The 112,991-nt window shown below is 71.1% G+C and carries 100 protein-coding genes, 2 tRNA genes, 9 pseudogenes and 1 riboswitch (2 of these 112 cut by a window edge); of the genes and pseudogenes, 60 read left to right on the top strand and 51 right to left on the bottom strand.

Annotation, left to right across the window (positions count from 1 at the left end; all coding sequences use genetic code 11):
- From ACRAWB_RS08010 to ACRAWB_RS07985, 6 genes and pseudogenes are all read right to left on the bottom strand, one after another.
- Window positions 1-120, bottom strand: partial view of an L-serine ammonia-lyase gene (locus tag ACRAWB_RS08010; RefSeq protein WP_431352862.1) — the start only. 1,266 nt of this gene lie to the left of the window's left edge; only the first 120 of its 1,386 coding nucleotides appear in the window; its start codon is at window positions 118-120; its stop codon lies beyond the left edge, outside the window.
- A 270-nt stretch (window positions 121-390) separates the two neighbouring features.
- A complete protein-coding gene (locus tag ACRAWB_RS08005; RefSeq protein ID WP_363805062.1) occupies window positions 391-1,209 on the bottom strand; it encodes an ABC transporter permease in 819 nt (272 codons plus the stop codon).
- A pseudogene (locus ACRAWB_RS08000) lies at window positions 1,206-2,203 on the bottom strand (ATP-binding cassette domain-containing protein). The gene ACRAWB_RS08005 and the pseudogene ACRAWB_RS08000 overlap by 4 nt, the downstream one beginning before the upstream one ends.
- Before the next feature lie 118 nt (window positions 2,204-2,321).
- The gene (locus ACRAWB_RS07995; protein WP_431352861.1) at window positions 2,322-2,831 is read right to left on the bottom strand and encodes a Clp protease N-terminal domain-containing protein; all 510 of its coding nucleotides are present in this window, start codon (window positions 2,829-2,831) and stop codon (window positions 2,322-2,324) included.
- Window positions 2,824-3,066, bottom strand: coding sequence for a helix-turn-helix domain-containing protein (locus tag ACRAWB_RS07990; RefSeq protein WP_064109530.1), 243 nt, complete (start codon window positions 3,064-3,066; stop codon window positions 2,824-2,826). Before ACRAWB_RS07990 ends, ACRAWB_RS07995 begins: the two co-directional genes overlap by 8 nt.
- 44 nt (window positions 3,067-3,110) lie before the next feature.
- Window positions 3,111-6,410, bottom strand: a complete 3,300-nt coding sequence (locus ACRAWB_RS07985) for an ATP-binding protein (RefSeq protein WP_431352860.1) — start codon at window positions 6,408-6,410, stop codon at window positions 3,111-3,113.
- A 52-nt stretch (window positions 6,411-6,462) separates the two neighbouring features.
- Between ACRAWB_RS07985 and ACRAWB_RS07980 the strand changes: the two genes are divergently transcribed.
- Complete coding sequence (locus ACRAWB_RS07980; RefSeq protein ID WP_431352859.1) at window positions 6,463-7,044, top strand: class I SAM-dependent methyltransferase; 582 nt, start codon at window positions 6,463-6,465, stop codon at window positions 7,042-7,044.
- 5 nt (window positions 7,045-7,049) lie between these two features.
- On the opposite strand, the gene ACRAWB_RS07975 is transcribed toward ACRAWB_RS07980, so the two are convergent.
- The 4 genes from ACRAWB_RS07975 to ACRAWB_RS07960 form a co-directional block, all read right to left on the bottom strand.
- Complete coding sequence (locus ACRAWB_RS07975; protein ID WP_431352858.1) at window positions 7,050-7,622, bottom strand: CoA-binding protein; 573 nt, start codon at window positions 7,620-7,622, stop codon at window positions 7,050-7,052.
- Window positions 7,619-8,914, bottom strand: a complete 1,296-nt coding sequence (locus tag ACRAWB_RS07970; RefSeq protein WP_431352857.1) for an O-acetylhomoserine aminocarboxypropyltransferase/cysteine synthase family protein — start codon at window positions 8,912-8,914, stop codon at window positions 7,619-7,621. The genes ACRAWB_RS07975 and ACRAWB_RS07970 overlap by 4 nt, the downstream gene beginning before the upstream one ends.
- An 83-nt stretch (window positions 8,915-8,997) precedes the next feature.
- Window positions 8,998-10,278 carry a glycosyltransferase gene (locus ACRAWB_RS07965; RefSeq protein ID WP_431352856.1) on the bottom strand — a complete coding sequence of 427 codons (1,281 nt, stop codon included), beginning with the start codon at window positions 10,276-10,278 and terminating at the stop codon, window positions 8,998-9,000.
- Window positions 10,275-10,427 carry a hypothetical protein gene (locus ACRAWB_RS07960; protein WP_431352855.1) on the bottom strand — a complete coding sequence of 51 codons (153 nt, stop codon included), beginning with the start codon at window positions 10,425-10,427 and terminating at the stop codon, window positions 10,275-10,277. The genes ACRAWB_RS07965 and ACRAWB_RS07960 overlap by 4 nt, the downstream gene beginning before the upstream one ends.
- Window positions 10,428-10,520: 93 nt before the next feature.
- A riboswitch (guanidine-III (ykkC-III) riboswitch) is annotated at window positions 10,521-10,584 on the top strand.
- A gap of 10 nt (window positions 10,585-10,594) precedes the next feature.
- Here ACRAWB_RS07960 and ACRAWB_RS07955 point away from each other — a divergent pair.
- Window positions 10,595-10,909, top strand: a complete 315-nt coding sequence (locus ACRAWB_RS07955; RefSeq protein ID WP_431352854.1) for a DMT family transporter — start codon at window positions 10,595-10,597, stop codon at window positions 10,907-10,909.
- A gap of 5 nt (window positions 10,910-10,914) precedes the next feature.
- Here ACRAWB_RS07955 and ACRAWB_RS07950 read toward each other — a convergent pair.
- A pseudogene (locus tag ACRAWB_RS07950) lies at window positions 10,915-11,945 on the bottom strand (YeiH family protein).
- 96 nt (window positions 11,946-12,041) lie between these two features.
- On the opposite strand from ACRAWB_RS07950, the gene ACRAWB_RS07945 reads away from it, so the two are divergent.
- Window positions 12,042-12,299 (top strand): DUF4190 domain-containing protein, encoded by a 258-nt coding sequence (locus ACRAWB_RS07945; protein WP_431352853.1) that lies wholly within the window; start codon window positions 12,042-12,044, stop codon window positions 12,297-12,299.
- Between the two features lie 62 nt (window positions 12,300-12,361).
- Here ACRAWB_RS07945 and ACRAWB_RS07940 read toward each other — a convergent pair whose 3' ends face one another.
- Window positions 12,362-13,954, bottom strand: coding sequence for a S53 family peptidase (locus tag ACRAWB_RS07940; RefSeq protein WP_431352852.1), 1,593 nt, complete (start codon window positions 13,952-13,954; stop codon window positions 12,362-12,364).
- Window positions 13,955-14,012: 58 nt separating this feature from the next.
- Entirely contained in the window at window positions 14,013-15,626 is a 1,614-nt protein-coding gene (locus ACRAWB_RS07935; RefSeq protein ID WP_431352851.1) for a dolichyl-phosphate-mannose--protein mannosyltransferase, read from the bottom strand.
- Between the two features lie 71 nt (window positions 15,627-15,697).
- Here ACRAWB_RS07935 and rsmI point away from each other — a divergent pair, with 71 nt between their 5' ends.
- From rsmI to ACRAWB_RS07910, 5 genes are read left to right on the top strand one after another with little or no spacing between them, the layout of a single operon-like run.
- The gene (gene rsmI / locus ACRAWB_RS07930; protein ID WP_431352850.1) at window positions 15,698-16,528 is read left to right on the top strand and encodes a 16S rRNA (cytidine(1402)-2'-O)-methyltransferase; all 831 of its coding nucleotides are present in this window, start codon (window positions 15,698-15,700) and stop codon (window positions 16,526-16,528) included.
- Window positions 16,529-16,569: 41 nt separating this feature from the next.
- Complete coding sequence (gene metG / locus ACRAWB_RS07925; RefSeq protein WP_431352849.1) at window positions 16,570-18,159, top strand: methionine--tRNA ligase; 1,590 nt, start codon at window positions 16,570-16,572, stop codon at window positions 18,157-18,159.
- The gene (locus ACRAWB_RS07920) at window positions 18,156-19,085 is read left to right on the top strand and encodes a TatD family hydrolase (RefSeq protein WP_431352848.1); all 930 of its coding nucleotides are present in this window, start codon (window positions 18,156-18,158) and stop codon (window positions 19,083-19,085) included. Before metG ends, ACRAWB_RS07920 begins: the two co-directional genes overlap by 4 nt.
- Window positions 19,082-19,933, top strand: coding sequence for a 16S rRNA (adenine(1518)-N(6)/adenine(1519)-N(6))-dimethyltransferase RsmA (rsmA, locus tag ACRAWB_RS07915; RefSeq protein ID WP_431352847.1), 852 nt, complete (start codon window positions 19,082-19,084; stop codon window positions 19,931-19,933). Before ACRAWB_RS07920 ends, rsmA begins: the two co-directional genes overlap by 4 nt.
- A gap of 52 nt (window positions 19,934-19,985) precedes the next feature.
- Entirely contained in the window at window positions 19,986-20,921 is a 936-nt protein-coding gene (locus ACRAWB_RS07910; RefSeq protein WP_431352846.1) for a 4-(cytidine 5'-diphospho)-2-C-methyl-D-erythritol kinase, read from the top strand.
- Between the two features lie 373 nt (window positions 20,922-21,294).
- Here the strand turns inward: ACRAWB_RS07910 and ACRAWB_RS07905 are convergent, their stop codons facing one another.
- Window positions 21,295-24,111 (bottom strand): LuxR C-terminal-related transcriptional regulator, encoded by a 2,817-nt coding sequence (locus tag ACRAWB_RS07905; RefSeq protein ID WP_431352845.1) that lies wholly within the window; start codon window positions 24,109-24,111, stop codon window positions 21,295-21,297.
- 164 nt (window positions 24,112-24,275) lie between these two features.
- Window positions 24,276-26,069 (bottom strand): ABC-F family ATP-binding cassette domain-containing protein, encoded by a 1,794-nt coding sequence (locus ACRAWB_RS07900; RefSeq protein ID WP_431352844.1) that lies wholly within the window; start codon window positions 26,067-26,069, stop codon window positions 24,276-24,278.
- 43 nt (window positions 26,070-26,112) lie between these two features.
- Between ACRAWB_RS07900 and ACRAWB_RS07895 the strand changes: the two genes are divergently transcribed.
- Entirely contained in the window at window positions 26,113-27,744 is a 1,632-nt protein-coding gene (locus tag ACRAWB_RS07895; RefSeq protein ID WP_431352843.1) for an acyl-CoA dehydrogenase family protein, read from the top strand.
- 80 nt (window positions 27,745-27,824) lie between these two features.
- On the opposite strand, the gene ACRAWB_RS07890 is transcribed toward ACRAWB_RS07895, so the two are convergent.
- Window positions 27,825-30,353, bottom strand: coding sequence for a CDP-glycerol glycerophosphotransferase family protein (locus ACRAWB_RS07890; protein WP_431352842.1), 2,529 nt, complete (start codon window positions 30,351-30,353; stop codon window positions 27,825-27,827).
- Between the two features lie 67 nt (window positions 30,354-30,420).
- Window positions 30,421-30,924: a MarR family winged helix-turn-helix transcriptional regulator gene (locus tag ACRAWB_RS07885; RefSeq protein ID WP_431352841.1), complete on the bottom strand. Its 504-nt coding sequence runs from the start codon at window positions 30,922-30,924 to the stop codon at window positions 30,421-30,423.
- 77 nt (window positions 30,925-31,001) lie between these two features.
- Between ACRAWB_RS07885 and ACRAWB_RS07880 the strand changes: the two genes are divergently transcribed.
- The 3 genes and pseudogenes from ACRAWB_RS07880 (at window position 31,002) to ACRAWB_RS07870 (ending at window position 33,520) form a co-directional block, all read left to right on the top strand.
- A tRNA-Gln gene (locus ACRAWB_RS07880) sits at window positions 31,002-31,073 on the top strand.
- A 27-nt stretch (window positions 31,074-31,100) separates the two neighbouring features.
- Window positions 31,101-32,542 (top strand): annotated as a pseudogene (gene glmU, locus ACRAWB_RS07875) (bifunctional UDP-N-acetylglucosamine diphosphorylase/glucosamine-1-phosphate N-acetyltransferase GlmU).
- Complete coding sequence (locus ACRAWB_RS07870) at window positions 32,543-33,520, top strand: ribose-phosphate diphosphokinase (protein WP_363805032.1); 978 nt, start codon at window positions 32,543-32,545, stop codon at window positions 33,518-33,520.
- Here the strand turns inward: ACRAWB_RS07870 and ACRAWB_RS07865 are convergent.
- Window positions 33,492-34,814: a glycosyltransferase gene (locus ACRAWB_RS07865; RefSeq protein ID WP_431352840.1), complete on the bottom strand. Its 1,323-nt coding sequence runs from the start codon at window positions 34,812-34,814 to the stop codon at window positions 33,492-33,494. The two genes, ACRAWB_RS07870 and ACRAWB_RS07865, sit on opposite strands and share 29 nt — an antisense overlap.
- A 66-nt stretch (window positions 34,815-34,880) precedes the next feature.
- Here ACRAWB_RS07865 and ACRAWB_RS07860 point away from each other — a divergent pair, with 66 nt between their 5' ends.
- Window positions 34,881-35,546, top strand: a complete 666-nt coding sequence (locus tag ACRAWB_RS07860) for a TetR/AcrR family transcriptional regulator (protein WP_431352839.1) — start codon at window positions 34,881-34,883, stop codon at window positions 35,544-35,546.
- Here ACRAWB_RS07860 and ACRAWB_RS07855 read toward each other — a convergent pair.
- From ACRAWB_RS07855 to ACRAWB_RS07840, 4 genes are all read right to left on the bottom strand, one after another.
- On the bottom strand, window positions 35,515-35,865 hold the full coding sequence (locus ACRAWB_RS07855; protein WP_431352838.1) for a hypothetical protein: 351 nt from the start codon (window positions 35,863-35,865) through the stop codon (window positions 35,515-35,517). The genes ACRAWB_RS07860 and ACRAWB_RS07855 overlap by 32 nt on opposite strands.
- A 98-nt stretch (window positions 35,866-35,963) precedes the next feature.
- Complete coding sequence (gene gndA, locus ACRAWB_RS07850; RefSeq protein WP_431352837.1) at window positions 35,964-37,421, bottom strand: NADP-dependent phosphogluconate dehydrogenase; 1,458 nt, start codon at window positions 37,419-37,421, stop codon at window positions 35,964-35,966.
- A 130-nt stretch (window positions 37,422-37,551) separates the two neighbouring features.
- On the bottom strand, window positions 37,552-38,979 hold the full coding sequence (gene uxaC, locus ACRAWB_RS07845) for a glucuronate isomerase (RefSeq protein WP_431352836.1): 1,428 nt from the start codon (window positions 38,977-38,979) through the stop codon (window positions 37,552-37,554).
- Complete coding sequence (locus ACRAWB_RS07840) at window positions 38,976-40,040, bottom strand: LacI family DNA-binding transcriptional regulator (RefSeq protein WP_431352835.1); 1,065 nt, start codon at window positions 40,038-40,040, stop codon at window positions 38,976-38,978. Before ACRAWB_RS07840 ends, uxaC begins: the two co-directional genes overlap by 4 nt.
- Window positions 40,041-40,180: 140 nt before the next feature.
- On the opposite strand from ACRAWB_RS07840, the pseudogene ACRAWB_RS07835 reads away from it, so the two are divergent.
- The 9 genes and pseudogenes from ACRAWB_RS07835 (at window position 40,181) to ACRAWB_RS07795 (ending at window position 49,351) form a co-directional block, all read left to right on the top strand.
- A pseudogene (locus tag ACRAWB_RS07835) lies at window positions 40,181-41,550 on the top strand (ABC transporter substrate-binding protein).
- Between the two features lie 10 nt (window positions 41,551-41,560).
- Window positions 41,561-42,541 (top strand): carbohydrate ABC transporter permease, encoded by a 981-nt coding sequence (locus ACRAWB_RS07830; protein WP_431352834.1) that lies wholly within the window; start codon window positions 41,561-41,563, stop codon window positions 42,539-42,541.
- Window positions 42,538-43,403 (top strand): annotated as a pseudogene (locus ACRAWB_RS07825) (carbohydrate ABC transporter permease). The gene ACRAWB_RS07830 and the pseudogene ACRAWB_RS07825 overlap by 4 nt, the downstream one beginning before the upstream one ends.
- Complete coding sequence (locus ACRAWB_RS07820) at window positions 43,400-44,242, top strand: sugar phosphate isomerase/epimerase family protein (RefSeq protein ID WP_431352833.1); 843 nt, start codon at window positions 43,400-43,402, stop codon at window positions 44,240-44,242. The pseudogene ACRAWB_RS07825 and the gene ACRAWB_RS07820 overlap by 4 nt, the downstream one beginning before the upstream one ends.
- Window positions 44,239-45,411: a Gfo/Idh/MocA family protein gene (locus ACRAWB_RS07815; protein ID WP_431352832.1), complete on the top strand. Its 1,173-nt coding sequence runs from the start codon at window positions 44,239-44,241 to the stop codon at window positions 45,409-45,411. The genes ACRAWB_RS07820 and ACRAWB_RS07815 overlap by 4 nt, the downstream gene beginning before the upstream one ends.
- A pseudogene (locus tag ACRAWB_RS07810) lies at window positions 45,408-46,270 on the top strand (sugar phosphate isomerase/epimerase family protein). The gene ACRAWB_RS07815 and the pseudogene ACRAWB_RS07810 overlap by 4 nt, the downstream one beginning before the upstream one ends.
- The gene (locus ACRAWB_RS07805; protein WP_431352831.1) at window positions 46,267-47,556 is read left to right on the top strand and encodes a mannitol dehydrogenase family protein; all 1,290 of its coding nucleotides are present in this window, start codon (window positions 46,267-46,269) and stop codon (window positions 47,554-47,556) included. The pseudogene ACRAWB_RS07810 and the gene ACRAWB_RS07805 overlap by 4 nt, the downstream one beginning before the upstream one ends.
- On the top strand, window positions 47,553-48,800 hold the full coding sequence (manD, locus tag ACRAWB_RS07800) for a D-mannonate dehydratase ManD (protein WP_431352830.1): 1,248 nt from the start codon (window positions 47,553-47,555) through the stop codon (window positions 48,798-48,800). The genes ACRAWB_RS07805 and manD overlap by 4 nt, the downstream gene beginning before the upstream one ends.
- A 44-nt stretch (window positions 48,801-48,844) precedes the next feature.
- Window positions 48,845-49,351, top strand: coding sequence for a gluconokinase (locus tag ACRAWB_RS07795; RefSeq protein WP_431352829.1), 507 nt, complete (start codon window positions 48,845-48,847; stop codon window positions 49,349-49,351).
- On the opposite strand, the gene ACRAWB_RS07790 is transcribed toward ACRAWB_RS07795, so the two are convergent.
- Both ACRAWB_RS07790 and ACRAWB_RS07785 read right to left on the bottom strand, forming a co-directional pair.
- Complete coding sequence (locus ACRAWB_RS07790) at window positions 49,348-49,827, bottom strand: MarR family winged helix-turn-helix transcriptional regulator (protein ID WP_431352828.1); 480 nt, start codon at window positions 49,825-49,827, stop codon at window positions 49,348-49,350. The two genes, ACRAWB_RS07795 and ACRAWB_RS07790, sit on opposite strands and share 4 nt — an antisense overlap.
- Entirely contained in the window at window positions 49,820-50,254 is a 435-nt protein-coding gene (locus ACRAWB_RS07785; protein ID WP_431352827.1) for an SRPBCC family protein, read from the bottom strand. Before ACRAWB_RS07785 ends, ACRAWB_RS07790 begins: the two co-directional genes overlap by 8 nt.
- Before the next feature lie 229 nt (window positions 50,255-50,483).
- Here ACRAWB_RS07785 and ACRAWB_RS07780 point away from each other — a divergent pair, with 229 nt between their 5' ends.
- From ACRAWB_RS07780 to mfd, 4 genes are all read left to right on the top strand, one after another.
- Window positions 50,484-51,113, top strand: coding sequence for a 50S ribosomal protein L25/general stress protein Ctc (locus tag ACRAWB_RS07780; protein WP_431352826.1), 630 nt, complete (start codon window positions 50,484-50,486; stop codon window positions 51,111-51,113).
- Window positions 51,114-51,121: 8 nt separating this feature from the next.
- On the top strand, window positions 51,122-51,700 hold the full coding sequence (gene pth / locus ACRAWB_RS07775) for an aminoacyl-tRNA hydrolase (protein WP_431352825.1): 579 nt from the start codon (window positions 51,122-51,124) through the stop codon (window positions 51,698-51,700).
- 104 nt (window positions 51,701-51,804) lie between these two features.
- A complete protein-coding gene (locus ACRAWB_RS07770) occupies window positions 51,805-52,509 on the top strand; it encodes an alpha/beta fold hydrolase (RefSeq protein ID WP_431352824.1) in 705 nt (234 codons plus the stop codon).
- Between the two features lie 61 nt (window positions 52,510-52,570).
- Window positions 52,571-56,188 (top strand): transcription-repair coupling factor, encoded by a 3,618-nt coding sequence (gene mfd, locus ACRAWB_RS07765; RefSeq protein ID WP_431352823.1) that lies wholly within the window; start codon window positions 52,571-52,573, stop codon window positions 56,186-56,188.
- 10 nt (window positions 56,189-56,198) lie between these two features.
- Here the strand turns inward: mfd and ACRAWB_RS07760 are convergent, their stop codons facing one another.
- Both ACRAWB_RS07760 and ACRAWB_RS07755 read right to left on the bottom strand, forming a co-directional pair.
- Window positions 56,199-56,987 (bottom strand): TIGR00266 family protein, encoded by a 789-nt coding sequence (locus tag ACRAWB_RS07760; protein WP_431352822.1) that lies wholly within the window; start codon window positions 56,985-56,987, stop codon window positions 56,199-56,201.
- 65 nt (window positions 56,988-57,052) lie between these two features.
- Complete coding sequence (locus tag ACRAWB_RS07755) at window positions 57,053-58,207, bottom strand: Na+/H+ antiporter NhaA (protein WP_431352821.1); 1,155 nt, start codon at window positions 58,205-58,207, stop codon at window positions 57,053-57,055.
- 115 nt (window positions 58,208-58,322) lie between these two features.
- Here ACRAWB_RS07755 and ACRAWB_RS07750 point away from each other — a divergent pair, with 115 nt between their 5' ends.
- The gene (locus tag ACRAWB_RS07750) at window positions 58,323-59,030 is read left to right on the top strand and encodes a MazG family protein (RefSeq protein ID WP_431352820.1); all 708 of its coding nucleotides are present in this window, start codon (window positions 58,323-58,325) and stop codon (window positions 59,028-59,030) included.
- Here the strand turns inward: ACRAWB_RS07750 and ACRAWB_RS07745 are convergent.
- From ACRAWB_RS07745 to ACRAWB_RS07730, 4 genes are all read right to left on the bottom strand, one after another.
- Entirely contained in the window at window positions 59,027-59,836 is an 810-nt protein-coding gene (locus tag ACRAWB_RS07745; protein ID WP_431352819.1) for an ABC transporter ATP-binding protein, read from the bottom strand. The two genes, ACRAWB_RS07750 and ACRAWB_RS07745, sit on opposite strands and share 4 nt — an antisense overlap.
- Before the next feature lies 1 nt (window position 59,837).
- Entirely contained in the window at window positions 59,838-60,875 is a 1,038-nt protein-coding gene (locus tag ACRAWB_RS07740) for a FecCD family ABC transporter permease (RefSeq protein WP_431352818.1), read from the bottom strand.
- A gap of 20 nt (window positions 60,876-60,895) precedes the next feature.
- The gene (locus ACRAWB_RS07735) at window positions 60,896-61,867 is read right to left on the bottom strand and encodes a FecCD family ABC transporter permease (RefSeq protein ID WP_431352817.1); all 972 of its coding nucleotides are present in this window, start codon (window positions 61,865-61,867) and stop codon (window positions 60,896-60,898) included.
- A gap of 117 nt (window positions 61,868-61,984) precedes the next feature.
- Entirely contained in the window at window positions 61,985-63,040 is a 1,056-nt protein-coding gene (locus ACRAWB_RS07730) for an iron-siderophore ABC transporter substrate-binding protein (RefSeq protein ID WP_431352816.1), read from the bottom strand.
- A 378-nt stretch (window positions 63,041-63,418) separates the two neighbouring features.
- On the opposite strand from ACRAWB_RS07730, the gene hisS reads away from it, so the two are divergent.
- From hisS to ACRAWB_RS07695, 7 genes are all read left to right on the top strand, one after another.
- The gene (gene hisS, locus ACRAWB_RS07725; RefSeq protein ID WP_431352815.1) at window positions 63,419-64,711 is read left to right on the top strand and encodes a histidine--tRNA ligase; all 1,293 of its coding nucleotides are present in this window, start codon (window positions 63,419-63,421) and stop codon (window positions 64,709-64,711) included.
- Between the two features lie 70 nt (window positions 64,712-64,781).
- Window positions 64,782-66,062, top strand: a complete 1,281-nt coding sequence (eno, locus tag ACRAWB_RS07720) for a phosphopyruvate hydratase (protein ID WP_431352814.1) — start codon at window positions 64,782-64,784, stop codon at window positions 66,060-66,062.
- A 156-nt stretch (window positions 66,063-66,218) separates the two neighbouring features.
- Complete coding sequence (locus ACRAWB_RS07715; RefSeq protein WP_431352813.1) at window positions 66,219-66,467, top strand: hypothetical protein; 249 nt, start codon at window positions 66,219-66,221, stop codon at window positions 66,465-66,467.
- A 99-nt stretch (window positions 66,468-66,566) separates the two neighbouring features.
- Window positions 66,567-67,106, top strand: a complete 540-nt coding sequence (locus tag ACRAWB_RS07710) for an FtsB family cell division protein (RefSeq protein ID WP_431352812.1) — start codon at window positions 66,567-66,569, stop codon at window positions 67,104-67,106.
- Between the two features lie 7 nt (window positions 67,107-67,113).
- Window positions 67,114-67,629: a DUF501 domain-containing protein gene (locus ACRAWB_RS07705; RefSeq protein ID WP_431352811.1), complete on the top strand. Its 516-nt coding sequence runs from the start codon at window positions 67,114-67,116 to the stop codon at window positions 67,627-67,629.
- Between the two features lie 7 nt (window positions 67,630-67,636).
- Window positions 67,637-68,932 carry a S8 family serine peptidase gene (locus ACRAWB_RS07700; RefSeq protein WP_431352810.1) on the top strand — a complete coding sequence of 432 codons (1,296 nt, stop codon included), beginning with the start codon at window positions 67,637-67,639 and terminating at the stop codon, window positions 68,930-68,932.
- A 39-nt stretch (window positions 68,933-68,971) separates the two neighbouring features.
- The gene (locus ACRAWB_RS07695) at window positions 68,972-70,384 is read left to right on the top strand and encodes an NAD(P)/FAD-dependent oxidoreductase (protein ID WP_431352809.1); all 1,413 of its coding nucleotides are present in this window, start codon (window positions 68,972-68,974) and stop codon (window positions 70,382-70,384) included.
- A 139-nt stretch (window positions 70,385-70,523) separates the two neighbouring features.
- Here ACRAWB_RS07695 and ACRAWB_RS07690 read toward each other — a convergent pair.
- Window positions 70,524-70,597: transfer RNA gene (locus tag ACRAWB_RS07690), tRNA-Leu, on the bottom strand.
- A gap of 209 nt (window positions 70,598-70,806) precedes the next feature.
- Here ACRAWB_RS07690 and ACRAWB_RS07685 point away from each other — a divergent pair.
- Complete coding sequence (locus ACRAWB_RS07685) at window positions 70,807-71,187, top strand: VOC family protein (protein ID WP_431352808.1); 381 nt, start codon at window positions 70,807-70,809, stop codon at window positions 71,185-71,187.
- Between the two features lie 172 nt (window positions 71,188-71,359).
- Window positions 71,360-71,737, top strand: coding sequence for a YchJ family protein (locus tag ACRAWB_RS07680; protein WP_431352807.1), 378 nt, complete (start codon window positions 71,360-71,362; stop codon window positions 71,735-71,737).
- Window positions 71,738-71,744: 7 nt separating this feature from the next.
- Here ACRAWB_RS07680 and ACRAWB_RS07675 read toward each other — a convergent pair whose 3' ends face one another.
- Entirely contained in the window at window positions 71,745-73,679 is a 1,935-nt protein-coding gene (locus tag ACRAWB_RS07675) for an Ig-like domain-containing protein (protein ID WP_431352806.1), read from the bottom strand.
- A gap of 15 nt (window positions 73,680-73,694) precedes the next feature.
- Here ACRAWB_RS07675 and ACRAWB_RS07670 point away from each other — a divergent pair, with 15 nt between their 5' ends.
- The 5 genes and pseudogenes from ACRAWB_RS07670 to ACRAWB_RS07650 all read left to right on the top strand — a co-directional run bounded on the left by ACRAWB_RS07670 (window position 73,695) and on the right by ACRAWB_RS07650 (window position 78,712).
- Entirely contained in the window at window positions 73,695-74,072 is a 378-nt protein-coding gene (locus tag ACRAWB_RS07670; RefSeq protein WP_431352805.1) for a hypothetical protein, read from the top strand.
- A 111-nt stretch (window positions 74,073-74,183) separates the two neighbouring features.
- On the top strand, window positions 74,184-74,855 hold the full coding sequence (locus ACRAWB_RS07665; RefSeq protein ID WP_431352804.1) for a TetR/AcrR family transcriptional regulator: 672 nt from the start codon (window positions 74,184-74,186) through the stop codon (window positions 74,853-74,855).
- A complete protein-coding gene (locus ACRAWB_RS07660; RefSeq protein WP_431352803.1) occupies window positions 74,852-76,108 on the top strand; it encodes an MFS transporter in 1,257 nt (418 codons plus the stop codon). The genes ACRAWB_RS07665 and ACRAWB_RS07660 overlap by 4 nt, the downstream gene beginning before the upstream one ends.
- Complete coding sequence (locus ACRAWB_RS07655) at window positions 76,108-77,403, top strand: amino acid deaminase/aldolase (RefSeq protein WP_431352802.1); 1,296 nt, start codon at window positions 76,108-76,110, stop codon at window positions 77,401-77,403. The genes ACRAWB_RS07660 and ACRAWB_RS07655 overlap by 1 nt, the downstream gene beginning before the upstream one ends.
- Window positions 77,400-78,712, top strand: a pseudogene (locus ACRAWB_RS07650) (D-arabinono-1,4-lactone oxidase). The gene ACRAWB_RS07655 and the pseudogene ACRAWB_RS07650 overlap by 4 nt, the downstream one beginning before the upstream one ends.
- 8 nt (window positions 78,713-78,720) lie before the next feature.
- Here ACRAWB_RS07650 and ACRAWB_RS07645 read toward each other — a convergent pair.
- A pseudogene (locus ACRAWB_RS07645) lies at window positions 78,721-79,607 on the bottom strand (M48 family metalloprotease).
- Window positions 79,608-79,614: 7 nt separating this feature from the next.
- Window positions 79,615-80,181, bottom strand: a complete 567-nt coding sequence (locus ACRAWB_RS07640; RefSeq protein ID WP_431352801.1) for a LemA family protein — start codon at window positions 80,179-80,181, stop codon at window positions 79,615-79,617.
- Window positions 80,182-80,334: 153 nt separating this feature from the next.
- Here ACRAWB_RS07640 and ACRAWB_RS07635 point away from each other — a divergent pair, with 153 nt between their 5' ends.
- The 3 genes from ACRAWB_RS07635 to ACRAWB_RS07625 are packed head-to-tail and all read left to right on the top strand — an operon-like array spanning window position 80,335 to window position 82,516.
- Complete coding sequence (locus ACRAWB_RS07635) at window positions 80,335-80,961, top strand: TetR family transcriptional regulator (protein WP_431352800.1); 627 nt, start codon at window positions 80,335-80,337, stop codon at window positions 80,959-80,961.
- Between the two features lie 35 nt (window positions 80,962-80,996).
- Window positions 80,997-81,785, top strand: coding sequence for an ABC transporter ATP-binding protein (locus ACRAWB_RS07630; protein ID WP_431353162.1), 789 nt, complete (start codon window positions 80,997-80,999; stop codon window positions 81,783-81,785).
- Window positions 81,782-82,516 (top strand): ABC transporter permease, encoded by a 735-nt coding sequence (locus ACRAWB_RS07625; RefSeq protein ID WP_431352799.1) that lies wholly within the window; start codon window positions 81,782-81,784, stop codon window positions 82,514-82,516. The genes ACRAWB_RS07630 and ACRAWB_RS07625 overlap by 4 nt, the downstream gene beginning before the upstream one ends.
- A gap of 3 nt (window positions 82,517-82,519) precedes the next feature.
- Here the strand turns inward: ACRAWB_RS07625 and ACRAWB_RS07620 are convergent, their stop codons facing one another.
- Together ACRAWB_RS07620 and ACRAWB_RS07615 are read right to left on the bottom strand one after the other, a co-directional pair.
- The gene (locus ACRAWB_RS07620) at window positions 82,520-82,972 is read right to left on the bottom strand and encodes a hypothetical protein (RefSeq protein WP_431352798.1); all 453 of its coding nucleotides are present in this window, start codon (window positions 82,970-82,972) and stop codon (window positions 82,520-82,522) included.
- On the bottom strand, window positions 82,969-84,216 hold the full coding sequence (locus tag ACRAWB_RS07615) for a winged helix-turn-helix domain-containing protein (RefSeq protein WP_431352797.1): 1,248 nt from the start codon (window positions 84,214-84,216) through the stop codon (window positions 82,969-82,971). Before ACRAWB_RS07615 ends, ACRAWB_RS07620 begins: the two co-directional genes overlap by 4 nt.
- Before the next feature lie 120 nt (window positions 84,217-84,336).
- On the opposite strand from ACRAWB_RS07615, the gene ACRAWB_RS07610 reads away from it, so the two are divergent.
- The 7 genes from ACRAWB_RS07610 to ilvA all read left to right on the top strand — a co-directional run bounded on the left by ACRAWB_RS07610 (window position 84,337) and on the right by ilvA (window position 91,642).
- Window positions 84,337-85,473: an ABC transporter substrate-binding protein gene (locus ACRAWB_RS07610; protein ID WP_431352796.1), complete on the top strand. Its 1,137-nt coding sequence runs from the start codon at window positions 84,337-84,339 to the stop codon at window positions 85,471-85,473.
- Window positions 85,452-86,450, top strand: a complete 999-nt coding sequence (locus tag ACRAWB_RS07605; RefSeq protein ID WP_431353161.1) for an ABC transporter permease — start codon at window positions 85,452-85,454, stop codon at window positions 86,448-86,450. The genes ACRAWB_RS07610 and ACRAWB_RS07605 overlap by 22 nt, the downstream gene beginning before the upstream one ends.
- Window positions 86,438-87,292 (top strand): ABC transporter permease, encoded by an 855-nt coding sequence (locus ACRAWB_RS07600; RefSeq protein ID WP_431352795.1) that lies wholly within the window; start codon window positions 86,438-86,440, stop codon window positions 87,290-87,292. The genes ACRAWB_RS07605 and ACRAWB_RS07600 overlap by 13 nt, the downstream gene beginning before the upstream one ends.
- 1 nt (window position 87,293) lies before the next feature.
- Window positions 87,294-88,352, top strand: a complete 1,059-nt coding sequence (locus ACRAWB_RS07595; protein ID WP_431352794.1) for an ABC transporter ATP-binding protein — start codon at window positions 87,294-87,296, stop codon at window positions 88,350-88,352.
- 52 nt (window positions 88,353-88,404) lie between these two features.
- Window positions 88,405-89,004, top strand: a complete 600-nt coding sequence (locus ACRAWB_RS07590; RefSeq protein ID WP_431352793.1) for a hypothetical protein — start codon at window positions 88,405-88,407, stop codon at window positions 89,002-89,004.
- Between the two features lie 62 nt (window positions 89,005-89,066).
- Window positions 89,067-90,332 carry an AI-2E family transporter gene (locus tag ACRAWB_RS07585; RefSeq protein WP_431352792.1) on the top strand — a complete coding sequence of 422 codons (1,266 nt, stop codon included), beginning with the start codon at window positions 89,067-89,069 and terminating at the stop codon, window positions 90,330-90,332.
- A gap of 50 nt (window positions 90,333-90,382) precedes the next feature.
- The gene (ilvA, locus tag ACRAWB_RS07580) at window positions 90,383-91,642 is read left to right on the top strand and encodes a threonine ammonia-lyase (protein WP_431352791.1); all 1,260 of its coding nucleotides are present in this window, start codon (window positions 90,383-90,385) and stop codon (window positions 91,640-91,642) included.
- Window positions 91,643-91,666: 24 nt separating this feature from the next.
- Here the strand turns inward: ilvA and ACRAWB_RS07575 are convergent, their stop codons facing one another.
- The gene (locus tag ACRAWB_RS07575; protein WP_431352790.1) at window positions 91,667-91,936 is read right to left on the bottom strand and encodes a hypothetical protein; all 270 of its coding nucleotides are present in this window, start codon (window positions 91,934-91,936) and stop codon (window positions 91,667-91,669) included.
- A 150-nt stretch (window positions 91,937-92,086) separates the two neighbouring features.
- On the opposite strand from ACRAWB_RS07575, the gene ACRAWB_RS07570 reads away from it, so the two are divergent.
- Complete coding sequence (locus ACRAWB_RS07570) at window positions 92,087-92,503, top strand: DUF4307 domain-containing protein (protein WP_431352789.1); 417 nt, start codon at window positions 92,087-92,089, stop codon at window positions 92,501-92,503.
- 112 nt (window positions 92,504-92,615) lie between these two features.
- Entirely contained in the window at window positions 92,616-93,107 is a 492-nt protein-coding gene (gene greA, locus ACRAWB_RS07565) for a transcription elongation factor GreA (RefSeq protein ID WP_064109472.1), read from the top strand.
- 85 nt (window positions 93,108-93,192) lie between these two features.
- On the opposite strand, the gene ACRAWB_RS07560 is transcribed toward greA, so the two are convergent.
- From ACRAWB_RS07560 to ACRAWB_RS07545, 4 genes are all read right to left on the bottom strand, one after another.
- On the bottom strand, window positions 93,193-93,687 hold the full coding sequence (locus tag ACRAWB_RS07560) for a hypothetical protein (protein ID WP_431352788.1): 495 nt from the start codon (window positions 93,685-93,687) through the stop codon (window positions 93,193-93,195).
- A 355-nt stretch (window positions 93,688-94,042) separates the two neighbouring features.
- On the bottom strand, window positions 94,043-96,022 hold the full coding sequence (locus tag ACRAWB_RS07555; RefSeq protein WP_431352787.1) for an alpha/beta hydrolase: 1,980 nt from the start codon (window positions 96,020-96,022) through the stop codon (window positions 94,043-94,045).
- A gap of 25 nt (window positions 96,023-96,047) precedes the next feature.
- A complete protein-coding gene (locus ACRAWB_RS07550) occupies window positions 96,048-96,341 on the bottom strand; it encodes a hypothetical protein (RefSeq protein WP_431352786.1) in 294 nt (97 codons plus the stop codon).
- 98 nt (window positions 96,342-96,439) lie between these two features.
- Window positions 96,440-97,066: a LysE family translocator gene (locus ACRAWB_RS07545; protein ID WP_431352785.1), complete on the bottom strand. Its 627-nt coding sequence runs from the start codon at window positions 97,064-97,066 to the stop codon at window positions 96,440-96,442.
- 101 nt (window positions 97,067-97,167) lie between these two features.
- On the opposite strand from ACRAWB_RS07545, the gene ACRAWB_RS07540 reads away from it, so the two are divergent.
- Window positions 97,168-97,620 carry an Lrp/AsnC family transcriptional regulator gene (locus tag ACRAWB_RS07540; protein WP_431352784.1) on the top strand — a complete coding sequence of 151 codons (453 nt, stop codon included), beginning with the start codon at window positions 97,168-97,170 and terminating at the stop codon, window positions 97,618-97,620.
- A 3-nt stretch (window positions 97,621-97,623) separates the two neighbouring features.
- On the opposite strand, the gene trhA is transcribed toward ACRAWB_RS07540, so the two are convergent.
- The gene (gene trhA / locus ACRAWB_RS07535) at window positions 97,624-98,469 is read right to left on the bottom strand and encodes a PAQR family membrane homeostasis protein TrhA (protein ID WP_431352783.1); all 846 of its coding nucleotides are present in this window, start codon (window positions 98,467-98,469) and stop codon (window positions 97,624-97,626) included.
- 90 nt (window positions 98,470-98,559) lie between these two features.
- Between trhA and ACRAWB_RS07530 the strand changes: the two are divergent.
- The 3 genes and pseudogenes from ACRAWB_RS07530 to ACRAWB_RS07520 all read left to right on the top strand — a co-directional run bounded on the left by ACRAWB_RS07530 (window position 98,560) and on the right by ACRAWB_RS07520 (window position 102,025).
- Window positions 98,560-99,323 (top strand): annotated as a pseudogene (locus ACRAWB_RS07530) (isoprenyl transferase).
- A 178-nt stretch (window positions 99,324-99,501) separates the two neighbouring features.
- Window positions 99,502-100,467, top strand: coding sequence for an aminotransferase class V-fold PLP-dependent enzyme (locus ACRAWB_RS07525; RefSeq protein WP_431353160.1), 966 nt, complete (start codon window positions 99,502-99,504; stop codon window positions 100,465-100,467).
- Window positions 100,468-100,675: 208 nt separating this feature from the next.
- Window positions 100,676-102,025, top strand: coding sequence for a PhoH family protein (locus tag ACRAWB_RS07520; protein ID WP_363804946.1), 1,350 nt, complete (start codon window positions 100,676-100,678; stop codon window positions 102,023-102,025).
- Between the two features lie 79 nt (window positions 102,026-102,104).
- Here the strand turns inward: ACRAWB_RS07520 and ACRAWB_RS07515 are convergent, their stop codons facing one another.
- From ACRAWB_RS07515 to xseA, 5 genes are read right to left on the bottom strand one after another with little or no spacing between them, the layout of a single operon-like run.
- A complete protein-coding gene (locus ACRAWB_RS07515; protein WP_082888916.1) occupies window positions 102,105-103,511 on the bottom strand; it encodes a class II fumarate hydratase in 1,407 nt (468 codons plus the stop codon).
- A gap of 34 nt (window positions 103,512-103,545) precedes the next feature.
- Window positions 103,546-104,142 carry a carbonic anhydrase gene (locus ACRAWB_RS07510; protein WP_431353159.1) on the bottom strand — a complete coding sequence of 199 codons (597 nt, stop codon included), beginning with the start codon at window positions 104,140-104,142 and terminating at the stop codon, window positions 103,546-103,548.
- 35 nt (window positions 104,143-104,177) lie between these two features.
- Window positions 104,178-104,840 (bottom strand): DUF4245 domain-containing protein, encoded by a 663-nt coding sequence (locus ACRAWB_RS07505; protein ID WP_431352782.1) that lies wholly within the window; start codon window positions 104,838-104,840, stop codon window positions 104,178-104,180.
- Complete coding sequence (locus ACRAWB_RS07500) at window positions 104,837-105,103, bottom strand: exodeoxyribonuclease VII small subunit (protein ID WP_082888915.1); 267 nt, start codon at window positions 105,101-105,103, stop codon at window positions 104,837-104,839. The genes ACRAWB_RS07505 and ACRAWB_RS07500 overlap by 4 nt, the downstream gene beginning before the upstream one ends.
- Before the next feature lies 1 nt (window position 105,104).
- Entirely contained in the window at window positions 105,105-106,370 is a 1,266-nt protein-coding gene (gene xseA, locus ACRAWB_RS07495) for an exodeoxyribonuclease VII large subunit (protein ID WP_431353158.1), read from the bottom strand.
- A 73-nt stretch (window positions 106,371-106,443) separates the two neighbouring features.
- On the opposite strand from xseA, the gene ACRAWB_RS07490 reads away from it, so the two are divergent.
- Window positions 106,444-107,478, top strand: a complete 1,035-nt coding sequence (locus tag ACRAWB_RS07490; RefSeq protein ID WP_431353157.1) for a 4-hydroxy-3-methylbut-2-enyl diphosphate reductase — start codon at window positions 106,444-106,446, stop codon at window positions 107,476-107,478.
- Here ACRAWB_RS07490 and ACRAWB_RS07485 read toward each other — a convergent pair whose 3' ends face one another.
- Together ACRAWB_RS07485 and fbaA are read right to left on the bottom strand one after the other, a co-directional pair.
- On the bottom strand, window positions 107,479-108,039 hold the full coding sequence (locus tag ACRAWB_RS07485) for a DUF6264 family protein (protein WP_431352781.1): 561 nt from the start codon (window positions 108,037-108,039) through the stop codon (window positions 107,479-107,481).
- A 141-nt stretch (window positions 108,040-108,180) separates the two neighbouring features.
- Window positions 108,181-109,209, bottom strand: a complete 1,029-nt coding sequence (gene fbaA / locus ACRAWB_RS07480) for a class II fructose-bisphosphate aldolase (RefSeq protein WP_431352780.1) — start codon at window positions 109,207-109,209, stop codon at window positions 108,181-108,183.
- A gap of 186 nt (window positions 109,210-109,395) precedes the next feature.
- On the opposite strand from fbaA, the gene glpX reads away from it, so the two are divergent.
- Window positions 109,396-110,397, top strand: a complete 1,002-nt coding sequence (gene glpX / locus ACRAWB_RS07475) for a class II fructose-bisphosphatase (protein WP_431352779.1) — start codon at window positions 109,396-109,398, stop codon at window positions 110,395-110,397.
- Between the two features lie 40 nt (window positions 110,398-110,437).
- On the opposite strand, the gene rmuC is transcribed toward glpX, so the two are convergent.
- Complete coding sequence (gene rmuC / locus ACRAWB_RS07470) at window positions 110,438-111,874, bottom strand: DNA recombination protein RmuC (RefSeq protein ID WP_431352778.1); 1,437 nt, start codon at window positions 111,872-111,874, stop codon at window positions 110,438-110,440.
- Window positions 111,875-111,957: 83 nt separating this feature from the next.
- Entirely contained in the window at window positions 111,958-112,539 is a 582-nt protein-coding gene (locus ACRAWB_RS07465) for an exonuclease domain-containing protein (protein WP_431352777.1), read from the bottom strand.
- Window positions 112,540-112,738: 199 nt separating this feature from the next.
- On the opposite strand from ACRAWB_RS07465, the gene ACRAWB_RS07460 reads away from it, so the two are divergent.
- On the top strand, window positions 112,739-112,991 hold the start of the coding sequence (locus ACRAWB_RS07460) for a class I SAM-dependent methyltransferase (protein ID WP_431352776.1). The gene runs 494 nt beyond the window's last position; only the first 253 of its 747 coding nucleotides appear in the window; the start codon lies at window positions 112,739-112,741; its stop codon lies off the right edge, out of view.

Raw genomic sequence — 112,991 nt, 5'->3', positions numbered from 1 at the left:
GCCCTCGGCGTCGAGGCGGGCGGCGAAGGCGGCAGCGGCCCGGAGCGGTCCGACGGTGTGAGAGCTCGAGGGGCCGATGCCGATCGAGAACAGGTCGAAGGCCGAGACGTACGCTGTCACATCCTCCAGTGTATGTCGCCTGACGCGCGGGATTCGGGCGTCGGCCCGCGCATTCGCGCACCGATCGTGCGTAGAGGGAGGTGTCGGTGGTGCCCGGTGGGGGAAGTCGGAACTCGTGTGCCGAATCTCCGACGATCAGCAGTCCTGCAGGAGAATCGGCCGCGACCGCACCGAAGATCCGACGCAAGCGCAAGCGCGGCCGCACGCGGAAGCGGCCGCCGCATCCCTCCGCAGGACGCGACGGCCGCCGCCTGGTGACCGGGGACCCGGTCAGGCCTTCCGCATGTACGCCCGCACGGTGAGCGGTGCGAACACCGCGACGATCACGGCCGCCCCGAGGAGGGCGATCCAGCCGTCGGCGCCGAAGGTGCCGTTGTTGGCCAGGTCGCGCACCGCGGTCACGAGGTGCGACACCGGGTTGATGTTCACGAACCACTCCAGCCACGCCGGGAGGGTGCTCGGCGAGACGAAGGCGTTCGAGAAGAACGTGAGCGGGAACAGGATGAGGAACGAGATGCCCTGCACCGATCCAGCGGTCCGTGCGATCACCCCGAAGAAGGCGAAGATCCAGCTGATGGCCCACGCGCAGACCACCACGAGCAGGCCGCCGAGCGCGGCGAAGCCGTAACCGGCGCCCGGCCGGTAACCCATCGCGAAGCCCACCAGGAAGGTGATGGTGGTCGCGATCGCGTAGCGCAGCGTGTCGGCGAGCAGGGCGCCGGACAGCGGGGCGATCCGGGCGATCGGCAGCGACTTGAAGCGGTCGAACACGCCCTTGTCCATGTCCTCGCGGAGCTGGACGCCGGTGACGACGGACGCCGTGATCACGGTCTGGACGAGGATGCCGGGGATCAGCTGCGGGAGGTACGCATCCACACTCCCCGCGATCGCGCCGCCGAACAGCCAGGCGAACATGACGGTGAAGATGACCGGCTGCAGGGTCACGTCGAACAGTTGCTCGGGCGTGCGTCGCACCTTGAGCAGGCCGCGACGCGCCATGGTCAGGGTGTTCGCGAGGGTCTGGCGGACGCTGACGTGGTTCTTGAGGTTCCGCTCCGAGGGCGGGGTGATCGTGGTGATGGCGGTCATGCGTCGACCTTCTCTTCTTCTTCGGCGGACGAGTCGGCGTCTTCGTCGGTGACGCCGTGCCCGGTGAGGGTGAGGAACACCTCGTCGAGCGTGGGCTTCTGCACGGACATCTCCTGCAGGTGGATGCCGGCCTCGCGGAACGTCACGAAGAGGTCGGTGACGGCGTCCGCATCCCGCATGGGAGCGGTGATGCGGGAGCCTTCGGGGAGACGACCGCATCCACACCGAGCACGGTCTGGATGGCGCGGCGCGCGTCCTCGATGTCGGCGGGGTCGGCCAGCCGCAGCTGCAGCGACGACTCGCCGACCGACGCCTTGAGCTCGTCGGCGGTGCCTTCGGCCACCACGCGGCCGCGGTCGATGACTGCGATCCGGTCGGCCAGCTGGTCCGCCTCGTCGAGGTACTGCGTGGTGAGCAGCACCGTGGACCCGGTGGAGACCAGGCGTCGGATGGTGTCCCACATCTGCGCGCGGGTGCGCGGGTCGAGGCCGGTGGTGGGCTCGTCGAGGAAGATCAGCGGTGGCTGCGCGATGAGGCTGGCCGCGAGGTCGAGCCGGCGGCGCATGCCGCCGGAGAACTTCTTCAGCGGGCGCTTGGCGGCGTCCGTCAGCCCGAACTCTTCGAGCAGTTCCGCGGTCTTGGCGCGGGCTTCCCGGCCGGACAGGCCGAGGAGGCGCGAGAAGATCATCAGGTTCTCGTTCGCCGACAGGGTCTCGTCGACGGAGGCGAACTGGGCGGTCACGCCGATGAGCTGGCGGACGACCTGCTGCTCGCGGCGGATGTCGTGGCCGAAGATGAAGGCCTCGCCCGCGTCCGGCTTCAGCAGGGTGGCGAGCATGGAGATGGTGGTGGTCTTGCCGGCCCCGTTCGGGCCGAGGACGCCGTAGACGGCGCCGGCGCGCACGGTGAGGTCGACGCCGTCGACCGCGCGGTTGTCGCCGAAGGTCTTGACGAGCCCGTGGGCTTCGACGGCCCACTCCGAGCTTCGAGTCATGGTGTTCCTTTCCTGGTGGGAATGGTGATGCTCCGATGATGTGCGGGCGCGCTTACATCGCCCTTACGTGCCGCTTACACGGCGGAGGGGTGGATGTAAGGGCGTGTGAGAGGAGCGCTCAGGCGGCGCGGCGGGCGGAGTCGAGCAGGCTCTGGCGGTCGATGCCGGCGAGCGTGAGCGCACGCGGGACCGTGCCGAGTTCGAGTCCGAGGAGGGCGGCGAGCAGGTCCAGTTCCGCCATCCTCTGGCGGTGGTGGGCGGAGGAGACGCGGTGGGCGCGGACGAGCGCTTCCCGGGCGGACGCTCCCCAGCGCGGGCGGGACACCCGGGGTGCGGCGGCGAGGCGTTCCGCCGCGGGTGCGGTGACGCCGGCGACCGCCAGGCTCGCGGTGCGCTCGGCGGTGAGGGCGGCCTCGACGCCGTCGGGGCTCAGCCCGGCGTCGGCGAGAGCGCCGCGGACGGCGGGGCTGCCGTCGCGGGACAGGGCGAGCAGCAGGTGCTCGGCCTCGACGGCCGGGGCGTTGCGCTGCTGCGCCTCGACGACCGACCGGATGATGACGGGTCGCAGCGCACGCGACAGCGGCTGGCCCGGGAGGTTCTGGCTGCTTCCAGCGGGGATGTCAGACATTGCGTCTCCTCAGTTCGACGCCGGCGGCGGCCACACGGCGGAGGTGCTTCTTGTGGACGGCCTGCCGGGTCACACCGAGGGCGTCGGCGATCTGCGTCCAGGTCCAGCCCTCGCGGAGGGCGCGTTCGACCTCGGCGTCTTCGAGGCGGTCGGCGAGCTCGCGGAGGGCGACGACGGCGGCGAGGCCGTCGGCGACGCCGCCGACGGGGTCGGGGAACGGCGTGGTGGGGTTCATGTAAGCAACAATAGTTGCTTAATCTGGTTTGTCAACAGAAGTTGCTAAAGACGCAGCGCGGACAGCAGCTCGAGCCCGCGGCGGACGGCATCCGCGGGGGAGGCGTCGCCCACTCCGGCGCGTGCCGCCGCGAGAGCCGCCTCGCCGTGGTCGGCCACGAAGCGCGCCTCCAGCTGGTCGCGGTGCAGGCTGGCGACGTCCTGCCGCGAGTTGGCCCGCTCGGCCAGGGCGAACAGCGTGAACCCCGCCGTGAGCCAGCGCTCCCGGTCCTCGCCGGTGCGCCGCTCCGCGATGGCCGGGTCGAGCATCCACGCAGCCAGCCCGACGAAGCCCGAACCCATCACCGGCTGGTCGAGCGACGGCGGGTTGAGTCTCGCCGTGACCAGGATGCGCGTGCGCAGCGCCACCGCCGCCGCATCCGTCTCCGCCGGTTCGGTCACGCCGGGCTCCTCCGCCTGCACGCGCAGCCGGGTGATCAGCCCAGCAGCCCCGAGCATGATCAACCACGGGCTCAGCGCGCTCGCCCGGGTGTCCGGCGTGTCCGACGCCGCGTTCAGCGCTTCCCCGTACAGCCGGACCGCCTCGGCAGCGTCACCCTCGGCACGCGCGATCTCGGCCATCCCGGCGAACCCGATCGCGTAGTAGTCGGAGTAGTCGAAGCCGGTGCGGTCCACCTCCGCCGCCAGGTAGCGCTCCAGCAGCCTCCGCCCGCGCTCGGTGTCGCCGATGGCGATCGCGTTGATGGCGATGAGCCAGTCGAGCTGCCGGAGGTCGCCGTCGGCGCGCAGCAGCTCCATCTGGTCGTAGGCGCGCTGTCCCCACTCCAGCGCTTCCGCCGGATGCGCGAGCTCGCTGTGCGACTGCGCGATCGACTGCGCCGCCGAGGCGAGCGACCACGCGTCGCCGACGAGCTGCGCCGCCTCCCACGCCCGCTGGGCCGACGCGAGCGCGGCGTCCAGCTCGCCCGCGTTCTCGCGCAGCTGCGCCAGCAGGAGGTTGCCCATCGCGGCGCTCGCCGGGTCGTCGGACTCCGCGTACTCGGTGAGCAGCGCCATGCCCGTCTCCACCTTGCCGGCCGCGAGGAGCAGTGCGGCCATCGCATCCAGCCGCCCGTCGCCGAACGGGCGCTCGCGCCGCAGCCGGCGCAGGCGGGAGATGGCGCGCGCGGAGGTGCGGAGGTCGACGAAGAGGAACGTTCCGCCGATCAGAGTGAAGCATGCGGCGAACGCGTCGCGCACCTCGTCCGGCGTCTCCCCGTCGCCCAGGACCGCGAGGGCGGCCCTGCCGAACCCCAGCACCTCCGAGTGGGCGCTGCGCAGCGACCAGTAGTACGCGAGCGTGGCGAAGACGAAGGCCACGGTGTCGCGACGCTCGCCCTCGAGGGCCGACCGCAGGACCGCGACCAGGTTGTCCTGCTCGGCCGTGACGCGCTGGAACGTGCGCACCTGATCCCGGCCCGACATCCTGCCCATCGCGTCGGTGCAGAAGGCCACCGCCCAGGCGTCCATCCCGGCGACGACGGCATCGCCCTCGCCGGCCGCTTCGAGCTCGCGGTCGCCGAACTCCCGCACGGTCTCGAGCATCCGGTAGCGCAGGATGCCCGTGGCGCGGTCCTCCGTCACGGTCACGAGCGACTGCGCGACCAGCGCGTCGAGGTTGTCGAGCACGGTCGGCGCACCCGAGCCGGCGACCGCCTCGGCGGCCTGCGTGCTGAAGCCGTCCGGGAACCGCGACAGCCGCCGCAGCAGCGCCTGCTCGGAGCCGGTGAGGAGGTTCCAGCTCCACTCGATCACCGCGAGCAGCGTGCGGTGGCGTTCGGGCGCGGTGCGCTCGCCGCCGGTCAGCAGCGCGAAGCGGTTGCCGAGGCGTCGTTCGATCTCGTCCACGGACAGCGACCGCGTGCGAGCGGCGGCCAGCTCGATCGCGAGCGGGAGGCCGTCCAGGCGGTCGCAGAGCCGGGCGACGACGTCGAGGGGGAGCACGGCGCCGGGGCGCGCGGCGCGGGCGCGCTCGACGAACAGCGCGACGGCCGGGCCGTAGTCGGGGTCGCCGTCGCCCTGTCCGTCGGTGCTCTTCAGCGAGTCGAGAGGGTAGACGCGCTCGGCGCCGATCGAAAGCGGCGCGCGGCTCGTCGCCAGCACCCGCACGGTCGTCGTCGAGTCCAGGATGTCCTGCACGTACGCGGCCGCCGCATCCACGATGTGCTCGCAGTTGTCGACGATCAGCAGGGTCTCGCGCTCGCTGAGCAGGCCCAGGATGCGCGAGCGCAGGTCGAGTGCCGCACCGGGATCGGCAGGCCGGGTCGCGCGGGCCTCCCGGATGCCGAGCGTGGACGCGAACGCGAGCTCGACGTCCTCGCCCGACCGGACACTCGCCAGCTCCACCACGATCACCGCGGGGGTGTGCACGGCGCGGTTGCCGACCTCCTGCGCCAGCCGGGTCTTGCCCAGGCCGCCGGCGCCGAGGATGGTCGTGAGCCGGGAGGTCGCCACCAGATCCTCGACCGCCTCCAGGTCGTACTCGCGGCCGACCAGGGCGTTGGGCGCCGTGCGCAGGCCGATGCGGATGCGGCGCGGCGCGACGGGGCGCTCCTCCTCGTCGTCGGCGAGGAGCTGGGCGTTGAGGGCGACCAGCTCGGGGCCGGGACGCGTCCCCAGCCGGTCGAGCAGAGCCTCCTTCAGGTCGGCGAAGGCGAGCAGTGCCTCGCTGCGGCGGCCGGCCGCAGCGAGGGTGCGCAACTGCTCCAGCCGCAGCGTCTCGTCGAGCGGGCGCTGCTCGATCAGCGGCAGCAGGTCGGCCAGCGCGCCGGCGTGGTCTCCGGTCGCGCGTCGCGCGCGGGCACGGGTGAGGAGCAAATCGTCGCGCAGGGACGCCGCCGTGCGGCCGAGCTCGTCGCCGAGGGGCGATCCGCCGAGCTCGGCGCCGGGCTCACCCCGCCACAGTGCCAGTGCGGCCGTCGCCTGTCCCTCCGCCGACGCGGCCTCGCCGGCCTCGAGCGCGGCCGTCGCCCGCGCGAGCGCCTGGCGTGCCCGGCCGAGGTCGGTCTCCTCGTGCGGAACGGCGAGGGCGTAACCGCTCGGGGTCGACTCGAGCAGGCCGTCGGCGCTCGTCGTCCGCACCCGCGACACGAGTGTCTGCAGGGCGGCGCGCTCCTGCCGCGGCGGGGCGTCGTCCCACAGATCCTCGATCAGAGAGGGCACGCTCGCAGCCCCGCGGGCCAGCACCAGCGCGACGATCAGGCTCTTGCCCAGGGCGCCCGCAGGCTCGGTCAGGGCGCCGGTCCGGTCCTCCACGAGCACCGGGCCGAGCACCGCGACACGGGGAGGCGGAGGCGCGGTCTGCACCCGCCCGATCTTAGCCAGTGCGGGTATCCGGAGCGTGTGTAGGCTCGGCCCCATGGCGTTCGACTGGTCGCAGTTCTACGAGGAGCAGGGCGGACGCGGCGTGCGGCCCACGTTCCAGAGCGCGCTCGCCGCGTGGGACGGCGACCCGGGCGAGGCGATCGACCTCGGCTGCGGCGACGGAGTCGAGACCCGGCACCTCGCCGAACACGGCTGGCGGGTGCTGGCGATCGACTCCGACCCGGGGGTGGAGGAGCGCGTCCGGGCCGGGATGTCGCCCGACCCGTCCGAGCGCGTCACCGTGCGCCGGGCGCCGTTCGAGCAGCTGGGCGAGCTGCCCGCGGCCGACCTCGTCTACGCGGGATACGCGCTGCCCTTCTGCGACGAGAGCCACTTCCCCTACCTGTGGGCGGACCTGCGAGAGGCGCTGCGCCCCGGAGGCCTCTTCGCCGGGGAGCTGTTCGGGCCGCACGACGAGTGGGCGGGGCGAGCGCACATGAGCTTCCACGACCGCGCCCAGGTCGAAGGGATGCTCGCCGGGATGGACGTGCTCCAGCTGGTCGAGGACGACCGCCGAGGGATGTCGTTCGAGGGACCGAAGCACTGGCACGTCTTCCACATCGTGGCGCGTGCCTGACCCCGCTACCGGATGGTCTTGCGCGCCGTGATCTGCCCGGTGTCGAAGCCGAGCAGGTGGAGCCCGCCGTGGAACCGCGCGTGCTCGATCTTGATGCACCGGTCCATGACCACGTTCAGGCCCTTCGACTCGCCGTACTCGGCGGCCTCCTGGTTCCAGATCCCGAGCTGCACCCACACGGTCGGAGCGCCGATCGCGACGACCTCGTCGATCACCGCGGGGATGTCGCTCGCCTTGCGGAACACATCCACGATGTCCGGCACCTCGGGCAGGGATGCGAGGTCGGGGTAGGCGGGCTGCCCGAGGATCGTGTCGGCGTTCGGGTTGACGAAGTACACGCGGTAGTCGCTCGACTGCTGCAGGTACGTGCCGACGAAGTACGACGACCGCGCCGGGTTCGGCGAGGCTCCGACGATCGCGACCGACTTCGCTCCACGCAGAAGGCGCAGCCGCTCTTTCGCGTCGGGGCCGACCCAGGTGCGCTGCGACTTCAGCAGCTTGGCGAGCGGGGAGTCCGCCGGGAGGGCGCAGCTCAGGCCGTTCGCGAGCTGGACCTCGGTGGTCGCGGTGTCGCTCATGCTGCCTCCTCGACGGCGATGCTGAGTGCCTGGTCGAGATCGTAGATGATGTCGTCCACATCCTCGATGCCGACGCTGATCCGCACGACGCCCGGCAGCACGCCGGCGTCGAGCAGCTGCTGCTCGGTGAGCTGCGCGTGCGTGGTGGAGGCGGGATGGATCACCAGCGTCTTCGCGTCGCCGATGTTGGCCAGGTGGCTGGCGAGATTCACGGATTCGATCAGCTTCTGCCCGACCGCCCGGCCGCCCTTCACCTCGAAGCTGAACACGCTGCCCGGCCCGACCGGCAGGTACTTCTGCGCGCGCTCGTGGTGCGGGTGCTCCGGCAGCCCGGCCCAGTAGACCTTCTCGATGCGCGGGTCGGCATCCAGCCATTCGGCGACCGCGCGGGCATTGTCGACGTGGGCCTGGATGCGGTACGGCAGCGTCTCGACGCCCTGCGCCAGCAGGAACGCGGAATGCGGTGCGAGCACCGGCCCGATGTCGCGCAGCTGCTCGGCCCGCAGCCGGGTGAGGAACGCGTACTCGCCGAAGTTGCCCGACCACTGCAGCCCGCCGTACGACGGCACCGGCTGGCCGAACAGCGGGAACTTCTCCGAGTGCCAGTCGAACCGGCCGCTCTCGACGACCACGCCGCCGAGGGTCGTGCCATGGCCGCCGAGGAACTTCGTCGCCGAGTGGATGACGATGTCGGCGCCCCACTCGATCGGCCGGTTGAGGTACGGGGTCGCGATGGTGGAGTCGATCGCCAGGGGGATGCCCGCCGCATGCGCGACCTCCGCCAGCCCTTCGATGTCGGCGATCTCTCCCGAGGGGTTCGCGATGGTCTCGGCGAACAGGATCTTGGTGCGGTCGGTGATGGCCGCGGCGTAGTCGGCCGGGTCGGAGCTCTGCACGAACGTCGTGTCGACGCCGAAGCGCCGCAGTGTCACATCCAGCTGGGTGATCGACCCGCCGTAGAGGTTGGCCGACGCGACGATGTGGTCGCCGGCGCCGACGAGCGACGCGAAGGTGATGTACTGCGCGGAGAGCCCGGAGGCGGTCGCCACCGCGCCGAGCCCGCCCTCGAGGCTGGCGATGCGCTCCTCGAATGACGCGACGGTCGGATTGGCGAGTCGCGAGTAGATGTTGCCGTACTTCTGCAGCGCGAAGCGGGCGGCCGCATCCGCAGTGTCGTCGAACACGAACGCGCTGGTCTGATAGATCGGGAGCGCGCGGGCGCCCGTCACAGGGTCGGGGATGTTGCCCGCGTGGATCGCCCGCGTGCGGAAGCCGTATTCGCGATCAGCCATGCGGCAACGCTACCCGAGGCCGCCGACGCGCTTCCCGCGGTTCGTAACATCGGGTCAGACGGCGTTGTTCTGCGCGGCGTACGTCACCTCGACGCTCTTGCGCGTGCCCCAGCTCCGGAGCGCAGCGTGCACAGCGCGTAGATCCGCAGCCACATCAGCAGCAGGATGTGGACGACGCCGTAGAGCGGTGAGATGGCGAAGCCGATGAGCTTGTCGCGCCGCGTCTGGCGCACACCGGTCAGGTCGAGGTAGCGCACCGACCGCGCGTACGCGACCAGGACGATGTAGATCAGGTACGGGCCGAGCAGCAGCACCCCGGTCATCAGGGGAGCGACGACGAGCGCCCACAGCACGGCGACGCTGAACACGGCCCAGGTCAGCACCTCGGACAGTGTCAGCCAGAAGCCCCACCTGTTCATCGGCAGGTTGCCGAGGGCCCACAGCGACTCCCGGAAGAAGGACTTGTTCCACCGCACCTGCTGCCGCAGGTAGTGTCCCCAGCGCTCGGGCACGGCCGTGTAGGCGATCGCCGTCTGCTGGAACAGCACCCGCCCCTCGAGCAGCCCGTAGTTGGTGAGGCGGCGGTCGTCGCCGAACACCGCGGGGGCGCCGAGGAAGGTCTGCGTGAGGAAGTCGTGCTTGTACTTCTGCATGAGCGACGTGCGGTAGATGGCCAGCGAGCCGCACGCGCAGAGCACCGACCCGAGCGCGGAGTACGCGGCGCGCTCGAACAGGAAGGCGTTGGCGTACCGGATGTCGATCAGACGGGTGAGGAGGTTGGTCCGGTAATTCAGTGCGAGGACGAGCCCCGTCACGACGCTCACGCCGGCGTCGTGGAACGGGATGAGGGCCTGCTCGAGCGCACGCTCGTCCAGAACCGTGTCGGAGTCGACGCAGAGCATCACGTCCGCCTCCGGTTGCGCTTCGAGGCACGCGATGAGTCCTTCCCGCTTGCCGCGGTTCTCCTCGAAGCGGATCACGGTGACCGGGATGCCCTTCTCGGCGAACGCCGGGGTCCACCGTTCCGCCTCGGCGAGGGCGCGGGTGTCGCCCGAGCAGTCGTCGACGATCGCGACCGACTGGGGAAGACGCGTCTGTGCCAGCAGGGAGCGCAGTGAGGCGGCGATGATGTCCGGGTCCTCGTTGTACATCGGGATCGCCACCCCGACGACGAGGTTCGCCACCCGCTCGGCCTGGATCCTCGTCCGGGTCGTCCAGACCGGGGATCGCCAGGACAGCACCAGCTTGATCGAAAGCACGCTCATCACGGCCACGCCGTACCAGCTCGGGCCGCCGCGCAGGGACCACAGGACGGCGAACGTGGTGATGACGAGCGCGAAGACGACGAAGCCGAGCGCTTTCACTGGGCGCGCCGGCGCACGCGGACCCGCAGCAGCAGCACCCCGGACGCGACAAGGGCGCCGGCGGCTGCGCCGACCCACCAGTGGTCGAGTTGGATCGCGCCGATCGCAATAGCGCCGGCGCCCGTCAATGCAAGCATCTCGTCGTACATGGGTGACCTCGGATTCCGCGGCCGCTAGGGTTCGGCCGCACACCTTGTAGACGGTGCTCAGCGGGTTTTATGACGGCGTCTGTACCCTGGGTGACCAGGCCCGGATGCGGGCCCCGGACGACGGATCAGTACCCGGTGAGCGACAAGACTGGCCAAGGAGCCGGATCATGTCCTGGATCGTCCTCGTCCTCTCGGGCGTCCTCGAAGCCGTGTGGGCCACGGCCCTCGGTAAGTCGGAGGGCTTCAGTCGGCTGTGGCCGACCGTCGTCTTCGCCGGGGCGCTCGTCGCGTCCATGGGCGGCCTCGCCTTCGCCATGCGCGAGATCTCGACCGGCACCGCGTACGCCGTCTGGGTGGGCATCGGCGCCGCGCTCACCGTCCTCTACGCGATGCTGTTCGGCGGCGATGGGTTCTCGCTGGTGAAGGCGCTGCTGATCGTCGGCCTTTTCGGGTGCGTGGTCGGGCTGAAACTCGTCGAGTAGCCCGCTCAGCGCGCGGTCAGCCACACGGCGCCGAGCGCCAGGGCGGCGATGAGCGCCCAGGAGGCGAGGCCCGTGACGAGCGCGCGCCATCCGGTTCCGATCAGCGAACGGAGGCGGACCGCGGTCCCGAGACCGAACAACGCCATCGCGAGCAGCACGGTCTGCAGGGTGTCCGCGCCCTCGGTCACCGCCGGGGGAGCGGGACGAACGTGCGCACGAGAACCGCGAGAAGGAAGCCCGCGACGAACAGCGGCACGATCGGAGGGCGCTTCGCCGCCGGGTCGCCCTCGACGTGCCGGCGTCGCTCCACCACGGAGGCGATCGCGACCATCGGCGCGAGCATGAGCACCCGCGTGAGCTTGACGACGACGGCGACCGACAGTGCCGCGGCGCCCGCGAGCTGCGCGGTCGCGACCACCTGGCCCACGTCGTGCACCCCCGCGCCGACCCAGTGTCCGAACTGCACGGCGTCCAGGCCGAGCGGATGCCACAGCAGGGGAAGGACGAAGATCGCGAGCGTGCCGCAGAGGGTCACGAGGGCGACCGGCGTGGCCGCCTCCTCGTCCTTCGGTTTCACGACTCCGCTCATGGCGCCGATGGCGGAGGCGCCGCAGATCGAGAAGCCGGTCGCGATCAGCAGCGGCTGGTGCCCGGGGAGCCGCAGCAGCCGCCCGATGCCGAAGGTCCCCACGAAACTGAGCAGGACGACGGCGATGGTGGACAGGATGGCCGCCCATCCGAGGCCCGCGATGTCGCCCAGACTCAGCTTCAGGCCGAGCAGCACCACGCCGATCCGCATCAGGCGCTTCGCACTGAGCGAGAGGCCGGGCGCCAGCGCGCCGGTGACGGCGGGGCGGGCCGCGGGCAGCTGACCCACCACGATGCCCAGGACGACGGCGGCCGTCAGCAGCGGGACGGCGGGCGCCAGCCAGTGCACCGCCCACGCTGCGGCTGCTGCGAGCGCGCACACGAGGAGGCCGGGCAACCACGGCGCGGGGCGGCGGACGGACGGCGACAAGCTGCTCACTCCTCCCATTCTGTCGGGCGCCTCGCGTAACGAACGACGGAATCGTGCGTCTTGAAGGATGTGCGCACTCTGCGCACGCACATCACCAGAACTACGGAAGAATCAATGACCTCCACTCAGACCACGACGAAGTTCAACACGATGGCGATCCTCAGCTTCGTCTCCGTCTTCCTCGCCGGGCCGCTCGCGATCATCTTCGGGGCTGTCGCCCTCAACCAGATCGGCCGCACCGGCGAGCGCGGGCGCCTGCTCGCCATCTGGGCGATCGCCCTCGGCGCGATCAAGATTGTCGGCTCGATCGTCCGCATCTTCGTCCTCGGCTGGGCGGTCGGCGGATCCGGCATCCTCAACTGGGTCTGGTAGACCCGACGAGACGGACGGCCGTCGCGCATCGCAGGATCGAAGCGCGACGGCCGTCCTGCTTCTCAGAGCGACGACAGCAGCTTCGCGCCGTCCGGCACGCCGAGTCCGGTGCAGGCGTCCCACCCCGCCGTGGCCGTGTACGAACCGTTGTCGCCGTGCGTGATATCGCGGAAGCCGTCCGCCACCTGTCCGGCCCCGATGGAGTCGTACAGCGCCGGCTGCGCGAGTCCGAGCGGCTTGCCCGTCGACTGCGCCAGCCGGGCGACCAGGGCCGCCCACAGCGGGGCGACGGCGCTCGTACCGCCGATCACGGTGTCCTGACCGTCGACCCGGATGCGGTAGCCCGTCTGCGGGTCGGCCACGGCCGAGACGTCGGGTACCCCGCGTCCCCCAGGGCCGTTCGCCGCGCCGCCCGCATCCGTCCCGTCCGCGCCCGACGGCACGCCCACGCCCTTCTGCCAGGCCGGCAGGGGGAAGACCGCGCTGACGCCGCCTCCGGTCGCGCCGCCGCCGCTGCCGTTGTTCCACACCGTCTCGGAGTGCACGGCGCCGGTGGAGGTGTCCGCCTCGAGCCGCGTGCCCCCGCAGGCCAGAGCGTGCGGCGAGGACGCCGGGAAGTCGACGTGCGGACGCCCGTCGCCGACGCGGTCGCTGCTCCCGTCGTCCCCGGCGGCGGCCGTGGTGGTGACGCCGAGGGCCGCCGCATCCTGCAGCGCCTCGTCGAAGGCCGTGCGGGCCTGAGCGGTCCACTGGTCCTCGGACTGACCCCAGCTGATGCTGATCGCGGCGGGCGTCGGGTCGGCGTGCGCGGCCGTGGTCACCGCATCCAGGAACCCGGCGTCGGTGTTCGGCGCGAAGTAGACGACGATGGAGGCGCCCGGCGCCAGCGCGCCCGCCACCTCGATGTCGAGCATGACCTCGCCGTCCGCGCCGTTGGGATTGCCGTCAGGCGCGTTGGAGCCGCCGTCCACTCCCACCGCGGTCACCGAGGGCGTCGGGATGCCGAGGCCGGCGAAGTAGGTGTCGAGGTCGGACTGCACGTACCCGCCGCCGAGCTCGATGATGGCGATGGTCTGCCCGGAGCCGTCGGTGCCCTCCGGGAACGAATACACGGTGCCCAGCTGCGGCGGCGTGTAGCTGATGTTCACGGCTGCCGCCGGAACGTAGCGGAACTGCGCCCGCGCCTGCGGCCGGTCGTCCAGGCCGAGCACGGCGGTGACGACGCCCGCGAGCGCGGCCGGGATGCTCAACCCGCCGGAGCGCTGCCGGTAGGTCGGCGCATCGTCGCCGGCGTCCTCCCGGGTCGACTGGGCGAGGTCGGTCCCGAAGACGCGGGCGACCGTCTCCACCGGTCCGGAGACGCGGACGCGGCGCGCGGCCGCATCCACGTCCTCCACGGTCAGCCCGAGGCCTTCGAGCGTGCTGCGGACCAGTTCCACGTCATCGGGCGACGCGCCGTAGCGCTCGGCGAACTCCTCGCGGCCGATCGGCTGCGCGAAGGCGGTCGCGGGCAGTTCGGCGCGGCGGCGCAGCACGAGCGTCGCCTCGATGCGGGAGCCCGGTGCGAGTCCGCCGTGGGCGCGGAAGCCCGAGCGCTCAGGGCGCTCGCTGCCGGGAAGGGGGACCAGATCGAGGGGCTGTTCGGCATCCGTCATACCACTCGGTCTACCACCCGCCCCCGACACCGCGAAGGGCGACGGCCGAAGCCGCGGTTCAGACCCAGCTGGGCAGCCACATGTGGATCTGCCAGAACCAGAACGGCACCTGCTGGCCGGTCCAGATCGGGTAGAAGAACGCCGTCACGACCGTGCACGCGGCGAGGAACACGCCGGTCCAGAGGATGCCGCGGGTCCGCCGCCGCTCCGGGTCGGTCCGGGAGCCCAGCACCAGTGCGATCACCGCCGTCAGGGCCAGGATCAGGTAGGGCTCGAATGCGATCGAATAGAACGTGAAGATCGTGCGGCCCATGTAGAGCCACCAGGGCAGGTAGCCCGCCGCCAGACCGGTGAGGATGAGGCCGATGCGCCAGTCCCGCGTCCTGATCAGCCAGTACACCAGGAACAGGATGGCCGCGGTCGCCGCCCACCAGATCAGCGGGTTGCCGAGCGAGGTGATGGCCGCGGAGCACGAGCTGGAGGCGCAGCCGTCCTGTCCCTGCGTCGTGCCGACGTAGTACATGCTCGTCGGCCGCAGCATCAGCGTCCACGTCAGCGGGTTGGACTGGTAGGGGTGCGGCGTGTGCAGGTTGATGCTGTAGTTGTACATCTCCGTCTGGTAGTGCCAGAGGTTCTGGATCCACAGCGGGACCCAAGAGAGGCCGCCCGTCCACTGCATGTGGACGGATTCGGCCCAGTGCCGGTAGTAGCCGTCGCTGGTGAGGATCCAACCCGCCCAGCAGGCGACATAGGTGACGAACGCGATCGGGACCATCAGCACGAACGTCGCCGGGGCCTGCTTGAGGAGAGAGCCGCTGATGTAGAACGGCAGCTTCTCGCGGCGGCGGGCGACCGCATCCACCACCACCGTGTAGACGGCGAAGAACGCGAGGAAGTAGAACCCGGTCCACTTGACGCCCGCGCACAACCCGCAGAGGATGCCGGCGGCGATCAGCCACGGCCGCCACCACAGCACGGGGCCCCAGGCGGGATCGCGGCCCACCGAGCGCTCGGCCGCGACCCGCGCGGCGAGCCGGTCCGCCGCCCACCGTCGATCGAGCAGGATGCAGCCGAAGGCCAGCAGGGCGAAGAACATCACGAACCCGTCGAGCAGCGCGACCCGGCTCATCACGATGGCGTGACCGTCGATCGCGAACAGGAAGCCCGCGATCGTCGCGATCATCGTCGAGCGGAACAGCGCCCGCGCGATCAGGAAGACGAGGAGGACCGCGAGCGTGCCGACGACCGCGGTGGCGATCCGCCAGCCGAACGAGTTGCCCGCTCCCGTTGCGGCCATCCCGAGCCCGATCAGCCACTTGCCGAGCGGGGGATGCGCGACGAACGATGGATCGGACGAGAAGATCTGGGTCTCCCCGGCCGCGAACTTCGCATCCGCCTTATCGGGCCAGCTGCCCTCGTAGCCGAGGTTCCAGAGCGACCAGCTGTCCTTGACGTAGAACGTCTCATCGAACACCAGCGCATGCGGTTGCCCGAGGTTCCACATCCGGAGGATGGCGGCGAGCAGGGTCACGCCGATGGGCGCGCCCCAGTACCAGAGGCGCATCCGGGCCGGGGTGCGCAGGACGCGCGCCCACCAGTCGTCGAGGCGGCTGCCGACGGGTTCGGCGGCGCGGTGCGCGGCGACGACGTCGGTCGGGGGTGCGGAGGTCACCACGCCATGCTAGAGGCGGCGGCTCGGAGTCGCCTTTCGGTCGGCGCTCCGCAGGCTGTCAGACTGGGGGGATGATCATCCTCGCCGCCACGCCCATCGGCAACCTGGGCGACGCCTCCCGCCGCCTGGTGGAGGTGCTGGACGGCGCGACCGTGGTCGCGGCGGAGGACACGCGTGTCGCCCAGCGGCTGCTTGCCGGACTCGGGATCGAGAACCGCCCGCGCCTCATCGCCCTGCACGACCACAACGAGCGCGACCGCGCCGGCGAGCTGGTCGAGCTGGCGCGCGATCAGGATGTGGTGCTCCTCTCGGACGCCGGGATGCCGACGGTCAGCGACCCCGGCTTCCACCTCGTGGAGGCGGCGGCCGCGGCCGGCGTCGGCGTCACGGCGCTGCCCGGGCCGTCGGCGGTGCTCACGGCGCTCGCGGTGTCGGGGCTGCCGACCGACCGGTTCACCTTCGAGGGCTTCCTGCCGCGGAAGCAGGGGGAGCGGACCTCGACGCTGCGCGCGCTCGCCGCCGAGCCGCGCACGATGGTGTTCTTCGAGTCGCCCAACCGGCTCGCCGCCTCCCTCGCGGACATCGCCGCGGTGTTCGGCGACGACCGGCGGGCGGTGGTCTGCCGGGAGCTGACGAAGCTGTACGAAGAGGTCCGCCGGGGATCCGCCGCCGAGCTCGCGGCATGGGCGGCGGAGGGTGTGCGCGGCGAGATCGTGATCGTGGTGGCCGGCGCGCCCGCGCGGGCGGCCGATCCCGATGCGGCGGTGGAGCAGGTGCTCGTCCTGGTGGCGAGCGGGACGCGGCTCAAGGACGCGGCGGCCGAGGTCGCGGAGGCGACCGGACTCGGCAAGCGGGACCTCTACCAGGCGGCGCTGGCGAAGCGTTCTCCACAGGCGGAGTAACACACGATTTCACGCGCGCCCGCGCCCGTAGGATAGTCACCATGTCCGATGGCTCTTCCTTCTACATCACCACGCCGATCTTCTACGTGAATGATGTCCCGCACATCGGGCACGCGTACACGGAGGTCGCGGCCGACGTCCTGGCCCGCTGGCACCGCCAGGCCGGCGACGACACCTGGCTGCTGACCGGCACCGACGAGCACGGGCAGAAGATCCTGCGCACCGCCACCGCCAACGGCACCACCCCCAAGGAGTGGGCCGACAAGCTGGTGGGCGAGGAGTGGCTGCCGCTGCTGAAGACCATCGACATCTCCAACGACGACTTCATCCGCACCACCGACGAGCGGCACGAGGTCAACGTCCAGAAGTTCCTGCAGAAGCTCTACGACGACGGCTACATCTACGCCGGCGAGTACGAGGCGCTGTACTGCGTGGGCTGCGAGGAGTTCAAGCCGCAGAGCGAGATCGTCGACGGCACGGGGGAGTACGAGGGCCAGAAGGTCTGTGCGATCCACTCGAAGCCGCTCGAGCTCCTGCAGGAGAAGAACTACTTCTTCCGCATGAGTCAGTTCGCCGACCGGCTGCTGTCGCTCTACGAGGAGCGGCCGGACTTCGTGCAGCCCGAGTCGGCGCGCAACGAGGTCGTCAGCTTCGTGCGCCAGGGGCTGTCCGACCTGTCGATCTCGCGCTCGAGCTTCGACTGGGGCATCAAGGTGCCGTGGGACGAGTCGCACGTCGTCTACGTGTGGTTCGACGCGCTGCTCAACTACATCACCGCCGTCGGCTACGGGCAGGACGACGAGGAGTTCGCCCGCCGCTGGCCCGCGAACCACCTGGTCGGCAAAGACATCCTGCGCTTCCACGCCGTCATCTGGCCGGCCATGCTGATGGCCGCCGGCCTCGAGGTGCCGAAGCGCGTCTTCGGCCACGGCTGGCTGCTCGTCGGCGGCGAGAAGATGTCCAAGTCCAAGCTGACCGGCATCGCGCCGACGCAGATCACCGACACCTTCGGGTCCGACGCGTTCCGCTACTACTTCATGCGCGCCATCAACTTCGGGCAGGACGGCTCGTTCAGCTGGGAAGACCTCGCCGCGCGCTACCAGGCGGAGCTCGCGAACGGCTTCGGCAACCTCGCCTCGCGGGTGATCGCCATGGTCACGCGGTACTTCGAGGGAATCGTCCCGCCCGCGGGCGAGTACCAGGAGGTCGACCTGCACGTGCAGGAGGTCGTGCGCACGGCGGCGGCCGACGCCGATGCGGCGATCTCGCGGCTGGCGATCCACGACGCGCTGACCGCCATCTGGCGCATCGTCGACGAGCTCAACGGCTACATCACCGAGCAGGAGCCGTGGACGCTGGCGAAGGACGACGCTCAGCGCGAGCGCCTGGGCACGGTGCTGTACACCGCCGCCGAGGGCCTGCGTTCGCTCGCCGTGCTGCTGTCGCCGGTCATCCCGGGCGCCACCACCAAGCTGTGGGAGGCGCTGGGCGTCGAGGGCGAGCTGGGTGCGCTGACCGCGCAGCCGCTGCGCACCGCGGGCGACTGGGGCCAGCTTCCCGCCGGCACCGAGGTCAACGGGCTCGCGGCGCTGTTCCCGCGGATCGACGCAGAGGCGGTCGCCACGGTATGACGGACCCGTCGTTCGTCCGCCAGCGGCACGTCACCGACGGTCGCGACCTGGCGTACCCGCCGCTGCCCGAAGCGCTCACCGTCCCGGTGTACGACAACCACACGCACCTCGAGATGAGCGACGGCGACGAACCGCTCGACTACCGCGAACACCTCGACCGCGCCTCGAGTGTCGGCGTGCGCGGGGTCGTCCAGGTCGGAAACGATGTGGAGACCTCGCGCTGGTCGGCCGAGACGGCCGCGATCGAGCCGCGGATGCTCGCGGCCGTCGCCCTGCACCCCAACGACGCTCCGGACTACGCGGAGCGCGGGGAGCTGGACGACGCGCTCGCGGTGATCGCCGAGCTCGCCGGGCGGCCGCGCGTGCGCGCCGTCGGCGAGACCGGCCTCGACTTCTACCGCACCGAGGAGGGCCCGCGCCGCGAGGCGCAGTTCCGCTCGTTCGAAGCGCACATCGAGATCGCCAAGCAGAACGACATCGCCCTGCAGATCCACGACCGCGACGCGCACGCCGACGTCGTCGCCACGCTCAAGCGCGTCGGGGCGCCGGAGCGGACGGTGTTCCACTGCTTCTCCGGCGACGTCGAGCTGGCCCGCATCTGCGCCGACAACGGCTGGTACATGTCCTTCGCCGGCACCGTCACGTTCAAGAACGCGCCCAAGCTCCGCGAGGCGCTGGCCTCCGCCCCGCGTCACCTGATCATGGTCGAGACGGACGCACCCTTCCTCACGCCGACTCCGTACCGCGGCCGCCCGAACGCGCCCTACCTCATCCCGCACACCCTCCGGGCGATGGCCGAGATCATCGGCACGGACGCCTCCACCCTCGCTGCGCAGATCACCTCCAACACCGAGCTCGTCTACGGCCGCTGGGACAGCGAGCCGGTCGGTCCGCCACCCACGACGCCGATCGGGATCATCGCGTGAGCGAGCTGCGCCTGCTGGGCCCCGCCGAGATCCGCGACCTCGCCCAGCTGCTCGACGTCACCCCGACCAAGAAGCTCGGCCAGAACTTCGTGATCGACGCGAACACGGTCCGCCGCATCGTCCGCGTCGCCGAGGTGCAGCCCGGCGACCGCGTGGTCGAGATCGGCCCCGGCCTCGGCTCCCTGACCCTCGGCCTGCTCGAGGCCGGCGCCGACGTCATCGCCGTCGAGATCGACGGGCGCCTGGCCGCGCAGCTCCCGATCACGGTCGGCGAGCTCGCCCCCGACGCGGCGGACCGCCTGACGGTCGTCCATCGGGATGCGCTCGCCATCACCGAGCTCCCCGCCGATCCGGTTCGCCTGGTCGCCAACCTCCCGTACAACGTCTCCGTCCCGGTGCTGCTGCACTTCCTGGAGCGCTTCCCGAGCCTCCGCTCGGGCGTGGTCATGGTCCAGGCAGAGGTCGGCCACCGCATCGCGGCACAGCCCGGCTCGAAGGTCTACGGTGCGCCGAGCGTCAAGGCCGCCTGGTACGGCACCTGGCGGACCGCCGGCGCCGTGAGCCGCCAGATCTTCTGGCCGGTGCCGAACGTCGACTCCGTGCTCGTCGGCTTCGAGCGCCACGACCAGCAGCCCGGCGGCGAGGCCCTTCGCCTGCGCACGTTCGCGCTCGTCGACGCGGCCTTCCAGCAGCGCCGCAAGACGCTGCGGCAAGCGCTCGCCCCGGTGTTCGGCGACCCGACCTCCGCCGCCACCGCACTGGAGGCGGCCGGCCTCGAGCCGAGCCTCCGCGGCGAGCAGCTGGCGCTCGCGGACTTCGCCCGGCTCGCATCCGTTTCGGTTGCGTAAAGCTCACAGCAGCTGCACAGCGGCGGGTCCGCGGGGTGTGTAGGTTGGAGGCATGGTGGACGGGTGGGACGTTGACAGCGTGCACGTTCGCGCTCCCGGCAAGATCAACGTCTTCATGCGCGTCGGCGCCGTCATGGAGGACGGCTATCACGACGTCGCGACCGCCTACCAGGCCGTCTCGCTCTACGAGGACGTCCGCGCCTACCCGGACGACGAGTTCTCCCTCAGCTTCGGCGGTTCCATCGACACCAGCGGGCTCCCGCTCGACGACTCCAACCTGGCACTGAAGGCCGCCCGCCTGCTGGCCCGGCGCACCGGCTACACCGGCGGCGTGCGCCTCGAGATCGACAAGCACGTGCCGATCGCGGGCGGCATGGGCGGCGGCTCCGCCGATGCGGCCGCGACGCTCGTCGCCTGCGACGCCCTCTGGGGCACCGACGTCGGCCGCGACGAGCTGCACGCGCTGGCCGCGCGCCTGGGCGCGGACGTGCCCTTCGCGCTGGTCGGCGGCACGGCGATCGGGACGGGCCGCGGCGATCAGCTCAGTCCGGCGCTCGCGACCGGCCAGTTCCACTGGGTGCTCGCGCTCCCGGACGGCGAGCTCAGCACCCCGCGTGTCTACAGCGAGCTCGACCGGCACCGCGAGCGTCACGCCCGCGACATCGCGCCGGCGCAGCTGACGCCGAGCGTCGACTCGGCCGTGCTTCACGCCCTCCGCGCAGGCGACCCGGCCATGCTCGCCGAGGCGCTGACGAACGACCTGCAGGCGCCGGCCATCCATCTCGCTCCGGAGATCGCCGACGTCATCGAGCTGGGGGAGATGAACGGCGCTCTCGCCGGGATCGTCTCGGGCTCCGGGCCGACGGTGGCGTTTCTGACCGCCGACCTCGACTCGGCGCTCGACCTGCAGATCGCGCTGAGCGCGTCCCGGGTCAAGGCCGTGCGAGCCACCGGGCCGGTGCACGGCGCGCGCATCGTCGGAGACTGAGGGGCGGAGCTGCGAGGCGAAGCTGGTCATGAGAACAGCCTCGCCGCCCGCGAGCCCAGGCGCGCGACCGATCCGGAATCTGTGGAGAACTCCCCACGGACGCGATCTGTGGAACGTCGGACATCAACGGTCGAATCTCCGACGATAGGCAGTCCTGCAGGAATCTCGAACCCAGGAGGGCCAAATTTCCGACGTTGGGACGAGGGGAAAAAAGGCCAGAGCACGCACCCTGAGGATGCCCGGCCGGCGGCGCGCGTCGGGTTGAGACGATTCGTCCATGCGGGAAGCGTTTCCGCGAACCGGGCCGGGCATCCCGGGTCACTTCACACTAAGCGACCACCCCGCGACGCGCCCTGCTCGGGGGTCGAAACCGTCAAGATTTGACGGGTCTGCGCCGCGACAGCGTCCGCAGGTCGCGGCGCGAGCGCAGCCCGAGCTTCGACAGGATGTTCCGCACGTGGAAGTTCACCGTCGTCACCGAGACGTACAGCCGCTCCGCGATCTCCTTGTTCGTCATCCCGGCCGCGAGCGCGTGGGCCACCTGGCGCTCCCGCGTGGTGAGCGTGGCGAGCGGGTCCACGGGGGCGGCCGGCGCCGCGTCGGCCTGGTCCAGGATGCGCACGGCGCGGGCGAGGTACCCGGACGCCCCGAGCCGGCGGAAGGTCGCGGCGGCCGCCTCCAGCTGCGTCCGCGCGTCCGCGCCCCCTGCCGCGAGCCCGAGCCGTCCCGCGTCCGCCGCCGCCACCGCCTGCGGGAACGGGAACAGCGACCCCGCGGGATCCGTCGCAGCGTCCCCGTACGCCGAGAGCGCGTCGGCGTCCCGACCCTCGGCCTCCAGGACACGTCCCTCCAGCCAGCGCAGCGACCCGTAGTACGGACGCCACATCCCCGGCGCCGCGCACCGCTCGTAGGCCTCACGAGCCTCCGACGCCCGCCCGAGCGCTGCGAGCGCGTCCACCCGGTACGTCAGCCAGCCGAGCGTGGACCCGCGCGATGCGGCCGCCTCCGCCTCCGCGGTCGCGGCCAGCTGCTCCTCGGGCCGCCCGAGCGCCCGGGCCAGCTCGGCGCGCGCGAGGTACGGCAGGTCGCCGTCGTACGAGCCGGTGATCCGCGGATCCGCCTGCGCGGCCGCCCGCAGCCGCTCGTCGACCGCCTCGGCCTCGCCGCGTCCCGCGCGCACCAGCGCCGAGGTCCACAGGGCGATCGGCCAGCAGGAGAGGTCCGTCTCGTCGAGCGCCAGCGCGACCGCCGTGTCCGCCAGCGTGACCGACTCCTCCCATTCGCCGGTGAGGAACAGGATGTGCGCGTACATCGTCCGCGCGAATCCGGCGGTCCAGCTGGTCGGGAAGCGGCGCACCAGGTCCGCGGCGCGCGAGAGGTCGGCGCGCCACCGGTCGACGTCGCCCGTCAGGATGAACACCCGGGCGCGCCCGACCAGGGCATCCACCGTCGCCGGGGACTCGTGCCCGGCGGTCAGCTCGTCCAGTTCGGCGACCAGCGGCCCGAACAGCTCCGGCCGACGAGCGTGCGACGCCGAGATGACCGCCCACCCCAGGAGGCGCGTCAGGTCGTCCTGAGGCGCCGCCAGCCAGCGCAGGGCGGGGTCGGCGACCTCGTCGGGAGCGGGGCTGCCGGCGATGTGCCGGCGCGACGTCTCCAGATGGTCGAGCACGCCCGCGAAGTCGCCCATCGCCATGAGCACCTTCGGCAGCGCCTCCGCCGCGTGTGCCCGGATCGCCCGCTCGTCGGGTGTCGTCGCGGGCCGGCGCTCCAGTTCCAGCGCGAGCGCCAGGGCGCCGGGCAGGTCGCGGGAGAGCGTCCGCACCTCGAGCAGCACCGCGTCGCGGGTGGGAGAAGACGGCAGCGCCTCGTACGCGGGACGCAGCTCCAGGATGCGCTCGTGCATCCGGAACCGCATCGCGATGAGTCCGAGCTCGAGCAGCGCCCGCTCCGCCTCGGCGCCTGCGGCCAAGTCGACGGCCGACCGCGCATAGCTCAGAGCCTGCTCCGCCTGCCCGAGGTCGGACACCGCCAGCGCCGCACCCAGGAGCTCCCGGACGAGGCCGGGGTCGGCCTGGTCGGCCGCCTCCACCCGGTGCCGTAGCGCGCGGTGCCCGGAAAGCACCTCGGCGGCGACGCGGTGGATGGCGATCCGGCGATCGAGCGGCACCTCCGCGGCGAGCGCGTCGGCGAGCAGCGCGTGCGCCGGCTCGACCCGCACCACGCCGTCCCGCGTCTCGGCGAGCACCAGCCCGCGCGCTACGGCGGCGTGCACGTCCACGTCGGCGCCGAGCCGTGTCGCGATGGTGCCGACCACCGGCAGCGGCAGCGGGTCGCGCAGCACGGCGACGAGCTCGGCTGCGGCGCGCACCGAGGGGTCCGCGCCTTCCAGGGACGCGGAGATGGCGGTCGCGAGGGGCGTGATCGCGGTGCCCGGGAGGTCCCAGCCTGCGGGATGCACGGCCTGCGCGAACGTCTCCCGCAGCTGCCCCAGCAGCACGCTCAGGAGCAAGGGTGACCCTTGCGTCGCCTCGGTCAGGCGGGTCGCCGTGCGGCGGGAGATGGGGTGGCCCAGGAGGTGGCGGGCCAGCTCCTGCGTGTCCGCGACGGTCAGCGGCGTCAGATCGACGCGGGCGTGATTGGTCGTCGTCGAGGCGATGTCGTCGAACAGGGCGACCACGTTGTTCTGCTGCGGCCGCGTCGCCGCGGTGAAGAGGAATCCCTGGTCGGCGAGGCGGCGCACGACGAAGCGGAGCGCACGCGCAGACGGTTCGTCGACCCACTGCGCGTCGTCCACGATGAGGCACACCGGGCCGTCGATCGCGTCCACGGCGTCGAGCAGGAGACGGCCGACGGTCAGCGGGTCATCCCCGGGTGCCGGGGAGGGGATGCGCGCCGAGGAGCTGCGGCCGCGTCCGCGCAGCCCGTTCAGCCCGCGGATCAGCGTCTCCACGGTGGCGTAGGCGAGATCGGACTCGAACGAGTCGGCGTGGACGCGGAGCACCGTCCATCCTTCGAGCCGTTCGGCGACGTCGGCCAGCAGAGCGGTCTTGCCGAGGCCCGCCTCGCCGGTCACCAGCACGGCGCCACCGCGCTCGCGCGCCCGGTGGGCCACCAGGAGGATCGTCTCCCGGGCATGGTCCCGTCCGAACAGGGGCCGCGTCTCCACGGCCCCGATCTCCTCGCTCACGTGCCGCTCCCGTTCCCCCTCGGCCGCGTCGGGTCGGGTACGCGGACGATTCTCAGGATCATCGCACAGTGCGGACGGCGATTCGTTCCCCAGTCCGGGGGTGTGCGCAGGCGCAAGCGTTCTGTCCGTCCGCCGGCGTGATGCCGCTGGGCCGCTGGCGGGAGTCAGCCCTCCAGCTGTTCGGAGAGCTCCAGCCAACGGGTCTCGAGGTCGGCGATCTCGCCCTCCAGCGTCCGAAGCTCGTCGGTGAGGCGGCCCAGGCCGACGTAGTCGCTCTGGTCATGCCGTGCCAGTTCCTCATGCTTCGCCGCGACCTGATCGGTCACCTTGGCGAGGCGCCGGTCGAGCGCCGTGAGCTCCTTCTCGGCGGTGCGCAGCGCGGCGCCCGAGAGGGCGGGGGCGGAGGCCGTCGCCCCGGCCGCGGACGGCGCCGACGCCGTCCCGTCGCTCGCGCTCTGCGCCCGCCGCAGCCGCAGGTACTCGTCCACCCCGCCGGGCAGGTGCCGCAGGCGGCCGTCCAGCACCGCGTACTGCTGGTCGGTGACCCGCTCCAGCAGATAGCGGTCGTGCGAGACGACGAGCAGCGTCCCGGGCCACGAGTCGAGCAGGTCCTCCATCGCGGCGAGCATGTCGGTGTCGAGGTCATTGGTCGGCTCGTCCAGGATGAGGACGTTGGGCTCGTCGAGCAGGATGAGGAGCAGCTGGAGGCGGCGCTTCTGGCCGCCCGACAGGTCCTTCACCGGCGTGGAGAGCTGCGCGTTCGTGAAGCCGAGCCGTTCCAGCATCTGGCCGGGGCTCACCTCCTTGCCGCCCGCGAGATACGTCGTCTTCTTCCCCGCGACCACCGCGCTGACCCGCTCGTCGCGCACCTCGTCCAGCTCGTCGAGCTGCTGCGTCAGGGTCGCGATCTTGACGGTCTTGCCGCGCTTCACGCGACCGGAGTCCGGCTGCACGGTGCCGGCGACGAGGCCGAGCAGGGTCGACTTGCCCGCGCCGTTCACGCCCAGGATGCCGGTGCGCTCGCCCGGAGCGATGCGCCACTCGACGTCCCGCAGGACGGTCTTGGGCGGATACGAGACAGAGACGTCGAGCAGGTCGACCACGTCCTTGCCCAGGCGGGCGGTCGCCAGCGTGGTCAGGGCCACCGTGTCGCGCAGCGGCGGCTCGTCGGCGATCAGCTCGGCCGCGGCGTCCATCCGGAACTTCGGCTTGGACGTGCGCGCGGGCGCCCCGCGACGCAGCCACGCCAGCTCCTTGCGCATGAGGTTCTGACGCTTCGTCTCGGCCACGGCGGCCATCCGGTCGCGCTCGACGCGCTGCAGCACGTAGGCCGCGTAACCGCCCTCGAAGGGCTCGACGATGCCGTCGTGCACCTCCCACGTCGCTGTCGACACCTCGTCGAGGAACCAGCGGTCGTGCGTCACGACCACCAGCGCGCCCGAGCCGGAGGACCAGCGTCCCTTCAGGTGCTGCGCCAGCCAGGCGACGCCCTCGAGGTCGAGGTGGTTCGTCGGCTCGTCGAGGAACAGGATGTCGTGGTCGTGCACCAGCAGCGCGGCGAGTGCGACGCGCCGCCGCTGCCCGCCGGAGAGCTCCCCGATGGTCGCATCCCACCGGATGTCCGACACGAGCCCCGCGAGCACGTCCCGGACCCGCGGATCGCCGGCCCACAGGTGCTCCTCGCGGTCGCCGACGATCGCGTGCCCGACGGTCAGCTGCGCCGGCAGTTCGTCGCGCTGGTCGAGCATCCCGACCGTCACATCCCGCCGCCGTGTGACCCGGCCGGAGTCGGGTTCTAGGCGTCCGGCGAGCAGCTGCAGGAGCGTCGACTTGCCGTCGCCGTTGCGGCCGACGACGCCGATGCGGTCGCCCTCCGCGAGGCCGAGGGTGACGGAGTCGAACACGGTGCGCGTCGGGTACTCCAGGTGCAGCGCTTCCGCGCCGAGAAGGTGAGCCATGAGGCCATCCAGCCTACCGGGGATGCCGCACTAGACTCCCGCCATGGTCACCCACACCGTCGTGAACCAGCCTCCGCCGCGCGTCGACGTCGACGAGTTCGCCGCCAACGCGCCGCTGCGCGAGGGCGTGGAGCGGTACGACGCGGGCTGGGCGGCCGCTTCGCTCGGCGAGATCGGGCGACTCGTCGGGTCGGCGTCCTTCCAGCGGGATGCAGAGCTCGCGAACGTCCACGAGCCGCAGCTGCGCGCGTTCGACCGCTGGGGCAACCGGATCGACGAGGTCGAGTACGACGACGGGTACCACCGCGTGATCGCCCAGGCCGTGGCCGCCGGGGCGCACACCTCCGCGTGGGCCGAACCCCGGCCGGGCGCGAACGTCGCCCGCGCCGCCACCTTCATGCTGTTCGCGCAGGTCGAGCCCGGGCACGCCTGTCCCGTCTCCATGACGCACGCGGCCGTCCCTGCGCTCGCCGCCTCCGAGTCCCTGTCCGCCGAATGGATGCCGCGCCTGCTCAGCCGCGAGTACGACGCCCGGCTGCACGCGGACAAGACGTCGGCGCTGTTCGGGATGGCGATGACCGAGAAGCAGGGCGGCTCGGACGTCCGCGCCAACACCACGCGGGCGCTCGCCGACGGCGACGGACGCTGGCTGCTCACCGGGCACAAGTGGTTCTGCTCGGCGCCGATGTCGGATGCGTTCCTGGTCCTGGCGCAGACCGCGGCCGGGCTGTCGTGCTTCCTGGTTCCGCGGGTGCTGGACGACGGCGACCGCAACGTGTTCCTCCTCCAGCGGCTGAAGGACAAGCTCGGCAACCGCTCCAACGCGTCCAGCGAGGTCGAGTTCGACGGGACGGTCGGCTACCTGCTAGGGGAGGAGGGACGCGGCGTGCGCACCATCCTGGAGATGGTCAATCGCACGCGGCTCGACTGCGTCTACGGCAGCGCGGCGGGGATGCGTCAGGCGGTCGCGGAGGCGGCGTGGCACGTCCGGCACCGTTCGGCGTTCGGCGCTCGGCTGATCGACCAGCCGGCGATGGCCGCTGTGCTCGCCGACCTGGCGTTGGAGTCGGAGGCGGCGACCACGGTCGCGCTGCGGCTGGCGCGGGCGCACGACGCGGACGCGCCGTCGTCGGATGTCGCGTTCCGGCGGCTGGCCACGGCCGTGACGAAGTACTGGGTGTGCAAGCGCGGCCCGGGACACGCGTACGAGGCGCTGGAATGCCTCGGCGGGAACGGGTACACCGAGGCGTTCCCGCTGGCGCGACGGTACCGGGAGCAGCCGGTGATGGCGATCTGGGAGGGGTCGGGCAACGTCATCGCGCTGGATGTGCTGCGCGCCCTGCGCAGGGAGCCGGCGGCGTGGGAGGCGTTCGACGCGGAGTTGGCGGCTGCCCGCGGCGTGTACCGGACCTTCGACGCGCACCACGACCGGCTGCGGGCGCGGGTCGCATCGTGCGTCGCGGCCGCGGACGCCGATCCGGTCGCCGCTGAGGCGTCGGTGCGCTCGCTCGTGTCCGCGCTCGCCGTCGCGCTGCAGGCCTCGCTCCTCATCCGGGACGCGCCGGCCCCGGTCGCCGACGCGTTCGTCGCCGCCCGCCTCGGGCCCGAGCGCGGCTCCCTCTACGGCGAGCTCCCGACCGGCCTCGATCTTCCGGCCCTGCTCGCGCGCGCCTGACGACGCCCCCATCGAGTCCGCAAAGAGTGCACGCCCCACCGGCGTGTCGCGTGCAGTCTTTGCGGACTCGGGGGTGGGGGCTAGTCGGCGGGGGCGGGGGCGGGGGCCGGGACGGGGACGGCGCCGATCGCGGCGTAGAACTCGGCGACGGCCTTGCGGTTATAGGCGACGTAGTCGAAGTGGCTGTCGGGCACGTCGCCGCGCAGGTACGCGCGCATCCCGTCGGCCACGCCCTCGACCGTCTGCGGCACGACCATGCCGCTCCCGACGGGCAGGGCGTTCTTCGCCGACGCGAACTCGACCGTGACGATCGGCAGCTGCAGGACCAGCGCCTCCAGCAGCACCATCGGCTGCCCCTCGTAGTCGCTCGACAGCACGAAGCAGTCGGCCTTCGCCATGATCGCGTGCGGGTTCCGCTGCATGCCGGTGAGGAACACCGACCCCTGCAGCCCGAGCTCCGCGACCAGCGCCTCCAGATCACCCGCGAGCGGACCGGACCCCACCACGACGAGCCGGGTGCGCGGGTTCTCGGCGTGCACCGCGGCGAACGCGCGGATGAGGCGCGTCTGGTTCTTCTCCGGGGAGAGTCGACCCACGTTCACGAAGGTCGTCACGTCCTCGTCGTCGGCGAGCAGCAGCTCAGCCCAGTCCGGGATGCTGCCCGTCTCCTCGTCGAACGTCAGCTCGTGCAGGTCGCCGGCGGCGTTCTCGAGGATGTGCTCGGCGTCCACCGTGTTCAGTGCCGACACGAACTTCTCGGGCGCCGCGTATTCGTTCAGCGCGTCGCGGTTGATCTGCGACAGCGTCGGCGACACGGAGACGAGGTGGTCGTACTGCCCGTAGAGGGTGAAGATCTGCGTGAGGCTGTGCAGCATCCGCTTCTCGCCGTTCACCTCGCGGTGCGCGTCGGAGGCGAGGTCGTTGTGCAGCCAGATCGCCCGCTGCGCGTCGGGGGAGTGCAGCAGCAGTGTCGCCCAGAACGGCCCGTAGCCCGAGAAGTCGACTACGTAGTCGAACCGGCTCTCGCCGAAGCAGCGGTACCACTCGTCGTCCCACAGCTGGTTCTGCGCCGGGATGTCCGCGTGCTGCGCGATGCGCCCGCGCCGGAAGTCGAGGTGGCGGGCGAGGTGCAGCAGCTTGGCGCCGTTCATGCCGCCGACGCGCGGGAACTGGCGCACGTCGGGATGGATCTGCATCTGCTTGCCCTGGATGACCCGCGACCGGCTCTGCGCGAAGAAGGCGGACACGTCGTAACGCTCGTGGTCGATGTTGTTGAGCAGATTGAGGGCGGACGTCGTGATGCCGTTGGGCCGCATCCCGCCGAGGTACAGCAGGATCTTCTGCCGGCCGTCATCGGCGAGGTCGGTGCGGAGGCGGTAGCCCTCGCGCACCCCGCGGAAGACGATGTCGACGACCCGCTTGGACGCCTGTCCGTCCTCGTAGGGCGTGAAACGACGCTGCATGTCGAGGTACTTCTCGCGCGACGCCTCGGGCACCGCGTCCCCGTTCTCGGCGATCGCGTGGAGCTCGTCGCCGACCTCGCGCGCCGACATCAGCACCGGGCCCGGCCACTCCTCCGGCTCGAAGTAGAGCCCTCGGGTGCCGGCGTAGTCGGCGAGATCGGGTGTGAAGAACACGATCGGCCGGCCGGTCTGCAGGAAGTCGAAGAAGATGCTCGAGTAGTCGGAGATGAGCATGTCCGTCGCGCCGAGCACCAGGTTGGTCGGGATCTCGTTCGGCACGAGCATCCGCTTCAGCTCCGGCCGGTCGGCGGCCATCGCGTGCACGGTTTGGTGCGTCTTCAGCAGCACGGCGTACCGGCTGGTGTCGATGCGCTCCTCGATCTGCGCGATGTGCGCGAGCAGGGCGTCCAGGTCGTCCTCGGGCCGCCCGAAGGTCGCGCCCTTCCAGGTCGGTGCGTACAGGATGACCTTGCGGTCGCCGAGCGGGATACCGGCGCCGACGAGCCGCTGCCGCACCAGTTCGCGTTCGCGCTCGTCGAGGAACTGCCGGTCGATACGCGGGTAGCCCTCCTCGACGAGGGTGCCGCGGTAGACACCGGTGAGCTTGTACCCGGTCTGATACATCTGCTCCGACATGAACGGGTTCGCCGAGAGCAGGTAGTCGGCCTGGACGAAGTTCCGGATGATGTTCGCCGTGGCGAGCGCGCCGCCCTCGATGTCGTAGCCCATCCGCTTCAGCGGGGTGCCGTGCCAGGTGTTGAGGTACACCTGCCCGGGACGCTTGGAGAAGTCCGGCGGGAAGGTCGCGTTGTTGACGAGGTACTGGCTGGTGGCGAGCGCCCGGTAGTACGCGGCGGACCCGTAGCGGACGAAGGTGACGCGGTCGTCGCCGGAGAACTCCTGAACTGCGGCACGGTAGAGCGACAGGTCGGAGAGCGCCCAGATGTGCGTCAGGTGATGCAGGTCGGGCGCGGCAAGCAGCTCCCGGAACAGGGCCTCCGGGTTGTCGAGCATCCCGTTGCCCGAGAACGACTCGTAGAACACCGACCCCTGCACGATGGGCTGACGGCGCCAATGCGCGTGGATCTCATAGCGCGCGGCGCGCTTGACCCGGGAGGGCAGTCGCTTCAGTCGGGAGAGTTTCATCTCCACCGAGTTTATGAGAGCGGCATAACGGCCACCTGGGAGCGGGGTATGCGGTGGGCGACCGACGTCAAGCCTCGGCGTCGAACCCCAGACTCAGCTTCCGCAGCAACCCCGCCAGCCGCTCCGCATCCGCCGCCGACAGCCCTTCGAGCAGTTCCGCTTCCGCATCCACCAGCCGCGTGATCGCCGCATCCACCCGGGTCAGTCCTGCCGCCGTCATCTGCACCAGGATGCCGCGGCCGTCGTTCGGGTCGGTGCGGCGCTCGACCAGCCCGCGCGCGACGAGGCGGTCGATGCGGTTCGTCATCGTGCCGGACGAGACCAGGGTCTGCTGCAGCAGGGACTTCGGGCTCAGCTGGTACGGCGCGCCGGCGCGGCGGAGGGCGGCCAGCACGTCGAACTCCCACGAGTCGAGGTCGGAGCGCTCGAAGGCGGCGCGGCGGGCGCGGTCCAGGTGGCGGGAGAGGCGGTCGACCCGCGAGAGCACCTGCAGCGGGGCGAAGTCGAGGTCCGGGCACTCGCGCAGCCAGGCGTCGACGATGCGGTCCACCTCGTCTCGTGCGTCGGCCATCCCCCATGCTATTGGGGTCGGGTGCGGCTCGCGGGCGGGACGCGTCTGGCAGACTGTCACCTGCGCGAAACGCGTGTTCCGCCTTGGTGTAATGGCAGCACGACAGCCTTTGGAGCTGTTAGGTCCAGGTTCGAGTCCTGGAGGCGGAGCGCAACCATGCGAACCCCTGGAGAGACATGACCGACCAGAATCTCGCCATCGTCGTCCTCGCGGCGGGGCAGGGAACGCGGATGAAGTCCGCGACCCCCAAGCTCCTGCACCCGCTCGGCGGCATCCCGATCGTGTCGCACGTGCTCGCGACGGCGCACGAGCTGGACGCGGCTCACGTCGTCGCGGTCGTCCGGCACGAGCGCGACCGGCTCGCCGAGGTCATCCAGGCGGACATGCCCGAGGCCGTCATCGTCGACCAGGACGAGGTGCCGGGCACGGGACGCGCGGTCGAGCAGGCCATCGCGGCCCTCCCGGACGACTTCTCCGGCGACGTGCTCGTCGTCAACGGCGACGTGCCGCTCCTCGACGCGGCCACCCTGCGCGACTTGATCGCGAAGCACCGCTCCGGTGAGGCCGCGGCGACCATCCTCTCCTCCTTCCCGGCCGACGCCACCGGCTACGGCCGCATCGTCCGCACGCCCGAGGGCCACCTCGACCGCATCGTGGAGCACAAGGACGCGACCGACGACGAGCGCGCCATCGGCGAGATCAACGCCGGCATCTATCTCTTCGGCCTTGCCGCGCTGCGCGACAAGCTGGCCCTCGTCTCGACCGACAACGCACAGGGCGAGAAGTACCTCACGGACGTGATCGGCCTGCTTCGCGAAGCGGGCTTCGACGTGGATGCGCTCCCGGTCTCCGAGTCGTGGCTGGTCGAGGGCATCAACGACCGCGCGCAGCTGAGCGATGCGGCCGCGAAGCTCAACGCGCTCATCGTGCGCACCTGGCAGCTCGCCGGGGTCACCGTCCAGGACCCGGCGACGACGTGGATCGATGTCAAGGCGAAGCTGGAGCCCGACGTCACCCTCCTCCCGGGCACGCAGCTGCGCGGTGCGACCCTCGTCGAGACCGGTGCGACGATCGGACCGGACACCACCCTCCTCGACACCGAGGTCGGCGCGGGTGCGACCGTGAAGCGCACGGATGCGACGCTCGCCGTGATCGGGGCCGGCGCGACCGTCGGCCCGTTCGCCTACCTCCGTCCGGGCACCGTGCTCGGCGCCCACGGCAAGATCGGCACGTTCGTCGAGACGAAGAACGCAACCATCGGCGAGGGCACCAAGCTCGCTCACTTCAACTACGTCGGCGACGCCGAGGTGGGCGAGGGGGCAACCTCGGCGCGGGCGTCATCACCGCCAACTACGACGGCGTGAACAAGCACCGCACGGTCATCGGCTCGCACGTCCGCATCGCCACGAACACGGCACTCGTCGCGCCGGTTAGGATAGGTGACGGAGCGTACACGGGTGCGGGAACGGTCGTCCGCAAGGACGTCCCGGCGGGAGCCCTCGCCATCACCGTCGCCCCGCAACGCAATATCGAAGGCTGGGTCGCGGAGAAGCGGCCGGGCACTGACGCCGACAAGGCGGCACGCGAGAGCGACGCCTCGGCAGAGAGCGGAGAATAAGTGTCAGGGATCACCGCGACCGGCCAGAAACGACTCGTCCTGATCTCCGGTCGCGCGCATCCCCAGCTCGCGCAGGAGATCGCGGAGTGCCTGGGAAGCGAGCTGATCCCCACCGACGCCCGCACTTTCGCCAACGGCGAGATCTACGCGCGTTTCGACGAGAGCGTCCGCGGCTCGGATGCGTTCGTCATCCAGTCGCACACGTCGCCGATCAACGAATGGCTCATGGAGCAGCTGATCATGGTGGATGCGCTCAAGCGCGCGTCCGCCAAGCGCATCACGGTGGTGGCCCCGTTCTACCCGTACGCCCGCCAGGACAAGAAGGGCCGCGGCCGCGAGCCGATCTCCGCCCGCCTCGTCGCCGACCTCTTCAAGGCGGCGGGCGCCGACCGCATCATGTCGGTCGACCTGCACGCCGCGCAGATCCAGGGCTTCTTCGACGGTCCGGTCGACCACCTGTTCGCGATGCCGGTGCTGCTCGACCACATGAAGCGCGAGCTCGATCCTTCGACTCTGACCGTCGTCTCGCCCGACATGGGCCGCGTTCGCGTCGCCGACATCTGGAGCGACAAGCTCGGCGCGCCCCTCGCGATCATCCACAAGCGCCGCGACCCGCTGGTGCCGAACCAGGTGTCGGTGCACGAGATCGTCGGCGATGTCAACGGCCGCGTCTGCCTGCTCGTCGACGACCTCATCGACACCGGCCGCACGATCGTCAAGGCGGCCGAGGCGCTGAAGGCCGCGGGCGCGACCGGCGTCGTCGTCGCGGCGACGCACGCGGTGTTCAGCGACCCGGCCGTCGAGCTGCTGCAGAGCGACGCGATCGACTCGGTCGTCGTCACCGACACGCTCCCGCTGCCCGAGCACAAGCGCTGGGACAACCTCACCGTGCTGCCGATCGCGCCGCTGCTCGCGAACGCGATCCGCGAGGTGTTCACCGACGGGTCGGTCACCTCGATGTTCGACGGAGCGGCGTAGCCGTTCCCGCGGCGGCGACGATAGCCGCTTCCAGGCCGTCGGCGCCCGGTGAGCGCCGGATCGCTTCGCCGATTCCTGCGCTGCGCTCGGCGTAGCCGGGGTCGCGCAGCACGGCGCGCACCGCATCCCGCACCGCCGCCTCCGATGGTCGGTTCGTCCGCAGGCTGATGCCCACGCCCGACCAGGCGACCCGCGCCGACACCTCCGTCTTGTCCTCGGTGGTCCCGGCGACGACGATCGGCACGCCCTGCTCCATCGCGTAGTGGATGCCGCCGTAGCCGCCGTTCGTGACGTAGACCGCGGTGCGCGGCAGGAATCGGTCATACGGGAGGTACGGGGCGATCCGTGCGTTCGCCGGGAGATCCGCGCCGAGCTCGGCGACCGGGCGCCCGCCGGTGCTCGCGACCACCCACACGTCGTCGTCGGCGAGCGCCCGGATGGTCGGCAGCACCAGGTCGTCGAACCGGCGGTTCGCGACGGTGCCCTGCGTGACGTGGACGATCGGCCGCCCGTCGTCGAGGTCGCCCCACCACGCCGGCAGCGGAGTGTCGGAGGCGCGCGTGCGCGAGATCGGACCGACGAAGCTCACCGGCACCCGCACATCGCCCCGCGGGTACTCGAACTCGGGAACCGTGAACTGCACGACGCCGTCGGAGTGCGACGGCCAGTCGAGCACGAAGCCGTTCAGCCCCGTTCCGGCCTCGGCGCCCGCGCGGACGGCCGCGCGCTGCACCGGCGCGAACACGCCCTTCTCCGCGGCGAGGGTCAGCATCGCGTTGCGCAGCCGCCCCACGCCGCCCGGTCGTGGCGGGATGCCGAGTCCGAACGGCGCCGTGTCCCGGCTCTTGAGGCCGAGCGGCACGATCCCGAGGTTGAGCAGCGGCGGCCGGGAGTCGCGCGGGCGGGAGACGAACAGGGCCGCCCCGAGGAACAGGCTCTCGGCCAGCACGACGTCGATGCGCAGGTCACGGAGGACCGCGTCCACCGCCGCGAGCTGACTGCGCGCCGGCCGCAGGAAGATCTCGGTCATGTCGTAGCGGATGCCCGCGGGCCCGGTCAGCCCGACGCGACCGGGGAACGCCGCATCCATGTCGGTGTCGTCGTAGTCGGCGTCGGCCGGGAGCCGCAGCGCGGTGGCGCCGGTCGCCGCGGCCGCCTGCTGGTAGCGCTCGCCGGTGAGGAAGTGGACGCGGTGGCCGCGCTCCACGAGCGCTCGGCTGACGGCGAGCAGCGGGGTGACGTGGCCGTGCACCGGGGTGCTGCATAGGAGGATGTCGAGCGGGCGGGCGTTCATGGGAGCCTTTCGGGTAGAGTCGAATAAACGTCAACAGTATTCACTACACGTGAAAGGTAGTCAATAGTGGCCACCACCCGTCCGTACCGCTCCACCCTCCGTGAGGAGAACGCGCGGCAGACCCGTCGCCGCATCCTGGAGGCCTCTGCGGCCGTGTTCTCCGCCCGTGGGTACGCGAGCGCGTCGCTTTCCGAGATCGCCGCCGCCGCCGGCGTCTCGGTAGAGAGCGTCAAGGTCCACGGCCCCAAACGGGCGCTGCTGCTTTCCGCGTTCGAGCTGACGTTCGGCGGAGAGGCGGGGGAGGCGTCGCTCACCGAGCGCCCCGAAGTCGCGGCGATCGCCGCCCTCGACGATCCCAAGCGGATGCTCGAAGAGCTCGTCCCGTTCATCGCCGCCGCCAACGCGCGAACGTCCGGGCTCTGGGCGACCTTCACGGCCGCCGCACGGGATGACGAAGCGGTGGGCGCGGTGCTCGCCGAACTGCTCGCGCGCCGTCACGCCGACTACGCGGCGATGGTGGGCCTGCTGGGGGAGCGCGGCATCGTCTCCATCGCCCGGCTGGACGACGACGGCCGCGCCGAGTTGGCCGCCGCCCTGTCGTTCGTCATGTCTCCGGAGGGCCACCAGCAGCTCGTCGGCGAGAGCGGCTGGACCGAAGACCGCTACGCCGCGTGGCTGCTGGCGACGGTCCGCACGCTCATCACGGCAGCCGGTGCGGAGCCGACGGGATGAGTCCGAGCGGGGCCACCCACGTCCCGTCGCCCTCGGTGTTGAGCGCGTAGCACTGCCAGCCCGGGCCGAGGGGCCCCATGAGCTCGAAGCGCGCGGACGATCCCAGCGACTCCGGCTGGTACTGCCGCGCATAGACCGCGCACGTGTAGTCGGCGGTCTGGGTCTGGATGCTGATGGTCAGCAGGATGCCGGGGAGCAGCAGCGCGCCGAGCGCGACGACGACGAAGACCCGGCTGGCCACGGTCATCCCGCGGCCGCGCAGGGGCCGCTCGCCGAGCGGTTCGTACTCCGCGAGCTCGGGGTGGTCGTCGTACGTCACCACCCCATCCTCTCTCGCACCCGCCCCCGAGTACACAAAAAGTGCACGCCGATACGGGAATCGGCGTGCACTCTTCGTGTACTCGGCGGTGGGGGCGGCTAGTGCGAGGAGCCCTCGGTCTCGATCTCGGTGCGGTCGCCGGACCACAGGGTGTGGAACGTGCCCTCCTTGTCGACGCGCTTGTAGGTGTGCGCGCCGAAGAAGTCGCGCTGGCCCTGCACGAGGGCGGCGGGGAGGCGCTTCGAGGCGAGCGAGTCGTAGTACGACAGCGCCGAGCCGAAGCCGGGGACGGGCACTCCGGACATCGCCGCCGTGGCGACGATGCGGCGCCAGGCGTCCTCGCCCTCGCGCACGGCGTCCGCGAAGTACGGCGCCTCGAGCAGGGTCGCGATGTTCGGGTTCTCGTCGTAGGCGTCCGCGATGCGGTTCAGGAACTGGGCGCGGATGATGCAGCCACCGCGCCAGATCTTCGCGATGCGGTCCTTGTGGATGTCCCACCCGTACTTCTCGGCGCCGGCGATGATCGCGTCGAAGCCCTGCGCGTACGCGACGACCTTCGAGGCGTACAACGCCTTGGACACGTCGTCCGCGAAAGCCGCGACGTCGGACGCCTTCTGCCCCTCCGGACGCGACTGGACGGTGGCCTGCACGGCGGCGCGCTGGTTCGGCTTCGACGAGACGGCACGGGCGAACACGGCCTCCGCGATGCCGCCGACCGGGACGCCCAGGTCGAGCGCGTTCTGCACGGTCCAGACGCCGGTGCCCTTGGAGCCCGCCTGGTCGAGGACGATGTCGATGAACGGCTTGCCGGTCTCCGCATCCACCTGGCGCAGCACCTCGGCCGTGATCTCGATCAGGTACGACTCAAGGTAGCCGTTGTTCCACTCGGCGAACACGTCCGCGATCTCGGCAGGCTCGAGGCCGCCGACGGTGCGGAGCAGGTCGTACGCCTCGGCGATCAGCTGCATGTCGGCGTACTCGATGCCGTTGTGGATCATCTTGACGAAGTGACCGGCGCCGTCCGTGCCGACGTGGGTCACGCACGGCTCGCCCTCGGCGACCGCGGCGATGGACTCCAGGATCGGGCCCAGCGTCTCGTACGACTCCGCCGATCCGCCCGGCATGATCGAGGGGCCGTTCAGCGCGCCCTCCTCGCCGCCGGAGATGCCGGCGCCGACGAAGTGGATGCCGGTGGGCGCGATCCGCTTCTCGCGCTCGATGGTGTCGTGGAAATTCGCGTTGCCGCCGTCGACGATGATGTCGCCCGGCTCGAAGCGCTCGACGAGCTGGTCGATGACGGCGTCGGTCCCGCGGCCCGCCTGGACCATGATGATCGCGGTGCGCGGCTTGGAGAGCGAGGCGACGAAGTCGTCCATCTGCTCGGCGGAGACGAAGCCCGCCTCCGGGTGCGCGTTCACCAGCTCCTCCGTGCGGGCGTAGGTGCGGTTGAACACCGCGACCGTGTTGCCCTCGCGGGAGGCGAGGTTGCGGGCCAGGTTCGACCCCATCACCGCCAGACCGACGACTCCGATGTTGGCGGTTGCTTCCTGTGGCACGTCATGCTCCTTCGTGGTGCCGCGGCAGGCGGAGGCCGTCCGCCGCGACGGGATGGGTCCGGGGTCAGCTCTCCCGCTGGTGGCAAGATTCGAGCAGTGTTCCCAGCCTAGCGCGAGGCATATGCCGGGATCAGCCCAGCCGGAACGTGGAGCGCGGGATGTCGTCCACCAGGCGCTGGGCGAGGGCGAAGGCGTCCTCCTCGGCGAGCTGGTGCGTCGCGACGAGTCCGGCGAGGAACGACGCGTCCACGCGCCGCGACATGTCGTGCCGTGCCGGGATGGAGCAGAACGCGCGCGTGTCGTCGATGAACCCGCTGGTCTTGGTGAAGCCGGCGCTGTCGGTGATCGCTCGCCGGTACCGGAGGATCGCGTCCGGGGTGTCGAGGAACCACCAGGGCGCTCCGGCGTACACCGATGGATAGAACCCGGCGAGCGGCGCGATCTCGCGCGAGAACGTGGTCTCGTCGACGGTGAACAGCACGATCCGGAAGGTCGGGTTCGTGCCGAAGTCGCGGAGGATGGGCGTGAGCGGCGTCGTGAAGCCGCCGACCGCGGGAAGGTCGTGACCGGTGTCGGGCCCGAAGGCGTCGAAGGTGGGCCGGTGGTGGTTGCGGATCACGCCCGGGTGGAGCTGCATCACGAGGCCGTCCTCGGCGGACAGCTCGGCGAGGCGGTAGAGCATGTTGCGGCGGTAGGCGACGGCCTCGCCGGCGGTGAGCGTTCCGTCGAGCGCCGCCCGGTGGATGCGCGACGCCTCGGCCTCGTCCAGCGGCTCGCTGCCGGCGTCGGAGACGCCCGTGTCGGTCGCGGTCCCGCCCGCCGCGGCGAAGGCCGCTCGGCGGCGGCGAAGCGCCTCCAGGAGTCCCGGGTACGTCGCGGTGTCGACGTCCGCGACCGCACCCAAGCGCGCAAGGCGTTCAGCCCAACCCGGCTCGTCGGGGTGCATGTAGCGGTCGGCGCGGAAGGTGGGCACGACGCGTCCGGTGAAGGTGGGATCGGCGGCGAGTCGCGCGTGCGCCTCCAGGTCGTCGGCCGGGTCGTCGGTGGTCGCCAGCACCTCGATGCGGAACCGCTCGAAGAGTGCGCGCGGCCGGAAGTCCGGGCGGCCGAGCGTGTCGGCGAGCTGGTCGTACAGCGCGTCCGCGTTCGCCGCCGACGGCTGCTCGGTGAGGCCGAAGACCTCGCTGAACTCCGACTCGAACCAGAAGCGCACCGGCGTGCCGAGGAACGCATCCCAGTGCTCGCACAGCCGCCTCCAGATGGAGCGGCCGGACGCCGAGGAGGGCCGGCCGTCGCGGGCGAACCCGAGCTCGTCGAGGGGCACGCCGACCGCGTGGAGCATGCGGATCACGTAGTGGTCGGGGGTGATGAGCAGGGCGGCCGGGTCCGGGAAGGGGTCATCGTCGGCCAGCATCCGCGCGTCGACGTGGCCGTGCGGCGAGAGGATGGGGGCATCGGCGACCTGCGCATGCAGCCGGCGAGCGAGGTCCCGGACCCCGGGATCGGCGGGGAAGAGCCGGTCGGGATGCGGCGCCAGGGGCGTGGTCGGAGCGGTCATGGGGTGGGGTTTCCCTTCGTCGGGGCGGTGCGGCCGGCGTCGTCGCCGGGGGCCGGGCCTGTCGAGTCGCGGACGGTGAGGTGCGTGGGGAGCGTGGTCGCGTGCCGGGCGACCGGTGTCAGCCCGTCGTCCAGTCGGGAGAGCAGCATGGACACGGCGGTGCGGCCCGCCTGCTCGATCGGCGCGGTGAGGGTGGTGAGCGGCGGATTGCAGAAGTCGGCGCCGAAGATGTCGTCGCAGCCGACGATGCTGATGTCTCCCGGCACGTCGACGCCGCGCTCGCGGAAGCGCGCGAGCATCCCGATCGCCAGCAGGTCGTTGAACGCCACGCACGCCGTCACCCCGGAGTGGAGGATCGCGTCGGCGGCGGCCGCGCCGGCGTACTTCCGCGGCGCGAACGGCCCGACCCGCTGGACGTCGATGCCGTACCGATCGCCGGCTCGGAGCATGGCCCGCCAGCGCCCGGCGTTCGGCCAGGAGGTGTCCGGGCCCGCCGCGTACGCGATCCGGGTGTGCCCGAGGGATGCCAGGTGCCCCACCGCCTGCTCGATGGCGGACGGAGTGTCGATGAACACGCTGGCGACCCCGCGCGTCTGCCGGTTGATCGCCACGAGCGGGACCTCGGCGGCGAGGGCGGTGAGCCGCCGGTCGGTGAGGCGCGACGCGGCCAGGATCGCGCCGTCGAAGGAGCGACGGAGCTTGTGCAGCATCCCGTCCTCCAGCTCGTCCGACTCCTCGGTGTCGACCAGCAGCTGCGTGTAGCCGGCCGCCTTCAGCTGGTGCTGTGTGCCCCGGATGATGCCGAAGTAGAACGGATTCGTCACGTCGGACACGAGCACCGCGATGGCGCGCGTGCGGCCGCTGGTGAGGGCGCGGGCCTGCGAGTTCGGCACGTAGTCGAGCTCGCGGGCCGCGCGCTCGATGCGCTCCCGGGTGACGGCGTTGACGCGTCCGGGGTTCGACAGGGCGCGTGAGGCCGTCGAGGTCGCCACGCCGCTGCGCGCGGCGACGTCGGCGAGGGTCGCCGGACGATCGTTTCGGCTCGTCGATGAGGAGTCCACACCCACATCCGACCACACGATGGCAAATTGTGGCAAACGGTTGCGGCAAAAAATTCCACCACTTTAGAGTCATGCCCAACCTCGGCCCCATCGGCCGAGCGGATCGCAGCTTCACATTCCTGCCTCGAAGGAGAGACACGATGAGATCACGTTTCGCGCTCGGCGCTGTCGCGGCCCTCGCCGCCGCCGGCCTCGCCCTCACCGGATGCTCGGGCACCGCCTCGGGCGGCTCCGGCTCCGGCACCGCCACGGCCGGGAAGGTCGACGGCACCGGCAAGACCCTCGACGTCATGATCGCGGCCAACACCCTGTACCCGACCCAGCAGCAGCAGTGGTTCCAGGATGTGTCGGCCCAGTTCCAGAAGGAGACCGGGGCGACCGTGAAGTTCGAGACGTTCGCCTCGGCGAACGACGAGCTCACGAAGATCCAGACCTCGGTGCTCAGCGGTCAGGGCCCGGACATCTACGACCTCGGCACGACCTTCACGCCGACCGCCTACTCCACCGGCGCCTTCGTGAAGCTCACCGACGCCGACTGGGCGAAGGTGGGAGGCCGCGACCGGTTCACCCCGGCGACGCTCGGCATCTCCGGCCCGACCGAGAAGGACGAGGTGGGCATCCCGTTCCTCAGCCGCCCCTTCGTGATGGCCTACAACAAGGACCTGCTGAAGGCCGCCGGGATCGACAAGCCCGCCGACACCTGGGACGGTCTCGCCGCACAGGCCAAGAAGCTCACCTCCGGCGACGTGCACGGCATGGCCATCGCCTACGCCGACAGCTTCGACCCGTGGAAGTTCGTCTGGGCGATGTCGATGCAGCAGGGAAACACGATCCTCGACCTGAAGAACAAGAAGGCGACGATCGACAGCCCGGCCGTGAAGAAGGCGTACCAGACGTACTTCGGCTGGTTGACGCAGGACAAGGTGGTAGACCCGGCCGCGATCGGTTGGAAGAACGCGCAGGCGGTCGCGGCCTTCGCCAGCGGCAAGGCGGCGTTCCTCCCGATGGTGTCCTCGTCGTCGCGGGTGAGCCTGGACAAGTCCGGCGTCGCAGGCAAGTACGGCTACGCCGTGATGCCGACCATCCCGCCGGGAGCGAAGTCGCTGCCGAGCGGGGGCAAGGCCGCCGCGACCATCATCTCCGGCGACAACATGGTGGTCGCCAAGTACTCGAAGAACCAGGACCTCGCGTTCGCACTGGTCAAGATGCTCACCAGCGCCGAGAACCAGACCACGTACACGAAGACCTTCGGCGACCTGCCGACCAACGCCGAGGCCGCGAAGAAGATCGAGCAGGGGAGGACCTGATCGCGCCGATTCTCGACGCCGGGACGAAGGCGTACGGCACCCCGTTCTCGGGCGCCTGGGGCGACACGCAGCTCGCCCTGGTGAACGTGGTGGTCCAGTCCATCCCGGGTCTGTCCTCCGGGGGCGTCTCGTCCTCCGACCTCGAGGCGAAGCTGAAGGCGGCGCAAGCCTCCGCCCAGGCCTCGCTGAGCAAGGCCAAGTAGCGAGCGCACCATGTCGAATCAGACGCTGACCGCGCCAACGCGCGCGGCCGAGGCGCCCACCGGCGCGCCCGCGGGACCCACTCCCGCGGGCCGCCGCCGGCGCCGCAGTCTCGAACGGCGCAGCCGGCCGCTCTGGATGCTGCTGCCCGGCGGCATCCTCATGCTGGTCATCATCGTCGTGCCGCTGATCGTGGCCGTCCTGATGTCCACCCTGGACCTCGACCAGTACACCCTCCAGAGCTGGCTGCAGGCGCCCTTCATCGGGCTCGGCAACTACGTCGAGGCCGTGACGGCATCCCCGCTGCTGCGCTCGATCGGGATCAGCGTCTCGTTCGCGGTGATCGCGGCCGTCGTCACGATGCCGATCGGGCTCGCGGCGGCGCTCGCCACCCAGAACCGCTTCCGCGGCCGGGCGCTCGTCCGCTCGCTGTTCCTCATCCCGTACGTGCTGCCCGCCTTCGTGGTCGGCACGCTGTGGCGCACGATGCTCCAGCCGGGCGGCGTGGTCGACTCGATGCTCGGCGCCGTCGGCATCCACACCGGGCTCTGGCTCAACGGACCGCTCAGCTACTGGTCGCTCATCATCGTGCAGATCTGGACCTCGTGGCCGTTCTTCTACCTGCTCGTCCTCGCCGGGCTCCAGGCGGTGGAGCGTGAAGTCCATGAGGCTGCCGCGATCGACGGCGCCACCTGGTGGATCAAGCTGCGCTACGTCGTGCTGCCCTACCTGCGGGGGCCGATCTTCCTCGCGCTGATCATCGCGTTCCTCCACAACATCAACGCCTTCACCCTGCCGTTCGTGTTGTTCGGCGTACCCGCCCCGCAGGACGTGGATGTGCTGCCGGTGCTGACCTATGTGACCAGCTTCCAGAGCTTCCGTTTCGGGCTCAGCGCCGCAATGGCCATCTGCTCGCTGGTGCTGATCGCGATCCCGCTGTTCGTCTACCTGCGGGCCGTGAAACTCGACTCCGGAGAGGAGGAGCAGCGATGACCACCGCCGCCACCGACGTCACCTGGCTGCTGCCGCGCCCGCTGCTCGTCGCGATCATCACGGTGCTGCTGATCATCGTGCTCGGACCGGTGCTCTACATGCTGTTCGCGTCGGTCAACTCGGACGTGTCCGTCGCATCGGGCGCGTTCCTCCCGACCGAGCTGCATCTCGACAACTACCTCAAGGTGTGGACGACGGTCGATCTCGGGACGGGGCTCGCGAACAGCGTCCTCATCTGCGGCGCCGTCGCGATCGTGTGCGCGTTCCTCGCGGTCGCGACCGCCTACGTGCTGGTCCGGTACGAGTTCCGGGGAGGCTGACGTTCCTGCGCGGACTGCTCGGCCTGCAGTCCATCCCGGGCACGCTCATGCTGCTGCCGGTGTTCGTGCTGTTCTCGTCCACCGCCTCCCTGCTGGGAGTGCAGATCATCGGCACCCGCTGGGCCGTCTTCATCACCTACCTGACCTTCGCGCTGCCGTTCTCCACGTGGGTCATGGTCACCTACCTGCGCGGCCTGCCGAAGGCGCTGGAGGAGGCGGCGCGGATCGACGGCGCGTCGTCGTGGCGCATCCTCACCCGGATCGTCATGCCGCTCAGCTGGCCGGGCATCGTCGTCTCGGGCATCTTCGCCTTCCTGCTCGGCTGGAACGACGTGCTGTTCGCCTCGGTGCTCACCAACCCCGAGAGCCGGACCGCCGCCGTCGCCCTGCAGGTGTTCGGTGCGACGCAGGAGGGCGGCGCCGTGCCGCTCTACGGCCAGATGATGGCCGCGTCGCTGATCTGCGCCCTCCCGGTCGTGGTGCTGTACCTGGTGTTCCAGCGGTACCTCGTCGGCGGGCTGACCTCTGGAGGAGTGAAATGACCACCGTCACGTGGACGCTGTCCGGCTTCGGCGACGAGATCGACGCCGACCCCGCGATCCAGGTCGCCGTGCTGCAGGCCCTCGGAGCGAGCGCGATAGAGGTGCGCAGCGCCTGGGGCGTCAACATCGTTGACCTCGACGCCGAGCAGCTTGACCGCCTGGGGGTCGTCCTGAGCGAGCGCGGGATGGGCGTCTCCGCCATCGCCTCTCCGGTCGGCAAGGTCGACGTCTCGCTGCCCGTCGAGCACGAGGTGGAGCGCCTGCGCCGTGCGGTCGCCGCCGCACACCGGCTCGGCACGCGCTACATCCGGCTGTTCTCGTTCTTCCGCGGCGAGGGCGTCGCGGTGGAGAGCATCCGCGACGACGTCCTGCTGCGGATGCGCGCCCTCGCGGACGTCGCCGAGGCGGAGGATCTGGTGCTGCTGCACGAGAACGAGAAGGACATCTACGGCGACACCCCCGAGCGCTGCCTCGACATCGTGGAGGCCGTGGGTTCGCCCGCGCTCCGGCTCGCCTGGGACAGCGCGAACTTCGTCCAGGTCGGCGTCGCGCATCCCTTCGACGACGGGTACGCTGCGCTGCGTCCGTACCTGGAGTACCTGCAGGTGAAGGACGCGCTCACCGCCACGGGCGAGGTCGTGCCCGCGGGGGAGGGCGACGGACAGGTCCTGGAAACCCTCACCGCGCTGCGCGACGACGGCTACACCGGCTTCGCCTCCCTCGAACCCCACCTCACCGACGTGAACGCGCTCGGCGGCTTCTCCGGACCGGCGGCCTTCGGCCGCGCCGCCCGCGCCTTCCGCACCCTGACCGACCGGATCGGAGTCACCCTCGCATGACGGAGCAGACCACCCCCACCACCGACCGGCTCCGCGTCGCGATCGTCGGCTGCGGCATCATCGGCGTCAACCACGCGCGCGCCATCGGCCGCCACCCGCGGCTCGCGATCTCCACGCTGATCGACGCCGTCCCGGAGGCGGCGGAGGCCCTGGCCGACCAGGTGGCCGCTTCCTCTGGTGAGCGGCCCGCGGTGTTCGCCTCCCTCACCGCGGCGCTCGCCGCGGCGGAGGCCGGCGGCACCGCCCGTCCCGACATCGTCGTGATCTGCACCCCCAGCGGTCTCCACGTCAGCGTGGCCGAGGAGGCGATCGCCGCCGGCACGCACGTCGTCATCGAGAAGCCGCTCGACACCGACATGGGCCGGGCACGCCAGCTCCGCACGCTCGCCGAGCGGGCCGAGCCCGACGGCCTGGTCGTCTCGGTGATCAGCCAGCACCGGTTCGACCCGTCGTCGGTCGTCGTCGCCGAGGCGGCGCACACCGGCCGGTTCGGGACGCTGACCAGCGGTCTCGCCTCCGTCGCCTGGTGGCGCAGCCAGGACTACTACGACTCGGGCCAGTGGCGCGGCACCTGGGAGCTCGACGGCGGCGGCGCGGTGATGAACCAGGGCGTCCACACCGTCGACCTGCTGGTCTGGATGCTCGGCCGCCCGGTCGAGGTCTTCGCGCAGACCGCGCTGCTCGCGCACGAGCGCGTCGAGGTCGAGGACATCGCGGTGGCGACCGTCCGATTCGAGTCCGGTGCGCTCGCCGTGCTGCACGCGACGACGGCGGCCTTCCCGGGTCTCGCGGTCCGGCTGCAGGTGCACGGTGACGCCGGCTCGGCCGTCATCCACGACGACCAGCTCGAGTCGTTCGCCGCGGACGGCGACGCGACCGACCGTGCGGCGGAGCTGGTGCCGCCCGAGGAGGTGCGCGGCGGTGACCGTGGGCCCGATGCGTTCGTGATCGGCCACCTCCGCCAGTACGAGGACATCGTGGAGGCGATCGACCGCGGCCGGGCTCCCGGAGTGCGCGTCGAGGACGCGTTCCAGTCGCTCTGCGTGGTGCGCGCGGTGTACCTCTCGGCCACGCTCGGCCGTCCGGTGTCGTTCGACGAGGTGCTTGCCGGCGACCTCGACGATGTCGTCGTCTCGACCGGCCCTGTCACGACGGAGGCGAACGCATGAAGTTCTCCGTCTTCACCGCCTCCACCCCCGAGTGGACGCCCGCCGAGGCGGTCCGCATCCTGGCCGACCAGGGCTGGGACGGGGTGGAATGGCGCATCACCGACCAGCAGGAGACCGACGTTCCGGGCTTCTGGGCGGGCAACCGCGCCACCTGGCCGCTCACCGGACTCGAAGACCGGCTGGACGAGCTGGAGCGCCTGACGCGCGCGAGCGGTCTGGAGTGCTCCGGGATCGGCGGCTACGCGCGCTGCGACGACCACGACGGCGTCGAGCGGATGCTCGCCGCCACCGCGCGCCTCGGCGCCCGGCAGGTGCGGGTCACCATGCCGCGCACCGACGCGGGGAGTACCGCGCGCTGTTCGCCGCGGCCCGCCGCGATCTCGAGTGGGCCGCCTCCCGGGCCGCGCACCACGGCGTGAAAGCGTTGGTCGAGCTGCACCACGAGACGATCACGTCGTCGGCGTCCGCCGCCTTCCGTCTGCTGGACGGTCTCGACCCGGAGCACGTCGGCGTCATCCACGACCTCGGCAACCTCGTCATCGAGGGCCGGGAGGAGACGCTGGCGTCCCTCCAGCTGCTCGGTCCCTACCTCGCGCACGTGCATGTGAAGAACGTCGCCTGGGTGCCGGGCGAACCGGAGGAGGACGGCACGGTCCGCTGGCGTCACGAGTGGGCGCCGCTGAAGTCCGGCACCGCGGATGTGGACGACTACTTCCGTGCGCTGCACGCCTTCGGCTATGACGGGTGGGTGACGTGCGAGGACTTCTCCACCGCCCTCCCGCTCGACGAGCGCACCCGGGGCAACCTCGACTACCTGCGCGCCGTCGAGTCCCGCACGCGTGCCGCGGCGGCCGTATGACGCCGCCGCGGTCGATCCGGCACCCGGTGCGCGTGGCGCACCTCGGGCTGGGCGCCTTCCACCGTGCGCATCAGGCCTGGTTTACGCAGGTCGCGAACGATGCGGGCGCGAACGAGACGGGCGATGGATGGGGCATCGCGGCCTTCACCGGCCGCCGCCCCGACGCCGCGCGCATCCTCGCCGCGCAGGATTCCGTCTACTCGCTGGTGACCCGCGGACCGTCGGACGACAACGTGACCATCGTGGAAGCGCTCAGCCGCGTCCACGACGGCGCCGATGACGCAGCCTGGCTCGCGACGCTGGCCGACCCGCAGGTGGCGGTGCTCACCCTCACCGTGACCGAGGCCGGCTATCTCCCCGGTGCGTCCGCGCCCGGCCGCGTCCGCGACGGACTCGCCGCACGCTTCCGGGCCGACGCCGGGGGCCTCGCGGTCGTCAGCTGCGACAACCTCTCCGGCAACGGCCGTGTCCTCCGCGAGGCGGTCCTCGCCCTCACCGCGGACGACGCCGACCTCGACGCCTGGGTCCGCTCCGAGGTGTCCTTCGTCTCCACCATGGTCGATCGGATCACCCCGGCCACGACCGAGCAGGATCTCGTCACCGTGCGTGCGCTCGCCGGGTGGGACGATGCCGCTCCGGTCATCACCGAGCCCTTCAGCGAGTGGGTGCTGGCCGGTTCCTTCCCCGCCGGGCGCCCCGTCTGGGAGGCCGGCGGCGCCCGCTTCGTCGACGACGTCGAGCCCTTCGAGCGGCGCAAGCTGCGCCTCCTGAACGCCGGCCACTCCCTCCTCGCTTATCACGGGCTGCTGCGCGGCCGTCAGACGATCGCCGAGGCGGCCGCCGACCCGCGGCTCGCCGCCGAGCTGAAGCAGCTCTGGGCCGAGCAGCGTCCCGGGCTGCCGTTCGACGACGCCGCGGTCGCCGCCGCGGAGGAGACGTTGCGGGAACGGTTCGCCAACGCGCGCATCGAGCACCGGCTCGCGCAGGTCGCGACCGACGGCTCGCAGAAGCTGGGGCCGCGCATCGTGGAACCGCTGCGCGAACGCCTCGCCGCCGGCCTGGAGCCGGGGGAGGCGCAGCTGGGCGTCCTCGCCGCCTGGACCCTCCACCTCCTCTCGGGCGACGCCCGCGACCCGCAGGCTGAAGCCCTCGCCGACCGCCTGCGCGACGCACACGATCCCCTCAGCCGCGCCTCCCTCGTGCTCGACGCCCTCGCCCCCGACCTCACCGACCTCGCCCGTCCGCTCTCCGAGCGGACAGTATCCCTGCAAGGAGCCCCCGCATGAGAATCACCGCCGCCGACGTCCTGGTCACCAGTCCCGGCCGCAACTTCGTCACCCTCCGCATCACCACAGAGGACGGGGTCACGGGCCTCGGCGACGCGACCCTCAACGGACGCGAGCTGGCCGTTGCCGCCTATCTGAGCGAGCACGTCGTGCCCCTGCTGATCGGCCGCGACGCCCACCAGATCGAGGACACCTGGCAGTACTTGTACCGCGGGGCGTACTGGCGCCGCGGTCCGGTGACCATGGCCTCCATCGCCGCCGTGGACACCGCGCTCTGGGACATCAAGGCGAAAGTCGCCGGCCTTCCGCTCTACCAGTTGCTCGGAGGACGCAGCCGGGTGGGCTGCCTGACCTACGGGCACGCCTCCGGCGCCGAGCTGCCGGAGCTGTTCGACTCCATCCGGGCGCACCTGGAGCAGGGCTTCCGCGCCATCCGGATCCAGACCGGCGTGCCGGGCCTCGGTTCGGTGTACGGCGTCGCCTCCTCCGCGAACGCGGCCGCGGGCGCCGACGGGATGACCACCCGCTACGACCACGAGCCCGCCCGCCGCAGCGCCATCCCGGTGGAGGAGCAGTGGGACACCCGCGCCTACCTGCGTCACATCCCGGGCGTCTTCGAGGCCGTGCGCAACGAGTTCGGTCCGGAGCTCCCGCTGCTGCACGACGCGCACCATCGGCTGACGCCGATCCAGGCGGCCAAGCTCGGCAAGTCGCTCGAGCCGTACGACCTCTTCTGGCTGGAGGACGTGACCCCCGCGGAGAACCAGGCGGTGTTGCGGCGGGTGCGCGAGCACACGACGACGCCGCTCGCGATCGGCGAGGTGTTCAACACGATCTGGGACTACCGGGAGCTGTTCGAGGAGCAGCTGATCGACTACGTCCGTTCCCCCGTGACGCACGCCGGCGGGATCACCGGCCTCCGCCGCATCTTCGACTACGCGGCCGTCTACCAGATCAAGTCCGGCGTCCACGGCCCGACCGACGTGTCGCCCGTCGGACTCGCGGCAGCGGTGCACCTCGGCGTGGCCATCCCGAACTTCGGCATCCAGGAGTACATGCGCCAAAGCGCCCCTACTGACGAGGTGTTCCGGCCGACCTACACGTTCGCCGACGGGATGCTCGCGCCCAGCGAGGAGCCCGGGCTCGGCGTATCGTACGACGAGGTCGTGGCGGAGTCCTTCCCGTACCAGTCGGCGTACCTGCCGGTGAACCGTCTGCTCGACGGTTCGATGCACGACTGGTGACGGCGGTGCTCCGGCCGCACCGGACGAACGACGGAGGAGGGCGAGTGCGGCGACTCGAAGTGGTCGTGATGGGCGTGTCCGGGTCGGGCAAGACGACGGTGGGTCAGCTTCTCGCCGATCGGCTCGGCGTCCCGTTCGTCGACGGGGATGCGCTGCACCCGCCCGCGAACGTCGCCAAGATGGCGTCGGGCATCCCGCTCGACGACGACGACCGGGCGCCCTGGCTGCGCACGATCGGCGACACGCTCGCCGGCACCTCCCCGGAGGGGGTCGTCGTCGCCTGCTCTGCGTTGAAGCGGGCCTACCGAGATCTCATCCGGGCGGAAGCGCCGAACGCGGTTTTCGCGGAGCTCGACGGCGACCGCGAGCTACTGGCCGCCCGCATGGCCGCACGGCCGGGCCACTTCATGCCGGTCTCGCTCCTCGACTCGCAGCTCGCGACCCTCCAGCCGCTCCAGCCCGACGAGGCCGGGATGCGCCTCGACGTCGGGCGCCCGCCCGCCGAACTGGCCGCGGAGATCGGCGACGCGGTCCTCGCGCGCGAAGGCTAGAGGGCGGTTCCGTCGGGCCGGTCGTCCGAGGCGGCGAGCCGCGCGAGGTCGGCGCCGAAGCCGTCCGCGTCCACCGGCGCGAAGAAGGCGGCGTCGGCCGCCTCGACGTCCGCCGTCGCCCGGCGCGCGGCGGCGGCGCCCTCCGGCGTCGCCCGCAGGATGCGCGCCCGGCCGTCGGTGGGATGGGGCAGCCGCTCGACCAGTCCGGCCCGTTCCAGGGCGCGGAGCACCTGGGACGTCATCATCGGGTCGGTCGCGGCGAAGCCCGCGAGGTCGACCTGGGTGACCAGGCGCTCCGGTTCGCGGTCGCCGAGCCAGGTGAGGGACGCGAGAAGCACGTACTGCACGTGCGTCAGCTCGTGCGGGGCGAGCGCCGCGCGCATGGCGGCCTGCCAGCGGTTGGTCACCCGCCAGAGCAGGAGGCCGGGGCTCTGCGAGGCGGCCGGGAACCGGCTGCCGAGGCCGGCCTCAGGCACCGGCAGCCACCCGCTGCTCGGCGGCGTGCAGCAGCTCCGCCATCGCGACCGGGAAGTCGCCGGCGATCTGCGGGCCGAGCTCGGGGCCGACGGCGTCGGCGCCCGGGCCGTCGATCTCGAGCGTGTGGGTCACCTCGGTGCCGCCGTCCGGGCGGCCCTGCAGGGTGTGGCGGAAGGTCAGCGCCAGCTCGCCGAAGACCGTGCGATCGGCATACACGTGGTCGGGGTCGAGCTCGACGATCGTGGAGGTCATCGCCTCCTGGCCCTGCGGGGTCACGGTCACCGTCGTTCCGACCGCGAACGGTCCGTGGAGTTCGAAGGAGTCGCTGGCCGGGCCGAGCGGGATGCCACTGTGCAGGTCGCGCAATGCCGCCCAGACGGCCGAGCCGGGGGCGGCGGTGGTGTCTGTGTAGCGGGTGGTCCACATGACGGTCTCCGTTCGTCGAAGTACTAAGCGCGCTTAGCTTATCCCGATCGGGTAGACTCCACAACTGAACTTCGGCGAGGGATGCTCCCACAGCATCCGTGATCGACGCGGTGGAGCAGGCTTCGCAGTCTTTCCTCGCGCACTTCGATGCGTTCGAGTCGAACAACACCAACACTGCGGGCCTCGCGGCTCGCCCGACAGCCGGACATCGTGCCGGCGAGGAGAAATCATGGCGACTGAAGAGTCCAACAAGGTCAGCGCCGAGCTGCGCGACAGCTTCGGCAAGGGCGCGGCCCGCAAGATCCGCGCCGTCGGCAAGATCCCCGCGGTCATCTACGGCCACGGCACCGACCCGGTCCACGTCACCCTCCCGGGCCACCAGGTCTCGCTCCTGCTCCGCAAGGCGAACGCGGTGCTCGACCTCGACATCGAGGGCAAGGGCCAGCTCGCTCTGGTGAAGGACGTCCAGAAGGACCCGGTGTCGCAGATCATCGAGCACCTGGACCTCGTGGTCATCCGCCGCGGCGAGAAGGTCACCGTCGAGGTTCCCGTGCACGTCGAGGGCGAGCCGTTCTCCGGCACCATCGCCGTGCTCGACATCCCGACCATCAAGCTCGAGGTCGAGGCCACCCACATCCCGGAGCGCATCGTCATCGACGTGACGGACGCCGAGGAGGGCACCCAGTACCACGCGAAGGACTTCACCCTCCCGGCCGGCGCCACGCTCGCCGAGGACGAGGACCTGCTCATCCTCAACGTCGTCGTCCCGGCCGCCGCGCGCGCCGAGGACGAGGAGACCGAGGCCGCCGAGGAGGCCGCTTCCGCCGAGGCCGAGGCCGCCGAGGGCGACGCGGAGTAATCCCCTTCATGGACGCACCCTGGCTCGTGGTCGGGCTCGGCAACCCCGGGCCCGGCTACGCCGCCACGCGTCACAACGTGGGTCAGATGGTGCTGGACGAACTCGCCTCGCGCGGGGGACTCACCTTCAAGACCCACAAGACGAACGCGACGGTCGCCGAGGGCAGACTCGCCCCCGGCGGCCCTCGCTTCATCCTGGCCAAGCCGAACACGTACATGAACGTGTCCGGCGGGCCGGTCGCGCAGCTGCTGCGCTTCTACTCGCTCGACCCGTCGCACCTGATCGTGGTGCACGACGAGCTCGACATCCCGTTCGACACCATCCGCCTCAAGAGCGGCGGCGGCCACGGCGGCCACAACGGCGTCCGGGATGTGATCTCCGCCATCGGCACAGGCGACTTCACCCGCGTACGGGTCGGCGTCGGCCGCCCGCCCGGCTCGTCGGGTGCCGCGGACCACGTGCTCAAAGCGTTCTCGTCGACCGAGCGCGCGAACCTTCCGATCCTGGTGGCGGATGCTGCCGACGCGGTCGAGCAGATCGCCGCCGAGGGGCTGACCCCCGCGCAGAACCGCTTCCACGCCCGCTGACGCGCCGGCCGGATCGTAGCGCCCGGGAAGATCACGGGTAACCCCCAGCGGCAGCCGGGTCAACGCCCTGCCTCGCGTAAGGGGCGCCGCGTACCGTCGATCGCATGAAGTTGTTCACGCGCGAGTGGGGCACCGGCGACCGCTACGCCGTCCTCGTCCACGGCGTCATGTCGGACTCGCGCAACTGGCGCCGGGTGGGCCCGGTGCTCGCCGCCCGCGGCTACCACGTGATCGCCGTCGACCTGCGCGGCCACGGCCACAGCGGCCACGCCGACGAGTACTCCGCCGAGCTGATGGCGCAGGACATCGTCGACACCGTCCCCGCGCGCCCGGAGCTCGTGATGGGCCACTCCCTGGGCGGCCTCACCGTCAGCCTGGCCGTCGAACGGCTCGATCCCGAGCGCGTCATCTACGTCGACCCGGCCTTCTCGTGCCCGGCGACCAACGGCTTCCTGCGGTGGCTCGCCCCCACCTTCCTCCGCACCCTCGCGCGGCAGTCGGCCACCCGCATCGCCAAGCGCAACCCGCGCTGGGATCCGGCGGACGTCGCCATCGAGGTCGAGACCTTCAAGTCCTTCGACCGCGCGGTGATCCCGGTCGTGCTGGCTCCCTCCACGATGCGGGCGCCCGCCGTCATGATGGCGCCCTCGCTCGTGATGCTCGCCGACAACTCGCAGCTCGTGAAGCCGGACCTCGCCGACCGCCTCCGGGAAGAGGGTTACGAAGTCCGTATCGTTCCCGGATCGGGGCACGTCATCAACCGCGACGACCACGACGGGTTCATGCGCGCGCTCGACGGCTGGATCTAGTCGCCGCGGAGAGCGGTCACCACCCCTTCACCTGTCGGTGGTCCCACGTAGAATCGACCGAGTGATACTCCAGGGTCTGGTCGCCGCGCTCGCACGCGAGTCCTCGTTCGCCGACGCGCTCTCCCACGCGGCGCGCGACGCCGACTTCTCGCTCACCGACGGCCTCCGCGCTCCGCTGCTCGCGGGGCTGCTGCGTCGTCGCGGCGAGCAGGGTGCGTCGCAGGCCGTGCTGCTGATCACGGCGACCGGACGCGAGTCCGAGTCGGTCCGCGGCGCCCTGCCGTGCCTGCTGCCGGATGCCGAGATCGTCGAGTTCCCGGCCTGGGAGACGCTGCCGCATGAGCGACTGAGCCCGAGCGCCGAGATCGTCGGCAAGCGCCTCACCGCGCTGCGCCGCCTGTCCGACTGGGCGCAGGGCGACCGGAGCGCGCCGTTCATCCTCGTCGCCTCCGTGCGCGCCGCCCTGCAGCCGCTCGCCGACAATCTCACCGACTACGCGACCATCGACCTCCGGATCGGCGGCCGCGGCTTCGACCTCGGCGGCCTCGCGGCTCAGCTGATCGACCTCGCCTACGAGCGCGTCGACATCGTCACCCGCCGCGGCGAGTTCGCGGTGCGCGGCGGCATCCTCGACGTCTTCCCGCCGACGGCCGACCACCCGTACCGCGTCGACTTCTTCGGCGACGAGGTGGATCAGATCCGCGCCTTCTCGGTGGCCGACCAGCGGTCGCTGCCCGAGCCCATCCCGTCCGTCTCCCTGCCCCCGAGCCGCGAACTGCTGCTCAGCGAGTCCGTGCGGCAGCGGGCGCGCGAGATGGAGCACGAGTTCCCGAGCCTGTCCTCGATGCTGGCCAAGATCGGCGAAGGCATCCCGGTCGAGGGGATGGAGTCGCTGGCTCCCGCGCTCGTCGACCGTCTCGTGCCGCTCACGCACTACCTGCCCGACGGCGCGGCCGTGGCCGTCCTCTCGCCCGAGCGCGTCGCGTCACGTGCGGTCAGCCTGGCCGAGACGAACCGGGAGTTTCTGTCCGCCGCATGGAGCGCCGCGACCGTCGGCGCCGCCGCGCCCATCGACCTGGCCGCGGGCGACTTCATGACGCTGCAGCAGCTGAAGGACTCGGTGAAGTACAGCCGCCCGGGCGCCGACAACCCCGACCACCCGTGGTGGACGATGTCCGGCTTCCAGGCCGACGAGGTCCTTCCGGAGGAGCGCGAGCTCGAGGAGCACCTGCAGATCCGCATCCGCGCGGAGGCGGTCCCGAGCTTCCAGGGCAACGTGTCCGGCGCTGTTGAGCACGTCCGCACCCGCCTGCGCGACGGCTGGCAGGTCGCGATCGTCGCGGCCGGCACCGGCCTCGTGGAGCGCGCGGCCGATGTCCTCGCCGAGGCCGAGCTCCCCGCGCGGCCCGTGGACGAGTTCCCCGCCGATCCGGAGCCGGGTATCGCGTACCTGCTCAAGGCGACCGCGGAGCACGGCTTCGAGCTGCCGGACATCAAGCTCGCCCTGATCAGTGAGGCCGAGTTCTACGGCCGCACCATCGGCTACGACTCCCGCCAGGTGAAGAAGCTCGCCGCCCGCCGCAAGAACGTCGTCGACCCCATGCAGCTCAAGCCCGGCGACTTCGTCGTGCACGAGACGCACGGCATCGGCAAGTTCGTCGAGCTCACGCAGCGCATGGTGTCGAGCGGCGGACGCAACGCGGTCAAGTCGAAGCGCGAATACCTCGTGCTCGAGTACGCGCCGTCGAAGCGCGGCTACCCGGGCGACAAGCTGTACGTGCCGACCGACCAGCTCGACCTGCTCACCCGGTACGTCGGCGGCGAGGCGCCGCAGCTCTCCAAGATGGGCGGCAGCGACTGGGCCGCGGCGAAGGGTCGCGCGCGCCGCGCCGTGCGCGACATCGCCGTGGAGCTGGTCAAGCTCTACTCCGCCCGCATGGCCAGCAAGGGCCATGCCTTCGCGCCCGACACCCCGTGGCAGCGCGAGCTGGAGGAGGCGTTTCCGTTCGCCGAGACGCACGACCAGCTGCAGACCATCGACGAGGTGAAGGCCGACATGGAGCGGCCCATCCCGATGGACCGGCTGATCTCGGGCGACGTCGGCTTCGGCAAGACCGAGATCGCCGTGCGTGCGGCGTTCAAGGCCGTGCAGGACGGCAAGCAGGTCGCCATGCTCGTCCCGACCACGCTGCTCGTGAAGCAGCACGCGGAGACGTTCCAGGAGCGGTTCGCCGGGTTCCCGATCCACCTGCGTCAGCTGAGCCGGTTCCAGAGCGACAAAGAGGCGCGCGAGACGCTGCGCGGGATGGCCGATGGCACGGTGGACGTCGTCATCGGCACGCACCGCATCCTGGCCGACGGCGTGACCTTCAAAGACCTCGGCCTCGTCATCATCGACGAGGAGCAGCGCTTCGGCGTCGAGCACAAGGATGCGTTGAAGAAGCTCAAGACGAACGTTGACATCCTCGCGATGAGCGCCACGCCCATCCCTCGTACGCTCGAGATGGCGGTGACCGGCATCCGCGAGATGTCGACGCTGGCGACCCCGCCGGAGGACCGTCACCCGATCCTCACCTTCGTCGGCCCGTACTCCGACAAGCAGGTGGCCGCGGCCATCCGGCGCGAACTGCTGCGCGAGGGTCAGGTGTTCTTCGTGCACAATCGCGTCGGGTCGATCACGAGCATGGCGGCCAAGCTGGCCGAGCTCGTGCCCGAGGCCCGGATCGGCGTCGCGCACGGAAAGATGAACGAGCACGCCCTGGAGCAGGTCGTCGTCGACTTCTGGGAGCGCCGGTTCGATGTGCTCGTCTCGACCACCATCATCGAGACCGGCCTCGACATCTCGAACGCCAACACGATCATCATCGACCGGGCCGACAAGTACGGCCTGAGCCAGCTGCACCAGCTGCGCGGTCGTGTCGGCCGAGGCCGCGAACGTGCCTACGCCTACTTCCTCTGGGATGAGAACAAGCCGCTGAGCGAGACGGCGCACGACCGGCTGTCCACGATCGCCGCGAACAACGACCTCGGCAGCGGCATGCAGGTCGCGCTGAAAGACCTCGAGATCCGCGGCGCGGGCAACCTGCTCGGCGGCGAGCAGTCCGGGCACATCGCCGGCGTCGGCTTCGACCTCTACCTGCGGATGATCGGGGAGGCCGTCTCCACCTTCCGCGGCGAGGTGGCAGAAGGGCAGACCGAGCTGCGGCTGGAGCTGCCGGTGGATGCGCACATCCCCGAGGAGTACGTCGACAGCGAGCGTCTGCGGCTGGAGGCGTACCAGAAGCTGTCGACGGCCAGCTCGCCGAACGCGAAGGACGGCCAGATCGACCTGGTGCTGGAGGAGCTGACGGACCGGTACGGCGCGCCGCCGGAGCCGGTGACGAACCTCATCGCCGTCTCGCGTCTGCGCCGCGCTGCTCAGAAGGCGGGGCTGGGCGAGGTCGTGGCGATGGGCTCCAACCTGCGGCTCGCGCCGGCGATCCTGCCGGACTCGCTGCAGGTCCGCCTGCAGCGGATGTACCCGGGCTCGAAGTACCACGCGGCTCCGAAGGTCGCGACCGTGCCCATGCCACGCGTGAACGGCGAGCCGCTGGACGACGCCGCGCTGATCGGCTGGGTCGGCGACCTGCTCGGCGCGCTGTTCCCCGAGAAGGAACCGGCGGCCGAGCAGGTCGGATGACGCGCGGGCGCTAGGAGAGCAGCCCGCCGAGAACGCCGCCGGCGACGCCTGCTCCGACCATCCCGGCCGTGGCGCCGCCGCCGCCTGCGCCCGCCATGAACGGTCCCATGGCGCCGACGAAGGCGCCCAGGTTGCGCGTCTGCATGAGCACGGTGCCTGGACCCGTGAACTCGGCCACCAGCATCTCGCCGGACGTGAACGAGCGGAACAGGCTCTTCGTCGCCTTCTGGATGCGCACGTCCATGCTCGAGTCCCACGCCACGACATGACCGGTGTCGATGATGTACTTCTCACCCGGGGCCAGGCGCTTCTCGTGCAGCGAGCCGAATGCGGTCAGCAGCAGGACGCCCTGGCCGGACACGCGCATGACGAAGAGGCTGTCGCTGCCGAAGAAGCCGCTCATGCCGCCCCAGGTGGTGTCGATGTCGAGCGTCGGTTCGCTCGCCAGGTACGACGCGGCCGCGATGTTGTAGGTGCCGCTGTCGAGGTGGAGCGGCACGAGGTCGCCGGGAGCGGCGGGCGCCAGCGTCAGCTCGCCGACGCCGTTGCGCGCGGTGAAACGGGAGACGAATGCCGAGCGGCCGGCCACCGAGCGCTTGAGCGCGCCCATCACACCGCCGTCGAGCTGCGAGGTCAGTTCGAGGCCGGGAGACATGGAGACCATGGCTCCCGCCTGCGTCGCGACCGTCTGGCCGGCGCCGATCGAGAGCGTGGCCATCGAGAACGCCGGTCGATAGTCGACCTGGAAGGAGAACGCGCCGGCGTGGCCGACGTTGGGGAGGACGGTGAAATCAGACATGCACAGGAGGCTAGGCGGTTCGCCCGCCCGCGCGTCCTGAGAGGCCGCTGTGGCCGTCCGCCGGCTCAGTGCCCGGCGGGGTGCGGATGCAGCCGCCGGTTGCGCCGCGCGAGAGCGCTGACCAGGATGCCGGAGAGCACGATCGCGACCCCCGATCCCAGCAGGACAGCGAGAGTTCCCTCGGCGCGGACATCCTCCGACCGTGCGAACGCCAGCTCGTTCATGAGCAGAGACACGGTGAATCCGATGCCGCCGAGGGCCGAGACGGTGACCATCCCGAACAGCGAAATGCGGCCACGATCCGGCCCCTTTCGCGTGAACGAGCCGAGCCATCCACCGAGGGTGATGCCGATCAGCTTGCCCACCGGGAGGGCGATCAGGATGGCCCAGAACGCGGGGGAGAGCTCCGACGGCGGGACGTTCGGGATGACGACCAGCGCCGCCGAGAAGGCGAACAGCGGGAGGATCAGCCCGTTGTTCCATGGCTCGAGCGCGTGCGCCACCCGCCCGGCCGGCGCGCGCGACATCACGAGACCGAGCGCGACACCGGCGATGGTCGCGTGGACGCCCGAGTCGTAGACGAGCCACCACGACAGCAGCGCGAGCAGCACCATGAGGACGCCCAGCGGCCAGCGCATCCGGCCGCGCAGCATCCGGCTGAGCAGCCCGAACAGCGCTACGGTGACCGCCGCGAGCGCCAGCTCCCACAGGTTGGGATCGGTGGTGAAGAAGACGGCGATGATGAGGATCGCGATGAGGTCGTCGAGCACCGCGAGGGCGAGCAGGAAGACGCGGAGGCGGTTGGGCAGCCCCCGGCCGAACACCGCGAGCACGCCCAGCGCGAAGGCGATGTCGGTCGCGGTGGGGATCGGCCAGCCCTGCTGCACGTTCGTGCCCGCGGTGAACAGCAGGTACAGCCCGGCCGGCACGACCACACCGCCGATCGCTGCGATGGCGGGATGGATGGCCTTCTGGAACGAGTTCAGCTCCCCGGCGACCAGCTCGTGCTTGAGCTCGATCGCGACGATGAAGAAGAAGATCGCGAGCAGGCCGTCGCTGATCGCGTGGCCCACGCTGATCTTCAGGAATCCGCCGCCGAGGTACGCATGCTGCACGTCGAGCAGCGTCGGGCCGATCGGGGTGTTGGCCAGCAGCAGGCCCAGGGCGGCGGCTCCGAGGAGGAGGCCGGCGGCGGTGCGCTCGGAACGGATGATGCTCATGCGGGGTACCACTTTCGCGGGGTCACGGACAACGACGCCGACCAGACTTCCCGGCACACCGCTCATGACTCTACCCGGTGGCAGGATGGATGCATCGTAGAGCGAGGAGGACGGCATGGGCCAGACAGTGGATGGGCCGGTGGTGGTGCCCGAGGCCGCCACGAAGCTCGACGAGCTGGTCGCCGTCATGGCGCGGCTCCGGGCGCCCGGCGGCTGCCCGTGGGACGCGGACCAGACCCACGAGTCGCTGGTGCAGTACCTCGTCGAGGAGACGTACGAGCTGATCGACGCCATCGAGACCGGCGACCGGGATGAGCTGCTGGAAGAGCTCGGCGACGTGCTCTACCAGGTGCTGTTCCACGCGGACATCGCCGCCCACACGCCGGGCGAGGACTTCGACATCCAGGATGTGGCCGCGCACATGACCGCGAAGATGGTCGGCCGGCATCCCCACGTCTTCGGCGATCAGGCGGCGGCCGACGCGCGCCACGCCGAGACCGCGGACGACGTGGTCGGCTTCTGGGACGAGCTGAAGAAGCAGGAGAAGCCGGGCCGCACCAGCGTGCTGGACGGAATCCCGCAGGGGATGCCCTCGCTCGCTCTGGCGGACAAGCTGCTCGGTCGCGCCGAGAAGGTCGGCCTGCTCGACCTGCAGGAGCAGGGCGGCGTGCAGGTGGGCAGCGAGGACGAGCTCGGCCCGCTGCTGCTCGCCATCGTGGCGTCGGCGAAGGCGCAGGGCCTGGATGCGGAGCGGGCGCTCCGCTCGACCCTGCGCGATCTGCAGGACGAGATCCGCGACCAGGAGGCCGGCGCGGGCGCCTAGGCCGTGTGGTGCCGCCCGAGCGGCACGACCAGCGGGGTGCCGGTCACCGGGTCGTCCGCGACCACCGACTCCACGCCGAACACGTCGCGCACGAGGTCGGCGGTGACCACCTCCGACGGATCGCCGGCCGCGACGACCGTTCCCGCGCGCATCGCGATGAGGTGCCCGGCGTACCGGGCGGCCAGGTTGAGGTCGTGCAGCACCATGACGACGGTCGTGGCGCGCGCGGCGTTCAGTTCGAGGAGCAGGTCCAGCACCTCCAGCTGGTGGCTGATGTCGAGGAACGTCGTCGGCTCGTCGAGCAGGAGGATGTCGGTCCGCTGGGCCAGCGCCATCGCGATCCACACCCGCTGCCGCTGACCGCCGGACAGCTCGTCGACCGCGCGGTCGGCGAGGTCGGCGATGCCGGTCGCGGTCATCGCTTCGGCGACGGCCTCGTCGTCCTCGGCCGTCCAGCGGCGGAACCAGCCCTGGTGCGGGTAGCGGCCGCGCGAGACGAGGTCGGCGACCGTGATCCCGTCCGGCGCCGTCGGGGTCTGCGGCAGCAGCCCGAGCCGCTGCGCCACCTGCTTGGTGGGCAGTCCGTGGATGTCGGCGCCGTCGAGCAGGACCGTGCCGGCGGCGGGAGGCAGCAGGCGCGAGAGGCCGCGCAGCAGGGTGGACTTGCCGCACGCGTTCGGTCCGACGATCGCCGTGACCCGGCCCGCCGGGATGTCGAGATCGAGCCCGTCGACCACGGTCCGTCCCTCGTACGCGAGCGACAGACGGCGGGCCGACAGCTCGGGTGTGATGGTCTCGGTCGTCATGTCAGCCTCCACGGCCCACTCGGTTGGTCCTGGCCAGCAGCCAGAGCAGATACGGGGCGCCGACGATACCGGTGACGACGCCGACGGGAAGAACGACGCCCGGGATCGCGAACTGCGCGACGATGTCCGAGACGACGAGGATGAGCGCGCCGAGCAGCGCGGACGGCACCAGCGCCAGCGAGCCCCGGCCGACCAGCCGGCGCGCGATCGGCGCGGCCAGGAACGCGACGAACGACACCGGCCCCGCGACCGCCACGGCGATGGCCGCCAAGGCGACGGCCACCCCGACGACGGCGAGCCGCGTGCGCTCCGGCCGGACGCCCAGTCCGGACGCGAGGTCGTCGCCCAGCGAGAGCGCGCCGAGCGGGCGGCCGACGAGCAGGGCGCAGGGCACGAGGACGACCGTCCCGACGGCCAGCACGGCGAGGGCCGACGGATCGACGGAGTTCAGGCTGCCGGTGATCCACACCAGCGCCTGCTGCACGTTCGACACGTCGGCGCGGGTGAGCACGTACGAGACGATGCCGCCGCAGAACGCGGCGATGCCGATCCCGATCAGCACGAAGCGGTAGCCGCTGACGCCGTTGCGCCATGCCAGCACGTAGATCAGCGCGGCGGCGACCAGAGTGCCGGCCAGGACGATTCCCGACAGCGCCAGCCCGGTCAGCCCGAACCAGACGAGGGCGATGGAGCCGGTGGCGCTCGCCGCGGCCGTGATGCCGATGATGTCGGGGCTCGCAAGCGGGTTGCGGGCGACCGACTGGATGAGCGCGCCGGAGAGCCCGAGGCAGGCGCCGACGAGCGCCCCGGCGACGAGCCGCGGCAGACGCAGCTCGAGGATGACGAACGAGGTCAGCCGATCGGCCCGGCCGACCAGGGCGGCGAGCACGTCGGCGGGCGCGACGGACGCGGCGCCGAGGGTCAGCGAGACGGCGCCGACGACGAGCAGGAGGACGGCCGCGACGACCGAGACGCGCAGTGCCCGCGAGCGGCTGTGGCGGCGGTCGGAGCGGATGGCGCCGATCGTCGGGGACGGCATAAACGTCGCCTCGCGCGCGCTCACAGGCCCACCATCCGGCGGCGGCGCACCAGGGCGATGAAGACGGGCGCGCCGACGAACGCGAGCACCACGCCGACCTGCAGCTCACCCGGGGGAGCGACCACCCGGCCGAGGATGTCGCACGCGAGCAGCAGGGAGGGCGCGAGCAGCGCGGAGTAGGCGAGGATCCAGCGGTAATCGGCACCGACGACCCGGCGGGCGAGGTGCGGCACGATGAGCCCGGCGAAGGCGATGGGCCCGACGGCCGCCGTAGCCGAGCCGCAGAGCAGCACGATCGCGACCCCGCACAGCGCACGGGTGACCCCGACCCGCTGCCCGAGGCCGCGGGCGACGTCGTCGCCGAGCGCGAGGCCGTTGAGCAGCCGCCCGAGCGCCAGGGCGAGGATCGCGCCGACGGTCAGCGTCGGGAGCACCTGCCAGAGCACGCCGAAGCCGCGACCGGCGAGGGAGCCGACCTGCCAGAACCGCAGCTGATCCAGCGAGACGCGGCTGGTCAGCTGCACGGCGGTGATCAGCGAGCCGAGGGCCGCCGAGACCGCGGCGCCCGCGATGGCGAGCTTGACCGGGGTCGCACCCTCGCGTCCCAGCGACGAGACGGCGTAGACGAGGGCGGAGGCCAGCGCCGCGCCCGCGAACGCGAACCAGAGGTAGCCGGAGGGAGAGGTCACGCCGACGAACGCGATCGCGACGACGACCGCGAGCGAGGCGCCGAAGTTGACGCCCAGGATGCCCGGGTCGGCCAGCGGGTTGCGCGACAGTCCCTGCATCACGGTCCCGGCGAGGCCCAGCCCGAGGCCGGCGGCGATCCCGAGCAGGGTGCGCGGGAGGCGGCTGTCGACGACGACCAGGGAGTCCGGGTCCGTGCGGGAGTAGTGCAGGATCGCGTGCACGACGTCGGCGGGTGCGATGGTCCGCGCGCCGACCATCAGGCTGAGGACGCACAGCCCCAGCAGCACGACGGCGGCGAGCACGAACCCGACGAGCAGACGCCGACGGCGCCGGGCGACGGCGGACGGCGTGCTGCCCCGCCGGCGCGCCCGGCACCCTCACGCTCCGCATCGGCGGAGACGACGCTCGCGGGCATCCGCCTACTTCACCTTGTCGGCGGCCTTGGCCAGCTCCGGGACGTAGCGGTCGAGCATCCACGGGATGCTGAGCACGCTGGGCGCGCTGGTCGCTGCGACGAACGACTCGCCGACGATCGGGGCAAAGCGTCCCTCCTTGATGGTGGGCATGGCGGCGACCAGCGGGTCGGAGGTGAACGCGTCGACCGACGACTGCTTGTCGAAATACATGACGAGCAGGTCGGTGTCGATCTTGGACAGGTTCTCGTTGCTGAGCTGGTAGAAGAAGCTGCCGTCGCCCTTCGAGGCGTCCAGCGCCTCGATGCTCGGGGAGTTCTTCAGGCCCAGGTCGCCCAGAAGCTGGACGCGCGGGTCCTCGGCGCGGTAGACGTTCAGCTTGCCGGGCTCGTTGGCCGCCGCGTAGAAGAAGGTCTTGTCCTTGATCACCGGGTACTTCGCAGCGAGGTCGTCCACCTTCTTCTCGGTGCTCGTCACGAGCGCGTCGGTCTCCTTGGTGAGCCCGAGGGCCTTGCCGACGATGGCCGTCTGGTCGCGCCAGCTGGTCGCCCACGGCTTCTCCGGGTAGGCGACGACGGGCGCGATCTTGCTGAGGGTGTCGTACTCGGTCTGCGTCAGGCCGGAGTACGGGGCGAGGATGACGTCCGGCTTGGCCTGCACGAACTCCTCGAACGGGACCTCGCCGGTGTCGGCGTTCAGCAGCTGCGGGGTCTTGCCCTTCAGCTCGGCGATGCGGTCGGCGTCCCAGGGGAGCACGCCGTCCTTGTTCCCGCCGTAGCTGAAGCTCGGCATGGCGACCGGCACGATCCCGAGCGCCAGGACGATGTCCTGCGCTCCCCAGCCCCAGGTGGCGATCCGCGTCGGCTTCTTCTCGATCGTCGTGTCGCCGAGGGCGCTCTTCACCGTGACCGGGAAAGCGCCGGATTCGCTGCCGGACGTGCTTTCGGCGCCCGCGCCGCCGGCGCTGCAGCCGGTGAGGACGAGGGCGGCGGAGGCGACGACCGCGGAGGCGATCAGGGCGAGGCGCGAGCGTCGGCGGGCGGCACGGGGCACAGGGAGCATGGTTCTCCTCGGGGAAGGTGGGCTTGTTTAGGCAAGCCTAACCTAATCTCCCTCGGCGTCAACGCGCCGGTGCACTCGTGGGAGAGAGGAGGATGACCGGCAGCGCGTCCGCCCGGCGTCCGTTTTGCCATTCGGGTGAGGCGTCCTGATCAGGCGCTCTCCTGGTCTCCGGCGGACGCGTTGTCGGTCTCATGTCTGGCAGCGAGCAAGCGCCGTGGTCGGACGGATGCGACTCATGCCAGGTCCTCTGTGCGAGGACACCACCGAGCCGCGATCCGGCCGCGACCTCAGGGTGGCAACGCCGCCAGGGTAGCCCTCGGAGGACCGACGTCGCCATCCCCCGGGAGGTGTCCGCGAGCTTCGTGGAAGAATCGACGCATGGCCTCACCGATCACCCCGCCCCGCGGCATGCGCGACTTCCTCCCCGCCGAGAAAGCTCGCCGCGAGCATGCGCTCGGCGTGATCCGGCGCAGCTTCGCGGCGCACGGCTTCGACGAGATCGAGACACCGGTCGTCGAAGACGTCGAGCGGCTGCACTCGGGGCTCGGCGGCGACAACGAGAAGCTGTCGTTCAGCATTCTGAAGCGCGGCCTCGACGGCGACGACCTGACCGCCGCGATCGAGACCGGCGACGTGCTCGGCCTGTCCGACCTCGGGCTCCGCTTCGACCTCACCGTGCCGCTGGCGCGGTTCTACGCGTCTCACCGGGCCGAACTGCCGCCCGTCTTCCGCAGCATCCAGATCGCGCCGGTCTGGCGCGCGGAGCGGCCGCAGAAGGGCCGCTATCGCCAGTTCGTGCAGTGCGACATCGACATCATCGGCGAGGGCACCCAGCTCGCCGAGGTCGAGCTGATCACGGCGACGGCCGCGGCGCTCGAGGCGCTGGGGCTGGAGGACTGCACCATCCGGATCAACGACCGCCGCATCCTGAACGGCCTGCTGGAGTACTGCGGGTTCGACGAGACGCGTTGGCCGCAGGTGCTCATCTCGATCGACAAGCTCGACAAGATCGGCGCGTCCGGGGTCGTGGCGGAACTCGCCGAGGGCGGGGCCGACGCGGCCGCGGTGCTCGGCGGGATCCTGGCCGACCTCGAGCCGCACCTCGCCGACGGTGGCGTCGAGCTGACCGTCGAGGCGATCACGGGAATCCTGCCCTCGGGCATGGACACCGACGCGGTGGCTGACCTGGAGGCGCTGGCGCACGCACTCGACACGCTGCCGCCGGGCGTCTCGCTGCGCTTCGACCCGACGCTCGTGCGCGGGATGGGCTACTACACCGGCACGATCTTCGAGATCTCGCACCCGGGGTCGGGAAGCTCCGTCGGCGGCGGCGGGCGGTACGACGGGATGATCGGGCGCTTCCTCGGCACCGACGTCCCGGCGGCGGGATTCTCGATCGGCTTCGAGCGCGTCGTCGACCTCATCGAGCTGCCGGAGGACGCCGCTCAGGAGTCGGTGGTGCTCGTCTACGACCCCCTCGTGCCGCTCGACCGGCTGGTCGCGATCAAGTCCGAGCTCATCGCGCGGGGGTCGCGCGTGCGGCTCGACCGGCGGGCCAAGAACCTCAAGGCCGTGCTCGACCGGGCGGCCGCCTCCGGGTTCCGCTCGTTCGCCTTCGTGAACGCCGACACGGCCGACGCGTCGGCCCTCGAGCTCAAGCCGCTGAGCTAGGGGCGTCGGCGGGTCCGCCCGCTCACTAGACTGTCTTCGGAATCCACGAAAACCACGCAAGGAGACAGTTGTGGCTGCAATCGAAGCTGTAGGCGCTCGCGAGATCTTGGACTCGCGCGGGAACCCGACCGTCGAGGTCGAAGTCCTCCTCGAGGACGGCACGGTCAGCCGCGCCGCGGTCCCGTCCGGTGCGTCCACCGGCGCGTTCGAGGCCTACGAGCTTCGCGACGGCGACAAGGAGCGCTACCTCGGCAAGGGCGTGCTCAAGGCCGTGGACGCGGTGCTCGACGAGCTGGGACCTGCGATCGAGGGCTTCGAGGCCTCCGACCAGCGTCTCGTCGACGAGGCCATGATCGACCTGGACGGCACCGACAACAAGAAGCGCGTCGGCGCCAACGCCATCCTCGGCGTCAGCCTCGCGGTCGCGAAGGCCGCCGCCGACTCGGCCGACCTTCCGCTGTTCCGCTACATCGGCGGCCCGAACGCCCACATCCTCCCCGTGCCGATGATGAACATCATCAACGGCGGCGCGCACGCCGACACCGGCGTCGACATCCAGGAGTTCATGGTCCTGCCGCTCGGCGCCGAGACCTACTCCGAGGGCCTGCGCTGGGGCGTCGAGACCTACCACTCGCTCAAGTCGCTGCTGAAGTCGAAGGGCCTCAACACCGGCCTCGGCGACGAGGGCGGCTTCGCGCCGGAGCTCGAGCACAACCGTGCTGCGCTCGACCTGATCTCCGAGGCGATCGAGAAGGCCGGCTTCACCGTCGGCCGCGACATCGCGCTCGGCCTCGACGTCGCGTCCACCGAGTTCTTCGAGAACGGCGTCTACCGCTTCGAGGGCCAGGACCGCACCTCCGAGCAGATGAGCGCCTACTACCTGGAGCTCGCCGCCAACTACCCGCTGGTCTCCATCGAGGACCCGCTGGCCGAGGACGACTGGGACGGCTGGGCGCACCTCACCGCCGAGCTCGGCACCAAGCTGCAGCTCGTCGGCGACGACCTGTTCGTCACCAACCCGAAGCGCCTCGCCGAGGGCATCGCCAAGCACGCCGGCAACAGCATCCTGGTCAAGGTCAACCAGATCGGCACCCTGACCGAGACGCTGGACGCCGTATCGCTCGCGCAACGCAGCGGCATGACCGCTGTTCTCTCGCACCGCTCGGGCGAGACCGAGGACACCACGATCGCCGACCTCGCCGTCGCCACCAACGCCGGCCAGATCAAGACCGGCGCCCCGGCCCGCTCCGAGCGCGTCGCCAAGTACAACCAGCTGCTCCGCATCGAGGAGGAGCTGGGCGACGCCGCCGTCTACGCCGGCCGCAGCGCCTTCCCGCGCTTCACCGCGTAACGCGCCCCGAACGGCCCCGGAGCTCCCGCTCCGGGGCCGTTCCGCGTCCCTGGGACGTCGTCTATCCCGAAGTGCAGGTAGTTGCGCACGCGCACGGCGTGTCGGCCGCAGTTACCTGCACTTCGGCGGGCGGGGGACCGGCGGCAGAATGGAGGGATGGTGCGGGTCGAGACGGAGGCGCTGCCGCTGGCGCTGTTCCTCGCGCTGGCGGTGCTGTTCGCCGTGCTCGGCGTCGTCCTCCTGGTGCGTCCGGGGCGCGCCGCCGCGTTCTTCGCCGACGAGGACGCGCGCCGGCCGTTCCGGCCGCGCGACGCCCGGGCGCTCGGCGCCGTGTTCGCACTCGGGGGCGGTGTCCTCGCGGCGGTCGGAGTGGTGCGGCTCATCGCCGTCCTGAGCGGCGGCTGAGCGCATCCCGACACCCCGGCGTGCCACCGGCGCCCCCACCCGCATCGCCTACGATGAGAAGGGGCCGACCGGCTCCGCCACGACGAACCGGGAGGGCCCATGCCGAAGCCGCGCACGCGCCGCGTCCCGGTGCGCATGTCCCGCCCGACGGGCACCGGCAGCTGGCTCCGCCAGCTCCACTTCTCGGCGTTCTCGCTCGTGATGATGGGCGTGCTCGTCCTGGCCGTCATCGTCCTCGCGCCGACCGTGCAGGCGTTCCTCTCCCAGCGACAGCAGATCGCCGACCAGCAGCGCGCCGTCGACCAGCTCGCAGCCCAGGTCGACACGCTCAAGGACCAGCGCGCCCGCTGGAACGACCCCAGCTACCTCCGCGCCCAGGCACGCGACCGCCTGTACTACGTGATGCCGGGCGAGACCAGCTATCTGGTGATCGACGACCGCCCGCCGGCGGCCAAACAGGACACCACGCCGGTCAGCTCCAAGCTCCAGAAGACGCAGACCGACTGGGTCGGCTCGCTGTTCGGCTCGTTCATGGGCGCCGGGCTCACCGACGCCACCCCGCAGCAGCTCAGCGGCGACGGGGGCGCCGGCTCCACGCCCGCACCCACGCCGACCCCGAATCCCGCACCGAAGAAGTAGAACCCGCATGACCAGACCTCCCTTCGATCCCGTCACCGACGAGGACATCGCCGTCGTCTCCCAGCAGCTCGGACGCCCCGCGCGCAACGTCGTCGGCATCGCCGCCCGCTGCGTGTGCGGCCGCCCGACGGTGGTCTCCACCGCCCCGCGCCTCGACGACGGCACGCCGTTCCCGACCTTCTACTACCTGACGCACCCGGCAGCGACCGCGGCGATGTCCGCGCTCGAGGCGACCCAGGTGATGAGCGAGTACAACGACCTCCTCGCCGACGACGAGGAGGTGCGCGCCCAGTACGGCGTCGCGCACGAGCAGTACCTCGCCGACCGGGAGTCCATCGCGGTCGTCGAGGAGATCGCGGGCATCTCCGCGGGCGGGATGCCGTCCCGGGTGAAGTGCCTGCACGCGCTGGCCGCACACGCGCTCGCGGCCGGCCCGGGCGTCAACCCGATCGGCGATCTCGCGCTCGCCCGCGGCGACTGGTCGCCCGCGGTGTGCGAGTGCCGCATCGACATCGCCGGCTAGGGGAGCTGTGACGGGGGGATCGGCCACCGGGAGGGCGCGACGCCTGGTCGCGACCGCGGCAGCCGCCGCTCTCGCGGTCGCGGCGGCGGTCGTCCCGGCAACTGCCGCGCGCGCCGACCAGGTGCGCGACCTGGAGTACTGGCTGAACGACTACGGCTTCGAGCAGGCCTGGAGCACCACGCGCGGAGCCGGGGTGAAGGTGGCGGTGATCGACACCGGAGTCGACGGCTCCGTCCCGGATCTCGCGGGCGCGATCGGCGGCGGCACCGACGTCTCCGGCGTCGGCGCGCCGAACGGCCAGAAGCCGCTCGGGGACGCCGAGAGCGCCAACCACGGCACCTGGGTCGCCTCGCTGCTCGCGGGGCGGGGGACCGGGCCCGGCGACGGCGTGCTCGGCGCGGCGCCCGAGGCCACCATCCTCCCGGTCTCGGTCGCCCTCGGAAAGGCGATGGGACCGGTCGGCAGCGACACGCAGATCGCCGACGCGGTGCGCTGGGCGGTCGACAACGGCGCCTCGGTCATCAACATGTCCCTCACCCGCAACACGCTCGACTGGCCGACCAGTTGGGACGAGGCGTTCCAGTACGCGTTCGACCACGACGTCGTCATCGTGGCCGCGGCGGGCAACCGGGGGAGCGGCACCACCGAGGTCGGGGCTCCAGCGACGATCCCCGGCGTGCTGACCGTCGCCGGGGTCGACCGCGCGGGGAAGGCCAGCTTCGACGCCTCCGCCCAGGGCATCACGATCGGCGTCTCGGCCCCGAGCGAGCAGCTGGTCGGCGCGAACCCGGGCGGCGGCTACGTGCAGTGGGCGGGCACCAGCGGCGCCGCGCCGCTCGTCTCCGGCGCGGTCGCGCTCGTGCGGGCCGCGCATCCCGAGCTCAAGGCGCCGGATGTGATCGAGCGGGTCATCCGCACCGCCAGGCCTGCCGGCGGTGCCGTCCCGAGCCCCATCTACGGGTACGGACTGCTGGACGCGGCGGCCGCGGTCAGGGAGGACGTGCCGCACGTGACCGCCAACCCGATGGGGGACCTCGCCGACTGGATCCGCATCCACCGCCGCGCGCAGTCGCCCAGCGCCACCGCGCCGCCGTCGGCGGACGGAAACGCACAGGCGGTCCCCGTGCCGGCGAAGCTGACCCCCGAACCCGCGCTACCATGGACGCAGATGTTCTGGCCGCAATGGAGCGTCCTCACCGCTTTCTGGCTCCCGTTCGCCCTGATCGCCGGCTTCCTCGTCCTCGTCGCCCTCGGCGGCGTGGGTGTGTCGTCGCATTTCAGGCGGATGCGCAGCAAGGAGTAATGTAGGCCCAAACTTTTCGTGTTGAGGAGACGCATCACTGTGCCCAAAATCCTGATCGTCGGCGGCGGATACGCCGGCTTCTACACCGCGTGGAAGCTCGAGAAGCAGCTCCGCCCGGGCGAGGCCGAGGTCACCATGGTCGACCCGCTGCCCTACATGACGTACCAGCCCTTCCTCCCCGAGGTCGCGGCAGGCTCCATCGAGCCGCGTCACGCGGTGGTCGCGCACCGTCGCCACCTCAAGACGACCAACATCATCACCGCGAAGGTCACCTACGTCGACCACGCGCGCAAGGTGGCCACCATCCAGCCGCCGGTGGGCGAGGCGTACGAGTTCGAGTACGACATCGTCGTGGTCACCGCCGGCGCCGTGTCGCGCACCTTCCCGATCCCGGGCGTCGCCGACCAGGCCGTCGGCCTCAAGAACATCGAGGAGGCCGTGTACATCCGCGACCGCCTCCTGACGAACTTCGACAAGGCCGCCGGGATGCCGGCCGGCCCGGAGCGCGACCGTCTGCTCACCGTCGTGGTCGTCGGCGGCGGCTTCGCCGGCATCGAGATCTTCGCCGAGCTCCGGTCGTTCGCGAGCGCGCTGCTGAAGCGCTACCCGGAGATCGCCTTCGAGGACACGCACTTCCACCTGATCGAGGCCATGGGCCGGATCATGCCGGAGGTGTCGCTCCCGACCAGCCACTGGGTGATCAAGAACCTCGCCGAGCGCGGCGCGCAGATCCACCTCGAGACGCAGCTGCAGAGCGCGGTGGACGGCGTCATCCAGCTGTCGACCGGCGAGAGCTTCGAGTCGGACCTCATCGTCTGGACCGCCGGTGTCATGGCGAACCCGACGATCGTCCGCCACACCGACCTCCCGATCGAGGAGCGCGGCCGTCTGCGCGTCCGCGCCGACCTGCGCGTGGGCACCGACGACGAGATCATCGAGGACGCCTGGGGCGCGGGCGACGTGTCCGCCGTCCCGGACCTCACCGGTGCGGGCGTCGGCGGCTACTGCGTCCCGAACGCGCAGCACGCCGTGCGCCAGGGCAAGCTGATGGCGAAGAACATCATCGCCACCCTCCGCGGCGAGCTGCCGCGCCAGTACTACCACAAGAGCCTCGGCGCGGTCGCCGGCCTGGGCGTCGGCATCGGCGTCCTGCAGTCGGGCAAGATCGCCGTCAAGGGCTTCCTCGGCTGGGCTGCCCACCGCGGTTACCACGGTCTGGCGATGCCGACCTGGGAGCGCAAGTGGCGCGTGCTGTGGGGCTGGTGGAACAACGTGTGGCTCGGCCGCGACATCGTGTCGCTCCAGGCCGTCCAGAACCCGCGCGCCGGGTTCGAGGAGTTCGCCGCCCGCCCGAAGCCGGCCGTCGAGGCCGCCCCGGAGGAGCCGGCGAAGAAGGCTCCGGCCCGCAAGAAGGCCGCTGAGAAGCAGCCCGCCGAGGTCTCGGCCAAGTAGCCGACCGCTGACGACGCGAAGGCCCGGTCCCCGTAAGGGACCGGGCCTTCGTGCGTCGGCGCAGATTCGTGCCGAATGGTCGTTATGGCCGCGCGATAGCGACCATTCGGCACGAATCGTGCAGCGCGGGCTACTGCAGTACCCCCAGTGGGACTCGAACCCACACTCGGGCGAGTTTAAGTCGCCTGCCTCTACCGATTGGGCTATGGGGGCCGGGCCCGCGGCGCACCGGGAGGCGGCGGGATGGGCGTCTAGCGGTTGCGGTAGGGCGCCTTGATCATCTGGATGACGGCCGCGAGCGCGATGCCGCCGCCGACGATGACGACGAGCCAGATGAATCCGATGAGCAGACCTTCCATGGCCTCAACGCTACACCGTCGCGACGGTTGCCACGGAGAGCGGACAGGCCGAGGGTGGTGGGCATGATCAGGATCGGATCCATCGTCTGGGGCGTCCGCGACGTGCCGCGTGCCATCGCCTTCTGGACCGCCGCCCTCGGCTACCGGCCGCGGTACGAGCCGGATGTCGACTGGGCGCTGCTCGAACCGGCCGAGGGGAGGGGCGTGCAGCTGGCGCTGAAGCTGGTGGGGAGCGAGGCGAACCCGAGCCCGCGGCACCACCTCGACCTGTACGCCTCCGACCAGGCTGCGGAGGTCGAGCGGTTGCGGGAGCTCGGCGCGTCCGAGGTCGAGTGGGAGTACGAGGAGGGTGCCGATTACGTCGTGCTCGCCGACCCCGACGGCAACCGGTTCTGCGTCGTCGAAGCCGGCGAGCAGGCAGGCGAGCAGGCCGCGCAACAGTAGACAGACGGGTTCTGCGAAAGCGCTCAGCCCATCCCGAGTCGATTCCCGAACTGGTGCCGCACACTTATCCCGACACCCTTTCTGGTGAGGTGTCCCCGGCCCGGCCGGCGACCGAGATCCCCCGACGCGGCCGCCGGCCGGGCCTCTTCGTGCCGGCGGTTAGGCTCGGAGGGTGACCACCCGGTGCCCCTGCCTCAGCGGCGAGACCTACGACGTCTGCTGCGGCCCGATCCACGCCGGCGCTCCGGCGCCGACCGCCGAACGGCTGATGCGGTCGCGGTTCAGCGCCTTCGCGCTCGGGGACGCGGACTACCTCCTGCGCAGCTGGCATCCCTCCACTCGGCCCGTCACGCTCGAACTCGACCCCGGCCTGCGCTGGTACCGGCTGGACATCGAGAGCACCGAGCGCGGCGGACCCTTCGACGTGGATGGCGTGGTCGCGTTCACGGCGTATTACAAGGGCTCCGAGCGCGGCAGCCTGCACGAGGTATCGCGGTTCGTGCGCGAGGGCGGCGACTGGTTCTACGTGGACGCGCTGCCGCAGTCCTGACGGCGACCTACGGCGCTGTGCGGTCGAGCGCCGGCACGACGTACCGCTCCCAGAGCCAGAAGGCGACGCTCGCCGCGGCGAAGCCGACCGCCACGCCGACGATGACGATGACGCCGACGCCGTGCTCCACGAGGGACGCGACCGGCAGCAGCAGCGCGAACAGGACGGTGTACACGACCAGGCTCAGGCCGCCCCACAGCCAGCGCGACCACTTCGCGATCGCCCGCCCTGCCAGTCCGCCGACCGGCAGCAGCGCGACGGCCGCGGATCCGATGCCGGCGAGGGCGAGCACGTTGACGAACTCGGCCAGGAACGCCGTGAAGGGCGTGGTCGCCGCGGGCAGGGCGCCGACCGCGAGCCAGGCGAGAACGCCCAGCGCGGCAACCGCCGACACCTGCACGGCCGAGATCCGGCCTCGGCGCACGCGGCCCGCGTGCGGTCCCATCGCGAGGCCGAGCACGAGCGCGAACAGCAGCGCAGGGGAGAGGCCGAGCACGCGGGAGCCGAGGGCGGCGACCGCCACGACGACGAGCATCCCGGGCCGCAGGACCAGGCGCGGTGCCGGGAGGTGGAGGTGCGTCGCCAGACCGCGCCCGGCGAGCACCCAGACGGCGTTGATCACCGCGACCGCGAGCGCGATGGCGAGCAGGACGCCGGGGTAGGCGCCCGCCTCCGACACCGGAGCGGACAGCGAGACCAGGAGCACGGTGGCCGCGCCCACTGCGGCGGTCGTCCAGCCGGAGATACCAGTGGATGCCGTGGCCGACGCGGCGGCACCGGACGCGACGGCGTCGGACGCCTCACGCTCCGCGCCCCGGGCGCTGGCGCTGCCGCTGCCGAACAGCGCCGACGCATCCGACACGTCCGCGCGCGGACGGTTGCGGCCGAAGACCGAGCCCCGTGTCCCGCGCCGCCCGCGCTCGCGGCGGCCACGGGCCAGCGCGGCGGCGAGCAGCCGCGCCGGGAGCACCAGGAGGAGCAGCGCCGCGATGGCGAGGCCGGCGGACCGCATCCAGCCGGGCAGTGCGGCGGCCGAGACGACGGGCGCCGAGGCGGTCGTGAACGGCGCGTCGTACTGCCCCAGGTCGGACGGACCGGAGGAGGTCGGCGGCGTGGCGCCGGGCGCCACCGGGGCGGGCGCGGCCGGTGTCGGCGTCGGCGACGGTGAGGGGGTGCGCGACGGGGAGGGCGCGGCCGCAGGGCCGGCGACGGTCAGTGCGACGACGTTGCTGCCCCCGCTGACGTTGCCGGCGGCATCCCGCTGCAGCGCGGACACGCTGTAGGAGCCGGCGGGCAGCGCGCCCTGGCAGGCCCAGGCGCCCGCGGCGACGTCGGCGGTGCAGAGCACGACGGTGCCCTGGCCGGTGGAGGCGTACAGCGTGACGTGCGCGCCGGACTCGCCGCTGCCGGTGAAGGCGATGGGGGCGCCCGGGGTCACAGAACCGGTGGGCGCGGCGATGGCCGGAGGAGGAGGCGCGGTCCGGTCGACGTTCAGCACCACGCGCGCGCTCGACGCCGAGCGCTGCGACGAGAAGTCGGCGACCTGCGTGGCGGTGACCGTGTGGTGGCCGTCACCCAGATCCCCGCCGAGGACGCATCCCCACGCTCCGCTGGAGTCGGCCGGGAAGGTGCACGTCGCTCCGGTGTCGGCGCGGACGGTCACGCGGGCGCCCGGGTACGCCGTGCCGCGGACCGCGCCCGTGGTGGGCACCGTGCCGCCGCTCGCGATGACCGGGGGATGCAGCACCATGACGCGGTCGCTCGCGGCGCTCCCGGTCTGGGCTTCGGCGCGGACGGCCACGCTCGGGCCGTCGGGGAGCGAGGTGAGCCCGCACGACCAGTGGCCGTCGTCGCGGACGCTCGCGCGGCAGCTCTCGGCGCTGCCGGGCGTCGACCCGGCGGAGACCGCGACGGCGTCGCCGGGCGTGGCGGTGCCCGACACGGTGAGGGGAAGACGGTGATCACGCCGCTCGGCAGCGGGTTCAGGGTGACCGGCTGCGGCGTCGGCGGTGGCGACGGAGTGCTCGACGGCGGTGCGGTGTCGGCCGGGGCGGAGGGCGACGGTGCGAACGGATCGGGCGAGCTGGTGGCTGTGGCGGCGGTGCTGGTGGTTGCGGTGCTGGAGGCTGCGATGCGGGATGCTGCGGTGCTGGAGGCGGGGGCGCCGGCGGCCGAGGCGGGCGGCGCGTCCCCGATCAGGCCCATGGCGCTGAAGAGCAGGGCGACGAGGGCGGCGACGGACGCGAAAGACACCAGTCCGATCGACCCCCGTGGCCGGACTGGTGGTGACACGTCGCTCAGAAATCCCCGCATTCCACCCCATTCCAGGGGGTAGCGGCGGTCGCTGTCAAACGAATCGCCGCCATTTACGGCATACTGTGATCTGGGTCAACTGTCCCACTTCCTCCCCGTGCGATGGAGCGCGGCGGACCCCCGAGGAGACCGGATGACGCGCATCCCGGTGGCAGACCGGCGCACGGCGCTGGTGCAGGCTGCGCTCCGCGTGGTGGCGCGCGACGGGGTCGCCGCCGCGACGACCCGGCGGATCGTGGCGGAGGCCGGGATGCCGCTGGCCAGCTTCCACTACGTCTTCGCCTCGCGCGACGAGCTGATGGCCGAGCTGATCGAGGCGGCGGTCGCCGGCGAGCAGCGCGACCTCGATCCCGTGCTCGCGGGCGTGCCGGATGCGGAGGCCGCGGCCCTGCGCGACGAGCTCCGCGCGGGGCTGCAGCACTACTTCGACGGTGTCCGCGCCGACCCCGACCGCGAGAAGGCCATGCTCGAGCTGACGCAGTGGGCGCTCCGCGAGCCCGGCTTCGAACCGCTCGCCCGCCGGCAGTACGCGCGCTACCACGAGCTCGCCGCGCACGCCGCCGCCGAGGCGGCACGCCTGACCGGGAGCACCTGGGTGCGGCCGCTCGACGAGGTCGCCCGCATCCTGATCGCGTTCACCGACGGCCTCACCGTCGGCTGGCTGGTCACCCGCGACGACGCCGCCGCGGCCGCGACCATGGACGTCGCCGCCGATGCGCTCGCCGCCCTCGCGACGCCCGCATCCGTCGACGCCGAAGTCCCCGCCCTCGCCCTCGCCCGCGCCCGGAAGGCAGGTCCCCGATGACGCACACCACGACCCCGGCCGTCTTCGCCGAACCGGTCCGCAAGGTCCCGGGCCGCTGGATCGCCGCCTTCGCCGTCGCCTGGCTCGGGGTGTGGATGGCGCAGCTCGCGCCCATCCAGAAGCTCCTGCCCGACCAGGTGCAGGCGCAGCTGCACACGATTGACTGGGTGGAGAATGTGGTCGCGTTCGGCGTGATCTCGGGCATCTCGGGCGTCTGCGCGATCATCGCCTACCCGCTCACCGGCGCGCTCTCCGACCGCACCACGAGCCGCTTCGGCCGCCGCCGCCCCTGGATCGCGGCCGGCGCCCTTATCTTCGCAGTCTCCCTGGTGCTGCTGGGTCTGCAGACCTCCATCGTCGGGATGGGCGTCTTCTGGTCGCTCGCACTCACCGGGTTCTGCATCCTGACCGCCGCCCTCACTGCGACCATCAGCGACCAGGTGCCGGTGGACCAGCGCGGTTACGTCAGCGGCTGGATCAGCGCGCCGCAGGCCATCGGCATCATCCTCGGCGTCGCGCTCGTGACCTACGTCTTCGTCGGCGCGGTGGTCGGCTACGCCGCGATGGCCGTGCTCCTACTACTGCTCGTGCTGCCGTTCCTGCTCCTGCCGGACGCCGTGCTCCCACGCGAGCTGCGCGAGCCGATGACCGTGCGCGGCGTGTTCGAGGGGCTGTGGATCAGCCCGCGCGCGCATCCCGACTTCGGCTGGACGCTGCTCAGCCGCGTGCTGGTCAACTTCGGCAACGCGTTCGGGACGTCGCTGCTGCTGTACTTCCTGGAGTTCGGCCTCCGCGATCCGCATGCGGACGACGACCTGCTCATCCTCATCCTCATCTACATGGTGTTCGTGATCGTGGCGTCGCTGGTGCTCGGCCGGCTCTCCGACCGCCTCGGCCGTCGCAAGGCGTTCGTCTGGGCGTCGTCGGCGGTGCAGGGCGTCGCTGCGCTGCTGCTGGCGTTCGTGCCCGACCTGTCCGTCGCCTTCGTCGCGGCGGCGCTGCTCGGCCTCGGCTACGGCTGCTTCCTCAGCGTGGATCAGGCCCTCGCCACCCAAGTGCTGCCCGATCCGGAGACCCGCGGGAAGGACCTCGGGATCATGAACATCGCCCTCGCCGTGCCGCAGGCGGTCGCACCGCTGTTCGGTGCGATGATCGTCGCCGCGCTCGGCGGCTTCGCCGGGCTGTTCGTCCTCTCCGCCCTGTTCGCGTTCGCGGGTGCGCTCGCGGTCGCCCGAGTGAAAGCGGTGCGCTAGTGCCCGACCTCGACCTCACCACGCCTCCCGTCGCCGCCGAACGGACCTGGACGGCCCCTGACGCGTTCTGGCCGTCGCTCTCGGCGGCGACCGCGCGGCTCGACCCGCCGCTCGGCGTGCTGCACCTGCCGGCACTGCGGCACAACGCGCACGACATGCTGCGTCGCGCGGCTCGAGGAGCCACCGGTCAGCCGGCGAAGCCGATCCGGGTCGCGTCGAAGTCGGTGCGGGTGCGGTCGGTGCTGGATGCGGTGCTCGCGCTCCCGGGATACGCGGGCGTGCTCGCCTACACGCTGCCCGAGGCGCTGTGGCTGGCCGAGGGCGACGCGGAGCACCCGCCGATCGAGGACGTCGTGGTCGGCTATCCGACCGCCGACCGCGCCGCGATCCGCCGGCTCGCCGCTTCGCCCGAGCTCGCCGCGCGCGTGACGCTCATGGTCGACTCCGTCGCCCACCTGGACTTCATCGACGCGGTGGTCGCTCCCGCCGAGCGCCAGACGCTGCGGCTCTGCCTCGAGCTCGACTCCTCGTGGCTCGCCCCGGTGATCGGCCACGTCGGCGTGTTCCGTTCGCCGGTGCACTCCGTGTCCGCGGCGCGCGAGCTCGCCGAGACCATCGTGCGACGACCGGGCTTCGCCCTCGTCGGGATGATGGGCTACGAGGCGCAGATCGCGGGCCAGGGCGACAACCCGCCTGGCAAGCCGGCGTGGGGTGCCACGCTGCGCTGGATGCAGAAGAACTCGCGCGAGGAGCTGCTGTCCCGGCGGGGCGAGGCGGTCGCGGCCGTGCGCGGGGTCGCCGACCTGGAGTTCGTGAACGGCGGCGGGACGGGCTCGCTCGAGTTCACCGCGTCCGACCCGTCGGTCACCGAGATCGCGGCCGGCAGCGGTCTGTTCGGCGGTCACCTGTTCGACACGTACCGGTCGTTCAAGCCGGCGCCCGCCGCCTCCTTCGCCCTGCCCGTCGTGCGGCGTCCCAATCCGGAGACGGCCGTGCTGCTCGGCGGCGGCTGGATCGCGTCCGGCCCGCCCGGGCCCGACCGCCTCCCGAAGGTGGAGTGGCCGACCGGCCTGTCGATGGTCGCCCGCGAGATGGCGGGGGAGGTGCAGAGCCCGCTCGCGGGCGCGGCTGCCGGCGTGCTGCGCATCGGCGACCGGGTCTGGCTGCGGCACACCAAGTCCGGCGAGCTGAGCGAGCACGTCGACGGCTTCCACCTGGTCGACACCGTGGACGGGCGCGCCCGGGTCGTCGGGGAGGCGCTGAGCTACCGCGGCGACGGGAAGATGTTCCTGTGACCGCCGCCGGTGGCCTCTGGCGCAACTGGGCGCGGACCGAGGCCGTGCGCCCGCAGCGCGTCGAGCGTCCGGCGACTGCGGAGGCCGTGCAGCGCGCCGTGCAGGCCGCTGCCCGGAAGGGGATGCGCATCAAGCCGGTCGGGGCCGGGCACAGCTTCACGGGCATCGCCGTCGCGCCCGGCGTGCAGCTCGACCTCGAAGACCTCGCCGGGATCGTGGACGTCGACCTCGAGCGCGGACGCGTCACGCTCGCGGCCGGCACGCACCTCCACCAGCTGCCGCGGCTGCTCGGCCCGCACGGACTGGCGCTCGAGAACATGGGCGACATCGACCGGCAGACCATCGCCGGCGCCACCTCGACCGGCACGCATGGCACGGGCGGCTCGTTCGGCGGGCTCGCCACGCAGATCGTGGGCGTGACGCTCGTGACCGGCGAGGGCGAACTCCTGCGTATCGACGAGACCCAGAACGCCGACCTGCTCCCCGCCGCGCGGCTCGGTCTCGGTGCGCTCGGCGTGATCGTGGACGTGACCCTCCAGTGCGTCCCCGCCTACCTGCTGCAGGCGGTCGAGCGGCCGGAGCCGTTGCAGGACGCTCTCGACTCGTACCTGACGCGGTCGTCGGAGGAGGACCACTTCGAGTTCTACTGGTTCCCGCACACCGAGACGGCGCTCACCAAGACGAACACGCGGCTGCCGCTGACCGCCGAGCGCGCGCCGCTGTCGCGGGTGGGGCGCTGGGTCGACGATGAGCTGCTGGCCAACGGCGTCTACCGCGGTGTCTGCGCGGTCGGGACCGTCGCGCCCGCGATCATCCCGCCGTTCAGCCGGCTCGCCCAGCGGATGACGGGCAACCGCGACTTCACCGACCACGCGCCGAGCGTCTACGTCACCAACCGGGGCGTGCGATTTCGCGAGATGGAGTACGCGCTGCCGAGGAGGCGGTGCCGGGCGCGCTCGCCGAGGTCAAGGCGCTGATCGAGCGGCGCGGCTGGCGCATCTCGTTCCCGATCGAGGTGCGCAGCGCGGCCGCCGACGACAACTGGCTGTCGACCGCGTACCAGCGCGAGAGCGGCTACATCGCCGTGCACCGGTACTACCGCGAGAACCATCGGGAGTACTTCCACGCGGTCGAGGAGATCATGGTCGCGCAGGAGGGCCGCCCGCACTGGGGCAAGCTCCACACCCGGGATGCGGACGACTTCCGGACACTGTATCCGCGCTTCGACGACTTCGTCGCCGTGCGCGACCGGCTCGATCCTGAACGTCGCTTCGAGAACGCGTACCTGCGCCGCGTCCTCGGCGCCTGAGGCAGCGCCTAGAAGGAGCCGCCCATCCCCTCCAGGCGCTCGACGCGCTGGGGGATCGGGGGTGGGTCGAGAACAGGCGGGCCATCAGGCCGGGCTTGAGTGGGTCGTTGATCCAGAGGTGCGCCATCGACGTGTTCTGCTTGCGCATCGGGCGGCCGTAGGCCTCGAGCTTGAGCAGGGCACTGGCCAGCGCATCCGGGTGCCGGGTGGTCATCGCGCCGGTCGCGTCCGCCAGGTACTCGCGCTGCCGCGACACCGCGAGTTGCACGAGCGTCGCCACCAGCGGCGCGACGATCGCCGCGACCAGCCCGAAGACCAGGACGACGGGGTTCCCGCCGCCACCGTTGTTGTTGTTCCGGTTGCCGCCGAAGAAGGCCATCCGCAGGAAGATGTCGGCGATGAACCCGATCGCGACGGTCAGACCGAAGACGATCATCCCGAGCCGGATGTCGTAGTTGCGCACGTGCCCGAGCTCGTGCGCCATGACGCCCTCGAGCTCGGCATCCGTCATGATGTCGAGCAGTCCGGTGGTGGCGGCGACGGACGCGTGCTGCGGGTCACGGCCGGTGGCGAACGCGTTCGGCGCCGGATCGTTGACGATGTAGACGGCCGGCATCGGTGTGCCCGTGGTGATCGACAGATTCTCGACGATGTTCCACAGCCGCGGGTTGTCCGCCTTCTGGATGGGGATCGCGCCCGACATGCTCAGTGCCTGGCTGCTGGCCAGGAAGTACTGGAAGAGCGCGTAGAGGATCGCCCCGATGAGGACCACGACGAGGATCGTGTAGCTCTGGTAGATGTACGCCGCCAGCCATCCGAGCGCACCGATGATGATCAGGAACAGCAGGATGATGAAGACGGTGTTGCGCTTGTTCCTGGCGATAGCCCGATACATCTAGGCCCTAGAACTGGACGCGCGGGGGCTCGGCGATCGCTGCGAGGTTGTCGACCTCGAAGAAGTCGCGCTCGGTGAACCCCAGACGCCGGGCGAAGAGGCTGTTCGGGAACACCTTGATCTTCGTGTTGAATTCGCGCACACCGCCGTTGTAGAACCGGCGGGACGCCTGGATCTTGTCCTCGGTGTCGACCAGGTCGGCCTGGAGGCGCAGGAAGTTCTGGCTCGCCTGCAGCTGCGGGTACGCCTCGGCCACCGCGAAGATGCTCTTCAGTGCCGTCTGCATGTGGTTCTCGGCGGCGGACGCCTCACCCGGCGTCTGCGCGGACAGCGTCTCGGCGCGCGCCTTGGTGACCGACTCGAACACGCCGCGTTCGTGTGCCGCGTAGCCCTTCACCGTCTCGATGAGGTTCGGGATGAGGTCGGCACGCCGCTTGAGCTGCACCGTGATGTCGCTCCACGCCTCGTCGACGCGCACCTTCAGCGTCACCAGCGAGTTGTAGGTGGCCCACAGGTAGATCCCGATGATCGCCACGATCACGACGACGATGATGACCGGAATGAGCCATTCCATGTGGGTGCAACTCCTTGTGTGCCAGGCGCCGGGTCGAGTGGATGCGCGGTTCACATCCTAGCTTCGGGGGAGCCCGCGCCCACCGCGTTCCCATCACACTCGAAGCAACCGCCTCAGAGACGGACAGCGGGCCCACGGGTGCACAATGGCGGGGTGAGCGAACTCGCCGAACGACGCCGTCCCGGCCGCCCGCGCAAGGCGCGCGGAGAGGCGTCGACGCGCTCGGCGATCCTCAAAGCGGCGGCCGACGAGTTCGCCGAGCGCGGGTACGAGGCGGCCTCGCTGCGCGCGGTCGCCCGGCGCGCGGGCGTCGACTCCGCGCTCGTCCACCACTACTTCGACGGCAAGCCCGACCTGTTCACCGCGTCCCTCGAGGCGCCGCTTCGGCCCGACCGGGTGCTGGAGGTCGTGCTGTCCGGGCCGCGCGACCGGGTGGGGGAGGCGCTGGTGCGTTACCTGCTGGAGCGGCTGGACGACGAGAAGGCCGCCCGGCGGATGGTCGTCATCCTGCGCACCGTGCTCGGCGGCGGTCCGGGCACCCGGATGGTGCGCGAGTTCCTGTCCCGCGAGGTGCTGTCGAAGATCGCCGCGCTGAACGACGCCCCGGACGCCGAACTGCGGGCCGAGCTCGCCGCCTCCCAGCTGGTCGGCCTGATGATGGTCCGCTACGGCCTGCGGATCGAGCCGATCGCGAGCGCTCCGGCGGAGGAGCTGGTGCGGCGGGTCGGACCGGTCGTGCAGGCGCATCTGCTCGGGGAGACGGCGGCCTCCGGCTCTTGACGGGGCCGCGCGCCAGGCGAATAATTCACCACATGATGAATTCGCCGGATGCGGCGGAACCGGCCGTCGCGATCGACTCCCTGCGGGTGCGCCGCGGCCGGACGGACGTGCTGCACGGCCTCGACCTCCGCATCCCGCGCGGCCAGGTGGTCGGCCTGCTCGGTCCGAGCGGATGCGGCAAGACCACGCTCATGCGCGCCATCGTCGGCGTGCAGAAGGTGAAGTCGGGGACCGTCTCCGTGCTCGGCCAGCCGGCCGGGTCCGCGGCGCTGCGGCACCGCGTCGGATACGTGACCCAGGCGGCGAGCGTCTACGACGACCTCACCATCCGGCAGAACCTGGACTACTTCCGCCGCGTGCTCGGCGCCGGCCGCGCCGACGTCGTCCGGGCGATCGAGGCGACCGACCTCGCAGACTTCTCCGGACGCCTGGTCTCGTCCCTCTCCGGCGGCCAGCGCAGCCGCGTCTCCCTCGCCGCCGCGCTGCTCGGATCGCCCGACCTCCTCGTGCTCGACGAGCCGACCGTCGGCCTCGACCCGCTGCTGCGCGTCGAGCTGTGGGGTCTCTTCCACCGCCTCGCCGACTCCGGTACCAGCCTCCTCATCTCCAGCCATGTCATGGATGAGGCCAGCCGCTGCGACCGCCTCATCCTGATGCGCGAGGGCGCCGTGCTGGCCGACGCCACCCCGGACGAGCTGCTGGCCGAGACGGGCGCGGCGGACGCCGAGGGCGCATTCCTCGCGCTCCTGCGCCGCCGACATGCCCGCCACGCGCTGCCGGACGACGGCGGCACCCAGGCTGGCGTCGAGGAGGAGGCGCGATGAACCCGACCCGCACGCTCGCCACCACCGGCCGCGTCCTCACCCAGATCCGCCACGACCCGCGGACGGTCGTCCTGCTCCTCGTGGTCCCGAGCCTGCTCATCGGACTGGTCGCGTGGATCTTCACCGACACCCCGGTCTTCCAGACCATCGGGCCGGCCATCCTCGCTCTGTTCCCGTTCATCGTGATGTTCCTGGTCACCTCCATCACCACGCTGCGTGAGCGGCGCACGGGCACGCTGGAGCGCCTGCTGTCGATGCCGATGGGACGCGGCGACTTCATTCTCGGCTACACCCTCGCGTTCGGCCTGCTGGCGATCGTGCAGGCGCTGCTCGCGTCGGCGTACGCGCTCTGGGTGTGCGGGCTGGACGTGAAGGGCGACCCGTGGCTGCTCGTCGCGGTCGCGGTGGTGGACGCGGTCCTCGGCAGCACGCTCGGGCTCTTCGCGAGCGCGTTCGCCCGCACCGAGTTCCAGGTGGTGCAGTTCATGCCGCTGCTGGTCTTCCCGCAGATCCTCCTCGGCGGGATCTTCCTCCCGCGCGACCAGCTCCCGGCGGGCCTCAAGGAGATCAGCGACTGGCTCCCGCTGTCGCACGCCGTGGACGCGTTGAATGCGGTCGCGACGGACTCGCACGACGCCGCCTACGTCGGCGGCCAGCTGCTCATCATCGGCGCGTTCGCGCTCGCCGCGGTGATCCTCGGCGCGCTGACGCTGCAGCGGCGGACGGCGTAGCGCCTACACCGTCGCCTCGTCCTCGTCGTCCGGCACCTGCAGCTCGGCCGTTCCCGTATACCGGTAGCGCACCCGGGTCCCGGTGGTGGGCTCGTCGAGCAGGCGCCATTCGGTGCCGACGTTGTCGCCGTCGCCGATCGCCGAGACGTCGCGGATGATCTCCTTCGGCTGTCCGTCGACCAGCGACTGGATGACCTCGGCGTAGACCTCGGAGTCGGGGTTGAGCAGCACGGCGACGTAGTGGTCCGACGGCCGCACCTCGCGGGCGGGAACCCAGAGGCGTTCGTCGAACTGCACCAGCGTGCCGCCGTCGGCCGCGGCGTGCGGCCTGACCCCGGTGACGACGCCGTCGAGCCAGGTGTCGCCGTCGTGGTAGGCGTACAGCTCGCGCATCGGCTGCTCGTAGTCGGCCTCGTCGGCCCCGTCCTGATCCAGGTAGTCCAGCGGTGACGTCATGCCCCGAACCCTACCCCCGGGCGCAGCGCGTCCGCGAGGAGGGGCGCGAGGTCGCCGCGGGCGCCTCCGGCGACCTCCACACGCTCGAGCCCCTGCCACGCGGCGGTCTCGGCCAGCAACGGGAGGAGGCGGTCGAGCGGCACCGGCGGCTCGTCCGGTTCGGTCCACGCCGATTGGATGCGCAGCACGCGCGCCTGCCGGTCGCTCTTGAGGTCGATGCGCCCGACCAGGGCGTCGTCGACGAGGATCGGGAGCGAGTAGTAGCCGTACACCCGCTGCGGCGCGGGCGTGTAGATCTCGATCCGGTAGTGGAAGCCGAACATGCGGAGCGCGCGGTCGCGGAACCACACCACCGGATCGAACGGCGACAGCAGCGCCATCGCTTCGAGAGACCGCGGCTTGCGCGCATCCCGGTGCATCCACGCCTTCATCGGCCGGCCGGCGCTCTCCCACCCGGGAACCTGCACGGGGACGAGCTCGCCAGCGTCCTCCAGCTCCTGGAGCGCGACGCCGACCCGCGGGCCCTTGATGCGGTAGTAGTCGGCGAAGTCGCGGGCCGTGCCGATGCCGTACGCGACCGCCGCGCGCCGCAGCAGCTCACGGATCGCGTCCGCGTCGTCGACCGTGCGCGACAGCACGGAGGCGGGCAGCACATCCTCGGCCAGCCCGTAGCGCCGCTGGAACCGGGTGCGCCCGGCGACGGCGACCTCGCCGAACAGGAACATCCGCTCCAGCGCGCGCTTCACCTCCGACCAGCCCCACCACGGTCCGGTGCGGTGGTTCGCGTCGTGCTCGATCTCGCCCGCGACCAGCGGCCCGCGCTCGGCGAGCTCCGCGCGCAGCCAGTCGACGGTCGACTGATTGACGTCGAACCAGCTGCCCGCGCCGCCGTAGCGCTCGCGGTAGTCGCGCATGCGCCAGCGGAACAGCGGCCAGTCCTCCTTGCGCAGGAACGCGGCCTCGTGCGGCCAGTACTCGGTGTGCGGCCCGCGTGCGTCGAAGGTCAGCCGGTCGAGCAGCGTGCGGTCGTACGGCCCGAGCCGCGCGAAGGCGGGGAGGTAGTGGCTGCGCTCGAACACGTTGACCGAGTCGATCTGCAGCAGCCCGAGTCGGTCGATGACGCCGTTCAGCTGGCGCGTGCCGACGGAGGCCGGGCGTGGCCGACCGAAGCCCTGGGCGGCGAGCGCGATGCGCCGGGCCAGCGCGGGGAGACCTGTTCGACCACGGCTCGACCCTACCGACAACCCCGGACACCGGACGTTCACCGACCCGTCACCGCCGCGAATCCGGGCGGTCTCCTGCCCTCCCTAGCGTGACGACGTCCGGGCGCACCGCCCGGTCGACACCCTGCACTGGAGGAACCCGTGATCAACAAGCGCGCACGCGCCGCCGGCCTCGCCGCCGCGGCGACCGTCGTCGCACTCTCGCTCGCCGCCTGCTCGGGCGGAGCGAACGCCAGCACCGCCGACACCGCGAAGATCAGCACCGCCACCGACGCCGCGTCGGCCGGCGGGATGGACGCGCTGGTCGCCGCCGCGAAGAAGGAGGGCAGCCTCAACATCATCGCGACGCCGGGCGACTGGGCGAACTACCAGGAGATCTTCGACGGCTTCACCAAGAAGTACGGCATCACCATCAACCCGAGCCAGGACAGCGCCTCCAGCCAGGAGGAGATCGACGCGGCCAAGAAGCTCAAGGGTCAGGACACCGCTCCCGACACTTTCGACATCGGCTCCTCGGTCGCTCTCGCGAACACCCAGTACTTCGCGGCGTACAAGCCGACCGGGTGGGACGACATCCCCGAGAACCAGAAGGAGAAGGACGGCCTCTGGAAGGTCGGCTACTACGGCGTCATGGCGGTCGGCTACGACGCCAACAAGATCAAGACCGCGCCGAAGTCCTTCGACGACCTGTTGAAGCCCGAGTTCAAGGGCGCCGTCGCGCTCAACGGCAACCCGACCCAGGCGGCCGCCGCGGCCGGCGCAGTCGCATACGCCACCCTCCAGAACGGCGGGACGCTGGACGACCTGAGCAAGGGCGTCGAGTGGTTCTCGAAGCTGAAGAAGGCGGGCAACTGGAACGCCGCCGACGGCAAGCCGAACACCATCGCCTCCGGTGAGACCCCGGTCCTGCTCGACTGGTCGTTCAACCAGAAGGGCTACGCCACCTCCGACACCATCAAGGGCGGCGGCGTCAACTGGAAGTACGTCGTGCTCCCGGGCACCGCGTACGTCGGCTATTACAACCAGGCCATCAACAAGGACGCCCCGCACCCCGCGGCCGCGCGCCTCTGGGAGGAATACCTCTACAGCGACGCCGCCCAGAACGCGTGGCTGAAGGGCGGCGCCTACCCGGCGCGCGTCGACGCGATGGAGAAGGCCGGGACCCTCGACAAGGCCGAGTTCCCGGGCAAGCTCGACAAGGTCGCCGTCATGACGGACAAGCAGGCCACCGACGCGGGCACGCTGCTCAACTCCACCTGGGCGAACGCGGTCGGCTGATGACCGAGACCGTCACAGGCGCCGCGGCGCCTGCGGTCGACCCCGCTGCCGCCGGAGTCCCCGCACCGGGGATCCGGCGGCAGCCGTCGTCGGCCCGGCCCGCCACCGCGCGGGCCGGGCGGCGGCGCCGGTCGGGGGCCGCCGCGGTGCTGGGGCTCACGCCCTTCGCCCTCTACGTCGTGATCTTCCTCGCCATCCCGACCCTCGTCGCGGTCGGGAGCGGGTTCCTCGACGGCGAGGGCCGGTTCACCTGGGCGAACCTCACCGGGCTCGCCGAGCCGGCCATCGCCGGCTCCTTCTTCGGCGCATTCTGGCTCTCGGCCGTGACCGCGATCGTCGGTGCGGTCGCGGGCGCAGCGCTGTGCTTCGCGCTGCTCCGTTCGCGCCCCGGCGGCACGACGCGTTCGCTGGTGGATTCGGCCAGCAGCGTCCTCGCCCAGTTCGGCGGCGTCATGCTCGCCTTCGCGTTCATCGCGACCATCGGCGCGCAGGGTCTCGTCACCGTCCTGCTGCGGAACGTCGCCCACATCAACATCTACGAGAACGGCGTCTGGCTCTACACGGTGCCCGGCCTGATCCTGCCCTACCTCTACTTCCAGATCCCGCTCATGGTCATCACCTTCATGCCGGCGCTGGAAGGACTCCGTCCGCAGTGGCTGGAGGCGACCGCGACGCTCGGAGGCAGCCGCTGGACGTATTGGACGCGCGTCGGCGGCCCCATCCTGCTGCCGTCGTTCCTCGGCAGCCTGCTGCTGCTGTTCGCCAACGCGTTCTCGTCGTACGCGACCGCCGCCGCGCTCGTCGGCCAGGCGAACAACATCGTGTCGCTGCAGATCCGTCAGGCGCTGATCAGCGAGACCGTCCTCGGCCGCGCGAACCTCGCCGGCGCCATGGCGCTCGGAATGCTCGTGGTCATGGTCGTCGTGATGCTCGCGTACTCCGCGCTCGTCCGCCGCACCGCGAGGTGGCAGCGATGAGCCGGGCCGTGGACGCGCGTCCCCGTCGTCGCCGGACGCAACAGCTCCGCCTCGGTCCAGGTCCCGCGGTCCGCGCCGTCATCTGGACGATTCTCGGGCTGTTCTTCCTCATCCCGCTGTTCTCGATGGTGGAGTTCACCCTCCGCACCGCGAAGCCCGGCGTCTACAACTTCGACCGGTGGATCGCCGTCTTCAGCGGCGAGACCACCCGCTATGACCGCGTCTATCAGGGCCTCGGCAACTCGCTCGTGCTCGCCGTCGTCACCGTCGCGATCGTGCTGCTGGTGCTGCTGCCGACGATCGTGCTCGTCGAGCTGCGCTTCCCGAAGCTGCGTCGGCTGCTGGAGGGGATCTGCCTGCTCCCGATCATGATCCCGGCGATCGTGATGGTCGTCGGCCTCGCGCCGACGTACGCGGTCGTCACCGGGATCTTCGGCTCGGGCGCCTGGACGCTCGCCTTCGCCTACGGCATCACCGTGCTGCCGTACGCGTATCGCGCCATCCAGAGCAACGTCGCCGCGGTCGACATGATCACCCTCAGTGAGGCCGCCCGCTCGCTCGGCGCGGGTTGGTGGACCGTGCTCTCACGCGTCCTCGTGCCGAACCTGCGCCGCGGCATCCTCGCCGCCTCCGCGCTGTCGGTCGCGGTCGTGCTGGGCGAGTTCACCATCGCCTCGCTGCTCTCCCGCGTCAACCTGCAGACGTCCCTGCTGCTGGTGTCGCAGTCCGACCCGTTCGTCGCGGTCATCTTCGCGCTCCTCGCGCTGGTGTTCGCGTTCCTCCTCCTCGTCGTCGTCGACCGCCTCGTGAGCGTGCGTCGCCGTCGTCCCGCGAAAGGCTGACATGACCGCCACAGAAACCCCCGACATCTCAGGCACCCCTCTGCTCTCCTCCCGCACCGGTTCGACCGTCGAGCTGCGCGACCTCGTCCGCGACTTCGGCGGCGGCGCCGGCTTGGCCGGCTTCGACCTCGCGGCCGCGCCCGGCGAGCTGATCGCCCTGCTCGGACCGAGCGGCTGCGGCAAGACCACCGCCCTCCGCTCGCTCGCGGGCCTGGAGCGGGTGGACAGCGGCAGCATCCTCATCGACGGACGCGACGTCACCGACGAGCCGACCAACCGCCGCGACCTCGGGATGGTGTTCCAGTCGTACTCGCTCTTCCCGCACCTGACCTCGGGCCAGAACGTCGAGTTCGGCCTGCGGATGCGCAAGGTCGCCCCGGCCGAGCGCCGACGCCGTGCGGCCGCCGCCCTCGAGCTGGTCGGCCTCGACCACCACGCCGGTCGGTACGCGCACCAGCTCTCCGGCGGCCAGCAGCAGCGCGTCGCTCTCGCCCGCGCCCTCGTGACCGAGCCGCGCGTCCTGCTGCTCGACGAGCCGCTGTCGGCGCTCGACGCGAAGGTGCGCGTCCAGCTGCGGGACGAGATCCGCCGCATCCAGACCGAACTGGGCATCACCACCTTCTTCGTCACCCACGACCAGGAGGAGGCGCTGGCCGTCGCCGACCGCGTCGCCGTCATGCGAGCCGGCCGGATCGAGCAGATCGGCAGCCCCGAGGAGCTGTACCACCGCCCCGCGACCGCGTTCGTCGCCGAGTTCGTCGGGCTGACCAACCGCGTGGACGGCACCGTGGCCGACGGCCGCCTCCACGTGCTCGGCCAGGAGGTGCCGCTCGCGTCGCCCGTGGCGGACGGCCCGGTCACCGCGTACCTGCGCCCGGAGGACGTGCTGCTCGCCCCGGACGGCCTCCCCGGCGTCGTGCTCACCACGAGCTTCCTCGGCGCGCTGCGGCGCACCCGGGTGCGGCTGGAGGACGGGCGCGAGCTGTCCGTGCAGCACGGCGCGCGCGAGCGGCCGGAGCCGGGGAGCGGGTCGCGCTGGCGCTCAGCGGGTCGCCCGTGACGGCGGCAGAGCGGTCTGTTGCCGGGTAGAGACCGCGGAGTAGAGTCCGCGCATGTCCAGCGAGACTCCTGACCTGGGAGAGCGTGCGGGGGAGGACGCAGAAGTCGCTGAGCTCATCGATCCCGCAACGTTCGAGAGAACCCTGTCCCTCACGGATCTCGCGCACCGCATCTCGGTGCACGAGATCATCACCTTCCCGTGGTTCCGCCCCATCGACACCATCAGCCCTACGCACACGGTGGGGAAGGGACGGACCAACCTCACGCTCATCGCGTCCGACATCATGCAGACGGACACGACGGGCACCCCTTATGCGTCGTTCACCTACCGGCCGACGCCCTCGGGCGGCCCCGGGGTGTCGGTGCACTTCAGCCCGGGCGACTACGGCGCGACGTCCGCCGGCGACTACGTGGTCACCTTCGTGATCACGGCCAACGGCTCCGTGAACCTCAACGTCGGCGCCTACGCCGGCGCGGGGAGCACGACCGGGACCGGCGCGCGCACCGTCAACGGCAACGTGGCGGTCGTCGTCGGGCTGAAGAACGTGCAGCCGACGCAGGTGACCTACGCCTACATCCAGCAGACCGGCGGATCCACGTGGCAGTGGTACCGCACGGCCATCGAGTATCCACCCCTGATCATCCAGCTGTGAAGGGGTGACCGCGGCGCCCGGGCTCCATTGATCCCGGGTGGCCGCGGCCTACACTTGCGGGCATGTCCGACACCGACCGCCCCGTTCCGCCGCCCGTCACGACGCCCGGCGAGGACGTCGTCGCCGGCAATCGCGCGCCCGCCCGGTCCTGGTTCCAGCGCCGCGGGCGCGACCTCGTCGACCCGGCCACCTCGATCGACGAGGCGGTCCCGCGCGGGATGCGCATCGCCGGCGCGTGGTCGTGGCGGCTGCTCGTCATCGGCGCGGTCATCGCGGTCGTCATCTTCCTGATCATCCAGCTGAAGCTCATCGTCATCCCGGTGCTCATCGCCGTGCTGCTGTCCGCGCTGCTGGTGCCGTTCAAGGACCTGCTGGTGCGGCACGGCTGGCCGAAGTGGCTCGCCATCCTCGTCGTGCTCATCATCACGCTCATCGTGGTCGCCGGTCTCCTCTACGTCGCGGTCTGGCAGATCACGCGGCAGAGCGGCGAGCTGCAGAAGCAGTCGGTGGAGGCGTACGACGGCCTCCGGTCCTGGCTCACGAGCGGGCCGCTCGGACTGAGTGAGGACCAGATCAGCAGCGCCCTGGCGTCGATCGGGAAGTCGATCCAACAGGACAGCCAGGTCTTCCTCTCCGGCGCACTGTCGGTCGGTTCCACCCTCGGTCACGTGTTCGCGGGTGCGCTGCTGGTGCTGTTCAGCACGATCTTCATCCTCATCGACGGCGCCGGCATCTGGTCGTGGATCGTGCGCGTCTTCCCGAAGCGGGCGCGGGCCGCGGTCGACGGCGCGGGCAAGGCCGGCTGGGTCACCCTCCGCAACTTCGCCAAGGTGCAGGTGCTCGTCGCCTCGATCGACGCGCTCGGCATCGGCCTCGGGGCCTTCTTCCTCGGCCTGCCGCTGGTGCTGCCGATCGCGGTGCTCGTGTTCCTGGGGTCGTTCATCCCGGTCGTGGGCGCCGTGGTCACCGGGGCGCTCGCAGTCTTCATCGCCCTCGTCTTCAAGGGCTGGGTGTTCGCGCTGATCATGCTCGGGATCGTGCTGCTCGTGCAGCAGATCGAGGGCCACATCCTGCAACCGCTGATCATGGGCAGCGCGGTGAAGGTGCACCCGCTCGCCGTGGTGCTGGCGGTCGCGGCCGGATCGCTGCTCGCCGGCATCCCGGGCGCTCTGTTCGCCGTGCCGTTCGTGGCCGTGCTCAATGTGATGGTGCACTACATCTCCAGCGGGGCGTGGCGGAGCGCGCCCGACGATCCGGAATGGACGGGACCGGAACGGCCGATCTGGCAGACCGTCCCGCGGCCGGTGCGGCGCCCGCCTGCGCGTTGAGCCGCGACCGCATACACCCACCGGAATACGACCGCGGCTAGGCTGAGCCCGTGGCAACCGCGACCGATCACACGCGCACCCCGTTCGCAGGCCCCAGCCTGGACGAGTACGAGTCCGCGCGCGCCATCGTCGCCCGTGTGGCCCAGCCCACCCCGATCGAGAGCTCGCGCTACCTCGCCGACCTGCTCGGCGCGCCGGTGCTGCTGAAGTGCGAGAACCTGCAGCGCACCGGCTCGTACAAGATCCGCGGCGCCTACAACCGGATGTCGAAGCTGAGCGCCGAGGAGCGCGGCCGCGGCGTCGTGGCGGCCTCCGCCGGCAACCACGCGCAGGGCGTCGCGTTCGCGGCGCGGGAGCTCGGCATCCACGCGACGATCTTCATGCCCGTGGGCGTGGCCATCCCCAAGTTCCAGGCGACCCGCGCGTACGGCGCGGACGTCGTGCTCAGCGGCAGCATCGTGGATGAGACGCTGCGCGCGGCCGCCGACTTCGCGGCGGAGACCGGCGCGGTCCTCATCCCGCCGTTCGATCACCCGGACGTGGTGGCCGGTCAGGGGACCCTCGGGCTCGAAATCCTCGACGACGTGCCGGACGTGCGCACCATCGTCGTGCCCATCGGCGGCGGCGGGCTCATCTCGGGCGTCGCCAGCGCGGTCAAGCAGCGCGCGTCGCGCGACGGCCGCCAGGTGCGCGTCATCGGCGTCCAGGCGGCCAACGCCGCGGCCTACCCGCCCTCGCTGGCGGCGGGGCAGCCGACCGACATAGCGCTGGTCGCGACCATCGCCGACGGCATCGCCGTGAGCAGGCCGGGCGCGCTCAACTTCGAGATCATCCGCGAGGCGGTGGACCAGGTGGTCACCGTGTCCGAGGACGACATCGCCCGCGCCATGGTCGTGCTGCTGGAGCGGGCGAAGCTCGTCGTGGAGCCGGCGGGCGCGGCGGGTGTCGCGGCCATCCTCGCCGGGGCGATCCCGTCCGACGGCACGACGGTCGCGATCCTGTCCGGCGGCAACATCGACCCGCTGCTCATGCAGCGCGTGATCAGCCAGGGCCTCGCCGCCTCCGACCGCTACCTGAAGCTGACGATCATGCTGCCGGACCGCCCGGGCCAGCTGGCGCGCATCGCCGAAATCCTCGCGGGCGTGAACGCCAACGTCGTCGAGGTGCTGCACACGCGCCACGGGCGCGGGATGCAGCTCAGCCAGGTGGAGCTCGACGTGAGCGTCGAGACGCGCGGCACGGAGCACCGGCGTCACGTCATCGACGCGCTCCGCGCCGCCGGGTACGACCCCGTCGTCGACGACGAGTAGCCGCCGTCCCTTCGTGAGGGGCGGTCAGCGGTCGCGGTCGTCCGGGCGCCCGGTGCCGGTCTCGTCGGCCTGCTCCGCATCCAGCTTCTCGGCGATCTCGGAGCGGTAGCGCACCCGGCGGATGCGCCGCACCATGTCGATGACCAGCAGTACGACGACCACGGCGATCAGGAACGTCACCACGAATCCGAGCACGCCCGGCGTGACGGAGTCGTCGGCCGGGGCGCCCGACGGCGTCGGGGTGGGCGTCGCGGCGAGGAGCACGGACGCGCGCAGCAGGGCGTCGGCGATCACTCGGCCACCATCCCGGAGAAGAGGTCGGTCTCGGGCATCTCGGTCTCCACGCGGGGAGCAGTGTTCACAGCTTCGTCTCCTAGTCTTGTTCCAGCCTACCGTCGTCCGGCGGCAGGCCACCGAGCGGGAAGGTCGGACAGGACGGCACGCATGACGGCGACGACTCCGACCCCCAGCGCACGGCTCGACAGCCGCTACGGCCGCACCCCCGAGCGCAGGCGTCGCCAGCGCTGGCTGCTCATCGGCGGCCTGATCGGACTTGTGGCGGTCGTCACGGCCTGGGTCTTTTGGGCGGGCTGGGACAACGACCAGGCCGACCTCGAGGCGACGGACACGGCCTACACGATCCCCGACCATCACCACGTGGACATCTCGTTCACCATCAACGCCCCTCCCGGGACGCCGGTGACCTGCGCCATCCAGGCCCTCAACGAGGACTTCGCCATCGTCGGCTGGCGCATCGTGAAGTACCCCGGATCGGACACGCGGCTCACCGCGTACAAGGAGTCGATCCGGACGATCATGACGCCCAACACGGGTTTGATCAACAGCTGCTGGCTGACCTAGTATTGTGCGGATACGCCCCGGCTGTGCCGGGGCGTCGACTTTAGCACCGGTCGGAGGACCGGCCCATCTGCTTCCGGCGGCAGTTGCCGCGCGAGGCGCGAAGGAGTTCATCATGTCCCAGGATTCTCAGGTCACCTTTCTGACCCAGGACGCGTACGACCGTCTCTCGGCCGAACTCGAGGAGCTCAGCGTCAACGGCCGAAACGAGATCGCGAAGCGCATCGAGGCGGCCCGCGAGGAGGGCGACCTCAAGGAGAACGGCGGCTACCACGCCGCCAAGGAGGAGCAAGGCAAGATCGAGGCCCGCATCGTCCAGCTCACCAACCTCCTCCGCAGCGCCACCGTCGGCGCCGCCCCGGAGAGCCACGGCGTCGTCGAGCCCGGCACGGTCATCACCGCGACGATCGCGGGCGACGAGAGCGTCTTCCTCATCGGCAACCGCGAGATCGCGGCCGGCACCGACCTCCCGGTCTACAGCGAGCAGAGCCCGCTCGGCTCGGCCATCCTCGGCCTCAAGGTCGGCGACAAGACGGAGTACACCGCGCCCAACGGCCGGCAGATCGCCGTCGAGGTCACGAAGGTGGAGACGTACACCGGGCAGTGATGCGTTGGCGCCGTGCGAACGCCCCGGGTCCTACGACCCGGGGCGTTCGTCGTTCAGGCGTGTAGGCGCTGGTCACGGCTGACGGTCACCACACCCACCCGTCGTCATCGGGGCCGGCATCCGCGGACTGGTCCTCACGGAACCGGCGGAACAGGTCCGAGTGGTCGGGGGCATCCTCAGGGGGTGCGGATTCCTCCTCCAGGAACTGACGGAACGGGTTCGTGGGGTCGATGGCCGCAGCCATCGTGTTGTGCCCGGTTCCAGCGCTGCCCTCGTGTGGGGTGGCGGAAGGTGTGGCATGAGGTGTGGGGAACAGGGACTCCAGTCGCTTCTGGACCCCCTGCGCCGCCCAATCGTCGATCGATGGGTGTGTGGAGCATTCGGTGGCGGCGTCGATGGCGACGAGGTCGTTGGTGGCGGTGAGTCCGTATTGGACGCCGTCGGGCCGGTCCGCTCGGAGCTCGACGCTCTGCCAGCCGTCGGGCGTGGTCCAGTCGATGGTTCGGGTGACGATGAACCCTTGGCTTTTCCAGTAGGCGGTGAGTTTGTCGGCGATACGGTGCGGGTCGTGCTCGAACACTTCGTGGAAGATCGTCGCTTCGAGCTGGTGAGACCCTTGTGGTCCCCGGGTCTGGCACGGGGCCAGGTGGATATCCTCCGCGGCCGGGTCCCAGGGCTTGGCCAGAGAAAAGGTGTGTCATCCATCCAACCCTCCGTGTCACCGGTGGCGGCGATGGCGGCGTTGAGGAGATCGGCCCATTGGGCCAGGAGTTCGGTGATGGTCTTCTGTGGGGTTCCCGGGCTTTCCGGGATGGGGTCGCTGAGTGCGGGAACGGACATACATCCTCCTAACAGGGTGCCGGTAAGAACGGCGATGGACGCCGCTGTACCGGAGATCTTCACGGTGCGGCGTGCGGCTGCTTTCAGACCGCGGGTCATGGGTTGGGCTTCAATCCGCCCGCGACCTTCTCGGGCAGGCCGGTTGTCGTCAGTGCTGCGTTGTACAGAGCCTCCGTCTTCCGGTCGAGGTAGCCGTGGCCTTCGGGTGCGATCCCGTTGAGGAAGTTGGGTCCGACGTTCTCGCCGATCGTGCTGTGGCCCTGGGTGGGTTCAAGCACGTCGCCGGTCGGGAGGGTGGTCCCTTCGGAGGAGAACGATTGGGCGCCGCCCATCGTCTTCGGCAGCCGGAGGACGCCTGCGGCGGGCGAGAGGGCGGTGCTGGCCGATACCGCCGCGACGGCTCCGGGAGACCAGACAGCCTCGGGGTTGGGTTCTGCGCGCCCGCTCGCCGCCGCGCCGAAGGGGGCGAGGTAGTCGAGTTGTGCCGCGGTGGTGTAGATCGGGAGGACACCGTCGACTGGTTTGACGTGGAGGTCGGACAGCGCCTTTACAACCTGTGTGTCGATGCCGGCGGAGCCGAGCAAGGTGATCGAGTCGATCGGGTATTTGGTGTGTACCAGGGCGTCTGCGGCCATGGTCGTGCCGTAGGAGTGTGCGATGACGGACACGTACGGGAATGGCGCCTGGGGGTTGGCCGCCCGGGTGGCGTGGGTGCCATCCAGTTCGTTGGCGAACCGCCACGACCCGTTCTGCGCCGCGGCGGGGACGTTCACGCTTAGCAGATCCGGTGCGTCATACCCCAACCAGCCGACCACACCGTGGGTGTGCGAGCCGTCGAGTTTGTTCTGCTGGTCATACAGGTTTCGGGCTGCTTGTGACCAGCTCGTGGTGCCGTCGGCGGCGTCGGAGTTCATTCCGGGTGCCGCCCAGGTGACGGTGTCTGCGGTGTCGAGATCGCCGTATCCGACGGCGACCATCGGAACGATGGCGCCGAGGTTGAAGCACACCAGCGACGCCCTCCGGTCGAGGAGCACATTCTGCAGGGCCGCCATGACCTTCCGTTGCTCCGGTGTCAGGGTGGAAAGGTGTTCTCGGGCTTCGTTGTACACGGCGAAGTTGCAGCTGTTTCGCACCCCGTACGGGAGCCCAGCGAGAATGCCGAGAACTCCCGGCGCGGCGCGCTGCCACGCCTGCTGGCTCTCCGGCGGCAGGCCGCCCCACCACGCGGCGACCTTGTCCGGCGAGGGCGGGTGCTCCCAGAACTGTTGCACCAGCGCCGGCCTCTGCGCGATCAACGCCTTCAGCTCGTCCGGCGTCAACTTCTGCAGCGTGTCCATCAGCGACGCATTGACGCTCGCCGAAACCGGGATGCGGGAGAGCTTGCCGACAGTGGAGGCGAATGTCGCCATCTCCCGCTTCGGCGCCCGGGGCACAGCACCGTGCAGCGCGTCGTCGAGGGCGTGGGCGAAGGCGCGTTCGTCGGATTCATACTGTTCTTCTGCCTCGCGGGCACGCCTTCTGGCGGCGTCGAGGCGTTCCTGCGCATCCTGGGCGCGCAGTCGTGCCTGCGCCAGCCCATCGGCGGCCGCCTGCTCCCTCTTCCGCGCGGTCGTGACGTCCGAGTGCGATGGCGCGGTCTTTCCCGGCGGCGGCTTCTCGGTGGAGGCGTACGCCTTCTCCAGGGCTTTCAGCGCCGTGACTAAGGCGGCATGTTCGGGGCCGAGCGCGGCCATGGCAGCCTCCTGCGCTTCCAGTTCTGCGAGTGCGTCCTCCGCTTCCCGCAGTGCCCGATCCGCGTTCTCCTGTGTCAGCAGCAGCGACGCCGACCACCGGGAGGCCGCCCGCGCGCCCTGTGCGTGCCGTCCGGCCGCCTCGGACGCCGCAGACGCCGCCGATCGGAGCCGCTGGCTGAACATGTCGGCGGCCAACCCTGACCATGCCGACGCTCCCAGCTGGGCGTCCAACACGTTGTGCGCGGTCTTCGACTGATGCTCCAGCCGGTCGGACCACTTCCGAAGGTGGGCCGCGAACGCGTCCACTGTGCCGTGATCGCCCGGCGTCGGATCCGTCTCCACGCCTAGCGGCGACCAATCGTGCGGTCTAGAACCCAACGAACACACCACCCTGGTGCAGAGCGGCCGCATCCTTCGCGTCCCGTCGTTCGTAGGCATCGGCGGCCTTCGACAGCGCCCCCGCAAGCCCCGCGATTTCGTCATCGACGGACGCTTGCCCGGACACCCAATACGCCTCGAAACGCTCCACCGCGTCCCGCGCCGCCCGCGACCCGACGCGATGTGACTCGTCCACCGATGGACGCTTCCCGCACACCGCGCCTTTCAGCGAGTGCGCGCCCGCTCGCAACCGCCCGACATCGACACCGACCGCTCTCGCCATAACGGCTCCTTACACCTCATAATGAATGAAGCGTTAAGGTATCAATATCTGAGGTGCGAAAAGCGGACTATGGCCTCAATTGCGGATCGGACGGGCCCTCACCACAACTGCGCCACGCGCTCCGCGAGCAACGACACCCCGATCAGCGTCATAGCGATCGCCGAGACGCGCGCCATGATCACCGTCCCGCGCGGCCGGGCCGCCAGCAGTCGTCGGGCCAGCATCGCGACGGCCGGGTAGACGATCGCGCAGGTCGCGACGAACATCCCGCCGAGCAGCAGCATCTGTGCGGCCGGCGCCCAGCCGGTGTGCGTCGAGGTGAACTGCGGCACCAGGGCGACGAGCACCAGCAGGCCCTTCGGGTTGAAGCCGCTCACGCCCGCGCCGCGGAGGAAGGATGCCAGCGGAGAGCCGGCGGGCGTCTCCGCGTGCGCGGTCAGCGGTGCGGCCGCACGGACCAGCCCACCGATCCCCAGCCAGAGCAGGTACAGCGCCCCGCCGACCGTCAACACGTCCATCAGCACCGGGTTCGCCGCGACCAGCGCGCCTAACCCGACGGCGACCGCGCACACGACCACGAGGTAGCCGAACAGGATGCCGCCGATCGACGGCGCGAGTGCTCGGCCGCCGACGCCCACCGAGACCGCGTACGCCCAGTCGGCGCCCGGCGTGCAGACGAGCAGCACGGTCACGCCCCAGAAGCCCAGTGCCAGTGCCGGATCCATCGGCGTCCCCTTTCGATGTCAGGGGAAAGCTATGCCAAGAGAGGCGACAGGTGCTCCCTAATTTCCAGCGTTCGCACCCGGGATGTGGAAGAATCCACCGTATGGATGCGATCGACCGGGAGATCCTTGCTGCGCTACAGGAGGATGGCCGGCTCAGCCTCACCGAGCTCGCCGCACGCGTCGGCCTGACGCTGTCGCCGTGCCACCGCCGGGTGCGCGAGCTGGAACGCGACGGCGTCATCGAGCAGTACCGCGCGGTCGTCTCGCCCGCCGCGGTCGGACTCGACTTCGAGGCGATCGTGTTCGTGACGATCGACCGCACCGACCCGGAGACCGTCGGCGCGTTCGAGGAGGGCGTGCTCGCCATCCGGAACATCGTGCAGGCCGAGCGGCTGTTCGGGGACCCGGACTACATGCTCCGCGTGCTCACCGCCGACCTGGCGGCCTACCAGGAGCTGTTCGACGGACCGCTCGGCGCCCTGCCGGGCGTGCGCAAGCTCAGCTCCACGCTGGTCATGAAGCAGGTGACGGGACGCCGAGCGCTGCCGACCTGACGATCAGCCCGCGTTGTAGGCGGGGTGCATTGCGATGAGCAGCGTCGCCGTCCAGTGGCAGAGGAACGCGAGCACCGTGAGCGTGTGGAAGATCTCGTGGAAGCCGAACTTCCCCGGGAACGGGTTCGGCCGCTTCATCCCGTAGATCACCGCGCCGATCGTGTACAGGATGCCGCCCACGAGCACGAGCACCATCATGGCGACGTTCGCGTTCACCAGGTCGACGATGTACATGAGCGCCGCCCAGCCGAGCGCGACGTAGATCGGGACGTACAGCCAGCGCGGGGCCGTGATCCAGAACACTCGGAAACCGATGCCGAGCAGCGCCCCGCCCCAGACCAGGCAGAGCAGCAGGATGCCCTTGTCCGGCGGCAGGGCGAGCACCGCGAGCGGGGTGTAGGTGCCGGCGATCAGCAGGAAGATGTTGGCGTGGTCGATGCGCTTGAGCAGGATCTTGGTGCGCGGCTTCCAGTTGAAGCGGTGGTACAGCGCTGAGTTGCCGAACAGCAGCATCGACGTCAGCATGAACACGGCCGACGCCCACTTCGCGGGCGCGCCGTGCGCCAGGCAGATCAGGACGATTCCGGCCGCGATGGTGACCGGAAAAGTGGCCGCATGGATCCATCCGCGCCAGGTCGGCTTGACCTCGGCCGGGTTAGCCAGCGAGGCGTCGAGCAGCGGGATGTTGGGGAGATCGGGACCGGCGTCTCGCGCCTCCCGCTCGTCCGCCTGCACGGCGGCATCGGACGCATCGAGCAGGGGAGTCGGCTCGGAGAGCAGCTCGGCGACATCCTCCCCGGCGCGCGCACCGGCGGTGCGGTCGGGGTTCGGGCTTCTGCGGGGCGACATGCACCCAGCGTAGGGGAGGCGGGTGGCGGGATGCTGTGAGCGCAGTAACGTAGCAGGGTGAGCAGAAGCGCGACGCCGGGTGATCGGCTGATGGCCAGCGGGCTGCTCTACCGGCTCTACCAGAAGCGGCTCCGGCGCGACATCAATCGCGATGCGATCCCCCAGCACGTGGCGATGATCATCGACGGCAACCGGCGCTGGGCCCGCCAGGCGGGGCACGACACGGTCGCGCACGGCCACCGGGCGGGCGCCGCGAAGATGCGCGAGTTCCTGGAGTGGTGCGACGAGCTCGGCATCGAGGTCGTGACGCTTTACCTCCTGTCGTCGGACAACCTCACCAACCGGGAGAGCTCGGAGCTCGGCGACCTGATCGAGATCATCGCTCAGCTCGCGGAAGACGTCTCGCAGTACCGGGACTGGCGGGTCAAGCACGTGGGACAGACCACGGGTCTGCCGCCGCGGCTCGTCGAAGCGCTCGCCGACGCGGAGCGCCGCACCGCCGACAACACCGGCATGCACATCAACCTCGCCGTGGGGTACGGCGGCCGCAAGGAGATCACCGACGCGATGCGCAGCATCGTCGCCGCGCACCACGCCGAGGGGGCAGCCTCGAGACGCTGGCCGACCTCCTCACCCCGGACCTCATCGGCGAGCACCTGTACACCGGCGGCCAGCCCGATCCCGACCTCGTCATCCGCACGTCGGGGGAGCAGCGCCTCAGCGACTTCATGCTGTGGCAGAGCGCGCACAGCGAGTTCTACTTCGTCGAAGCGCTCGGACCGGACCTGCGCGAGGTCGACTTCCTGCGCGCCGTGCGCGACTACTCCCGCCGCCAGCGCCGCTTCGGCGGCTGAGCGCCCTTTCCGGCAGAATCGTCACGTGACGACGATCGAGGAGTTCGCCCGCGGGTTCGGCGAGGAGCCCGGCTATCTGGACTACGGACGGGTCGGCCCGCTGTCGGCCACCGTCCGCGCCGAAGCGCTCGGGCAGTACGAGATCCTGTCGCGCGCCCGCTTCGGCACGATCGAGCGGATGCGCGCGGAGGACGAGCGGGTGCGGGACGCGGTGAGCGCGCTGACCCGCTTCCCCTCCGAGCAGATCGTGTTCCAGCCCAACGCCTCCAGCGGGCTTCTGCACGCGGCCTTCGGGCTGACCGGCGGCGACGTCCTGCTGTCGCTCGGCGAGTTCCCGTCGCTCACCTACGCGGCCGAGCGCGCCGCCCAGGCCCTCCGCGTCATCACGCCGGTGTGGCTCGAGACCGACCACGACCGGGTGACCCCGGCCCGCATCCGCGAACAGCTCACCGACAGCACGGCGGCCGTCATGGTCAGCCTGGTCGACTCCCGGACCGGGTACCTGGCCGACATCGACGGCATCCGGCAGGTCATCGGCGACCGCCTGCTCGTCGTCGACGCGATCCAGGGCTTCGGCGTGGTGGACGCCCCATGGGAGGTCACCGACGTCGTCGTCTCGGGCGGCCAGAAGTGGATGCGCGCCGGCTGGGGCACGGGGTTCCTGGCGCTGAGCGAGCGGGCGATCGACCACCTGACCCCGGTCTTCAGCGGATGGACCGGCTCCGGGCCGGAGCAGCCCTGGGACGAGGTGCGCGAGCCCGTGCGCGGCGCCGGCGCCTTCTCCGTCTCCAACCCCGACTTCGTCGCCGAGGCGCGTTTCGCCGCCTCGCTCGAGGAGGTCGCGGCGGTGGGGGTGGATGCGGTGGCCGCCGCCGTCTCCGACAACGTCGAGCGCGTCCTCGAGCTCGCGGACGAGTTCGCCGTCCCGGTCTCCTCCTCGCGCAGCCCGAACGAGCGGGCGGGGATGGTCGTGCTCGAGCCGCTGCCCGAGCAGCTGACGGCGCTCGGCGCCTCCCTCTTCAATCACGGCGTGACCGCGTCGGTCCGCGCGACCAACGTGCGCATCAGCGTCCACGCCGGCACGACGGAGGAGACGCTGGACATGCTGCGCGCGGCGTTCACCTCGTACGCGTCGGTCGCCTGACAAGCTCCCACAACTGGGGGCGATTGTTCACCTGAACGAAACACGACACGCCACCCCGCCAGCTGGGGATGTCGGCGGTCGGGCGTAGTTTCGAGCCATCGGGCACCGCGCCCGATCGAGACGGCCACAAAAGTTCGTCTCGAAACCAGCGGCCGTCTCGCCAGTGAGATCCGCCGGCTCCCGAGGGACCGGCGGGGTGGGAGTGGTCGTGGCGGAATCAGCAACCCGACAGGCAGCAACTCGGCAGACCGGCGGGGCGGCGAAGACGGACGAGCGCACGTATGTGCTCGACACGTCGGTGCTGCTCTCCGACCCGAAGGCGATCTTCAACTTCGCGGAGCACGCTGTCGTCATCCCCGTCGTCGTCGTGAGCGAGCTCGAGGGCAAGCGCAACGATCCAGAGATCGGGTACTTCGCGCGGCAGGCGTTGCGGAACCTCGACGATCTCCGGGTGCAGCACGAACGGCTCGACTTCCCGATCCCCGTCGGCGACGGCGGCTCGCTGCGGGTGGAGCTCAACCACTCCAACATGAGCGTCCTCCCGAGCGGCATGCAGCTGGGGGACAACGACTCGCGCATCCTCGCGGTCGCGCTCAACCTGTCGAACGACGGGCTGGATGTGACGGTCGTCTCCAAGGACCTCCCGCTCCGCGTGAAGGCCGCCTCGATCGGCCTGGCCGCCGAGGAGTACCGGCACGAGCAGGCGGTCGACTCCGGCTGGACCGGCATGGCGTCGATCGACCTCGGCAGCGACGAGATGGCGTCCCTCTACGAGGAGGAGTGGATGCGCACCGAGCTGGCCGCCGGCCTCCCGGTGAACACCGGTCTCGTCATCCACTCCGACCGCGGCTCGGCCCTCGGGCGCGTCGTCGCGGACGCCGAAGTGAAGCTGGTCCGCGGCGACCGCGACGTGTTCGGCCTGCACGGCCGCTCGGCGGAGCAGCGTCTCGCGATCGACCTGCTGCTCGACCCGGAGATCGGCATCCTGTCGCTCGGCGGCCGCGCCGGCACCGGAAAGTCGGCCCTCGCGCTGTGCGCCGGACTCGAAGCGGTGCTGGAGCGGCGCCAGCACAAGAAGATCATGGTGTTCCGCCCGCTGTACGCGGTCGGCGGCCAGGAGCTCGGCTACCTCCCCGGCGACCAGGGCGAGAAGATGAACCCCTGGGGCCAGGCGGTGTTCGACACGCTCGGCGCCCTGGTCTCGCAGAACGTGCTCGACGAGGTGCAGGACCGCGGCATCCTCGAGGTGCTGCCGCTCACGCACATCCGCGGCCGGTCGCTGCACGACGCGTTCGTGATCGTGGACGAGGCCCAGTCGCTGGAGCGCAACGTGCTGCTCACGGTCCTCAGCCGCATCGGCCAGAACTCGCGCGTGGTGCTCACCCACGACGTCGCGCAGCGCGACAACCTGCGCGTCGGCCGCCACGACGGCGTCGCCAGCGTCATCGAGACGCTGAAGGGCCACCCGCTGTTCGCGCACGTGACCCTCACCCGCTCCGAGCGCTCCGCGATCGCGGCGCTCGTCACCGAGATGCTGGAGGCCAACGAGCTCGCCTAGCCCACGAGCCCGCGAGCACAGGAAAAACGCTCCCGATCGACTCGATCGGGAGCGTTTTTCCTGTGCTCGGCGGCGGGGCTCAGCCGGGGTGGGTCATCGAGAGGACGTCGAGGGCCTTGTCCAGCTGCTCGAGGGTGACCTCGCCGCGGTCGACGAAGCCGAGGTCGATGACGGCCTCGCGCACGGTGATGCCCTTGGCGACCGCGTGCTTGGCGACCTTGGCGGCCGCCTCGTAGCCGATCACGCGGTTGAGCGGCGTCACGATCGACGGGCTGGACTCGGCGAAGGCGCGGGCGCGGTCGAGGTTGGCCTCGAGGCCGCGGATGGTCTTGTCGGCGAGCACGCGGCTGGCCTGCGTGAGCAGACGGATCGACTCCAGCAGCGCGGTGCCCATGACCGGGATGGCGACGTTCAGCTCGAACAGGCCCGAGGCGCCGCTCCAGGCGATCGTCGCGTCGTTGCCGATCACGCGCGAGGCGACCATGAGGACGGCCTCCGGGATGACCGGGTTGACCTTGCCGGGCATGATCGACGAACCGGGCTGCAGGTCCGGGATGTGCAGCTCGCCGAGGCCGGTGTTCGGGCCGGAGCCCATCCAGCGCAGGTCGTTCGAGATCTTCGTGAGCGAGACCGCGATCGTGCGGAGCGCGCCGGACGCCTCGACCAGCGCGTCGCGGTTGGCCTGGGCCTCGAAGTGGTTGCGCGCCTCGGTGATCGGCAGCTCGGTCTCCTGGGTCAGCAGCTCGATGACGAGCTGCGGGAAGCCGAGCGGGGTGTTGATGCCGGTGCCGACCGCGGTGCCGCCGAGCGGAACCTCGGCGACGCGGGGGAGGGCGGCGCGGATGCGCTCGATGCCGTAGCGGATCTGCGCGGCGTACCCGCCGAACTCCTGGCCGAGCGTGACCGGGGTGGCGTCCATGAGGTGCGTGCGGCCGCTCTTGACCGCGTCCGCCCACTGCTCCGCCTTCTCCTCCAGCGCGACCGCGAGGTGGTCGAGCGCCGGGATGAGGTCGTCGGTCAGCGCGCCGGTGACGGCGATGTGCACCGAGGTCGGGAAGACGTCGTTCGACGACTGCGACGCGTTGACGTGGTCGTTCGGGTGCACCGGACGGCCCAGGCGCTCCGACGCGAGCGTCGCCAGCACCTCGTTCATGTTCATGTTGGACGACGTGCCCGAACCGGTCTGGTACACGTCGATCGGGAACTCGGCGTCGTGGGCGCCCGCGGCGACCTCGTCCGCGGCGGAGGCGATGGCGTCCGCGACGTCCTGGTCGAGCACTCCGAGGCGCGCGTTCGCGAGGGCGGCCGACTTCTTGATGCGGGCGAGGGCGGCGATCTGCGCCGGCTCCAGCACCGACCCGGAGATGGGGAAGTTCTCGACGGCGCGCTGCGTCTGCGCGCTGTAGAGCGCGTGCTTCGGGACGCGCACCTCTCCCATCGTGTCGTGCTCGATGCGGTACTCGGCGTCCGCCTGGGTGTCCACCACGGTGTGTCTTCCTTTCTGTATACGGAGGTCGATGTCAGTCGCGCATGCCGACGACGACGTCGGGGACGACCCGGCCCTCCGCGAGCCGGTAGTTGGCGCCGACGATCGCGAGGGTGTTCTCGGCGACCGCGGAGGCGATGATCTCGGACTGCGCCAGCAGCTCGGAGACGGTGTCGCGCAGGTGCTCGCGCCCGACCTCCCCGGCGTCGATCGCGGCGGGGTCGATCGCGCCGTCGCCGCCGACGCGGTGCACCGCGGGCACGATCGGCGCGATGAGCTGGGCGATGTGCGGCGGCAGCGGGTCGGCGTCCTCGGCCTGCGAGCCGATCGCGGCCGCGACCGCGCCGCAGCTGTCGTGACCGAGCACGAGGATGAGCGGCACGTGCAGCACCGCGACCGCGTACTCCAGCGACCCGATCACGGAGTCGGAGACGACCTGGCCGGCGTTGCGCACCACGAAGGCGTCGCCGAGGCCCATGTCGAAGATGATCTCGGCGGCGAGGCGGGAGTCGGCGCAGCCGAACACCGCGGCGACCGGCTCCTGGCCCTCCGCCACGGACTGGCGGCGCTCCACATCCTGATGCGGGTGCTGCGGCTCGCCCGCGACGAACCGGGCGTTTCCGTCGAGCATGGCGTTCCAGACCTTGCCGGGGCGCGTTGTAGGCACTACTTGTCTCCTCCGAGTGAATGGATCTGGTCGGCCAGCGACGACGCCATGGTGCGGAACTCGGCGTCGTCCGCCGTACCGAACACGATGATCGTGCTGTCGCCCGCCGTCGTCGTCAGCGCGTACTCGACGTTGCCGTCGTCCGAGCTGGACGTGCGGTTGTCGTAGACGTCCCAGGTGACGCCGTCGATCTCCCGCGTGTCTTTGATGCGGGACTTGTTGACCTGGTCGGACACCCAGCTGTCGTTGGCTTTGAAGCCCTGAGTCACGCCGATGAACTGCTGCTTCGGCGTCACGAAGCCGATGTACCAGGAGTCGACGCCGTCGGACGTCTTCGTCCGCAGTTCGGCGTTGTTCGACTTCCAGTCGGCGGGGAGCTTCGGAACGAGCAGCGCATCGGGCTCACTGCCCTGCGCCTGCTGTGCGATGGACGGGTAGTCGACCGCCGGCTTCGTGGCGGTGGGATTGCCGCGCGGCACGATGAGCACGATGACGGCGACGAGCGCCAGGGTGGCGAGCAGCGAGTAGACGAGGTTGTTGATCGTCTGACGGTTGCGATGGTTCGCCGAGTTCTCGGCCTTGCGGGCCGCGGTCTCCTCCGGAGTCTCGGGGCGTCCGAGCTCCGCGACGACCGCCGGAGGCTTGTTGTTGCGGGGGCTCATTCGCCGTCGAACGCTCCCGAGGTCGCTGCGCCCGCGCCGGCGCGTGCCGCGTCGAGCCGCGCCTTCGCGCCGATCAGCCACTCCTCGCAGTGGCGGGCAAGGGCCTCGCCCCGCTCCCACAGCGCGATGGACTCCTCGAGCGTCGTGGTGCCCTGCTCGAGCTCCGTCACGACGCGGATCAGCTCGTCACGCGCCTCTTCGTAGCTGAGCGTGCTGAGCGGATCCCCGGCCGGGGACGTCTCTGTGGTGGGCATGGCATCCATTCTATTCGCGGTCGCCGTGGCTCGCGGGGGACGGCAGCGGGTCGCCGGCCGTCGCGGCGAGCGACCCGCCCGAGACCGTGAGCCGCAGCTCGGAGCCGGACGGCGCCTCCTCGGGGTCGGTCACCACGTGCCCGGCGGACGTCTGCACGATCGCGTAGCCGCGGTCGAGCGTGCCCTGCGGAGACAGCGCCCGCAGCTGCCCGCGGAGCTCGGCGACCCGCGTCGTCTCGCGCTCGACGCAGCGGCCGACCAGCTCGGTGCCGCGGGCGACGAAGCGGGTCAGCTCCTCGGCGCGCGCGTCCACGATCCACGACGGGGAGGCGAGCACCGGGCGGGTGCGCAGGTGCCCGATCCGGTCGATCTCGTGCGCGATGAGGTGCGTGACGCGCGTGCCGATGCGCGCCCGCGCCTGCTGCACCCGGGCGAGCTCTTCGGCGACGTCCGGCACCACGCGCTTGGCCGCGTCCGTCGGGGTGGAGGCGCGGAGGTCGGCCACCTCGTCGAGCAGGGGCCGGTCGGCCTCATGCCCGATCGCGCTCACGATCGGTGTCAGCGCGGCGGCCGCCGCGCGCACCAGGCGCTCGTCGCTGAAGCCGAGCAGGTTCTGGAAGTCGCCGCCGCCGCGGGCCACGATGATGACCTCGACCTCCGGGTCGGCGTCCAGCGTCCGGATGGCGGATACCACCTCGGTCACCGTGCGCTCGCCCTGGACCGCAGCGTGCACGACACGGAACCGCACCTGCGGCCAGCGGAGCTGCGCGTTGCGGAGCACATCCTTCTCGGCGTCGCTGTCCTTGCCCGTCACCAGGCCGATCGTGTGCGGGAGGAACGGCAGGCGCTTCTTGCGCTCGACCGCGAACAGGCCCTCGGCGGAGAGCTGCTGCCGCAGCCGCTCCAGCCGCTCCAGGAGGTCGCCCAGGCCCACGTGCTTCATGTCGTAGACCTGCATGGTCAGGGTGCCGCCCTTGACCCAGAAGTTCGGTTTGATCGCCGCGACGACGCGGTCGCCCTGCTTGAGGTCGGCGGGGATCCGGGCCTTCACCGACGACCAGATCGTGAAGCTGATCGTGGCGTCCTCGTTGAGGTCCTTCAGCTTCCCGTAGACGTTTCCGCCGGAGATGCCCCATTGGGTGATCTCGCCCTCGACCCAGGCGGTGCCGAGCCGGTCGATCCATCCCTTGATCTTCGAGTTGAGCAGCGCGACCGGCCACGGGGAGTCCACGGTCGGGGGAGCGGGCTGCATCGCGACGGGCGCTGACTGGCTCACCGACCCCTCCCATTCCGTGTCCAGCGTGCTCACGTAGGATCGAAGGGTGAGCGACGCAACCATCAGCCTCCCGATGCCGCGGATTCCCGGCGCGAGGCGACGGCTTCAGGATAACCCGGTCGTCGGACACAAGAGGGTCCTGCTGGCCGCACCCCGCGGCTACTGCGCCGGTGTCGACCGCGCGGTGGTCGCCGTCGAGAAGGCGCTCGACCTCTACGGTTCGCCCGTTTACGTGCGCAAGCAGATCGTCCACAACGTGCACGTCGTGTCCGAGCTGGAGCAGCAGGGCGCGATCTTCGTCGACGAGGTCGACGAGGTCCCGGAGGGCGCGCATGTCGTGTTCTCGGCGCACGGCGTCTCGCCGGCCGTCGTGAACGCCGCCGCCGCGCGGGGCCTGCGCGCGATCGACGCCACCTGCCCGCTGGTCACCAAGGTGCACCGGGAGGCGGTGCGCTTCGCGCGCGACGACCGCGAGATCCTGCTCATCGGCCATGCCGGCCACGAGGAGGTCGAGGGCACCGCGGGCGAGGCGCCCGACCACGTGACGCTGGTGAACGGCCCGGACGACGTCGACTCCATCGTCGTGAAAGACCCCGACCGGGTCGTCTGGCTCTCGCAGACCACGCTCTCGGTCGACGAGACGATGGAGACGGTGCGCCGCCTGCGCGAGCGCTTCCCGAACCTGCAGGACCCGCCCAGCGACGACATCTGCTACGCCACCCAGAACCGCCAGGTCGCGATCAAGAAGGTCGCCGAGCAGGCGGAGCTCGTGATCGTGGTCGGCTCGGCCAACTCCTCCAACTCGGTCCGCCTGGTCGAGGTCGCGCTGGAGTACGGCGCGAAGGCCGCCTACCGCGTCGACTACGCGAGCGAGATCAAGCAGGAATGGCTCGACGGCGTCTCCTCGATCGGCGTGACGAGCGGCGCCTCCGTGCCCGAGGTCCTGGTGCAGGAGGTGCTGGACGACCTCGCGGGCGCCGGCTACGCCGACGTCCAGGAGGTCAAGACGGCGGAGGAAGACCTCATGTTCTCGCTGCCGAAGGAGCTCCGCAAGGACATCTCGGGCAAGCAGGACGCACGGGCGCTCGGCGGCCGCGGCAACCGCTGACTAGGGCGTCTGGGTGGGCGTCGTGCCGCCCGAGGTGCCGCTGTAGAACCCGAGCAGCACCGGGTCGGTCGCGAGTACCGCACCGGCGAAGATCAGCAGGACGACCATCGCCACGATCCCGGCGACGAGCGGCACCCAGAACGCCAGCCGCCGCTTGACCAGGAGCAACGCGGCGAGGCCCGCGGAGGCCGCCCAGATCACGCCCATCAGGATCGACCCGACCAGCACCAGCGTGCCGACGATCGGAGCGGGCGTGTATTCGCCGAGGCCGTTCGTGCTGTGCAGCAGCTGCATCGAGGCCGGGATGGCCTGCAGCGTCGCGATCGAGTACAGCATCCCGAAGAAGCCGAAGACGGCGAGCAGGACGGTGAGGGTCAGGTTCCAGGTCGGGGCCGGCTGCCCGGCGCGGGCTCGCTCGCCCTGCGACGGGTAGGGCGCCCCCGGATAGGGCGGCTGCGCGCCCGTGTACGGAGCGCCGGTCGGCGGGGGCGCGACGGCGTCGTCCTCGCGCTCCAACGGCCGGGACGTATCGAGACGGTCGGCGTCCGCCGGGGATGCCACACCCAGCCGGGAGGCGCGAGCTCCCCGAACTGCGGACGTGGTCGGTCGTCCGGCCGCGGCTCCTGGTCGGTCATGCCCGCTGCCTCCTGATCCTGCTGGTGCGGGCGGCGGGTGCTGTGCGCATCCCGCCGCCCGGTGCGACTACTTGCCGGAGTGTCCGGCCGAGCCGAGCTGCTGCGTCGCCTCGATGACGCGCTGCGCCATCGCCGACTCGGCGACCTTGCCCCAGGCGCGCGGGTCGTACAGCTTCTTGTTGCCGACTTCGCCGTCGACCTTGAGCACGCCGTCGTAGTTCTTGAACATGTAGTCCGCGATGGAACGGGTGAAGGCGTACTGGGTGTCGGTGTCGATGTTCATCTTCACCACGCCGTTGCGGACCGCCTCCGCGATCTCCTCGTCGGTGGAGCCGGAGCCGCCGTGGAAGACGAGGTCGAGCGGCTTCGGGCCGTGGCCGTACTTCGCGGCCAGGCCGTCCTGGATCTCCTTCAGGAGCTCCGGGCGCAGCTTGACGTTGCCCGGCTTGTAGACGCCGTGGACGTTGCCGAAGGTGAGAGCGGCCATGTAGCGGCCCTTCTCGCCGAGGCCGAGGGCGTCGACCGCCTTCTCGGCGTCGGCCAGGGTCGTATAGAGCGCTTCGTTCGATCCCTCGTGGCGGACACCGTCCTCCTCCCCGCCGACGACGCCGATCTCGACCTCGAGGATCGCGTTGATCGCCTTGGTGCGCTTCAGCATGTCCTGTGCGATCTGCAGGTTCTCATCCAGCGGGATGGCCGAGCCGTCCCACATGTGCGACTGGAAGATCGGGTTGCGGCCCGCGCGGACCTCCTCCTCGGAGGCGGCGATGAGCGGCAGGACGAAGTCGTCGAGCGCGTTCTTCGGGCAGTGGTCGGTGTGGAGCGCGACCGTGATGGGGTAGTTCTTGGCGACCTCGGTGGCGAACTTCGCGAACGCGAGCGCTCCGGTCGCGCGGGCCTTGACGGTCTGCCCGGCGAAGTAGTCGGCGCCGCCGGTGGTGACCTGGATGATCCCGTCGCTTCCCGCCTCCGTCAGACCCTGCAGCACGGCGTTGATCGTCTGCGAGGACGACACGTTGAAGGCGGGGTAGGCGAAGCCGCCGGCCTTCGCTTTGTCGAGCATTTCTGCGTACTGGTCCGGCGTGGCGATGGGCATTGCAGCTCCTTGAGGATCGGGGTGTCGAACGCCCTCATCATACCGAGGCGCCTGTGGCCGGCTGCCGGTGCACGTTCGTCCATATCCCCTGACGGCGCGGGGGGCCGCGGATACACTGGCAGCGTCCGGTGGGACGACCTGCCGGTGTCGACGACGACGAACCGCATCCGTCCGGGAGGACCCATCATGACCAGCACCGACAGCGCTCCGCACTTCACCCATCCCGACCGGAACCTGGCCATGGAGTTGGTGCGGGCGACCGAGGCGGCGGCGATCCGGGCGACGCCGTGGATCGGGCGCGGCGACAAGAACGCGGCCGACGGTGCCGCGGTGGATGCGATGCGCAAGTTCCTCGGGACGGTCAACTTCGACGGCGTCATCGTGATCGGCGAAGGCGAGAAGGACAACGCGCCGATGCTGTTCAACGGCGAGCACGTCGGGAACGGGCGTGGGCCGGCGGTGGACATCGCCGTGGACCCGATCGACGGCACCTCGCTCACGGCCGCTGGTCGTCAGAACGCGCTGTCGGTGATCGCGGTGTCCGACCGCGGGTCGATGCTGGATGCGTCGAGCGTGTTCCGGATGAACAAGATCGTCACCGGACCGGCCGGGCACGGCGTCGTGGACCTGTCGCAGTCGATCGGGGACAACATCCGTGCGCTGGCGAAGGCGCTCGGGAAGCCGGTGACGGAGATCCGGGTGGCGGTGCTCGATCGGCCGCGCCACGAGGGGCTGATCGAGGAGATCCGTGCGGCGGGCGCCGGGACGCGGCTGCTGCTCGACGGGGACGTTGCGGGCGGCATCAACGCGGCCCGCTACGAGTCGCGGATCGACATGTGCGTCGGCGTCGGCGGCAGCCCGGAAGGCGTGATCACCGCGGCAGCGGTCAAGGCGCTCGGCGGGTTCATGCAGGGGATGCTGGCGCCCGGTGACGACGAGGAGCGGGCCCGGGGGATCGCGGCGGGGCTGAAGATGGACACCATCCTCAGCGTGGACGACCTGGTCCAGGGCGACAACACGTTCTTCGTGGCGACCGGCGTGACCGACGGCGGCCTGGTGGAGGGCGTTCGACGGAAGGGTCCGATCATCCGGACCGAGTCGATCGTGCTGCGGTCGAAGTCGGGTACCGTCCGCCGGGTGATCGCCGACCACCTCGCGGAGAAGTGGCTCGAGCCCGACCAGCTGTAAGGGCGGACCGGCGTACGCGGCCGGCCGCTCGGCGGCGGCCCTACGCCACCCCGGATTCGCGGGCGTCGTCGTCCTCGGCGTGCGCCCGCTCCTTCTCCTCGATGGCGAGCTTGTCGATCCCGTGCATGTCGCGCGGCTCGAGTTCGCTGACCAGCTCGAAGGCGGTGAGCTCGCGCGGAGCCTCCTCGATGCCTTCGAGCGCGCCGATGACCTTCGTCTCGTCGAGCGCGTTGAGCTTGCGTGCGGCCGGGAACACCTGGCGCTCGAACGAGCCGACGAAGCCGTTGTAGTCCTTGACGGTCCGCTCCAGCGACCGGCCCAGCTTCTCGATGTGGCCGGCCGTCGTCGCCAGACGGCTGTAGAGCGTCCGGCTCAGGTCGAACAGCTGCTTCGCCTCCTGGGTCAGCACATCCTGCTGCCAGCTGAACGCAACGGTCTTCAGCACCGACCACAGCGTCACGGGCGAGGCGAGTGCGACCCGCTTGCCGAACGCGAACTCCATGATCGACGGGTCGGCTTCGAGCGCCGACGACACCAGCGACTCGCTCGGGATGAACGCGATCACGAGCTCCGGCGACGACTCCAGCCCCGTCCAGTACGCCTTGCTGCCGAGCGCCGTGATGTGGTCGCGGACCGCCTTCACGTGCTGCTTGAGCAGCGCCTCACGCTGGGCGGCCTCCGTGCCGGTGGCGGTTGCGGGGATCTGGCTCGCCTCGAGGTACGCGTTGAACGGCACCTTTGCGTCGAGCGCGATGCTCTTGCCGCCCGGAAGCCGCACGATCATGTCCGGTCGACCCGCGCCGGACTCCGAGTGGATGCTCGACTGCACGTCGAAGTCCACCCGCTCCAGCAGGCCCGCGGCCTCGACCACGCTCCGCAGCTGCGTCTCGCCCCACACGCCGCGGGTGCTGTTCGACCGCAGGGCGGACGCCAGCGCCTCGGCGGTGCTGCGCAGCCGCTCCTCGGACTCGGCCGCCGACCGCAGCTGCTGGGTGAGCTGGCCGTGCTGCTGGCTGCGCTGCGCCTCCAGCTCCATGACCTTGCGCTGCATGTCGCTCAGGCTCTCCTTGACCGGCGCCAGCGCCTGCAGCACCTTGCTCTCCGCGCGCTCCCGCTCCGCCCGCGCCTCGGCCTCGGCCCGGTGCCGCTCGACGGTCTCGCGGTACTGCTCCTGGGCGACGCGCAGCTGCTCCTGCATCGCATCCACCCGGCTGTGCGCGGCGGCGAGGTCGGCGCGGATCTCGGCCTGCACCGCGGCCTCGGCGGCACGGATCTCCGACTGCACCGCGGCCTCGCTCGCCCTGATCTCGGCGATCTCGGCCTGGTGCTGTGCCGCGAGCACGGCCGGGTCGACGCCGGCGTCAGAGTGACCCGAGGCGGCGCGCTCCCGCACGAGCTTCGCGACCGCGAAGCCCGCGCCGATGGCGCCGACGACGAGACCGATCAGGAGGCCGAGGAGCAGGGCGAGGATGTCCATGCCTGCAGTCTGTCAGCGGCCTCCGACACTCGGTCGCGCAGGGGCCGCGAGTCGCGAGGAGCTGCGCGAATCCGACGGAAGGGTCAGGCGGCGACGGGGACGCCGATGCGGCCGAGCCGCGCGCCGGTGAGCTCCGACAGGTCGGCGATCGTCGCCGCCTCGTGCCGCTTCGCCGCGTGGATGACGATCGCGGCACACGCCTCCGCGTCCGCGAGCGCGTCGTGGTGGTTGAAGCCCTCGAACCCCGCCGCCATCGCCGCGACCGGCAGGCGGTACGACTCCAGCGAGTACGTCCGGCGCGCGACCTGGAGGCTGCACAGGTAGGCGTACTCCGGGCACGCGACGAACGTCGCTGCGCAGGCCGCCCGGATCACGCCCATGTCGAAGCCGGCGTTGTGGGCGACGAGGTGGTCGTCCTCCGCGAACTCCACCAGGTCGGCCAGCTGGTCGACCCAGCCCGCGGCGTCCGCCACCTGCTCCGGGTAGATGCCGTGGATGCGGATGTTCCACTCCTGGAACTGGTCGTGTCCCAGCGGCGGCCGGATGAACCAGCCCGCCCGGTCGACCACCTTGCCGTCTCGGACTTTCACCAGGCCGACCGAGCAGGCCGACGCGGGGGAGGAGTTGGCGGTCTCGAAGTCGATGGCGGTGAAGTTCAGGCTCACGTTCGAATGCTCACATGCCCCACCGACGCCGCCCGGCATCCCGCCCGCGTGCCGCGCGCATCCACCCGCCGCCTCTCGCGGGCCGCGCGCGCCGCCGAAGTGCAGGTAGTTGCGGTCGACACGCCGTGCCGCACCGCATCTACGTGCACCTCACGAGAGAAGTGGGGCGCCGGGAGGCGGCCCCGCGTAGCATCGCGGCATGCGATCCCGTCAGCAGCGCGACCTCCACGCGGCCTCCTTCGACCGGGCGGCCGACGTGTACGACGCGGCCCGCCCCTCCTACCCGGCGGACGCCGTGAGCTGGCTGCTCGACGGCACCGAGGACCCGGTGGTCGACCTCGGCGCCGGCACCGGCAAGCTCACCGCCGCACTCGTCGACCGGGGCCGCGACGTCGTCGCCGTCGACCCGTCGCCGGAGATGCTGCGCGTCCTCCGCGAACGACTCCCGGACG

The organism is Leifsonia poae, from assembly GCF_050632865.1.
Lineage (GTDB): Bacteria > Actinomycetota > Actinomycetes > Actinomycetales > Microbacteriaceae > Leifsonia > Leifsonia poae_B.
This window is presented reverse-complemented; position numbering and strand designations above follow the sequence as displayed.

Excerpts from the sequence above, each read along its gene's own strand:
- trhA (WP_431352783.1), bottom strand. The coding sequence starts at position 98,469 with ATGTCGCCCCGCAGAAGCCCGAACCCCGACCGCACCGCCGGTGCGCGC.
- ACRAWB_RS07730 (WP_431352816.1), bottom strand. The coding sequence starts at position 63,040 with ATGCTCCCTGTGCCCCGTGCCGCCCGCCGACGCTCGCGCCTCGCCCTG.
- ACRAWB_RS07740 (WP_431352818.1), bottom strand. The coding sequence starts at position 60,875 with ATGCCGTCCCCGACGATCGGCGCCATCCGCTCCGACCGCCGCCACAGC.
- ACRAWB_RS07920 (WP_431352848.1), top strand. The coding sequence starts at position 18,156 with ATGACGGACCCGTCGTTCGTCCGCCAGCGGCACGTCACCGACGGTCGC.
- ACRAWB_RS07490 (WP_431353157.1), top strand. The coding sequence starts at position 106,444 with ATGCCGCGGATTCCCGGCGCGAGGCGACGGCTTCAGGATAACCCGGTC.
- greA (WP_064109472.1), top strand. The coding sequence starts at position 92,616 with ATGTCCCAGGATTCTCAGGTCACCTTTCTGACCCAGGACGCGTACGAC.
- ACRAWB_RS07630 (WP_431353162.1), top strand. The coding sequence starts at position 80,997 with ATGAATTCGCCGGATGCGGCGGAACCGGCCGTCGCGATCGACTCCCTG.
- fbaA (WP_431352780.1), bottom strand. The coding sequence starts at position 109,209 with ATGCCCATCGCCACGCCGGACCAGTACGCAGAAATGCTCGACAAAGCG.
- ACRAWB_RS07975 (WP_431352858.1), bottom strand. The coding sequence starts at position 7,622 with ATGAGCGACACCGCGACCACCGAGGTCCAGCTCGCGAACGGCCTGAGC.
- ACRAWB_RS07550 (WP_431352786.1), bottom strand. The coding sequence starts at position 96,341 with ATGGCGAGAGCGGTCGGTGTCGATGTCGGGCGGTTGCGAGCGGGCGCG.
- ACRAWB_RS07865 (WP_431352840.1), bottom strand. The coding sequence starts at position 34,814 with ATGAACGCCCGCCCGCTCGACATCCTCCTATGCAGCACCCCGGTGCAC.
- ACRAWB_RS07710 (WP_431352812.1), top strand. The coding sequence starts at position 66,567 with ATGCCGAAGCCGCGCACGCGCCGCGTCCCGGTGCGCATGTCCCGCCCG.
- ACRAWB_RS07830 (WP_431352834.1), top strand. The coding sequence starts at position 41,561 with ATGTCGAATCAGACGCTGACCGCGCCAACGCGCGCGGCCGAGGCGCCC.
- ACRAWB_RS07540 (WP_431352784.1), top strand. The coding sequence starts at position 97,168 with ATGGATGCGATCGACCGGGAGATCCTTGCTGCGCTACAGGAGGATGGC.
- ACRAWB_RS07770 (WP_431352824.1), top strand. The coding sequence starts at position 51,805 with ATGAAGTTGTTCACGCGCGAGTGGGGCACCGGCGACCGCTACGCCGTC.
- ACRAWB_RS07970 (WP_431352857.1), bottom strand. The coding sequence starts at position 8,914 with ATGGCTGATCGCGAATACGGCTTCCGCACGCGGGCGATCCACGCGGGC.
- ACRAWB_RS07940 (WP_431352852.1), bottom strand. The coding sequence starts at position 13,954 with ATGACGGATGCCGAACAGCCCCTCGATCTGGTCCCCCTTCCCGGCAGC.
- ACRAWB_RS07890 (WP_431352842.1), bottom strand. The coding sequence starts at position 30,353 with ATGAAACTCTCCCGACTGAAGCGACTGCCCTCCCGGGTCAAGCGCGCC.
- ACRAWB_RS07705 (WP_431352811.1), top strand. The coding sequence starts at position 67,114 with ATGACCAGACCTCCCTTCGATCCCGTCACCGACGAGGACATCGCCGTC.
- ACRAWB_RS07590 (WP_431352793.1), top strand. The coding sequence starts at position 88,405 with ATGTCCAGCGAGACTCCTGACCTGGGAGAGCGTGCGGGGGAGGACGCA.
- ACRAWB_RS07570 (WP_431352789.1), top strand. The coding sequence starts at position 92,087 with ATGACGGCGACGACTCCGACCCCCAGCGCACGGCTCGACAGCCGCTAC.
- ACRAWB_RS07660 (WP_431352803.1), top strand. The coding sequence starts at position 74,852 with ATGACGCACACCACGACCCCGGCCGTCTTCGCCGAACCGGTCCGCAAG.
- ACRAWB_RS07760 (WP_431352822.1), bottom strand. The coding sequence starts at position 56,987 with ATGTCTGATTTCACCGTCCTCCCCAACGTCGGCCACGCCGGCGCGTTC.
- ACRAWB_RS07745 (WP_431352819.1), bottom strand. The coding sequence starts at position 59,836 with ATGACGACCGAGACCATCACACCCGAGCTGTCGGCCCGCCGTCTGTCG.
- ACRAWB_RS07960 (WP_431352855.1), bottom strand. The coding sequence starts at position 10,427 with ATGTACGACGAGATGCTTGCATTGACGGGCGCCGGCGCTATTGCGATC.
- ACRAWB_RS07805 (WP_431352831.1), top strand. The coding sequence starts at position 46,267 with ATGACGCCGCCGCGGTCGATCCGGCACCCGGTGCGCGTGGCGCACCTC.
- manD (WP_431352830.1), top strand. The coding sequence starts at position 47,553 with ATGAGAATCACCGCCGCCGACGTCCTGGTCACCAGTCCCGGCCGCAAC.
- glpX (WP_431352779.1), top strand. The coding sequence starts at position 109,396 with ATGACCAGCACCGACAGCGCTCCGCACTTCACCCATCCCGACCGGAAC.
- uxaC (WP_431352836.1), bottom strand. The coding sequence starts at position 38,979 with ATGACCGCTCCGACCACGCCCCTGGCGCCGCATCCCGACCGGCTCTTC.
- ACRAWB_RS07685 (WP_431352808.1), top strand. The coding sequence starts at position 70,807 with ATGATCAGGATCGGATCCATCGTCTGGGGCGTCCGCGACGTGCCGCGT.
- ACRAWB_RS07525 (WP_431353160.1), top strand. The coding sequence starts at position 99,502 with ATGCGCGCGGAGGACGAGCGGGTGCGGGACGCGGTGAGCGCGCTGACC.
- ACRAWB_RS07545 (WP_431352785.1), bottom strand. The coding sequence starts at position 97,066 with ATGGATCCGGCACTGGCACTGGGCTTCTGGGGCGTGACCGTGCTGCTC.
- ACRAWB_RS07585 (WP_431352792.1), top strand. The coding sequence starts at position 89,067 with ATGTCCGACACCGACCGCCCCGTTCCGCCGCCCGTCACGACGCCCGGC.
- ACRAWB_RS07990 (WP_064109530.1), bottom strand. The coding sequence starts at position 3,066 with ATGAACCCCACCACGCCGTTCCCCGACCCCGTCGGCGGCGTCGCCGAC.
- pth (WP_431352825.1), top strand. The coding sequence starts at position 51,122 with ATGGACGCACCCTGGCTCGTGGTCGGGCTCGGCAACCCCGGGCCCGGC.
- ACRAWB_RS07780 (WP_431352826.1), top strand. The coding sequence starts at position 50,484 with ATGGCGACTGAAGAGTCCAACAAGGTCAGCGCCGAGCTGCGCGACAGC.
- hisS (WP_431352815.1), top strand. The coding sequence starts at position 63,419 with ATGGCCTCACCGATCACCCCGCCCCGCGGCATGCGCGACTTCCTCCCC.
- ACRAWB_RS08005 (WP_363805062.1), bottom strand. The coding sequence starts at position 1,209 with ATGACCGCCATCACCACGATCACCCCGCCCTCGGAGCGGAACCTCAAG.
- rmuC (WP_431352778.1), bottom strand. The coding sequence starts at position 111,874 with ATGGACATCCTCGCCCTGCTCCTCGGCCTCCTGATCGGTCTCGTCGTC.
- ACRAWB_RS07785 (WP_431352827.1), bottom strand. The coding sequence starts at position 50,254 with ATGTGGACCACCCGCTACACAGACACCACCGCCGCCCCCGGCTCGGCC.
- ACRAWB_RS07505 (WP_431352782.1), bottom strand. The coding sequence starts at position 104,840 with ATGAGCCCCCGCAACAACAAGCCTCCGGCGGTCGTCGCGGAGCTCGGA.
- ACRAWB_RS07750 (WP_431352820.1), top strand. The coding sequence starts at position 58,323 with ATGGGCCAGACAGTGGATGGGCCGGTGGTGGTGCCCGAGGCCGCCACG.
- ACRAWB_RS07500 (WP_082888915.1), bottom strand. The coding sequence starts at position 105,103 with ATGGATGCCATGCCCACCACAGAGACGTCCCCGGCCGGGGATCCGCTC.
- ACRAWB_RS07885 (WP_431352841.1), bottom strand. The coding sequence starts at position 30,924 with ATGGCCGACGCACGAGACGAGGTGGACCGCATCGTCGACGCCTGGCTG.
- ACRAWB_RS07945 (WP_431352853.1), top strand. The coding sequence starts at position 12,042 with ATGACCTCCACTCAGACCACGACGAAGTTCAACACGATGGCGATCCTC.
- ACRAWB_RS07815 (WP_431352832.1), top strand. The coding sequence starts at position 44,239 with ATGACGGAGCAGACCACCCCCACCACCGACCGGCTCCGCGTCGCGATC.
- ACRAWB_RS07895 (WP_431352843.1), top strand. The coding sequence starts at position 26,113 with ATGGTCACCCACACCGTCGTGAACCAGCCTCCGCCGCGCGTCGACGTC.
- ACRAWB_RS07980 (WP_431352859.1), top strand. The coding sequence starts at position 6,463 with ATGGCGTTCGACTGGTCGCAGTTCTACGAGGAGCAGGGCGGACGCGGC.
- ACRAWB_RS07665 (WP_431352804.1), top strand. The coding sequence starts at position 74,184 with ATGACGCGCATCCCGGTGGCAGACCGGCGCACGGCGCTGGTGCAGGCT.
- rsmI (WP_431352850.1), top strand. The coding sequence starts at position 15,698 with ATGATCATCCTCGCCGCCACGCCCATCGGCAACCTGGGCGACGCCTCC.
- ACRAWB_RS07595 (WP_431352794.1), top strand. The coding sequence starts at position 87,294 with ATGACCGCCACAGAAACCCCCGACATCTCAGGCACCCCTCTGCTCTCC.
- ACRAWB_RS07640 (WP_431352801.1), bottom strand. The coding sequence starts at position 80,181 with ATGGAATGGCTCATTCCGGTCATCATCGTCGTCGTGATCGTGGCGATC.
- ACRAWB_RS07910 (WP_431352846.1), top strand. The coding sequence starts at position 19,986 with ATGGTGGACGGGTGGGACGTTGACAGCGTGCACGTTCGCGCTCCCGGC.
- ACRAWB_RS07715 (WP_431352813.1), top strand. The coding sequence starts at position 66,219 with ATGGTGCGGGTCGAGACGGAGGCGCTGCCGCTGGCGCTGTTCCTCGCG.
- ACRAWB_RS07955 (WP_431352854.1), top strand. The coding sequence starts at position 10,595 with ATGTCCTGGATCGTCCTCGTCCTCTCGGGCGTCCTCGAAGCCGTGTGG.
- ACRAWB_RS07625 (WP_431352799.1), top strand. The coding sequence starts at position 81,782 with ATGAACCCGACCCGCACGCTCGCCACCACCGGCCGCGTCCTCACCCAG.
- ACRAWB_RS07755 (WP_431352821.1), bottom strand. The coding sequence starts at position 58,207 with ATGAGCATCATCCGTTCCGAGCGCACCGCCGCCGGCCTCCTCCTCGGA.
- ACRAWB_RS07620 (WP_431352798.1), bottom strand. The coding sequence starts at position 82,972 with ATGACGTCACCGCTGGACTACCTGGATCAGGACGGGGCCGACGAGGCC.
- ACRAWB_RS07995 (WP_431352861.1), bottom strand. The coding sequence starts at position 2,831 with ATGTCTGACATCCCCGCTGGAAGCAGCCAGAACCTCCCGGGCCAGCCG.
- ACRAWB_RS07820 (WP_431352833.1), top strand. The coding sequence starts at position 43,400 with ATGACCACCGTCACGTGGACGCTGTCCGGCTTCGGCGACGAGATCGAC.
- ACRAWB_RS07900 (WP_431352844.1), bottom strand. The coding sequence starts at position 26,069 with ATGGCTCACCTTCTCGGCGCGGAAGCGCTGCACCTGGAGTACCCGACG.
- metG (WP_431352849.1), top strand. The coding sequence starts at position 16,570 with ATGTCCGATGGCTCTTCCTTCTACATCACCACGCCGATCTTCTACGTG.
- ACRAWB_RS07510 (WP_431353159.1), bottom strand. The coding sequence starts at position 104,142 with ATGCTCGACGGAAACGCCCGGTTCGTCGCGGGCGAGCCGCAGCACCCG.